The sequence below is a fragment of the Lysinibacillus sp. UGB7 genome (assembly GCF_049058285.1).
Classification (GTDB): domain Bacteria; phylum Bacillota; class Bacilli; order Bacillales_A; family Planococcaceae; genus Lysinibacillus; species Lysinibacillus sphaericus_B.
The window spans coordinates 57672-173014 of the sequence record NZ_JBMGUV010000007.1 but is presented as its reverse complement, the minus strand read 5'-3'; the positions used below and the strand labels follow the sequence as shown (position 1 = coordinate 173014).

The 115343-nt window shown below is 36.9% G+C and carries 108 protein-coding genes, 1 pseudogene and 1 other annotated feature (2 of these 110 cut by a window edge); of the genes and pseudogenes, 29 read left to right on the top strand and 80 right to left on the bottom strand.

Annotation, left to right across the window (positions count from 1 at the left end; all coding sequences use genetic code 11):
• Nucleotides 1-726, bottom strand: partial view of an MFS transporter gene (locus ACOMCU_RS08930; RefSeq protein WP_421049974.1) — the 5' portion only. 570 nt of this gene lie to the left of the window's left edge; only the first 726 of its 1296 coding nucleotides appear in the window; its start codon is at nucleotides 724-726; its stop codon lies beyond the left edge, outside the window.
• Nucleotides 727-936: 210 nt separating this feature from the next.
• Here ACOMCU_RS08930 and ACOMCU_RS08925 point away from each other — a divergent pair, with 210 nt between their 5' ends.
• Complete coding sequence (locus tag ACOMCU_RS08925) at nucleotides 937-2184, top strand: helix-turn-helix domain-containing protein (protein WP_421049973.1); 1248 nt, start codon at nucleotides 937-939, stop codon at nucleotides 2182-2184.
• Nucleotides 2185-2266: 82 nt separating this feature from the next.
• On the opposite strand, the gene ACOMCU_RS08920 is transcribed toward ACOMCU_RS08925, so the two are convergent.
• Entirely contained in the window at nucleotides 2267-4168 is a 1902-nt protein-coding gene (locus ACOMCU_RS08920) for an endonuclease MutS2 (RefSeq protein WP_421049972.1), read from the bottom strand.
• Between the two features lie 572 nt (nucleotides 4169-4740).
• Between ACOMCU_RS08920 and ACOMCU_RS08915 the strand changes: the two genes are divergently transcribed.
• From ACOMCU_RS08915 to tyrS, 3 genes are all read left to right on the top strand, one after another.
• Nucleotides 4741-5118: a hypothetical protein gene (locus ACOMCU_RS08915; RefSeq protein WP_155242404.1), complete on the top strand. Its 378-nt coding sequence runs from the start codon at nucleotides 4741-4743 to the stop codon at nucleotides 5116-5118.
• 218 nt (nucleotides 5119-5336) lie between these two features.
• Nucleotides 5337-5471: a hypothetical protein gene (locus ACOMCU_RS08910; protein WP_421049971.1), complete on the top strand. Its 135-nt coding sequence runs from the start codon at nucleotides 5337-5339 to the stop codon at nucleotides 5469-5471.
• A 234-nt stretch (nucleotides 5472-5705) separates the two neighbouring features.
• Nucleotides 5706-5947: a binding site (T-box leader), on the top strand.
• Nucleotides 5948-6022: 75 nt separating this feature from the next.
• The gene (gene tyrS / locus ACOMCU_RS08905) at nucleotides 6023-7237 is read left to right on the top strand and encodes a tyrosine--tRNA ligase (RefSeq protein WP_010859146.1); all 1215 of its coding nucleotides are present in this window, start codon (nucleotides 6023-6025) and stop codon (nucleotides 7235-7237) included.
• Nucleotides 7238-7485: 248 nt separating this feature from the next.
• On the opposite strand, the gene ACOMCU_RS08900 is transcribed toward tyrS, so the two are convergent.
• The 20 genes from ACOMCU_RS08900 to ACOMCU_RS08805 all read right to left on the bottom strand — a co-directional run bounded on the left by ACOMCU_RS08900 (nucleotide 7486) and on the right by ACOMCU_RS08805 (nucleotide 28242).
• Nucleotides 7486-11898: a hypothetical protein gene (locus tag ACOMCU_RS08900; protein ID WP_421049970.1), complete on the bottom strand. Its 4413-nt coding sequence runs from the start codon at nucleotides 11896-11898 to the stop codon at nucleotides 7486-7488.
• Nucleotides 11898-12626, bottom strand: coding sequence for a DUF6063 family protein (locus ACOMCU_RS08895; RefSeq protein ID WP_219364457.1), 729 nt, complete (start codon nucleotides 12624-12626; stop codon nucleotides 11898-11900). Before ACOMCU_RS08895 ends, ACOMCU_RS08900 begins: the two co-directional genes overlap by 1 nt.
• A gap of 1 nt (nucleotide 12627) precedes the next feature.
• Nucleotides 12628-14124 carry a replicative DNA helicase gene (locus ACOMCU_RS08890; protein WP_421049969.1) on the bottom strand — a complete coding sequence of 499 codons (1497 nt, stop codon included), beginning with the start codon at nucleotides 14122-14124 and terminating at the stop codon, nucleotides 12628-12630.
• Nucleotides 14097-15131, bottom strand: coding sequence for a Wadjet anti-phage system protein JetD domain-containing protein (locus ACOMCU_RS08885; protein WP_421049968.1), 1035 nt, complete (start codon nucleotides 15129-15131; stop codon nucleotides 14097-14099). The genes ACOMCU_RS08890 and ACOMCU_RS08885 overlap by 28 nt, the downstream gene beginning before the upstream one ends.
• A 185-nt stretch (nucleotides 15132-15316) precedes the next feature.
• On the bottom strand, nucleotides 15317-16222 hold the full coding sequence (gene rarD / locus ACOMCU_RS08880) for an EamA family transporter RarD (protein ID WP_421049967.1): 906 nt from the start codon (nucleotides 16220-16222) through the stop codon (nucleotides 15317-15319).
• Between the two features lie 32 nt (nucleotides 16223-16254).
• Nucleotides 16255-16377 (bottom strand): hypothetical protein, encoded by a 123-nt coding sequence (locus ACOMCU_RS08875; RefSeq protein ID WP_421049966.1) that lies wholly within the window; start codon nucleotides 16375-16377, stop codon nucleotides 16255-16257.
• A 258-nt stretch (nucleotides 16378-16635) separates the two neighbouring features.
• Nucleotides 16636-17172, bottom strand: coding sequence for a hypothetical protein (locus ACOMCU_RS08870; protein ID WP_036130104.1), 537 nt, complete (start codon nucleotides 17170-17172; stop codon nucleotides 16636-16638).
• A 170-nt stretch (nucleotides 17173-17342) separates the two neighbouring features.
• The gene (locus ACOMCU_RS08865) at nucleotides 17343-18524 is read right to left on the bottom strand and encodes a toxic anion resistance protein (protein WP_219364462.1); all 1182 of its coding nucleotides are present in this window, start codon (nucleotides 18522-18524) and stop codon (nucleotides 17343-17345) included.
• A 62-nt stretch (nucleotides 18525-18586) separates the two neighbouring features.
• Nucleotides 18587-18847: a hypothetical protein gene (locus ACOMCU_RS08860; RefSeq protein WP_010859142.1), complete on the bottom strand. Its 261-nt coding sequence runs from the start codon at nucleotides 18845-18847 to the stop codon at nucleotides 18587-18589.
• Between the two features lie 157 nt (nucleotides 18848-19004).
• Entirely contained in the window at nucleotides 19005-20249 is a 1245-nt protein-coding gene (locus ACOMCU_RS08855) for an ABC transporter permease (RefSeq protein ID WP_080647652.1), read from the bottom strand.
• Nucleotides 20233-21138 (bottom strand): ABC transporter ATP-binding protein, encoded by a 906-nt coding sequence (locus ACOMCU_RS08850; protein ID WP_010859140.1) that lies wholly within the window; start codon nucleotides 21136-21138, stop codon nucleotides 20233-20235. The genes ACOMCU_RS08855 and ACOMCU_RS08850 overlap by 17 nt, the downstream gene beginning before the upstream one ends.
• 12 nt (nucleotides 21139-21150) lie before the next feature.
• Complete coding sequence (locus tag ACOMCU_RS08845) at nucleotides 21151-21681, bottom strand: DUF2812 domain-containing protein (protein WP_010859139.1); 531 nt, start codon at nucleotides 21679-21681, stop codon at nucleotides 21151-21153.
• A 12-nt stretch (nucleotides 21682-21693) separates the two neighbouring features.
• A complete protein-coding gene (locus ACOMCU_RS08840; RefSeq protein WP_010859138.1) occupies nucleotides 21694-22224 on the bottom strand; it encodes a DUF2812 domain-containing protein in 531 nt (176 codons plus the stop codon).
• A 14-nt stretch (nucleotides 22225-22238) separates the two neighbouring features.
• Nucleotides 22239-22775: a DUF2812 domain-containing protein gene (locus ACOMCU_RS08835; protein WP_010859137.1), complete on the bottom strand. Its 537-nt coding sequence runs from the start codon at nucleotides 22773-22775 to the stop codon at nucleotides 22239-22241.
• A 1-nt stretch (nucleotide 22776) separates the two neighbouring features.
• On the bottom strand, nucleotides 22777-23091 hold the full coding sequence (locus tag ACOMCU_RS08830) for a PadR family transcriptional regulator (protein WP_010859136.1): 315 nt from the start codon (nucleotides 23089-23091) through the stop codon (nucleotides 22777-22779).
• 792 nt (nucleotides 23092-23883) lie between these two features.
• Nucleotides 23884-25278 (bottom strand): dihydrolipoyl dehydrogenase, encoded by a 1395-nt coding sequence (gene lpdA / locus ACOMCU_RS08825; RefSeq protein WP_421049965.1) that lies wholly within the window; start codon nucleotides 25276-25278, stop codon nucleotides 23884-23886.
• A complete protein-coding gene (locus tag ACOMCU_RS08820; protein WP_421049964.1) occupies nucleotides 25265-26137 on the bottom strand; it encodes an alpha/beta hydrolase in 873 nt (290 codons plus the stop codon). The genes lpdA and ACOMCU_RS08820 overlap by 14 nt, the downstream gene beginning before the upstream one ends.
• 54 nt (nucleotides 26138-26191) lie before the next feature.
• Nucleotides 26192-26794, bottom strand: a complete 603-nt coding sequence (locus ACOMCU_RS08815; protein ID WP_010859133.1) for a TetR/AcrR family transcriptional regulator — start codon at nucleotides 26792-26794, stop codon at nucleotides 26192-26194.
• Nucleotides 26795-27080: 286 nt separating this feature from the next.
• Complete coding sequence (locus tag ACOMCU_RS08810) at nucleotides 27081-27584, bottom strand: DUF4275 family protein (RefSeq protein WP_421049963.1); 504 nt, start codon at nucleotides 27582-27584, stop codon at nucleotides 27081-27083.
• Between the two features lie 91 nt (nucleotides 27585-27675).
• The gene (locus ACOMCU_RS08805) at nucleotides 27676-28242 is read right to left on the bottom strand and encodes a TetR/AcrR family transcriptional regulator (protein WP_421049962.1); all 567 of its coding nucleotides are present in this window, start codon (nucleotides 28240-28242) and stop codon (nucleotides 27676-27678) included.
• 193 nt (nucleotides 28243-28435) lie between these two features.
• Here ACOMCU_RS08805 and ACOMCU_RS08800 point away from each other — a divergent pair, with 193 nt between their 5' ends.
• Nucleotides 28436-29194 carry an SDR family oxidoreductase gene (locus tag ACOMCU_RS08800; protein WP_421049961.1) on the top strand — a complete coding sequence of 253 codons (759 nt, stop codon included), beginning with the start codon at nucleotides 28436-28438 and terminating at the stop codon, nucleotides 29192-29194.
• Nucleotides 29195-29302: 108 nt separating this feature from the next.
• Here the strand turns inward: ACOMCU_RS08800 and brnQ are convergent, their stop codons facing one another.
• Both brnQ and ACOMCU_RS08790 read right to left on the bottom strand, forming a co-directional pair.
• On the bottom strand, nucleotides 29303-30655 hold the full coding sequence (gene brnQ / locus ACOMCU_RS08795) for a branched-chain amino acid transport system II carrier protein (protein WP_421049960.1): 1353 nt from the start codon (nucleotides 30653-30655) through the stop codon (nucleotides 29303-29305).
• A gap of 416 nt (nucleotides 30656-31071) precedes the next feature.
• Nucleotides 31072-31824, bottom strand: coding sequence for an alpha/beta hydrolase (locus ACOMCU_RS08790; protein WP_010859127.1), 753 nt, complete (start codon nucleotides 31822-31824; stop codon nucleotides 31072-31074).
• Nucleotides 31825-32126: 302 nt separating this feature from the next.
• On the opposite strand from ACOMCU_RS08790, the gene ACOMCU_RS08785 reads away from it, so the two are divergent.
• Nucleotides 32127-33053: a LysR family transcriptional regulator gene (locus ACOMCU_RS08785; RefSeq protein WP_421049959.1), complete on the top strand. Its 927-nt coding sequence runs from the start codon at nucleotides 32127-32129 to the stop codon at nucleotides 33051-33053.
• 117 nt (nucleotides 33054-33170) lie between these two features.
• Here ACOMCU_RS08785 and ACOMCU_RS08780 read toward each other — a convergent pair whose 3' ends face one another.
• The gene (locus ACOMCU_RS08780) at nucleotides 33171-33968 is read right to left on the bottom strand and encodes a DUF3658 domain-containing protein (RefSeq protein WP_421049958.1); all 798 of its coding nucleotides are present in this window, start codon (nucleotides 33966-33968) and stop codon (nucleotides 33171-33173) included.
• 15 nt (nucleotides 33969-33983) lie between these two features.
• Complete coding sequence (locus ACOMCU_RS08775; RefSeq protein ID WP_010859124.1) at nucleotides 33984-34607, bottom strand: LysE family translocator; 624 nt, start codon at nucleotides 34605-34607, stop codon at nucleotides 33984-33986.
• A 345-nt stretch (nucleotides 34608-34952) separates the two neighbouring features.
• Between ACOMCU_RS08775 and ACOMCU_RS08770 the strand changes: the two genes are divergently transcribed.
• The 5 genes from ACOMCU_RS08770 to ACOMCU_RS08750 all read left to right on the top strand — a co-directional run bounded on the left by ACOMCU_RS08770 (nucleotide 34953) and on the right by ACOMCU_RS08750 (nucleotide 40538).
• Nucleotides 34953-35336, top strand: a complete 384-nt coding sequence (locus ACOMCU_RS08770; RefSeq protein WP_010859123.1) for a hypothetical protein — start codon at nucleotides 34953-34955, stop codon at nucleotides 35334-35336.
• A 366-nt stretch (nucleotides 35337-35702) separates the two neighbouring features.
• On the top strand, nucleotides 35703-36797 hold the full coding sequence (proB, locus tag ACOMCU_RS08765; protein ID WP_010859122.1) for a glutamate 5-kinase: 1095 nt from the start codon (nucleotides 35703-35705) through the stop codon (nucleotides 36795-36797).
• Between the two features lie 12 nt (nucleotides 36798-36809).
• A complete protein-coding gene (locus ACOMCU_RS08760) occupies nucleotides 36810-38060 on the top strand; it encodes a glutamate-5-semialdehyde dehydrogenase (RefSeq protein ID WP_421049957.1) in 1251 nt (416 codons plus the stop codon).
• Nucleotides 38061-38685: 625 nt separating this feature from the next.
• Nucleotides 38686-39564, top strand: a complete 879-nt coding sequence (locus tag ACOMCU_RS08755) for a DMT family transporter (protein WP_010859120.1) — start codon at nucleotides 38686-38688, stop codon at nucleotides 39562-39564.
• Nucleotides 39565-39575: 11 nt separating this feature from the next.
• Nucleotides 39576-40538: a carbohydrate kinase family protein gene (locus ACOMCU_RS08750; protein WP_421049956.1), complete on the top strand. Its 963-nt coding sequence runs from the start codon at nucleotides 39576-39578 to the stop codon at nucleotides 40536-40538.
• Nucleotides 40539-40615: 77 nt separating this feature from the next.
• Here the strand turns inward: ACOMCU_RS08750 and ACOMCU_RS08745 are convergent, their stop codons facing one another.
• Nucleotides 40616-40921 carry a Dabb family protein gene (locus tag ACOMCU_RS08745; protein WP_010859118.1) on the bottom strand — a complete coding sequence of 102 codons (306 nt, stop codon included), beginning with the start codon at nucleotides 40919-40921 and terminating at the stop codon, nucleotides 40616-40618.
• Nucleotides 40922-41107: 186 nt separating this feature from the next.
• Here ACOMCU_RS08745 and ACOMCU_RS08740 point away from each other — a divergent pair, with 186 nt between their 5' ends.
• Nucleotides 41108-41497 (top strand): RDD family protein, encoded by a 390-nt coding sequence (locus tag ACOMCU_RS08740; RefSeq protein ID WP_421049955.1) that lies wholly within the window; start codon nucleotides 41108-41110, stop codon nucleotides 41495-41497.
• Between the two features lie 63 nt (nucleotides 41498-41560).
• Here the strand turns inward: ACOMCU_RS08740 and ACOMCU_RS08735 are convergent, their stop codons facing one another.
• Nucleotides 41561-41845 (bottom strand): hypothetical protein, encoded by a 285-nt coding sequence (locus ACOMCU_RS08735; protein ID WP_421049954.1) that lies wholly within the window; start codon nucleotides 41843-41845, stop codon nucleotides 41561-41563.
• A gap of 344 nt (nucleotides 41846-42189) precedes the next feature.
• Here ACOMCU_RS08735 and ACOMCU_RS08730 point away from each other — a divergent pair, with 344 nt between their 5' ends.
• Both ACOMCU_RS08730 and ACOMCU_RS08725 read left to right on the top strand, forming a co-directional pair.
• Nucleotides 42190-42687 carry a sigma-70 family RNA polymerase sigma factor gene (locus ACOMCU_RS08730; RefSeq protein ID WP_010859115.1) on the top strand — a complete coding sequence of 166 codons (498 nt, stop codon included), beginning with the start codon at nucleotides 42190-42192 and terminating at the stop codon, nucleotides 42685-42687.
• Nucleotides 42680-44011, top strand: a complete 1332-nt coding sequence (locus ACOMCU_RS08725) for a hypothetical protein (RefSeq protein WP_421049953.1) — start codon at nucleotides 42680-42682, stop codon at nucleotides 44009-44011. The genes ACOMCU_RS08730 and ACOMCU_RS08725 overlap by 8 nt, the downstream gene beginning before the upstream one ends.
• A 58-nt stretch (nucleotides 44012-44069) precedes the next feature.
• On the opposite strand, the gene ACOMCU_RS08720 is transcribed toward ACOMCU_RS08725, so the two are convergent.
• The 4 genes from ACOMCU_RS08720 to ACOMCU_RS08705 form a co-directional block, all read right to left on the bottom strand.
• Nucleotides 44070-44372: a hypothetical protein gene (locus ACOMCU_RS08720; RefSeq protein WP_421049952.1), complete on the bottom strand. Its 303-nt coding sequence runs from the start codon at nucleotides 44370-44372 to the stop codon at nucleotides 44070-44072.
• Between the two features lie 209 nt (nucleotides 44373-44581).
• A complete protein-coding gene (locus tag ACOMCU_RS08715) occupies nucleotides 44582-45136 on the bottom strand; it encodes a YczE/YyaS/YitT family protein (protein ID WP_421049990.1) in 555 nt (184 codons plus the stop codon).
• 79 nt (nucleotides 45137-45215) lie between these two features.
• On the bottom strand, nucleotides 45216-45656 hold the full coding sequence (locus ACOMCU_RS08710) for a GNAT family N-acetyltransferase (RefSeq protein ID WP_010859111.1): 441 nt from the start codon (nucleotides 45654-45656) through the stop codon (nucleotides 45216-45218).
• Between the two features lie 36 nt (nucleotides 45657-45692).
• On the bottom strand, nucleotides 45693-45956 hold the full coding sequence (locus tag ACOMCU_RS08705; protein ID WP_421049951.1) for a hypothetical protein: 264 nt from the start codon (nucleotides 45954-45956) through the stop codon (nucleotides 45693-45695).
• Between the two features lie 159 nt (nucleotides 45957-46115).
• On the opposite strand from ACOMCU_RS08705, the gene ACOMCU_RS08700 reads away from it, so the two are divergent.
• On the top strand, nucleotides 46116-46568 hold the full coding sequence (locus ACOMCU_RS08700) for a MarR family winged helix-turn-helix transcriptional regulator (protein ID WP_010859109.1): 453 nt from the start codon (nucleotides 46116-46118) through the stop codon (nucleotides 46566-46568).
• 45 nt (nucleotides 46569-46613) lie between these two features.
• On the opposite strand, the gene ACOMCU_RS08695 is transcribed toward ACOMCU_RS08700, so the two are convergent.
• Nucleotides 46614-47972, bottom strand: coding sequence for an aspartate aminotransferase family protein (locus ACOMCU_RS08695; protein ID WP_421049950.1), 1359 nt, complete (start codon nucleotides 47970-47972; stop codon nucleotides 46614-46616).
• Between the two features lie 152 nt (nucleotides 47973-48124).
• Here ACOMCU_RS08695 and ACOMCU_RS08690 point away from each other — a divergent pair, with 152 nt between their 5' ends.
• Entirely contained in the window at nucleotides 48125-49762 is a 1638-nt protein-coding gene (locus ACOMCU_RS08690; protein ID WP_010859107.1) for a PucR family transcriptional regulator, read from the top strand.
• Here ACOMCU_RS08690 and ACOMCU_RS08685 read toward each other — a convergent pair.
• From ACOMCU_RS08685 to ACOMCU_RS08630, 12 genes are all read right to left on the bottom strand, one after another.
• Entirely contained in the window at nucleotides 49751-50578 is an 828-nt protein-coding gene (locus ACOMCU_RS08685; RefSeq protein ID WP_421049949.1) for an ABC transporter permease, read from the bottom strand. The two genes, ACOMCU_RS08690 and ACOMCU_RS08685, sit on opposite strands and share 12 nt — an antisense overlap.
• Before the next feature lie 12 nt (nucleotides 50579-50590).
• Nucleotides 50591-51532, bottom strand: coding sequence for an ABC transporter permease (locus tag ACOMCU_RS08680; protein WP_421049948.1), 942 nt, complete (start codon nucleotides 51530-51532; stop codon nucleotides 50591-50593).
• A 16-nt stretch (nucleotides 51533-51548) separates the two neighbouring features.
• Nucleotides 51549-53102 carry an ABC transporter substrate-binding protein gene (locus tag ACOMCU_RS08675; protein WP_421049947.1) on the bottom strand — a complete coding sequence of 518 codons (1554 nt, stop codon included), beginning with the start codon at nucleotides 53100-53102 and terminating at the stop codon, nucleotides 51549-51551.
• Nucleotides 53103-53122: 20 nt separating this feature from the next.
• Nucleotides 53123-54088: a P1 family peptidase gene (locus ACOMCU_RS08670; protein ID WP_010859103.1), complete on the bottom strand. Its 966-nt coding sequence runs from the start codon at nucleotides 54086-54088 to the stop codon at nucleotides 53123-53125.
• 99 nt (nucleotides 54089-54187) lie between these two features.
• Complete coding sequence (locus tag ACOMCU_RS08665) at nucleotides 54188-55165, bottom strand: ABC transporter ATP-binding protein (protein WP_421049946.1); 978 nt, start codon at nucleotides 55163-55165, stop codon at nucleotides 54188-54190.
• Nucleotides 55140-56168: an ABC transporter ATP-binding protein gene (locus ACOMCU_RS08660; protein ID WP_421049945.1), complete on the bottom strand. Its 1029-nt coding sequence runs from the start codon at nucleotides 56166-56168 to the stop codon at nucleotides 55140-55142. The genes ACOMCU_RS08665 and ACOMCU_RS08660 overlap by 26 nt, the downstream gene beginning before the upstream one ends.
• A gap of 15 nt (nucleotides 56169-56183) precedes the next feature.
• Complete coding sequence (locus ACOMCU_RS08655) at nucleotides 56184-57638, bottom strand: aldehyde dehydrogenase family protein (protein WP_421049944.1); 1455 nt, start codon at nucleotides 57636-57638, stop codon at nucleotides 56184-56186.
• A 10-nt stretch (nucleotides 57639-57648) separates the two neighbouring features.
• Nucleotides 57649-58395, bottom strand: coding sequence for an SDR family NAD(P)-dependent oxidoreductase (locus ACOMCU_RS08650; RefSeq protein ID WP_010859099.1), 747 nt, complete (start codon nucleotides 58393-58395; stop codon nucleotides 57649-57651).
• Between the two features lies 1 nt (nucleotide 58396).
• Entirely contained in the window at nucleotides 58397-59491 is a 1095-nt protein-coding gene (locus tag ACOMCU_RS08645; protein WP_421049943.1) for a tartrate dehydrogenase, read from the bottom strand.
• A complete protein-coding gene (locus ACOMCU_RS08640; RefSeq protein WP_421049942.1) occupies nucleotides 59488-60717 on the bottom strand; it encodes a M20 family metallopeptidase in 1230 nt (409 codons plus the stop codon). The genes ACOMCU_RS08645 and ACOMCU_RS08640 overlap by 4 nt, the downstream gene beginning before the upstream one ends.
• Before the next feature lie 376 nt (nucleotides 60718-61093).
• Complete coding sequence (locus ACOMCU_RS08635; protein WP_010859096.1) at nucleotides 61094-62218, bottom strand: conserved virulence factor C family protein; 1125 nt, start codon at nucleotides 62216-62218, stop codon at nucleotides 61094-61096.
• Between the two features lie 12 nt (nucleotides 62219-62230).
• The gene (locus ACOMCU_RS08630; RefSeq protein WP_421049941.1) at nucleotides 62231-64117 is read right to left on the bottom strand and encodes an ABC-F family ATP-binding cassette domain-containing protein; all 1887 of its coding nucleotides are present in this window, start codon (nucleotides 64115-64117) and stop codon (nucleotides 62231-62233) included.
• Between the two features lie 319 nt (nucleotides 64118-64436).
• On the opposite strand from ACOMCU_RS08630, the pseudogene ACOMCU_RS08625 reads away from it, so the two are divergent.
• Nucleotides 64437-64739 (top strand): annotated as a pseudogene (locus ACOMCU_RS08625) (transposase); the annotation flags it as partial.
• A 171-nt stretch (nucleotides 64740-64910) separates the two neighbouring features.
• Here ACOMCU_RS08625 and ACOMCU_RS08620 read toward each other — a convergent pair.
• From ACOMCU_RS08620 to ACOMCU_RS08600, 5 genes are all read right to left on the bottom strand, one after another.
• The gene (locus ACOMCU_RS08620) at nucleotides 64911-65771 is read right to left on the bottom strand and encodes an SH3 domain-containing protein (protein ID WP_010859093.1); all 861 of its coding nucleotides are present in this window, start codon (nucleotides 65769-65771) and stop codon (nucleotides 64911-64913) included.
• Nucleotides 65772-65799: 28 nt separating this feature from the next.
• On the bottom strand, nucleotides 65800-66138 hold the full coding sequence (locus tag ACOMCU_RS08615) for an excalibur calcium-binding domain-containing protein (protein WP_421049989.1): 339 nt from the start codon (nucleotides 66136-66138) through the stop codon (nucleotides 65800-65802).
• Nucleotides 66139-66452: 314 nt separating this feature from the next.
• Entirely contained in the window at nucleotides 66453-66578 is a 126-nt protein-coding gene (locus tag ACOMCU_RS08610) for a hypothetical protein (RefSeq protein ID WP_268890999.1), read from the bottom strand.
• Between the two features lie 507 nt (nucleotides 66579-67085).
• On the bottom strand, nucleotides 67086-67208 hold the full coding sequence (locus tag ACOMCU_RS08605; RefSeq protein WP_421049940.1) for a hypothetical protein: 123 nt from the start codon (nucleotides 67206-67208) through the stop codon (nucleotides 67086-67088).
• A gap of 406 nt (nucleotides 67209-67614) precedes the next feature.
• Complete coding sequence (locus ACOMCU_RS08600; protein ID WP_036131331.1) at nucleotides 67615-68376, bottom strand: DUF817 domain-containing protein; 762 nt, start codon at nucleotides 68374-68376, stop codon at nucleotides 67615-67617.
• 573 nt (nucleotides 68377-68949) lie between these two features.
• On the opposite strand from ACOMCU_RS08600, the gene ACOMCU_RS08595 reads away from it, so the two are divergent.
• Nucleotides 68950-69393, top strand: coding sequence for a hypothetical protein (locus ACOMCU_RS08595; RefSeq protein ID WP_010859089.1), 444 nt, complete (start codon nucleotides 68950-68952; stop codon nucleotides 69391-69393).
• A 222-nt stretch (nucleotides 69394-69615) separates the two neighbouring features.
• Here ACOMCU_RS08595 and ACOMCU_RS08590 read toward each other — a convergent pair whose 3' ends face one another.
• A complete protein-coding gene (locus ACOMCU_RS08590) occupies nucleotides 69616-70230 on the bottom strand; it encodes an HD domain-containing protein (RefSeq protein ID WP_036131328.1) in 615 nt (204 codons plus the stop codon).
• A gap of 369 nt (nucleotides 70231-70599) precedes the next feature.
• Here ACOMCU_RS08590 and ACOMCU_RS08585 point away from each other — a divergent pair, with 369 nt between their 5' ends.
• Entirely contained in the window at nucleotides 70600-71463 is an 864-nt protein-coding gene (locus ACOMCU_RS08585; RefSeq protein WP_421049939.1) for a YwqG family protein, read from the top strand.
• Nucleotides 71464-71739: 276 nt separating this feature from the next.
• On the opposite strand, the gene ACOMCU_RS08580 is transcribed toward ACOMCU_RS08585, so the two are convergent.
• The 15 genes from ACOMCU_RS08580 to ACOMCU_RS08510 all read right to left on the bottom strand — a co-directional run bounded on the left by ACOMCU_RS08580 (nucleotide 71740) and on the right by ACOMCU_RS08510 (nucleotide 91342).
• Nucleotides 71740-72693 carry a methyl-accepting chemotaxis protein gene (locus tag ACOMCU_RS08580; protein ID WP_036130088.1) on the bottom strand — a complete coding sequence of 318 codons (954 nt, stop codon included), beginning with the start codon at nucleotides 72691-72693 and terminating at the stop codon, nucleotides 71740-71742.
• A gap of 214 nt (nucleotides 72694-72907) precedes the next feature.
• On the bottom strand, nucleotides 72908-73333 hold the full coding sequence (locus tag ACOMCU_RS08575) for a DUF6678 family protein (protein ID WP_421049938.1): 426 nt from the start codon (nucleotides 73331-73333) through the stop codon (nucleotides 72908-72910).
• Nucleotides 73334-73348: 15 nt separating this feature from the next.
• Nucleotides 73349-78172 carry a DUF5724 domain-containing protein gene (locus ACOMCU_RS08570; protein ID WP_421049937.1) on the bottom strand — a complete coding sequence of 1608 codons (4824 nt, stop codon included), beginning with the start codon at nucleotides 78170-78172 and terminating at the stop codon, nucleotides 73349-73351.
• 8 nt (nucleotides 78173-78180) lie between these two features.
• Nucleotides 78181-78579: a hypothetical protein gene (locus tag ACOMCU_RS08565; protein WP_421049936.1), complete on the bottom strand. Its 399-nt coding sequence runs from the start codon at nucleotides 78577-78579 to the stop codon at nucleotides 78181-78183.
• 147 nt (nucleotides 78580-78726) lie between these two features.
• Complete coding sequence (locus ACOMCU_RS08560) at nucleotides 78727-79101, bottom strand: hypothetical protein (protein ID WP_010859082.1); 375 nt, start codon at nucleotides 79099-79101, stop codon at nucleotides 78727-78729.
• Between the two features lie 215 nt (nucleotides 79102-79316).
• Nucleotides 79317-79760 carry a carboxymuconolactone decarboxylase family protein gene (locus ACOMCU_RS08555; protein WP_010859081.1) on the bottom strand — a complete coding sequence of 148 codons (444 nt, stop codon included), beginning with the start codon at nucleotides 79758-79760 and terminating at the stop codon, nucleotides 79317-79319.
• A gap of 344 nt (nucleotides 79761-80104) precedes the next feature.
• Nucleotides 80105-80653 carry a hypothetical protein gene (locus ACOMCU_RS08550; RefSeq protein WP_421049935.1) on the bottom strand — a complete coding sequence of 183 codons (549 nt, stop codon included), beginning with the start codon at nucleotides 80651-80653 and terminating at the stop codon, nucleotides 80105-80107.
• A gap of 401 nt (nucleotides 80654-81054) precedes the next feature.
• Nucleotides 81055-81432 (bottom strand): peptidylprolyl isomerase, encoded by a 378-nt coding sequence (locus tag ACOMCU_RS08545; RefSeq protein WP_421049934.1) that lies wholly within the window; start codon nucleotides 81430-81432, stop codon nucleotides 81055-81057.
• A 687-nt stretch (nucleotides 81433-82119) separates the two neighbouring features.
• Nucleotides 82120-84039, bottom strand: coding sequence for an N-acetylmuramoyl-L-alanine amidase (locus ACOMCU_RS08540; protein WP_421049933.1), 1920 nt, complete (start codon nucleotides 84037-84039; stop codon nucleotides 82120-82122).
• Nucleotides 84040-84562: 523 nt separating this feature from the next.
• Nucleotides 84563-85273 (bottom strand): YrpD family protein, encoded by a 711-nt coding sequence (locus tag ACOMCU_RS08535; protein ID WP_010859078.1) that lies wholly within the window; start codon nucleotides 85271-85273, stop codon nucleotides 84563-84565.
• 139 nt (nucleotides 85274-85412) lie between these two features.
• Complete coding sequence (locus tag ACOMCU_RS08530) at nucleotides 85413-85631, bottom strand: hypothetical protein (RefSeq protein ID WP_421049932.1); 219 nt, start codon at nucleotides 85629-85631, stop codon at nucleotides 85413-85415.
• Nucleotides 85632-86096: 465 nt separating this feature from the next.
• Nucleotides 86097-87209 (bottom strand): response regulator, encoded by a 1113-nt coding sequence (locus ACOMCU_RS08525; protein WP_421049931.1) that lies wholly within the window; start codon nucleotides 87207-87209, stop codon nucleotides 86097-86099.
• Complete coding sequence (locus ACOMCU_RS08520) at nucleotides 87209-90265, bottom strand: ATP-binding protein (RefSeq protein ID WP_421049930.1); 3057 nt, start codon at nucleotides 90263-90265, stop codon at nucleotides 87209-87211. Before ACOMCU_RS08520 ends, ACOMCU_RS08525 begins: the two co-directional genes overlap by 1 nt.
• A 271-nt stretch (nucleotides 90266-90536) precedes the next feature.
• The gene (locus tag ACOMCU_RS08515; RefSeq protein ID WP_421049929.1) at nucleotides 90537-91166 is read right to left on the bottom strand and encodes an S-layer homology domain-containing protein; all 630 of its coding nucleotides are present in this window, start codon (nucleotides 91164-91166) and stop codon (nucleotides 90537-90539) included.
• Between the two features lie 8 nt (nucleotides 91167-91174).
• On the bottom strand, nucleotides 91175-91342 hold the full coding sequence (locus ACOMCU_RS08510) for a hypothetical protein (protein WP_421049928.1): 168 nt from the start codon (nucleotides 91340-91342) through the stop codon (nucleotides 91175-91177).
• 70 nt (nucleotides 91343-91412) lie between these two features.
• Here ACOMCU_RS08510 and ACOMCU_RS08505 point away from each other — a divergent pair, with 70 nt between their 5' ends.
• A complete protein-coding gene (locus tag ACOMCU_RS08505) occupies nucleotides 91413-92060 on the top strand; it encodes a site-specific integrase (RefSeq protein ID WP_421049927.1) in 648 nt (215 codons plus the stop codon).
• 242 nt (nucleotides 92061-92302) lie between these two features.
• Here ACOMCU_RS08505 and ACOMCU_RS08500 read toward each other — a convergent pair whose 3' ends face one another.
• The 6 genes from ACOMCU_RS08500 to ACOMCU_RS08475 all read right to left on the bottom strand — a co-directional run bounded on the left by ACOMCU_RS08500 (nucleotide 92303) and on the right by ACOMCU_RS08475 (nucleotide 99953).
• Complete coding sequence (locus ACOMCU_RS08500; RefSeq protein ID WP_421049926.1) at nucleotides 92303-93298, bottom strand: DNA-processing protein DprA; 996 nt, start codon at nucleotides 93296-93298, stop codon at nucleotides 92303-92305.
• A gap of 11 nt (nucleotides 93299-93309) precedes the next feature.
• Nucleotides 93310-95031, bottom strand: a complete 1722-nt coding sequence (locus ACOMCU_RS08495; protein ID WP_421049925.1) for an HAD hydrolase-like protein — start codon at nucleotides 95029-95031, stop codon at nucleotides 93310-93312.
• A gap of 641 nt (nucleotides 95032-95672) precedes the next feature.
• On the bottom strand, nucleotides 95673-97460 hold the full coding sequence (locus tag ACOMCU_RS08490; protein WP_421049924.1) for a hypothetical protein: 1788 nt from the start codon (nucleotides 97458-97460) through the stop codon (nucleotides 95673-95675).
• Complete coding sequence (locus ACOMCU_RS08485) at nucleotides 97453-97887, bottom strand: hypothetical protein (protein ID WP_421049923.1); 435 nt, start codon at nucleotides 97885-97887, stop codon at nucleotides 97453-97455. Before ACOMCU_RS08485 ends, ACOMCU_RS08490 begins: the two co-directional genes overlap by 8 nt.
• Entirely contained in the window at nucleotides 97887-99041 is a 1155-nt protein-coding gene (locus tag ACOMCU_RS08480; RefSeq protein WP_421049922.1) for a hypothetical protein, read from the bottom strand. The genes ACOMCU_RS08485 and ACOMCU_RS08480 overlap by 1 nt, the downstream gene beginning before the upstream one ends.
• 597 nt (nucleotides 99042-99638) lie before the next feature.
• Nucleotides 99639-99953, bottom strand: coding sequence for a hypothetical protein (locus ACOMCU_RS08475; RefSeq protein WP_421049921.1), 315 nt, complete (start codon nucleotides 99951-99953; stop codon nucleotides 99639-99641).
• Nucleotides 99954-100107: 154 nt separating this feature from the next.
• Here ACOMCU_RS08475 and ACOMCU_RS08470 point away from each other — a divergent pair, with 154 nt between their 5' ends.
• Nucleotides 100108-100452, top strand: a complete 345-nt coding sequence (locus tag ACOMCU_RS08470) for a helix-turn-helix domain-containing protein (RefSeq protein WP_202342686.1) — start codon at nucleotides 100108-100110, stop codon at nucleotides 100450-100452.
• A gap of 469 nt (nucleotides 100453-100921) precedes the next feature.
• Here the strand turns inward: ACOMCU_RS08470 and ACOMCU_RS08465 are convergent, their stop codons facing one another.
• From ACOMCU_RS08465 to ACOMCU_RS08450, 4 genes are all read right to left on the bottom strand, one after another.
• Nucleotides 100922-102001 (bottom strand): hypothetical protein, encoded by a 1080-nt coding sequence (locus ACOMCU_RS08465; protein WP_421049920.1) that lies wholly within the window; start codon nucleotides 101999-102001, stop codon nucleotides 100922-100924.
• Nucleotides 101998-103554 carry a hypothetical protein gene (locus ACOMCU_RS08460; RefSeq protein ID WP_421049919.1) on the bottom strand — a complete coding sequence of 519 codons (1557 nt, stop codon included), beginning with the start codon at nucleotides 103552-103554 and terminating at the stop codon, nucleotides 101998-102000. Before ACOMCU_RS08460 ends, ACOMCU_RS08465 begins: the two co-directional genes overlap by 4 nt.
• An 836-nt stretch (nucleotides 103555-104390) precedes the next feature.
• Entirely contained in the window at nucleotides 104391-104609 is a 219-nt protein-coding gene (locus tag ACOMCU_RS08455; protein ID WP_421049918.1) for a hypothetical protein, read from the bottom strand.
• 92 nt (nucleotides 104610-104701) lie between these two features.
• Nucleotides 104702-104878, bottom strand: a complete 177-nt coding sequence (locus ACOMCU_RS08450) for a hypothetical protein (protein ID WP_202342683.1) — start codon at nucleotides 104876-104878, stop codon at nucleotides 104702-104704.
• A 305-nt stretch (nucleotides 104879-105183) separates the two neighbouring features.
• Here ACOMCU_RS08450 and ACOMCU_RS08445 point away from each other — a divergent pair, with 305 nt between their 5' ends.
• Entirely contained in the window at nucleotides 105184-105438 is a 255-nt protein-coding gene (locus ACOMCU_RS08445; protein ID WP_421049917.1) for a helix-turn-helix domain-containing protein, read from the top strand.
• A gap of 97 nt (nucleotides 105439-105535) precedes the next feature.
• Nucleotides 105536-106708, top strand: a complete 1173-nt coding sequence (locus tag ACOMCU_RS08440; protein ID WP_421049916.1) for a tyrosine-type recombinase/integrase — start codon at nucleotides 105536-105538, stop codon at nucleotides 106706-106708.
• Between the two features lie 408 nt (nucleotides 106709-107116).
• Here ACOMCU_RS08440 and ACOMCU_RS08435 read toward each other — a convergent pair whose 3' ends face one another.
• The 3 genes from ACOMCU_RS08435 to ACOMCU_RS08425 all read right to left on the bottom strand — a co-directional run bounded on the left by ACOMCU_RS08435 (nucleotide 107117) and on the right by ACOMCU_RS08425 (nucleotide 111111).
• Nucleotides 107117-107944: a hypothetical protein gene (locus ACOMCU_RS08435; protein WP_421049915.1), complete on the bottom strand. Its 828-nt coding sequence runs from the start codon at nucleotides 107942-107944 to the stop codon at nucleotides 107117-107119.
• Between the two features lie 171 nt (nucleotides 107945-108115).
• Nucleotides 108116-110314, bottom strand: a complete 2199-nt coding sequence (locus ACOMCU_RS08430; RefSeq protein WP_421049914.1) for a restriction endonuclease — start codon at nucleotides 110312-110314, stop codon at nucleotides 108116-108118.
• A gap of 29 nt (nucleotides 110315-110343) precedes the next feature.
• Nucleotides 110344-111111 (bottom strand): HNH endonuclease, encoded by a 768-nt coding sequence (locus ACOMCU_RS08425; protein WP_421049913.1) that lies wholly within the window; start codon nucleotides 111109-111111, stop codon nucleotides 110344-110346.
• 443 nt (nucleotides 111112-111554) lie between these two features.
• Here ACOMCU_RS08425 and ACOMCU_RS08420 point away from each other — a divergent pair, with 443 nt between their 5' ends.
• The 6 genes from ACOMCU_RS08420 to ACOMCU_RS08395 all read left to right on the top strand — a co-directional run bounded on the left by ACOMCU_RS08420 (nucleotide 111555) and on the right by ACOMCU_RS08395 (nucleotide 114912).
• Complete coding sequence (locus ACOMCU_RS08420; RefSeq protein WP_421049912.1) at nucleotides 111555-111722, top strand: helix-turn-helix domain-containing protein; 168 nt, start codon at nucleotides 111555-111557, stop codon at nucleotides 111720-111722.
• Complete coding sequence (locus ACOMCU_RS08415; protein WP_421049911.1) at nucleotides 111719-111970, top strand: hypothetical protein; 252 nt, start codon at nucleotides 111719-111721, stop codon at nucleotides 111968-111970. Before ACOMCU_RS08420 ends, ACOMCU_RS08415 begins: the two co-directional genes overlap by 4 nt.
• Nucleotides 111970-112191, top strand: a complete 222-nt coding sequence (locus ACOMCU_RS08410) for a hypothetical protein (protein WP_421049910.1) — start codon at nucleotides 111970-111972, stop codon at nucleotides 112189-112191. The genes ACOMCU_RS08415 and ACOMCU_RS08410 overlap by 1 nt, the downstream gene beginning before the upstream one ends.
• Nucleotides 112192-112320: 129 nt before the next feature.
• Nucleotides 112321-112515 (top strand): hypothetical protein, encoded by a 195-nt coding sequence (locus ACOMCU_RS08405; protein ID WP_421049909.1) that lies wholly within the window; start codon nucleotides 112321-112323, stop codon nucleotides 112513-112515.
• On the top strand, nucleotides 112494-113867 hold the full coding sequence (locus ACOMCU_RS08400; RefSeq protein ID WP_421049988.1) for a TOTE conflict system archaeo-eukaryotic primase domain-containing protein: 1374 nt from the start codon (nucleotides 112494-112496) through the stop codon (nucleotides 113865-113867). The genes ACOMCU_RS08405 and ACOMCU_RS08400 overlap by 22 nt, the downstream gene beginning before the upstream one ends.
• A 226-nt stretch (nucleotides 113868-114093) precedes the next feature.
• Nucleotides 114094-114912, top strand: coding sequence for a hypothetical protein (locus ACOMCU_RS08395; RefSeq protein ID WP_421049908.1), 819 nt, complete (start codon nucleotides 114094-114096; stop codon nucleotides 114910-114912).
• 171 nt (nucleotides 114913-115083) lie between these two features.
• Here the strand turns inward: ACOMCU_RS08395 and ACOMCU_RS08390 are convergent, their stop codons facing one another.
• Nucleotides 115084-115343: the 3' portion of a tyrosine-type recombinase/integrase gene (locus tag ACOMCU_RS08390; RefSeq protein WP_421049907.1), read on the bottom strand. It continues 715 nt past the right edge of the window; only the last 260 of its 975 coding nucleotides appear in the window; the start codon falls outside the window, past its right edge; the stop codon is at nucleotides 115084-115086.

Genomic DNA, 115343 nt, shown 5'->3' with positions numbered 1-115343 from the left:
GATGGCAGAGAAAAATAAGTTAATCCATAATGACAGCCACATCACTACTTTAATGACTTTATGTTGTTTGATATAGCGAAAGCCACTAGCTAGACCTGCCCACATTTTTTCTTTCTCTGCATTCTCCCCTCTTGTACTATATAAATTGAAATTCATCGTTGCCTCTAAACAAAAGGCAATCACATAGGCTCCTATATGCACCATTAAAAATACTTCCATCGAGAAAAAGCCGTACATCATCCCACCGATAACCGGTCCACCAATAGCCGCTACTGACATCGACATTTGGTTGAATGACATCGCACGTTGTAAACGCTCAGGATTCACAAGTGTAGCGATTGCTGAACTAAACGTTACACCCGAAAATGCTGAACACAACGTATAGAAAACGGTCGTCACATAAATCGCATTGACCGACATGCCAACTGTCTCCGTATATAGTAGTAAACCAGCCATGGTCAAAACTGTTCCCGCCTGTGCCAATAAAATGGTACGTTTCTTTGAGAAATTGTCGGCCACATAGCCTGCAAGTGGTGCAACGAGTGCCCGCGGTAATATAGAACAAATCATATTCGTCGCAAAGCTCATTGCAGAACCTGTCATTGCTAAAATATACAAACTAATACCAAATGACAGTACATGAGACCCTAACATCGCAATCATTTTACTGGCGGTAAAAGTCCATAAATGATAGGTCGCCTTTTTATATTTTTCCGCCTCGTTCATCCAGAAAACCCCTCCAACTGTTTAATTAATTTTAAATGTTTAATTTAATTAAACAAAATATACCATAGCACTTCCTTTTCATGCAATAAAAAGTTTAATATAATTAAACAAAAAGGCATTCAACTCAAAAGTACTGTCAGTCTTATAGTATGAATGCCTAGACATGGTTAAGATTAAAGATTATTGTTAATCGAGAAAGGAAGCGAGGCAGTGGACTCTTTAGGCACACGTATTCGAAAATTACGGAAAGAACGAAAATTAACATTAGAGGCACTTGCTGCTGATCGGCTAACTAAGGGCATGCTAAGCCAAATTGAAAATGATAAGGCTAAGCCATCCATGGAAAGCTTGAATTATATAGCGGAACGACTTGGCGTAAAAGCAAGTGAACTACTCGAACAAATAACGCCCGCTACAATCCGCCACCTTTTAGAACAAGTGGAAATCTTATTTGCTGAGGTAAAGCGCGGAGATGCGGACAACCATCAGCAAATCGTCGATATGATTGAACCTTACGCGGAGAATTTGTCTCTTAGCTATGAGGCTGGACGTTTGCTGTATATTTACGCAGACGCGCAGTATGAAGCAGGTCTATCAACATGGGCGTCACCGTTGCAACAAGCACGACAAATATTTAAAGAAATCAATTTACTGAGTCATTGGTTTAAAACATATATGTTACAGCTAGCCATTTTATCGGAAAATCGTCAATATGATGCGGCATACGCCTGTATTTTACAGGTGAAAGAGGAAATATCTCGAGAAAATTATCAGTTAGATTCACGTGAAATGGGGAAATTGGCTTATTATATTAGCATTCTTCAATTGGCCGTTGGGGAGCATGAAGCAGGGAAACAACTGATTAACGAAACCATTACCAATGCCCACCAAAACCAACTGTACTATCACATTGATGATATGTATCGTATCGCTGCTTATTGTGCCATGATTGATGGGGATTTCATGCAGGCAGAGCATATGATGATGAAGCTTGAGCAGTATCGTGTTTTTGTTGAACAGGTGGACGTGGATGCCTTTATCTTCGTATTAAGAGCACATTATTATAACAGTTATACAGGCAATTATCAGCAGGCATTACTAGAAATAGAACGCTTTAAAGCACTCACGCATGGAGATATAAAAAAATTGGATGAAAACTTTTATTATGCCGAAAAAGGAAAATCCTACTATTTACTTGGCCAGTATTTGGAGGCAAAAGAAGCATTTAAACACTATAAAGAAATCCCTATGTACGTCTCACATCCCTATGATTTGTTGAGTATGAATGAATGCTTCTCCTATAAAGCCCTTAACTACGCTCAGCTTGGCGAACTCACTACTGCTTATGAAATCGCCAAAAAAGCCTATATGGATTCCAAGGATTTAGTCGACCTTCCCTATAAAGACATGATTGAGAAAACATATTTGACGATTAAAGCACAGATTGATTCGGTTTAGTAATATGATAAAGGGATTGCACTTCTACGTATCGAAGTGCAATCCCTTTTAAATTTATAACAGATGATTCCGGTTGTTTAACTCAACCTCTATCTTTTCTCATTTCTTTTTGAATTTTGCGCAGCGCTTTTTTCGAACCACGCTCTATATCATGCTGTAACTTTCGGTCTTTATAATCCACAAATAGTGTATCTAAATCATAGCCTTCTGGGTATAATTCTTTCGCCGGAACCTCTAAGGCCAGTCGCTTCATATTGACTTCCATGAAATTCCCGTGATAGAACACGACAATATTATAGGTATTGTCCATTTCTTTATAGACAATGCCAAAGTCATCATGCTCTAATAATTTCACGCGGTCCCCTTTTTCAAATGCATAGTTCTCGTGTTTTTGCTCTTTAACAATCTTCGGCTTTCTTATTTTATCCTCATGCACTCGTTGTAAATGATAATCTTTATTTTCCATATATTCTTTTGCTCTTTGTAACACTGTTTCCCGAACATTCATTTTTCTCGAAATCCATAGGGCATTACTGTCGCCGGATGTACCGATCATCAATTTATACATAGGTTCTAACGTTTCACTATTAAAACGCATCGCGGCATTCATAAAATCATGATGCATTTCTGAAAAACGTTTAATTTCGCCATAGTGCGTAGTTGCCACTGTTATACAGCCCATATGATAAAATTCCTCTAAAATGGCAATCGCTAGTGCCGCTCCTTCATTCGGTTCCGTACCACTTCCGATTTCATCAAACAATAAAAGTGTATTATTATTGGATGCACGCATAATTTCTGAAAGATTTTTCATATGCGATGAAAATGTGCTAAGGGCATTTTCGATGCTTTGATTGTCGCCAATGTCTACAAAGATATGTTCGAACACTGCCAGTTCTGTACCTTTATCTGCCTTAATATGAAAACCAGACATGGCCGCCAAGGTTAATAAGCCAATTGTTTTCAGAACTACTGTTTTTCCGCCGGCATTCGGACCTGTAATAATCAAACTGCGATAATCTTTACCTATGTCAAAATTTAGTGGCACAGCCTCTCCTATTAACAGTGGATGTGTACAATTTACTAATTTTATATAGCCATGGTCATTTAATGTTGGTTCTACTCCGCCAATATGTTTGCTAAATTTTGCTTTGGCAAACACCATATCGTATTGGCTAATTAGCTCCATGTTGATGTTGATGCCATGGATGTGCTCCAGCAACAATCCCGATAATGTAGCTAATATTTGATATTCTTCCATCGCTTCTTCTGCTTTTAGAACGGCAAGTTCTCCATTTAATTTTGCCACTGTAGTAGGCTCTATAAAGACGGTCGAACCTTTAGAAGAAATTTCAATAACCGTGCCTGGCACTTGATTTTTAAAGGATGCTTTAATAGGAATGGTATAACGATCGTCTTTTTTACTAATAAAGAATTCCTGAATGTACATTTTATTTGCACTATTGTTTAAAAATTTTGTTAAACGTTCTTTAATTTTTTCTTCCGTTGTTTCAATACTGCTACGAATACGTTTTAAGTCTCTGCTTGCTGCTGAATCCACTCGATTGGCCTTAATGGAAAAATTAATTTCTTCTTCCACACTTTTAAACTCGGACATCGAAACTGCGTAAGAAGCTAATACTGGTGCAAAAAATTCTTTATCGAACATAAATTTTTTAATTTTCCTGCATCCTCTTAAAAAGTCCGATACGCTAATGAGGTCACTTGGGTCTAGAATGATGCCTTTATCAAGATTTTTAAGGGTATTGTCAATATTGGATACTCCTAAAAATGGGATATGTCCCTCTGCATCTAAGATTGCACGTGCCTCTGTTGTTTCGTGTAATCGGTTGTGAACGATTTTCAAATTCGAGCTGGGTGTCAACTTATCCAGTAATTGTTTCCCTAATCCACTGACACAATAAGATTTTACTAATTGTTTTAACTCGTTATATTGTAACTTCTCAAAAGTTGTATGATTCATGTTCATTTCTCCTCACTATGATTTTTCCCATGTCATAATGAAGATACCTACCCATTAGATGGCAATGATTTTGCAACTATAAAATTGGGTCATTTTCTTTTACTCCATTTAAAAATAAACACAAAAAAGCCGTGGGGATACCACAGCTTCTTTTTACATTTACAAGGCATACGCAAATAGAATCAAGCTAACATCCATTGTAGCTAATTCAACATTACACGCTTTATAAAGTATAGTAGGTATCTTCATAGGTTTCGAAATAAATCCATGACAAAATTAGGAGTGGTTTAAACCATAATCCCCTGTCGCCATCAATTTACTTCATTAAATTTTTCCTATTTAGAAACTACCGCACTCACAAAAAGCACCTCGCATTAATTTATAGTTCGTTTCATTATCATCTAATTGATTGCCATCATCATACTATATGCGAAATGAAAAGTAAAGTTGCTCATTTATGCCCCCCAAAATGCTCGAGCTAAATTCTCAAGACTTTTACTGACGCTTCATGCATAACATGTATTTAGAAATAAGAAAGGATGATGCATATCCGAAAAAAAGGAACCTTTTTTGTGGCAACTGTCATATTCATATGTGGATCTTTCTTAATTCTTGATAATTTTTTCAACGCATCAGATGATACCGATCGTGTTAATTTTGCGAATCACCAAAAATTATTGGAAGAAGTTGCCTACATTGATGCACAAATCACTAAAACGGATCTTTCCAACAAAATTGTTAGTCGGCTAAACGTGCATGGCTATACTCTTGCTGGAGGCGTTGGATACACCATTTACCCTGATAAACAAGTAATCGCACTGCTAATGTACGATGTCGATTCAATGAATACAGAAAGAAAAATTGAAATTCAAAATATCGTGACCATTGTGGCAGAAGAAAACGGTTTTCATTCATTTGCCATCGAAATAAAAAATGCCTCTAAAAAATAAATGACCCTGCCACTAAACCTACTAGACCGAGATAAAACATTATGCTTAATGCGTCAAGTGGTTCAACAAACACAAAAACTACAATGAACAACTTTTTCTTTTCCACTTTTTGTTAAGTATATTCCGCTACAGGTGGACGCTTTCTTCGGGGCACCGATTCGCTTCGGGGCAACAAGTGTTTTTATGTGCGAAAGCGAAGCGTCAGCAACAAATGTTTTATGGGCGAAAGCGAAGCTCCAGCAACAATTGTTTTATGTGCGAAAGCGAAGCGTCAGCAACAGGATGTTGGTCACGAAGGCGTTGTCACAGGACGTGACGCTTTTAGCCTTTGTTCCCATAAATGCTCAGTCTAAGGTCTCGCTTGCTTTTCCCGCTTTGAATTGCCGCCTTATGCTCCTACCAAAAATGTTCGTGTTTCTTTATAGAAAAACTATTTAGCGCTCTAAATTCTAAAAATTCATCTTCATCTCAGCGAATGCATTAAATAATGAATACTCAAAATTGGTTGACAATTTAAGAAGTTAGGTTATAATAATGTACTAAATCTGCATAACGAAGATTTGTTTCATACATTTCGGAGTATAAGAGTAAAAGCGTTGAAGAGAACGAGTAGCTTTAATGGAACTTACAGAAAGTAGCCGGTTGTTGAGAGGCGCAAGGAAAGTTATTGTGAATACATCTTGGAGCTGCGTACCGAACTTATAGTAGGCTACGACGGAGTTGCATCCGTAATCAATGCATGGGTATCGCATATAGCCGTACTTATTGAGGAGAGTTATGTGAATAGCTCTCAAATAAAGGTGGTAACACGTTCACACACGTCCTTTAGGTTTATTCCTAAAGGGCGTTTTTTGTTTTTCTCTTATAGCATCTGCAAGATTAACATTTGAAGGAGTTGTTATACATGTTGGTAACACCACAAGAGCAATTAGCAATCATTAAAAAAGGGACAGACACCATTGTGCATGAAGAAGAATTACTGGCAAAATTAACGCGTTCATTCGAGAAGAAAGAGCCGTTGACAATTAAATTAGGGCTTGATCCATCAGCACCGGATATTCATTTAGGTCATGCCGTTGTTTTACGCAAAATTAAGCAAATGCAAGATTTAGGGCATCAGGTAGTCATTTTGATTGGGGACTTTACTGGTCGCATTGGTGACCCCACTGGTAAATCAAAAAGTCGTGTGGCTCTAAGTGATGAAGTGGTTAAGGAAAATGCCAATACTTATTGCGAGCAAATCTTTAAAGTATTAGATAAGGATAAAACAACTGTCCGTTTTAATAGTGAATGGCTGTCAAAATTAACGTTTGAAGAAGTCATTCAATTAGCTGCAACGACTTCGGTAGCGCGAATATTAGAACGAGATGATTTTCAAAAACGTTACAAAAATCAAGTGCCTATTGGGGTTCACGAATTTTTCTACCCTTTAATGCAAGCGTATGATTCAGTAGAAATTTCTGCAGACATTGAGTTAGGCGGCACAGACCAAACCTTTAATATTTTAATGGGTCGAACACTACAAAAGCATTTAGGATTAGAAAAACAAATTGCGATTTTCATGCCTCTGCTAGAAGGTTTAGATGGGGTTGAAAAAATGAGTAAAAGTCTAGGGAATTATATCGGTGTCAATGAGGCACCAGAAACAATGTTTAAAAAAGTGATGGAAGTACCAGATCATTTAATCATTAAATATTTTGAATTGGCCACAGATGAGCATCCTAATTTAATCAATATGATTCAGGAACGTTTAGAAAATGGCGAAAATCCCCGTGATGTGAAATTAGAATTAGCAGAAATCATTACTGCGTTATATCATGGTAAAAACGCCATGAAGGAAGCCAAAATGTATTTTGAAACAGCCTTTCAAAAACGGAAAATTCCAGAAAATATCCCTAGCCTTTTAATCGAAATCGGACAAGAGAAAATTGCGGACATCCTCCCTGAGCTTATTAACATGAATTTTATTCAAAGTAAAAGCGAATTTGTAAGGTTAATCCAACAAAACGGCGTATCATTAAATGGAGAAAAGCTCCTACCTGATGATCTAGATTATATCTTAATGAATAATGACGTGTTACAAATTGGCAAGAAACGATTTATAAAGTTTATTAAATGATTAGCGATTTGAATATTATTCTATCCGAAATAAACATTTTTTTCGTGAAATTCCCCACTTAATAACTATAAATGCCATCTATTTTTTCAAAATAGATGGCATACTTTGAATTAAAAGAAGTAACGAAGCACACTTTTCCTCACTTGAACAGCTGGCTCTTGAACGTGATGATTACGTACATTAATTCAAATAAATTACTAATTCTTTAATGTATTTTGCTACAATACTTTTTTATCGAAAGTTCCCTATTATTCAAACAACGTCATTTGCTCTTTTTCGCCTAGGCGGTCGAGAGCTAGTGGTTCATGGTCTTGGAAGTAAGCATGGTGTAGCCATTTTTCTTTTGTCATGATATTTTTGTTTGAATCTTTGGATGCGCGTAGTCGGCAGCTATAAATGATGGGGAAATAGTCTTGTAGAAATTTCCCTTCTGCGTGAGCAGTTAGTGCAATCATTTGGAAACCTAGTTGTTCGGCTACGAAAAAGACTGGGTTGAGTACATGGTCACTCGATGCCTTTCCAAATGGGTTGTCTAAAATAACAGTGCGGTAACGTTTCATTTTTGTTTGGGCATGATGCCTTTTCTCAGAAACATATTTTAAAATACCAAGAAATAGCGTCATATTTTTGCTCCATTTTTCTCCTCCAGACCAAATATTACTTTGCTCCCAAGAATAAGAACGTGTAGAGACATTACCATCATTCGTTACTTTACGACAGCTAACCTTCATTACTTCATTGTTCATAACAATTTGTAGTAGCTGTTTTGACTGTAGCCAGGTTTCGATTTCTTTTCGTACCTTCCCACTGTCTTCCATTCCTTGATCGTTAAGAAAACGGTCAGACTCTAATTGCGATAAAATCCATTCGATATGATCACGAATACGATTTTTCCCTTCATCTTCTTGCCAATCAGGAATAATAAAGTTGAAAATTTGTTTCCATGTGTCTCCTACTTTTACCTTTGTTGTATTTGGAATATGACGTAATTCTTCTACAACTGTTTGTAAGTGATTGTGAATTTGATTGATAAATGCTTGCATTTCAGCATCTTTTTGGCGTATGTGTTCGTTCGCATAATGTGTTGCTCTTTCAACACTTATCATCATATTGTTGCGAAACGCAATGATATCTTCATAGCTTTGTTTATATTCGATCCCATTTAGTGCCATATTGCGCATTTTGACGTCCGTGATTACGGTATGACAAAATGCTCGAAATGCACGCTTCGCATGTTCTACTTGTTTCGCTTCAGAAGCTAAATCCTGCTGTTTTTGTTTTAATAGCTCTGTTATTTTCTGAACAAAAGCTTTTCGATTATAAGTAAATTCTGTAATCACATCTTCAGTAAATGTAACACCAACAATATCTGGGGCTGTAAAATGATGACTTTCCTCAAATTTCTCAAGCTCTCGCTCTGCAAATTCTATGTCTTTTAATTGTTGTTCGACCTTCAAATGTGTTTGTTCTAAATAATCATTCTGCTTTGCAAGACGCGTTTGTTCTGCTTGTAGGCTGGCTTGTATGTCGAAAATATTCTCGCTGAATTGTATTCTTCCCTGTTGAAATATTTCCTGAAGATGTTCAAGCATTTGATCTACTTTACCACTTTGAATATCATGTTCTGATTGTTTCTCTGTTCGTTCTTTGCCTTTAACAAGCATTTCGTTTTCTAATTGTGGTAATTTTTCAAGGAGTGTATTTATGTGCTGCAAGCCTCCAACAGGATAATGCAGGTCATCTAATAGATTTCTATGCTCCAGTCGTAAGTCATTTATTTGTTGTTCTGTCAATTGCAACACATTTAAAGCTGCTTCATGTCTTGCTACTAACGCTCCACGAGTTGTAGTGATTTTCCTAATTTTAAATTCCAAGTCTTTAATGGTAGTTAAAATTATGGTTCTGCTTTGTCCTGAGTAAATCGGTTCCAAATGCTTCACAGACTTATATTCATGATTTTCTTCCATATTTCGCAAATTGAATTTTATTTCATTTTTCCGCTCATAACATTCTTGAATTTCATCATTTAAACGCTCTAATTGATGGGCGATTTGTGCTACTTTTTGGTCAAGCTCTTTATTTATAAGATCATACTGCCGCTCTTTTTGGATTAAAGCGATTAGCTCCTTTTCATATTGTAAATAGTCAGAGGCTTTTTCAACTTTATTTTCTAATCCGTTTTTTTCTTCTTTATACCGCTTTACATTTGCCGCTATTGTTTCGAGTTCTTTTTTACATTCACGACTATAGGCATCTTCTCTTTTCAGATTTAAAAGTACCGTTTCTTCCTCATGCTGCAACCTGTTTTCTTCACCTTTTAACTCTTCATAAACATCATGCGGAAATTCCAGTAAATAGTGCTGTAATTTATTTAATGCTTGCTCTTTGAACGATAATAGTTCCTCGGTTTCTTTACGTGAATGTGTAATATTATGCGCTTTTTCGCCTATTTGCTTCTTCCATTGCACAAAATTCGTCTGGTTGACATTTTCATGCCAATGTTGTGGTGAAATCCATGCTTCTTTTCCTGATTCCGTTTCAATATTCGAAGCCTCTTCAATCGTTAAGATAGCAATTGGAAAAGCAAGGCGGTCTGAAACTTGTTGAACTTTTTGAATCAGCTTTTCTTTTGAATTAGAAGTTGTAATAATTGACAGCGGCCATAATAAATATTGTTGTTTTACAATACGAGCATCTTCGTCCATTTGTTGTAAAAATTCAACACCCGTCGTAACATAGTCAAACTGATTTCTCCATAGTTTAAGCTGCTCAGCAAAAAACGAATCTGCAAAAAAGCTTTCTTGATTTTCATAATCGTCGACAAAACGATAGGCAAGTCTTTCACGATATAACCAATCTTCCCGCAATCTATTGGTTTGACTGATATCTTCTTTTAACCTAGCCTCCACTGTTTCTTGCTGTAAATAGATGGATTCAATATTAACCCATTGTGGACGCACTGCTTTCAGATTTTCAATAAGTTGTTGATGAGCTTTTTGTAACTGCTCTTGCTTTGCACGATTCGTCGTTTTCAAAGTAATGATTTTATTGCGTTCTTCATTGTAAAATTCTTTTTTCTCTTCTGATTCACTTAATTGATTGTTCAACTGTTTTATCAGCTGCTCTAGCCTAATAATTTCCTCATCTAAGAATTGAATACGGTCGTTCCAGTCAGGTAATAAATCCACAACCCTTTCTTGTTCTGGATTTGCAAGTAGTTGTTGTGTTAATTTTTCTAAATGTTTTTTAATTCCTTCTCCTTGCCCTTTTAACTTTGCTTGTTGCTTTTCATTTTCTTGCTTGTTGACAACCTGTTCTTCATATTGCTTCGTATTTTTCTCAAGTTGCTCCATTAAAGGGTTTGTTTCATATACAATTCGTTGCATCTCTTTTGATATCTGCTCCATTTCTTCACGATAAGAACCTAAGAGCATACGTTTTGTTTCATTAAGTTGTTCTTCAAAATCGATTATTTCTTCCGATTGTTCAAACTGTCGCAATTCGTTTTCTAAATATTGAAGCTTTTCTTTATTGTTTTTTAGCGTTGCTTTTAGTTCTGCCAGCTTTAAAGAATAGTAATATGTTTTCTTTTTCTCATATTTTTCTTGTAATTCCTCATGCTCTAATACGATTTGCTGGAACGCTTGCTCTTTTTCTTGAAGCAATTGTTCTTCTAGCAAAATTTTATAGGAGGCTTGCTTACGTTCATATTGTTGTTGGTCCAAGTCCCATTGAAGCTTATGCTTTTTCACTATATCCTGTTCTTTTAACGTTGCGCTTTTTTGATAGTTAATAATATTCCATGTTCCTTTTGCCTGCTCTTTCACATGAATATATTCAATTTGTCTACTATGCAACTTTTCAAAAATTTGAACATACTGCTCTAGTTCCTGTTGAATTTGTTTATTTTCTTCGATACTTTCCTTCAACCTTTTATACGAATGAAAGCTTTCTCTTTGTTTTTCAAATAAGTCGGCAAAACTATTTTTATTATGTCCTGCGATTGAGTCTTCTACAGTAGGGATTAAAAGTCGATCAAACAGCTGGCTTGTGCTTTTACATTCATCAAAAAATGCTTCGACGCCACCTTCTGTACTATTAATCTTCACAATACTTTCCCATTCGCTTTCAATAATTTGATATTGCTCTTCTATATACGCCTGATATTCCTTTTTCGTTTGAAAGGTTTGAGCTCGAACAGACTTTTCTCGCATAGCACTGTAATAATCTAACATTTCACCACGGTCAGCAGGTCTTTTCTTCCCATTTGTAGTACGTACGAAAGGAATATTGTCAATAGAATGATCGTCTTTTCCTTCGTACTCATATACGTAACGTAAAGAATCAAAACTATTTTTTGTTAAGAATAACGATACACAAGTCGTCATATACCTTCGTGGCTGCTCGTTAAGTATCCATTCAATGGCAATATGTGCTGGGGCGTTTTCTAGTTGTAACGTGTCTTTAATCTTCCGTTGAGCTAAAGGTGTATGAGGTAGTATTGCTTGCAAAACAGTTTGGATGAAAACGGTCTTTCCTCCACCATTCTCAAGTAATATAGCTCCATTATGTCCATCAAACAAAAATGTCTCATTGTTATAACGTTTTTGTCCTTCTTCAAATACAATATTTGTTAACCTTATTTTACTTATTGCTGGCATTATTGCTCAGTCCCTTCGAAATCGTAGATAAACTCAAGGATTCCTTTGTTATATTCAACCTCCATAAAAAAGCGTTGAATAATCATCTTGGATTTTTCAGTTAATGTTATTTCTTCGTTCCCTATATCTTTAATAAGATCTTCGTCTACAAGAAATCGTCTAACCGTATCAATAAAACTAAGGCGACTAATCGTGTTGCCACTTTGTTTTTTCGCTGTCTCCTTAATGTCGTCCATGTTCTCCCACTTTTCAATGATCAAGCGCCAATTATATGAAAATTCTTTTTCTGATTTCTTAAGCTCTTCTTCATCATGACTTTGAAGATGAAGTATTCGTTCATTGATAAACTGAGCCCACTCATCTATTCTGATAAAATCTCTCGTTGGTTCATTACTTTGATATGTATCATAAAAATTTCCGAATAACACAATGGTTGCAAAATATAATAGATAAATGTCGCCATTTGTCGCACCACTTTTTAAGTAATGACGTTTTAACCACTCATTACTAATATGAAAAGGGGAAAGTTTTGTTTGAGGTACTAAAAACAGCTGCTCACTCGTTCGGATAATGACACAATCTACTTCTTGACTAAAGCGATCAAGCAATCCCCGTATTTCGTCATCTGCTTTATACAGTTGTACAGCATCAGCATTTAAAACACCTTGGCGAGCTAATGACGTATACAACTGAAATGCTTTCATCACTTTTTCTTCTTGGTAGAACATATTAAACCTCCTCTAATGCGACTTGCATTTCTTGTATAGAATATCTTGGACAGTATTGCAAAATTTCTTCCTCTTCAACAATGGTCAACTTTCGATTCCCCAATACTTTAAGTACTTCTCCTAAAAGGACTGCACTTTCTTCTCCAACCTCTCTGTTTGTAACAGGTGATTGTTGATGCAGCAATAGAAAGAAATCGTAAAAATATCGTTGTTCTAATAATTGTTCATTTTCTTGTTCTATTACATAGTTCGCAAAACGACTTAATTTTTCAGCTTGTCCTTGCTCATAAGCTTCAAGTAACTTTTCCATTAATTCTTTATAACGAGAGGACAACCATTTTCTATATACTTGTTCATTTTCACTTTTTTCGATTTCTTCAAAGCTAGCTAGCTCTTTTTCCTCTCGCTCTTCAGTAATATTTTGTTCAGTGAAAACAGTGAGTGGTGACCATGACAAATTCTCTTCAATTTTTAAGAAAGGATGTAAAACACCTTTCATCACATCGACATTTAAAGGAGATGAAATAATTGTAGAGACAATGTCTTGATCAAAATTAAACGACTGCATTCCTGTATAATATAAAGACTCCTGTGCAATAACAAGTGTCGTATTTTGTAACTCAGCAGTCTTTTGTAGCAGTTTTGAGTGCTCGCTATGTACAGTTTCTAATTCTCTTATTATCCTTAAAACCTTATCGTAAGTTTTTTTCTCTTTCAGATGGATATCCTTTGAGAAAAGTCGTTCTCGCGTCTCTTTGACAAATGTGCGTAATTCTTTAAATTCCTCGTCTTCTCGTGCAAAGCGCTCGTAAATATCGTTAAGTAATTGTTTATATCGTTCAAACGTTTCTTCTGATACAATACTTCTTTGAATCTCATGTTTTAGCCGATCCATTCTTTCTTCTAAAGTTTCAACGTCAATACGCATTTCGTTTATTTGTCGTAACGCACCCTGAAATTCACCTTTGTCTATTTGTTTACGTAACAAAAGTTGATTAATAGATAATTGAAACTCACTGTAAAACTCTTTTGTTGCAAATAATAGCTCCAGCCCGTCTTCATCGAGTGTATAAAATTGTGTATTTGTTTTCACATCAAAATCATTTGCTCTTAAAATAGAATACTCAATTGCCTCATCTTTATTTGTTTCCCAATTAAAAAATAAATAACTACGCTTTTTACCAGTTGTCGGTCGAAAAGTTTGAACAATTAAACGAGCGATCCTTTCATAATCACTTTCTTCTAAAACATAGTGTTGCTCTGTCATTATTCTTAAAAAAGTCGCCAAGTGCTTAACATCCGTTCTGTATTGACGAATTAGTTTTTTTTCGAAAAAAAACAACAGTGCTAATAATCCTAACCCCTTCATATCAATAGAAGTTCCAATGTCGTCTTGCCTTTGCTTACGGTCTAATTCTAATAAAGGTTCAAATAAAGCAAGTCTTCTCATTCTTTCTCTGTATCCACTTGTTATTTCTTTGAAATCAAAGTTATCCAATCGAATTCCCTCCATTTACGTTGAAGCTCTCGCGTCTTCAAAACCTCTTGTGGATAGTATTGTCCGTTTTCAAACATTTTGCGAATTTGAAATTGCTCTTCTTGAGAAAACATAGACAAAAAGCAATCAATAGCATCTTTATTTTCTCTTTGATAGTCCTTACCACTAGCTGAAGTCTTCTGCAAACATGCTCTATAAAATGGAATAGCTAAGTATACTTTTCTCCACTTATTCAAAGAGTACCATATAGCAATACCAGCTCTATCAATATCACCAAAATAAAAAAAATGATGACTAGCTTGTACTGGGTATTGAGAGGAAAACTGCTCTATGCTGCTTGTAATTTTATTACCACAACCGTATATTAAAGTAGAAAATTCACTATGTTGTAAACTTGGTAACAATCCTTGATAAGTGGTTTTATTTTCTACGATTAAATGGAGCTGCTGTGCTGTCATTAATTTATTCGGATTTACAGCAAACATCAAAGGGTCTGATACCGGTGTAATTTTCATAACAACCCACAATTGAGTACGTTCTAAAAGCTCTTTGCCACCCTTTTCAACAATCCACTTTTCATCACCGACTAATTCAAAGCTTCTCTCAGGAGCTGGAACCTGTTCATCTGGCAGTTGATTGATCTTTAAAAATTGATCAATTTTTAATATATACGGAAGATCGTTTTCCCAAACAGCTGGATCCAAACGATAATATCGATCGAGATAAATTTGTGAATGTAACTGCAAGCGGTAACGTTGCAATTCAAGATGATACTCTGCGTTAAGTAAACTTTTATCAATTCTATATTGATAGGCAAGCGATGGAACTCTTCCTGTACGCCCTTTTGTCTTCACCATATTAAGTACCTGTTCGCCTTCTAGCCGCAAGACGATTTGAGTTAATTCCTCATAAGATTGAATTTCGTTATTAAATATTTTTTCTAACTCGCTCAACGAAATCGTTTTCTTTTTCCAAACCGCTAGTTGCTTTCTTATAGTTTTAATCATTCATCATGCTCCCCATTTTACACTTTACCTTTATACTAACTTATTACTATTATAATTTATCTTTTTAAAAATTGGGGTGAGATCCATCTCAAATGAGTGAATAACGTAATCTATTCTTATCAGCTCGTTGGCGGACATGCCTTGCATGGAAAAAGGACCTGTAGAAAATTTCTACAGGTCCTTTTTTACGCAGATTTATGATGGGCTCTTCGCGTTTCAATAATTTTTGAGCCTGAGAATAATAATAACGCTATCCAAATAATACTAAACGCCATTAATTCCACTTGGCTAAATGGCTCCTTATAAAGAACAACGCCTAAAATTAAGACGATTGTTGGTGCAACATATTGAATAAAGCCCAATAAGTAGAGCGGGATATTTTGTGCACCTTTCGCAAATAAAATTAACGGTACTGCTGTGACAATGCCACTTACAATCATGAGGACATCTGTTTGTACATCAACGTGTAAGAAAGAAGCTTGACTCGTTGTAAAAAGATAGATGTAATACCCTAGTGCAAAAGGCAAGATAAACAATGTTTCAATTGCAAGCCCACGTGTTGCATCAATGGTAATTTTCTTTTTCAGCACGCCATAAATGGCAAAGGATAATGCAATAAGTAACGCTACCCATGGAATAGAGCCGTAGTTTAACGTCAGAATAATGACAGCGATAAAGGCAATACCCGTGGCAACCCACTGCGCACGGCTAAGTGTCTCTTTAAAGAAAACTACGCCAAAAATAACGGACAACAGTGGATTTATATAGTAGCCGAGGCTTGTTTCAATTAAATGTTCATGCGTTACGGCCCAAATATATAAATACCAATTCATTGAGATTACAAAAGAAGCCCCTGCTAGCAGCCAAAAAAGCTTCTGATGCGTCCATAAGTATTTTAAATCTGCTAGTAGTTCCTTACGCATACCGATGAGTAGCACTGCGATCACCGTAAAAACAAAGGACCAAATAACACGCCCCAATAAAATTTCCATACTTGGTACATGCTCAAGCATTTTCCAATAAAGTGGGAAGGCGCCCCAAATGACATAGGCAAAAAACGCCGCCAAAATCCCTTTTTTCTCGTTCGACATTGTCTATAATTCTCCTACTCTAGTTGAATAAATCATTTACGACGGCGCGTAAATGTCAGTAAACATAACTTTGTACAGTAGGCAATAAAACGACCACTGGCAAGATTGACTTTCGCTGAATACAGCCAAACTTCAATCAGTAAGGTTTTCTGCAACCTCCTCTGATGGCTAGTTGAATCAATCAAGCTTTACGGTCCGTTCATGCTGAATAAAGTTAAAGAATAGACTCATTATAGGACTTTGTTTGAAAACTGTAAATGCACATTTTCACTATAAGCGAATTGGTTATCTCTAAAATAGTAAAAACAGACCACAAACTATAAAAATCAATGGTGAATCACAAAATATTATCAATATAACTAGAAATGTGTAATACATTAATGGCTTCATATTTCCAGTTTTATCACTTGGAGCTAGTCTCCGTTTTCACTTTCAATCTCAGAAATGTATTTTCGTACCATACTGTAGCTAATATCTGGATTGATTTGACGTTTGATGCGAATATGAATTTCTTTTATCCCCACACCCTGCTCACGTAAATCCCGAATCATCGATTTTAGTGGGCCCGAAAGTGTTTCTCTCGACAAAGCAGTATATTTACTCAACTCAATGAGGAGTTCCGTATTTTGACTACGTAGCTCTTTGTATTCTTCAACGATACAATTATATTCTGTTAGCTTTTTTTGCAATACTGCATTTTGCTTTGCAATCTTTTGAATCTCTTCTATCAGCTGTGCATTTTGTTTTTTTAAAGTTCTCCGATCCAGCTCCAAAATTGTATGCTTTTCATGTGATTCTACATGCATATTATTGAATAATTGTTCGATATGCACTAATTCTTTGTAGCGATTTTGTGATAACAGCAACAAGGGTTCTGAAGTTTGGACGGCAAGCGTGCCATCCTGCAATGTTTCACAAGACAATGCAAAAGGGTCTATTTTATTCATCATTTATTCACTCCATTACTCAATAGTCCATGTAATGGTATTGCTTTGTTTAACATCTTTCCGCTTCCTTCTTCTTTGATAATCATTCTCATTTATATAATCATAATGAGTAAACCGCATTTTGTCAAAATAAAAAAACTCCTTGCATTGAGATTATGCAAGAAGCTTCCTTGTTACATTTTTTTCAGTTTTTCATATTCAAGCTGTAATCGTTCAATACGCTTACGGCCTTCCTCACGGTTTTTCGTTGTTTCTGCTTGAATTTGCTTCGTTTCCTGAATACCTGCCATAATCGTTTGCCATGTTGTTTCAATCGTTTCGATTTTGATGCTCGGACTACCTGCAGCACGTGCGATATTGACACTGTTTTTACTAATATTCTCAGCATTTCGTACTAGCATTTCATTCGTACGACGATCAAGTTCAGTCATTGAATCTGAAATGAGTTTTTGACGCTTTAATGTTACTGCGTGAATGAGACCTTGTTTAAAAATTGGAATTGTTGTTACAAATGCAGAGTTGATTTTACCGATTAAATGATTATTGCCCTGCTGCATTAAACGAATTTGTGGAGCTGATTGGAATGATACTTGCTGCGCCATTTCTAAATCATAGCGGCGTTGCTCAAGCAAGTCTACCGCACGTTGCATCGTTTCATATTCCATTGCTGCTAATTGGTCACCTGTTTGCGCTTTTTGCTCTAGCATCGGTAGTGTTGAACGCACCTCTTCTGCCTTCACTTCAATGGCCGCTACAAATTTACTCAATGTTTGGAAGTAGTTTAAGTTTTGGTCATATAATGTTTCAAGGTCTACGGTATTGCGTTTCATCTCGACCTCGTATTTTTGAATTTCGCGGTAAATTACGTCAATTTCCTTGTTCATGCTGTCATATTTAGAGAGAATACGTTCTAATTGTTCCTTACCTTTATTGAACAGCTTTGTCAGGAAGCCACCCTTTTTTTCGTCTGTAAAGTCTTGTGGATCAAATTTATCCATAATTTTATTTAAATTGTTTAGCAATACACTCGATTCCTCAAGTTTACTTGCTTTCATCGTTGCTAACATTTTATCTGAAAATGTAGAAATACCCGTAGCTGTTTCTTTTCCTAGTTCCAACATAGCTATTTGGTCTTTCACATCAATTTTCTGTGCTAGTGCGTGCACCTCTGGATCTTTTTTCAACGCAAGCTGATTTTGCGCAATTTGTGATAGCTCTTGTTCTGAAACAAACGTCGGTGCTTGTGCTGGCGTTTGTGTTGGTGCAGCCTGCAATAATGGATTCGGCTGTAATAATGGGTTCTCTGTAGCAAATGGATCTTTAGATTTTAACAAATCGTTGTTGAATTCAGACATAAGTAATACCCCCTGCGATTAATCTCTACTTTTAATACGAATAAAAGATGAAAAAGTTTCATTTATTCAAGCCTTACAAAATATGAGTCCTTTACTGAATAGGGATTATCAAGACACTTCAATTGAAAGCTGTCATGATTATCGTTTTCTACATCGACAAAAAGCTGTAGTTGTTCACGTTTTGTCAAAATTTCTGCTAATTCTTTACTCATGGGTAATTGTTGTGCAAGCTTCAAAAAGAACTGTTCTTTCTCTACTTGTGTTGCTGAACGTTTAGTTTGCGGCTGTTTGAGTAAAGTTTCAACTTCCTCTCTTGAGAACATCTGATCATCCCCTTTTCATAAATTATAGCTTGTTTGAAATTGAAATACGACTGAATTGTCGAAATACCTGCCATTTCTTCGACTCCTCGTGCGTTTGGTACGAATTGTCTAGTTATTACAGCAAAGAGCAGCCACATAAAGTAGCTGCTCTTTCACATCATGTTGTCACTTTTAACACTGTTTTAATTTTTTGGATAACGCCACCTGTGCTATATGTCAGCACACTGCGTTTGTAGAACGATAAGCTAAATAAGTATGCCACAATAATCGTTGCTACGAGTATACCCAGGGATAATAGTGGTTGCATGACACCAATATCAGTCGCCCCAATACGCATCGGCATGACCATACCAGACGTAAATGGAATATAAGAGAAGACTTTTATAACAATTGTATCTGGATTACCAATTCCTGATAACATTACATAGAAGCCAATTAACGTAATCATCATTGCAGGCATGAGCACTTGCCCTGCTTCTTCTACCTTGGAAACTAAAGAACCGAATAATGCGCCCACAATTAAATAGAGAATAATCGTTAATAATAGGAACAAGATTGCATATAACACATAGCTTATCGATAATTCCTTGACAATGCTTGCCGCCATATCCCAAATGACGCCATCCTTGACGAACTTCGCGTAGATGAGGAAAACACCCGCAATAATTGCCATTTGCGTGAATGCAAGTAGCAGTACACCAGCAATTTTCGCTTTAAAATGGGTTGCAGGTTTCACGCTTACTAATAGCATTTCCATTGCACGTGAGCCCTTTTCAGAAGCAATTTCAGTTGTAATCATCGATAAGAATGTGGAAATAAAGAAGTAAATTAATATACCAACTGCATAGGATACCCACAGTCCTGATTGCTTTTCTTCCTCACTTTTGCCACCTGATGTTTCTTCATTTAAATTTTTATTCGTAATAATCGTGTTTGCCGCCATAATTTGCGCTGCCTGCTCTGGAGATAGCGATAATTGCTGTACGGCATAATGCTGACCTGCATATTGTAATAAAGAAGAAATCGTTGATTGATCGTTTAATTTTAACGGCGTAAAGGTTGAAATTTCAGCATGTAATTGTCCATCTTTATCGCTTACTTCAACAATCGCGTCAATTTCCTCGTCCTTTACCTTCTGCTGTAATACGGTTAAATTCGTTTCATTCTGAATAAACTCCATCTCACCATTTGAAACAAAAATGTCACTTAAATCTGCAGAAGTATCATTGATAATGGCAATTTGCTGCGCCTCATCATTTCCTGTAAAGAGCTCTTTAATATCTGACCAAAAAATGGCCACTGACATACCAACAACGTATAATAGCGTCATCAAAATAAACGACTTCGATTTCAATTTTGTCATATATAATTGTTTCATCAATAAATTAAACTTCGACAACACTACCACCTACCTTATCCTTAAAGATTTCATCTAATGTTAAATAATCTAAACTGAATTTTTCGATATACTTACCGTTTGATAATTGCTCGAAAATGCGCTGAGCAAAATGCTCATCCTCCAGTGTTAACACCGTTTGTTCTTTTTCCACACGTACGTCTTTGACACCTTCTAGTGCCAGCAACTGTGTAGTAGACCAATCTGTACGCACCGCCAGCTTTGTTTTACCATACTGTTTCTTTAAATCTAATAAACTACCTGTAAATAATGACACGCCTCGTTTTAATAGACAAAGATGATCACATAGCTCCTCAACATTATCCATTTGATGACTGGAGAATAAAATTGTCGTCCCTTGCTCCTTTAGTAGTAAAATCGCGTCCTTCAGCAAGTCCTTATTGACAGGATCAAGACCACTAAATGGTTCATCCAAAATTAAAAACTGTGGCTTATGGATAAAACTTGCAATCAGTTGTACTTTTTGTTGATTCCCTTTGGACAGCGTCTCCGCTTTATCTTTGCGTTTTTCTTCCAGCTCAAATCGACTAATCCAAAAGTCGATATCCTTTTTCAGCTCTGCCTTTTTCATTCCACGAAGTTCACCGAAAAAGTATAATTGATCCTCAACCTTCATCGTTGGGAAAATCCCACGTTCCTCCGGTAAATAACCCAGTACATCACGATTGATGCTATTAACAGGTTGACCATTCCAAGTAATCGTGCCAGATGTTGTTTCCTGCAAATCTAGTATCATACGAAATGTCGTCGTTTTGCCCGCACCATTTTGTCCAATCAGTCCGAAAATTTCTCCTTTTTCAATGGTGAAATTCAAATCATCGACTGCTGTAAAATCCTTATACTTCTTCGTGACATGTTGTAATTGCAATGTCATATTATTTCCTCCCTACCCTTCGAATATATGTAATGTTTGAGCCAATCGTTTTTTTCGTTTGACAATTTTCAAAATGGGTATCCACAATAATATTGAGGCTACAATATTGAAAAATCCAAGACTCATATTTAAGAAACTTTGTGATGATCCTGTCAGTCCAAGAGCAATATTAAAGATGCCCACTAAAATATTTAACAGTGCTAATGGAATAAAAAAATTGTTCATCGACTTTAAAGAATTCATTTTAGAAGGGGCATCTGTAAATAATTCAAATGGACCATCTGAGGTTTTTTTTCGATAATAGGCCCAGCCTGCAAATTTTGTGACACATTCAATATTCAATGTCTCTAAAAAATCAAAGTAGTCCTGCTTTCTCCCATGCACCCATTCATTGCGGTAAATGTATTGACCCGGCTCCCCTTGTTCAAATACAAAATAGCCCAAGAATGTTTTCTGTAGATGCCAGCCCTGCGCGGCCATATCATTGACCCACGCTTCTTCTTTTTCGTAATCCACAAAAAAGCGGTACTTTCTCTTTTTCATATAATCCCTCTCTTAATCTTCAAAAATATGAGCATGCATTTGCAGTTTCTTTTTTCGCTTATTATTTCTATGAATTCCTATATAAAGCAAAGCCAGCATCAACATATTTAATGAGCTCGCCCACAGGACTTCTTGATGTACTTCATGACGAAGAAGTGGTAACACAATATTGATCAGCAAGACGAGTACATTCACCAGAGCAGCAAACATAAACAGTGTATTTAGACGTGACAGATCTTTGATTTTATCTAATTTCCCGGAAAATATTTCAAATGGTCCATCCTCACGTCTTTTCCGAAAGTACGCCCATACGCCAAATGAATGCACACATTCTACACCCATCGTCTTGAGAAACTCATAATAATCTTTCTTCCTTTTTATCACCATTTCATTGCGATAAATGTATTCACTTGGATTGCCTTTTTCGAATAAATAGACAAAGGGCCAAAATTTCTTTAAATGCCAACCCGTTTCTGCCATGGTATTGACCCATTTTTCCTCATGTTCATGATCGATATAAAAGCGAAATTTTATCAGTTTCACAAAAATCACCTCAATTAGTCTGAATACACATCAAGATCCTTTTTCAATTGTTTACGTAATTGAACCAGCCTTAATAAAGGAATGATCAGTAATAGGACGATTAGGAAATTCCCTATGTTAATTGTTAGTCCCGCCCAATTCGTAGCCTGCTGTGAAAAGTCGCCAGTCAGCCCTGTTAGGCCGATTACAAAATTAAGCAGCAATAGCGATAATAACAATGTTACTTTCTTGGACAGGTTACTGATTTTGGTTTTTTTGTCCGTATAAAGTTCAAATGGTCCTTCACTTGCAGATTTTCTAAAAAATACGATATTGCCAGAGCGATGGACAAGCTCTATCCCTGAGGCTTGCAAAAATTCTAGGTAATCATCCTCGTATGGTGCTCCAAGCCTATCTAATTCATCATGGCGGAAAATATAGCTGCCTGGCTCACCACGCTCAAATGTAAAACGAGTCCATGTAAATTTTTGCAAATGCCAGCCTTGAGTAGCCATTTCATTGATCCATTTCTCTATGTCATATGGATTAAAGACCCAGCGATATTTATGCATATTACCCATCACCTTTCGTTATACGGATACCATTGTCAAAAAGTTCCCTTAATCTCAAAATTTCGTATTCTACAACCTTTTTTCCACTTGCAGTTATGATGTATTCCTTTTTACGTCCATCACCGTCCAACGCCTCAATCCACCCTCGTTCCAGCAAAGTTTTAATGGCACCATATATCGTGCCAGCCCCGAGCTGTACTCGGCCTTTACTCATCTCCTCAACCAGTTGCATAATGCCATAGCCGTGTCTTGCCTCAAATAATGCCAATAAAATATAATAAACGCCCTCTGTTAACGGCGGATGTTGTTGTGACATAATACCCCCCCTCTATATCGCCCAACAATATATCGACTGACGATATAATCAAACTATATCAGCAGCCGATATAGTTGTCAACGGCAAATCAAATTTCACTGCATGTGGCAGCCTCCGCTTTGCGGTATTGTGCTCTCCATTGTACCGTTCACGATTTCTATTTAATGGTACGTGCACTTTATGGTACCTTTTCTACAAGGATACGGCAGCAGACCCGGGGGTGTTAACACTGATTTGAGCGGCACTACAGCGATGCTTATGCTTACCTGAGCGGTGGGGCACGCTACCCGAGCGGTGGGGCACGCTACCCGAGCGGTACTACACTCTACCTGAGCGATGGGGCACGCTACCCGAGCGGTACTACACTCTACCTGAGCGATGGGACACGCTACCCGAGCGGTCCGACTCGCTACCCGAGCGGTACTACACTCTACCTGAGCGATGGGGCACTCTACCCGAGCGGTCCGACTCGCTACCTGAGCGGTACTACATTCTACCCGAGCGGTGGGGCACGCTACCCGAGCGGTCCTACACTCTACCTGAGCGATGGGGCACGCTACCCGAGCGGTACTACACTCTACCCGAGCGGTCCGACTCGCTACCCGAGCTGATAGGCACCTTACCTGAGCAATGCGGTAAAAAAAACCACCCATCACGAACTGCACCCCAATTGTTAGACATTAACTAACAATTGGAGACAGTTCATCATCCCTGAGTGGTCTTTTTATGATTTATGTTGACTAATTTTCTACTTGCCCTTTAGTAATCAATTCGGTATTCGAAGTATATCCATTACGCTTTCACAACATGAATAGGCCTCCCCATCATTACCTCAGCAGCTTCCATTGTCATCTCACCTAAAGTTGGGTGAGCATGGATGGTTAATGCTACATCTTCGACAGTCATACCGGCTTCAATCGCAAGACCCATTTCAGCAATCATATCTGATGCACCAGCGCCTACGATTTGAGCACCGATTAATACGCCATCTTTTCTACGTGCAACAAGTTTCACAAAGCCTTCCGATTGGTTTAGTGCCAGTGCACGGCCATTTGCTGTGAACGGGAATTTCGCTACTGTCACCTCGATACCGGCTGATTTTGTTTGTTCTTCATTGTAACCAACAGTTGCAAGTTCTGGATCTGTGAAGCATACAGCAGGGATTGCTAAGTAATCTACGATTGTTTTTTCACCAGCGATTGCTGCTGCAGCTACTTTACCTTCATAAGAAGCTTTATGTGCAAGCTGTGGACCAGCTACGATATCACCAATTGCATATATGTTTGGGACTGAAGTACGGCATTGTTTGTCAACTTTTAGTAAACCTCGTTCTGCGAATTCGATACCTACTGCTTCGAGACCCATTGCATCTGTATTTGGACGACGACCTACAGTTACTAATACATAGTTAGCTTCAACTGTTTTTTCGTCTCCGCCTACCTCGTACGTCACAACTACGCTGGTTTCATTTTCTTCTACACCTTTAGCGGATGCGTCTACAACCACTTCTACGCCTTTTTTCTGTAAGCTTTTTTTCACAACTTGTGTCATTTGCTTTTCAAAACCAGCTAAGATGTCTTTGCCGCCTTCAATGATTGTTACTTGCGAACCTAAGCTAGCGTAAGCAGACCCTAACTCTGTACCGATGTAACCACCACCAATGACCACTAATTTTTCCGGTACTTCAGGTAAAGAAAGGGCTCCAGTTGAGTTGATGACACGTTCAGTGAATTTGAATGTTGGAATTTCAACCGGCCGAGAACCTGTTGCAAGGATTGCATTTTTGAATGTGTACGTTTGTGCGTTGTCACCATCGATTACACGTACAGTGTTTGCATCTACGAAGTATGCTTCACCTTTCACGATGTCGATTTTGTTGCCTTTTAATAGACCTTCAACACCGCCTACTAATTTTGAAACTACGCCTTTTTTGAATTCTTGCACTTTTGTCCAGTCAAGCTTTACTGCTTGTGCAACAACACCCATATCATCTGAATGCTTTGCTTGCTCAAAACGATGTCCTATTGAAATCAGCACTTTTGAGGGGATACAACCGACATTTGAGCAGACTCCACCTAAATACTCTCTCTCTACAATCGTTACGTTTTTCCCCATTTGACTAGCGCGAATAGCCGCTACATATCCTCCTGGACCTGCACCAATCACCAGCGTATCAATATATCTCATCTACTATTTCCCCCTTATTACTTGCGATAAAATGAAAAACATTATCCCAAAAAAATTTATCTTTTACACAATTATGGTGACCTTTTGTGACAACTTTAATGACGTGTTTAAAGTTGCTATCATTTATTAGGATCTCCACATTTGAAATCGGCACTTTTTTATCCTGAATAGAGTGGATGGCAAGAGCTGGAGACTGTTGGTTTTTCACTATTTTTTCTAGGCACCATTCTTTTCTGGCTTTTATAAAAACACCTCCACGCAATAAAAACCAACTGATAAATAGCCAGCCAAAAGGAATATACGGTATTGTTACTTTTGTCATAGATTGGCTAATACTTTTTAATGATGTAGGCATAGAATCGGTAATAAGTGCTTGTAGCCTCACATCTGTAGAATTCACAATACTTGCAGCGATTCCACCCATTGAATGCCCTAAAACATAGATTGCCTTACTATGAATATCTGGACTCTCCGCCACATAATCAATCGTTGATGTAATACTTAGGACAAACGATTCGATACTCGCTTGTTTTTGTCGCGACTCACTTTGCCCATGTCCAAGGACATCTATAATTACCACGTCATAACCGTTAGCTAATAGCGGATCGACATATCGTAACATGTCTGATTTATTAGAGCCCCAGCCATGTACCAGTAGAAAGCAACCTCTTGCCTGCTCACTTTTTATAAGCCATCCTCGAATTGTCCCAGTACTCAGCTCAATTTCAATGTTTTCATAAGCGGAATTTGGGTATTTTTTATCCGCTTTCATTTTCGGTGTAAAAATATGAAGAATGATATAGTTTCTCACAAATAAAATAATGACTATAAAAGCAACGAATAATAAGTATGTCATCATAACCCCCTCTAAAAGATACCAAATAGTCTCTTTTTGACGATAAAAAAGACGGCTTTACTGCCGCTCATTAGCAATTATTGAAATATATTGCCTCAAATTATTGATGATGATCTTCGTCAATTGCCCATCTTTTTTTAATCGATCTAATACGAGTCCACCTTCAAGTGTTGACACAATATATAGCGCAGTGTCGTATGGCTGTATGGACTGCTTCAGCTCCTGCTGCCTAATTCCATCCTCAATAATTTTCATTATCCATTTTATCATCATATCGATTGCTTCGTTAATCGATGGCAGTAATGCACTCCCTTCTAAATCGTCCATTTCTATGGCTGCATTAAAAATTGGACATCCACCTACGATCGGTTTTCCTTCACTTAATTGTAAAAAGGCCTCCACAAATGCGATTAATTTGTCCGTTGCATTATCGTGTTGTGACACACTCGCCATTAAATGACTTTGCATTATTTCGGTAGAAAAATGAAAAGACTCGACCATCAGCTGCTCTTTATCCTTAAAGTGTCGATATATCCCTCCCTTTTGAATATTCGTTTCCTGAATGATGTCACTCATTGTTGTTGTCATATAACCTTTTTTGTTAAAAATCATAGCAGATTTCCGAATAATATTACGCCTCGTTATTTCACCTTTTTTCATGTAAACCTCCAAAAAGATACCTTTTAGTCTCTTTTAATATAAAGGAAATCCGCTGCAACTTCAAGTACTATTTATCAGAAATTACATGCATCCACTTTCCTGAGCGGTTCGGCAATACTGTAATGGCTTTTTCCGTCAGTTCAGTAGTTCTATCCGCCACTTTAGCCTTTCTATCCGTCACTTTTCTAGTTCCATCCGTCAATTCAGCCTTTCTATCCGTCAGTCCCGTGTCAGCGCAATAAAAAAAGCCATCCATTTACTTTAATGGACAGCTAGTGACGAGCTATTATGCATTTATGTTGTAAAAATAAGGCCCACATTGCTCCTCATGCGTATGTACATATGTCCAAGTATAATCTCGGTCAAAAATATAAATGTCTTGCTGTGTATCGAAATCAGCCGCAACGACATCTTGCGCAGCACTCAATTTAAGGACATGAGATGAAAATTGATACATTACAAATAATTCATCCTTCGGCACATCATCAAAAGCTTTACGTGCCTCGTCTCCATTTAGGCAATGTTGTTTTTCATAGCTAAAAATATGCCACTTAAACTGCTCGTAAAAAATACTATGCTTTGTTTCCTCACTAATATTTTTGGCGAACACGCTGTCCCATGCCTTATAGATCGATTGAGGTTCTTCGCATTGTGAAATTATTACACCTTTATCTGTGAAGCTTTTGCGAAACAAATAATCTTCTTCAATTGTTTGTAATAAGTAATGGATTTTCTCCAGTTCTTCTTCGGGTAAGCTATCTAAAATGTGGTTAATTATTTCTCGTACCATTGTCTACCTCCTTATTAAATATACTAAATTATACAAAAACCAGCGTTTGAAAACAAAATAATGACCTGAATCGGTACTATGCCGCGAGACGTCATTGAATCATATTGAAATTTAAAATGGCCACTAGCTGCTCATTTAAAGTGCTAACGCTTTCCGCAAAATCATGGCGGTACCACTCAAGTATCATGCCGATAATGGCATTTGCTTGATAAGCACTATAAAAATCTATAGAAATTTCCGGGTTTTTACTTTGAGCTAAATCTCTTTTTAACAAAGTTTGGATTTCATCAAATAACATGTAATAGTAAGTGAGTGGCACATTTTTTGAAAAAACAATGCGATAAAACATCTTAAATCGCTCGATATGATGGAAAATCCGCACAGTAGTTGGATCGAGTTCGTTTTTATTAAAAGCTGTGACAGCACGGTAAGGCTCCTCATAGGAATTATTTAGATCCGCCATTATTTCCTGAAAGTATTCTTCAAATAGTTTTTCTTTTTGATCATAATGTAAGTAAAATGTACCTCGATTGACCTGTGCCTCACGACAAATTTCTGCAATCGAAATGTTTTCTAAAGGTTTTTCACCTAACAATGTGAGCAATGCGTTATGAAGCGCTTGCTTCGTTTTGACGACGCGTAAATCGTTAACGTTCAAATTTTTTCATCCCCTATTAAACAGATTTTTCAAATGTGGTGATTACTGAACAGTTCTCAGATTTCTGCATATTGAAATCACTTACAACTCTATTATATGATTTTAATGAACACATGTTCAATACACGATCTAATCGTTCGTGTATATCTTGATATTCGGTAGTTAATTTGAAAATAACAGGAGGTCTTTAACTATGAGATTAGAAGGTAAAGTAGCAATCGTAACAGGTGCAGCTTCAGGTATGGGAAAAGCAATCGCAGAAGGTTATGCAAAAGAAGGCGCAAAAGTCGTTGTGTCAGACTTGAATTTGGACGGTGCTCAGGTAGTTGTTGATGGTATTCATGCAGCTGGCGGCACAGCTATTGCTATCCAAACTAACGTTGCTTCAACAGAAGACCTACAACGCTTATTTGATGAAACAAAAATTACTTATGGTCAATTAGATATTTTAGTAAATAATGCCGGCATTATGGATGGGATGGAGCCTGTAGGTGAAATTTCTGATGAGCGTTGGGACAAAGTGTTTGCGGTAAACACAACAGCGGTTATGCGTTCCATGCGTTTAGCAACAGATATTTTCCTAGCACAAGGTCATGGTGTCTTTGTCAATAACATTTCAGCTGGCGGACTTTATGGTGCGCGTGCAGGAGCCGCCTACACAGCTTCCAAACATGCCGTTGTAGGTCTAACAAAAAACACAGCCTTTATGTATGCAGATAAAAACATTCGTTGTAATGGCATCGCACCAGGGGCAGTTATCACAAACATCGCAACAACGATGACAAATATTAGTGAAGTCGGTGCGGCTCGCCAATCGCTTGGGTTAGGCATCAATCCACGTGCTGGACAGCCAGAAGAGATTGCACAGCTTGCTATTTTCTTAGGTTCAGATGAAGCGAGCTTTGTGAACGGACAAGTGATTGCTGTTGATGGTGGTTGGACTGCTTACTAGTTAATAAAAATGCACGCACTCGGATCAGCCTAGTGCGTGCATTTTTTCATACTTAAGGATTAATCGTCAAAAGTTATCGATAAAACGAACTAACAAAATACTACAACCTTAAGATTGAGGTATTAACTTGTTTTTTGTAGGCAATACAGCACCGATTAGGGCACCGATTAGCGCCGGTAAAATCCATCCTAAACCAATATCATAAAATGGTAAAAAATCAGTGTACAACTGTGCTACAGCCTCAAATAAACCAAATTTCGCTGCAGGAACGCTATCCACTAATGCTCTGTAGCCATCAATTACACTAATGAAAATGGTAAAGAACATGGCCGTTGCATAAACCGACTGCTTATTTTTGAATAACGAACCGCTTAATGCAAGTAAGATTAGAACGATTGCAAGCGGATATAAGAACATTAGTACTGGAATGGCAAATTTAATAATATTCGTTAAACCAAAGTTCGCGATTGTAAATGACACGAGGCATAAAATGAAGACAAACCATTTGTAGCTGACTTTCGGAAATACCTCATGGAAAAACTCGCTACAAGAAGTGATGAGTCCAATACTGGTTTTTAAACACGCAAGAACGATAATAATTGCTAATAATATCGCGCCGAATGAACCGAAATAATGTTTAGCAACCGCTGCAAATATTAAACCTCCATTATCAAACGTGCCGATTGCTGCAATACTCGATGCACCCATGTACGTAATTAACCCATAAATGAGCATCATTAATGACATCGCAAAAATGCCGGATTTCCAAGTTGCCTTGGCAATTTCTTTGGGCTCTGTAATGCCTGAGCTTTTAATGGCATTGATCACGACAATCCCAAAAGCCAAAGACGCCAGCGCATCCATCGTGTTATAGCCCTCTTTAAAGCCAGTCATAAATGCAGAGTCGATATACTCACCCATTGGCTGTTTGAAATGACCCATTGGAGAAAGAATACTTGTAATGATTAACATAAATAAGAAGATCAAAAACGCGGGCGTTAAATACTTTCCGATGTAATCCATAATTTTCGCAGGGTTTAATGAGAAATAGTAGACAATTGCAAAAAACACAAAGCTAAATAACCCAAGAAAGAGCAATGTATGATCTGGTTGTATAAATGGTTCAAAGCCTACAACAAATGGTACTGTTGCTGTACGTGGAATGGCAAAAAACGGACCAATTGTTAAATATAGCGCCAGTGAAAAAATGACGCCAAATAACGGATGGATACGACTCGCTAAATCACGTAGGCCGTTACTACCCGATAAACCGATCGCTAAAATACCTAAAAACGGTAAACCGATAGCTGTTACTAGAAAGCCTATTAGCGCAAACCAAAAGTTTGTCCCCGCTAATTGCCCAAGTTGGATTGGAAAAATGAGATTCCCCGCTCCGAAAAACAGCCCAAATAGCATAGTGCCGATGACTGCATAAGTAGAAAAAGGTATTTTATTTTGCATAACTGTGCTCCCTTAGATGTGTTGACTATAGCAAATGATTAGTTTAGAACGATTCTTCACTACAATTCCACAATGGTATCAGGCATTTATTATAAAAACAATAGTTTTTTCTTAGATTATTGCTAATTGTTCAAATATGAACGTGTAAACGAATCAATTAGTAAAATATCGGAAAAATCAGGCAAAATAATGCAGTGATTGCCTTGTTGTAAGCAATTGTACAAGATACACCTGCAACCATCTTATGGCTCCTGATTATGCTATATATTTCCATTAACACCAAAAATAGAATAACAAAATAATATATCGATAAAATAAAAGCGGTTACAAAAATGGTTTTCATGTCTTCTCTAAGAACCATTACAAACAAAAAAGATGGATTATGAAATCTTTCATAATCCATCTACTGATTTATTTTAGTTTGCGACAGACCACTCGATATGATCTAAGAAGTTGTATACGTCTTCATATACTTTGTCACGTTCTTTATCTAATGTAATGATATGGCCTGAATTTTCATACCAAATGATTTCTTTATCATCTGTTTCAACTGTGTTCAGAATGAATGGCGCGCTTTCTTGATATAGTTCGTCATCCAATGAACCTTGTAATACTAATGTTGGTGCTTTAATAGTTTGTAATTCTTCGCGAGTTTCAGTTGTTAAACGTGTTACACCATCTAATGAATCTTTTGGCGTAATACGTAGTTCATGTAATTCTGAAATGATTTGATCTTTTGATTTGTTTTCAAAATGTTTATATAAACGAGCGTAATGGTATAAACGTGTAAATAAGCCTTTTGAGTTATCGCGCGTAATTGGTGCACACATAGCAACACATGCTTTTACTGGAAACTTCTCTGCTACCTTTAACGAGAATACGCCACCAAGTGAAATCCCTACAACTGCAATTTCTTCATAACCATTATTTTTTAAGAAGTTGTAGCCTTCCACAACATCGTTCCACCAGTCTTCTGGTTTTGTTTCAAGTAGCGCTTCAGGTTCTACCCCGTGCCCACTATAAATTGGTGCATGAACGGTATAACCACGTTTGGATAAAAATTCTCCTAGCTTTTTCACATCTTTTGTGCTACCAGTGAATCCATGCAGTAATAGTACGGCTTTTTTGCCCCCCTCAATAGTTAGAGGTTCTGGCTTCGATAACTTCATTTTATAATATCCCCTTCACGGAAATTTGTATTTGTGTAATTTCTGTGTCTATCTTAACACCCTTTATTCATAATGTACAATTTATAGTTTTTATCGTTTCAATGTGTTTCATGCATGAATGATGTGAGGTTGAATCCTTGTAAAACAACCACTTGCACCTGTTTAAAAAGTGATCAAATTTATTTAATGGAAATTTACTTGGTAACACCTTCTAATTTTTTTTGACGTTACCTATACTTCCTAATCTTTTACCGTTATAATGCAGTTAACTCACAGTAATACTATAGATGGAGGTGAAAAAAATGGAGTGGCAACAATTAGAATATTTTGCAACAGTAGCAAAATTGGAGCATATGACACGAGCTGCCGATGTATTAGCCATTTCTCAGCCTGCGCTAAGTCGTTCCATCTCTAAGCTCGAGGAAGAATTAGGCGTCCCCTTATTTGACCGGCAAGGACGTTCCATCATGCTAAATCGCTATGGTGAATTATTCTTGTATCGTGTTCAACGCATGCGTAAGGAATATGAAAAGGCCGTATTGGAATTACAGGAGCTCAATAATCCTGAACTCGGGGATGTGTCGCTCGGCTTTTTACATACACTCGGAACAAGTATCGTACCTGATTTGATCCGTGCTTTTCGCCAAAAGCATCCACATATACGCTTTCACTTTACGCAAAACTATTCACACTCGCAGTTAAAGCAATTACTGACAGGCGAGTTAGACCTGTGCTTACTTGCAGCGATTGACACCGAACCGCCAGTTTGCTGGAAGGAGCTGTGGCGTGATGAGCTGTATATAATGGTGCCCATTGACCATCACCTTGCCAATCGTAAAAGCATTAAAATGAAGGAACTTGAGCATGAAACATTTGTACTCTTAAAAAAGGGCTATGCACTGCGCCGTACCGCTGATCGATTATTAAATGCGGCCGGCATCAAACCAAAAATTACTTATGAAGGCGATGAAGTATCTACCGTAGCTGGTTTTGTAGGCGCTGGTCTTGGTGTTTCATTGTTGCCTGATGATGAAGACTTAAATCCGAACAAAGTTGTAAAAATTCATGTTGAAGATATGGTGTGTGAACGGATCATTGGGATGGCTTGGATTGACAATCGTTATATCTCCCCTTCTGCCCGACAATTCCAGCAATTTGTATTCGATTTTTATGACAAAGATGCATCCGCGTCTGTTCGCACAAAACAAGCGCCGAATGATTCGAAGTGACAGTAAACGTTCCGCTACTTTGTCCTAAGCGAACGAAGCAATTTTGAGGTGCGGCGTGAAATCTTAGATAATGCAAAAAAAGCGGTAAGATGCTCAATAGCACCTTACCGCTTTTTATTATTTCCCTATGTATTTAATTTGGTAGGAATACATATCTGTCGAGTCACCGTCAATTGCAAAAAGTCCTTGTTTGGCCAGTTTAAAAATTCGGTTTTCTATAAACGCATCACTAATATAATCATTTATTTCACCTAAGGTTTCGTTAATGATAGGCATTGCGGAAAGCCATTCTTCTCCTTGATTAGCACGAATATCTTTTGCAGCTTTTATTATGATAGAATCATATGCATCTTCTGCTACATGGACAATGCCATTTTCCCAAGTTCGCAATGTACTTGGATTGTGCTTGAGCTCATGCCATTCTTTTGCAAGTCGCTGACACGCTTCAACGGAAAAACGTTTGGCATCTGGGCGGAGTTTCATTAACCAATGTGAAGGGAGCTGTCCTGTGTCACGTATCGACCTGTTCGGCTGTATTCGCGTTAAACCTTCTGTTACGTCCACCCCATAAACCATACTGCATTTATTGACAAATTCACTCATCACATAGCGAAGACCGATTTCTTCATGGGCGTTTTGACTATACCAAATCCATACATCCACATCACAAGGCAGACCCGCAATTTTTTTTGCCCACGCTTTTTGTATGTCATCATACAATTCACGTTCTTCTTCATCTTTTAAAATAAAGCTTGCTAACCATTTTTGGCGCTCTTCTATTGTCGTTAATGGTCCAATCGAGAAAATTTCATTGACACAAATCACCGACTCATCTCGTTGTAAATGATTTTGACGGATTGCATGTTTAATTGAACCTTGTGTAGATAAGCTAAAGGTAATATGTAAGATTGCCATGAAAATTTCCTCCTTTTATTGTTTGCTCAGTGCAATTTGTATCCCGATAAAGGTGAATAGTACACCTTGTACAACGTTCAAACGTTTTGCAATGGCTGGTTTACCGATAATGATTTTTCGTACTTTTCCTGCAAAAATACTAAATAACGAAAATAATAAAAACGCTTGTACTAAAAATACAATACCCAAAATAAGCATTTGTAAAGCCACATGACCTTGCGTTGGATTTACAAACTGGGGCAATAGTGCTAAAAAAAATAAAGATACTTTAGGGTTTAAAATATTCATCAAAATCCCTTTTCTATATAATGTCACATAGGCTTGGGCATTTTGTTGCTCTAGAGTAAACGGGTCACCCTTCGCACGGAATGACTGCCACGCTAAATACAATAAATACGCTGCACCTGCAAATTTTACGATAGAAAAAATCACCGTCGATTGATAAATAATGGCCGAAATACCGAGAACTGCCGCGCTAATGTGAACAAGTAAACCTGTACATAAGCCCAGAGAAGTCGCAAATCCTGCTTTTTTATCTTGTGCAATACTTTGCGCAAGGACAAATAAATTATCTGGTCCAGGCATTAAAGTTAGGATGATTGCCGCTCCTAAAAATGCAAATAACGTTGAAAACTCCAAAATTTCCCCTTCTCTCCATTTCTTTTAGAAAGAACCATTATTAGAATGGTTTAATTCTCATTATACTACATGAACTTGTCACCTTAAGAGGTAAGTTTATGACTTTATCCAGAATTTTTCGCCCTATTTAGCAGTTTTATTGTGTATCATAGCGCACCGTCGACAGCGGCGTTCTTGTTCAGTGAGATTGTAGTACTGATCATACGACACCTTGACATGAGATTATTAGCTTCACACAGTCCATTATGCTCGTTTGCGCAATACTTTTCTCGTTCAATCCATTATAATAGATACTAATGATATATATATTTATTTCCATTGTATTTTAGAAAGAGGTGATCGACAGTGGCAGTGAGTGATATTGTGATAGAATTTGAAAACGAGCATGGTGACGTTTGTTATAAAATGAGGACGCATGATATCGACGTTCAGGCCATTCAAAATTCTGGATTAGCGCCTGTTATGTCTTATTGGATGGGCGATAAAGAAATTACCGAGGACATTCGAAAATTGCGTTTTAGCCCAAGACCCCCATCTACCTATATCCAGGATTACGACGACTTTCAATCCATGTTATATGCAAAAGAACAACGTGCAATCAACCAATTATACGAAAAACTAAGCATTAAGCCAAAAAATATGACGACGGGCAAGCAAATTCTTTGGAGCTTCTTTGTGATGATGTTGGCAATGCTTCCCTTGATCATCGCAATTTGGTGGTATAAATAGTCTCAAACTTCCTTGTTTTTTCGCAACTTTCTATTAACTTCTCTTTTCAACTTGACAGACACCCAGAAGTAGTGCATTCTTTATTCAATTACTATAAAAAAGCGTGCGAAGACTAGTAACTAGACACTGCTTGGCAAGAGAACGATGTCCATTGGCTGCAAGACATTGTACAAGAAAGACTAAAGAACCTCCTTCGTAAAACGTCCTAGCCAAACTAGGCGCAGTCTCAAGCGTTATGAGAAAAGTGGAATGTCTATGGGCATTCAATGTAGGTGGTACCACGGAAAGCAAACCTTTTCGTCCTAATTTCTAGGACGGAAGGGTTTTTTTATGTTATTCAGTAAATGGCGAACGGGAGGAATTGAGATGGAAAGAAAGAGAATCGTCGTAAAAATTGGCAGTAGCTCCTTAACTAATGCAAAAGGCGAAATTGATAAGGTGCGCTTAATGGATCATGTCCAAGCAATTGCCGAGTTAAAAAAATGCGGTCATGAAGTATTGCTTGTGTCATCTGGTGCAGTGGCGGCGGGCTTTAAACAGCTTGGCTACCCCTCTCGTCCTGTAACGGTAAAGGGCAAACAGGCTGCTGCCGCTGTAGGCCAAAGCCTTCTTATTCAAACCTATCATGCTTTATTTAGCATTTATGATATCGTACCTGCTCAAATTTTATTGACACGTACTGATTTTTCCAAAAAGGAACGCTATAAAAATGCCTATGCAACTTTTGAGGAACTATTAGAGCGCTCCATACTCCCTATCATTAATGAAAATGATACGGTGTCTGTTAGTGAATTAACGTTCGGTGATAATGATATGCTCTCCGCTTTAGTTAGTGGACTTGTCCATGCAGACCAACTCATAATCTTGACTGATATTAATGGTTTATATAATGCCAATCCAAATAAAAACCCACATGCCAAGCGCATTGATCGTTTGACAGAGGTGACAGATGAAATGCTTGGTTTTGCAGACGGTGCGGGTTCTAAAGTCGGTACTGGTGGCATGGAATCTAAATTATTGGCCGCTCGAGCTGCCTTAAATGCAGGCGTCAAGGTGTTTATAGGTACGGGTCATGGTGCCAGTAAACTTGTCGATATCGTGGATGGCCGTGGAGATGGTACGTATGTGGAGCATGAGGCACTTGCTGTCTTAACGAATAATAAACAGTGGATTGCACTTACGGAAGTTTCTGGTAAAATTTTTATAGATAGCGGTGCCGAACAAGCACTGTTAGCTAACGGCAAAAGCTTGTTACCGGCAGGTGTATTTCGTGTCGAAGGTGATTTCGAACATGGAGACGTAGTTGAAGTGTACAGTGAGAATGGCTTACTTGGACGTGGCGAGGTATTGTATTCATCCCTTGAGCTAGCACATGCCATGGGAAAACGTACGGATGAGTTAACGAAATACCCAATCGAAGTGATTCACCGAGATAAATGGCTCAAAATACAAAGCAATTAGGGAGGAATTTTGATGACAAGTGAAGTACAACAAAAAGGAAAGCTGGCCAAAGCTGCGAGCTATATTTTAAATATTAAAACAACGAGTGAAAAAAATGAGGCGCTGACAAAAATTGCTGAGCAATTGGTGCTTGACCAGGATGTTTTAATCGCTGAAAATGCAAAGGACTTAGCCATTGGCAAAGAAAAAGGAATGCCCGTTTCTACACTAGACCGCATTATGCTGAACAAAGAACGTATCGAAGCGATGGCAAGTGCCATTGATTTATTGGTAAAATTAGATGATCCAGTTGGTAAACTTCTTGAGCGTATTAACAAAGAGAATGGTCTTGTGATTGAAAAACGCATGGTGCCACTTGGTGTAATCGGGATGATTTATGAGGCACGTCCAAATGTAACCATCGATGCTGCAACATTATCACTGAAAACTGGTAATGCAGTTATTTTACGTGGTAGCTCTTCTGCTAAATTTTCGAATGTGGCACTTGTCGCAAGTATTCACCGCGCCCTTGAAAAAACGTCCATACCAGTCGATGCAGTGCAATTAATCGAGGATACGAATCGTGAAACCGTCAAGGAATTGTTCCATTTAAAACAATACTTAGATGTGCTAATCCCTCGTGGCGGAAAGGCACTTATTGATTTAGTCGTAAATGAGGCCACTGTACCGGTACTCGAAACAGGCGCTGGCAATTGCCATATTTATGTGGATCACACTGCCGATTACATAAAAACAGAAAGAATTTGTATCAATGCGAAAACACAACGCCCTTCTGTTTGCAATGCCGCTGAAAGTTTACTGATTCATCCCGATTGGTTTAGTGAGCACGGTGCACAGTTACTAAATGCCATTCATCATGCAGGGGTAACGATTATTGGCGATGAAACCGTTTGTGGAGCCGTTGATTTCGCGCAGCCAGCGACAGAAGAAGATTATGCAACTGAATATTTGGATTTAAAAATAAGCGTTAAAGTCGTTGAAAACGTTTATGAGGCGATCGAGCATATAAATCAATACGGAACGAATCACTCTGAAGCCATCGTAACGGAAGATCCATTAGTAGCTGATACATTTTTACATAGTGTGGACGCGGCAGCTGTGTATCATAATGCCTCTACCCGCTTCACAGACGGCTTTGAATTCGGCTACGGGGCTGAAATCGGCATCAGTACACAAAAATTACACGCCCGTGGACCAATGGGGTTACCTGCATTAACCTCTACAAAATATTTCGTTCATGGCGACGGACAAATTAGAGAATAATAGAGAGAACCCTATTTTATGTGAAGCCGGCAGATGGCATACGCTGTCGGCTTTCTTTCTTTCTTTCTTTCTTTCTTTCTTTCTTTAGTCGGAGGCACTTGTGTGTAGATAACGCAGTTCACTTCGAGCGTTGAGTGACTTTACCTGAGCTGTTGCGCGGCATACCCGAGCGATAAACGACTCTACCTGAGCGGTAAGTGGCTTTACCTGAGCTGTTGCGCGGTATACCCGAGCGATAAACGACTCTACCTGAGCGGTAAGTGGCTTTACCTGAGCTGTTGCGCGGTATTCCCGAGCGATAAACGACTCTACCTGAGCGATAAGTGGCTTTACCTGAGCTGTTGCCGCGGTATACCCGAGCGATAAACGACTCTACCCGAGCGGTAAGTGGCTTTACCTGAGCTGTTGCGCGGTATACCCGAGCGATAAACGACTCTACCTGAGCGGTAAGTGGCTTTACCTAAGCTGTTGCGCGGTATACCCGAGCGATAAACGACTCTACCTGAGCGATAACACGGCATACCCGAGCGCCTTACCCGAATAATCATTTGCCCAAGTCAAATGTATGGTACACATGTAAAATCAATAGTAAGAATTATTACTTTTTTTAGAAAGAAGGTTGAATATGAACGTTTCTGCAATCATCAAACTGACCGTATCTATGGCGATTTTTGGCTCCATTGGTTTTTTCACTATACATACGGGGGTTCCTGCACTGGAACTTGTCTTTATCCGCTGTATTTGCGCTACCCTCTTTATTGGAGGGTTGTGGCTCGCAACCGGTGGCCATAAAACAGAGAAATGGGAGAAAAAAGAGGTATTGCGCACGCTTATATGTGGTGTCTTTATCGTCTTAAACTGGGTATTTTTATTTAAGGCATTTGAAGAGATGTCCATTTCTATTGCCATTTCTATCTATAATATAGCGCCGATTTTTGTGTTAATTTTCGGGGCATTGTTTTTAAAAGAAAAGATGACTGTACGGGCACTTCTCGCAACGTTAACATGTTTTATCGGCAGTATTTTCATTATTGGCTTGAATAATTTTATATCGCTGTCTGAGTTTATGCAGTCCGGTTTTGTTTGGGCGTTACTGTCTGCGTTGTTTTATGCGTTTACCATGCTCACAAGCAGAACAATTAAAAATCTCAGCTCTTATGCATTGACATATATACAAACGACTGTTGGTATTGTTATTCTGCTGCCATTTGTGGATTTTACATTATTTGAAAGTTTAACAACAACGAACTGGCTTTATATATTAGGCACTGGCTTTATTCATACAGGTTTTGTCTATTATTTATTTTTTGATAGTATTCGTAGTCTATCGACGATTTTGGTTTCGGTATTAGTATTTGTAGATCCTGTTGTCGCTATTTTACTAGATATGCTATTCCTTGATTTCATGCCGAGCCTGCTACAAACGGTTGGCATTTTGCTAGTTTTTGGTGGTATTATTTACACTGTTTATATACCAAAGCCTAGAGTTACTAGTCGTGAGTGAGGAGGTTTTCCATGAGTAAGCTTTATACCATTGGTGAGTTATTAATCGATTTTACACCCACTGGGCAAAGTGGGTTGCTTGCGTCAGTCGAACATTTTACTAAACATGCAGGTGGCGCCCCAGCGAATGTTGCAGCTGTTTGTGCAAAGTTTGGACAACAGGCTGCCCTGCTCTCTCAAGTAGGACAGGATGCATTTGGCGACTTTTTAATCGAAACCTTGAAACAAGCAGGTGTGGAGACAACGTATATTACGCAAACGACTGAAGGTGACACAAGTCTTGCCTTTGTTTCTTTGACAGACGATGGGGAACGTGACTTTTTATTTTATCGCCGAAACGCAGCAGATTTGCTGTATCGCCAAGAGCAATTGCCTACTAATTTGCTGAGCGCGCTCGATATTCTTCATTTTTGCTCGGTCAATTTAGTGGAAAGTCCGATGAAGCAAACACATGTAGCATTGATTGAGCAAGCACATCTGACAGGTTGTCTCGTGTCTTTTGATGCAAACATACGCCTTCCTCTTTGGCACGATGCAGGAGCCTGTCGGAAAACGATCGGTGCGTTTTTACCGAAGGCCCATATCGTTAAACTCTCTGACGAAGAGCTATTGTTCTTAACACATCTAGAAGATGAACAGCAAGCGGTACTTGGATTATTTCAAGGAAAGGTACAAGTCATTCTCGTTACGCATGGTGCAGACGGCGCTACCCTTTATACGAAACAGCAACATATCAAGGTACCGGCTGAATATGTGCAAGCCATTGATACAACTGGTGCGGGGGATGCCTTTATTGGCGCAGTTTTAACAATCTTGCTGGAGAATAACATTACAGTAGCGACGCTTGGAGCCTTTTGTGAGCAATTCGCCTCCCCTCTTGTCACATTCGCCAATCGCTATGCTGGAACATCAACAAAAAAACAGGGTGCCATCGCGTCCTATCCTACAAAACAGGAACTGCCATTCACTTTTTAAATAAATGCAAAACTCCATTTTGACTGTTCAAAATGGAGTTACGTTTTCAAAGAAAATATGTATTTTCAGGCATGTAGTTACTCATCTACCTCGAAGTCAATACAAACTCTGTCTTTCACGACCGAACCTACAAATTGACTTACGCGAACATGTTCAGGATGGACTTGGTATTGTTGCAAGTGATCTTCACTTTCGAATAGGCTATTTAAAATGATTTCTCGATTACTCGTTGATAATGGATTTATAATGACATTTAAAGAGATAATGCCATCAATCATTTGGGGCAGGCTCTCCAATTCATTTTTCACCTTTTGCGCATTTATCACCTTCTCTTCATGATTAAAATCATCCTTATGATTCCACATGACAATATGTCTTATCATTTACATCATCCTCCCTAACGAATTGTTTTAATATTCCGTACTTTATATTAAAGTACCATAGCAACTATCATCACTCAACTACTTATTTTGTGCTATCATAGATTTTTCAGTTTTGCCGATATGTTGGAACTTCTTGCATTGTTATCCGTATTACTATAGACACATGAAATATGAGGAGGAATTGATGTGAAGTCGATTACAAAAAAACGGACGAAGGCATTTTTGATAGATATGGCCATTTCTACCGCGGTGACAGCTGGTGTTGAATATTTCCTGCGAAAAAAGGTGAAAAATGAAGCGGTTCATGCCTTGGTTACACCAACAGTAGTGATGTGGGCTCTTGAATATGTACAACTGCGCCAAAATGGACAGACAATTGGTTACAAGAAGATGGGACTAGCCCTTGAACATGAAGACGGTTCACAACCAACGTCCAATCAAATTCTTAAGCGCATGGCTTACCGAGATACAGTCAGTACTTTCGATTATTTGAAAAATCCTAAAGCATTTGAAAAACAACAAGGAGAAATCCTTCCACACGATCGTTTTTCTGAAACTATCGTAAAAGAATTATAAAATCCAAGGGTGTTGTCTTTTTAAGGCAGCCTCCTTTCCTAAAAATACAATGTTTGAATGCAGCTATACCAGATGTAATAGTTTTCCGAACAATAAAATGAAAGTTAGAAAAATTGATAATGCTAAAGTAATAATTACCGTCGTTATACTCCGTAACATCCCTTTCCAATCCCTAACACCTGAAAAACCAATTAAACCAAAGAACAATGTTCCTACAGTTATACATAAAACAATAGATTGCCATCGAAAAATAACATACAATAGCAGACAAATTATGGACGAGACAAATGACCATCTATTAATTTGGGTACATCTTCTGTCTTTTAGCACCTCTTGCTGATTATTCACTACATCCCCCTCCTCCAAGCCAGGTCCCCTCTATATACACCAACATTAATCACATTAAATAATCCTTATTTTACAATAAATCACTCTAATATTTAACTAATTTTGGTCTTTGCAATAAATAATCTTCTACAATTGGTACACTCTTCTATACAAATAGTAGCGTTATTTGCGCCGCGCATTGTTGATTGTGCATAAAATATAGCGGTCACGCTGCACAAAGGCAAGGCGGTTTAGCCTGAGTCGTCGCGCTCTAACAGTTAGTAAATGCTAATTTTTTATTTTTTGAACAATATTTGTAATTTTTTACGTCTAAATTATTAAAAGACCAGTAAGGTGATGATACTATGGAACAGCTTGTAGAGGAATATGGAGAATACCTATTCCATCTCAGCTATTTATATGTGAAGGACAAGCAACTAGCAGAGGAAATTACACAGGATGTGTTTTTTACGTATGCTACAAAGAAGGACACGTTTCGTGGTGAGGCCGCACTGAAAACATTTTTAACGAGAATATTAATTAATCGATGCCATGATGAATTACGGAAAATGAAGCGAAAAAATGTCCTGCAATTTTTAACACCGTTTTGGACAAACGAAAAATCTGCAGAGCAAGAAGTAATGAAGCAACAACAATTTCAAACATTAAAGCATGAAGTAATGAGGCTACCAATCCACTACCGAGAAGTCATTATATTGTTTTATTATGAGGACTTTGAAGCATGGGAAATTGCCGATTTGCTAGGTATTTCTCAAAATACAGTGCGCACACGATTACGTAGAGGAAAGGACTTACTAAAATCAAAATTATCAACACAGGCGGAGGTATTTATCCATGAATAATTTTAAAGAGCAACTAAAACAGGAGCTTCGTACTGACGCACCCTTTACTGTGGACATGAAGCAACGCATTGTCATAAATAAACAATCAAAAACAGCACCTGGGAAAAAATTTAATTGGCAAGTATCCGTTATTTCACTGGCCTTTGTGCTAATTTTAGGTTTCGTCGTAATGTTGCAAGTTACGCCAAACGGAGCGACGGCGTCAAAAACAGTGGAAATCTTGCCCACAGACCAGCCGAATGGAGTGACAGCGTCAAAAACGGTGGAAACCTTGCCCACAGACCAGCCGAACGGAGTAACAGCGTCAAAAACGGTGGAAACTTTGCCCACAGACCAGCCGAACGGAGTAACAGCGTCAAAAACGGTGGAAACTTTGCCCACAGACCACAATGAGCTTTTTGATTTACTACAACAAAATGAAACGGTGCTACCCATTATCGAGCCAAATGGGCAATTAGTTATCCAACCTACTATCGGATATTTAATGGGAAAGCAATTTGGATTGAGCAGTATTCCAATGGTGATTGAACCCGATACAGAAATAAAAATAGGAGATTATATTGCCTACTATCATAAGAAAGATATTATTGTTGCTCCTGTATTCGGAGTTGCGGGAGATAAAATACAAACATCACATGGACAAGTGACGTTAAATGGTAACTTTCTAGCTCTGCCAGGCGCAGTGGCTCCCATCGTATTCGAGGATGCCGAACAAGAGAACATTTTTAAGTTTTATTTTAGGGACCTGGCAAATTACCATAAAACAAAAATGAGATATATTGATGTAGACCTTGACCCATTACACGAAGATGAGTATGCCGTTTATAAGAATGAGGTCGGTCAGACAGTATCGGTCATTAATGATGCCCAGATTGCTGGGAAAGTCATAGGACTGAAAAATCTTGAGCCAACCTTTACGTTAACAACTGATGAACAATCACTTTATGATGCTTTTAAAGAAAATTATGATTTGTCTGTACTTAAAGGGACTAAACCGTTAACCATTGCAAAAATGTATGTGCTAGCAGAATCTGAAGGAGATTACGAAACAAAATTTGCGTTCAAACCCACGAATGAACGACCTACGCAATCGGAAATAGTAAAGTATATACAGGACAAACAAAAAATCAGGGGCTATTATTCTACAAAGAAAATTCAAAGGCTAGTAAGTGCATACAACTATAACGGTATTGAGGGTGCTCAATTTGAACAAAGTAGTGAAATCGAAGGAACTATTAAATTTACCCCAACGTACGGGGATGTTTGGATGTTAATAAGAATGATCAAAAATGATCAAGGCATTTGGCAACCTACAACTAAATGACGTTAATAAAGAGTATTAGGGAGCTGTCTTTTTAGGACAGCTCCTATTTCATGAAGAATCAAGGCGTTTTGGAAATAGATTGGCTTATGTCTTCTGCTATAATAGCTGTTTCCCATGGGTGCCAATAATATGTAGTTCCGTCAAATTGCACGCCGTATTGATAAGCAATCCGTTCACCTGTATATAAAACAACCTCATAATTGATAGGATCACCATTTGTTGTATTTGAATGAAATGAAAGGTTCTCTTCACTTGTATTTAAGTGTTCCAGGAAATTGTCTATGTCCTGCTTCTCTTGTATTTCAGCTAGCTGTTTTGGCCCATCTTGTGTATAGGCTAAATAAATTTCAATTTTCTGCACTTCATCCAAAGAGCGGGGTCTAGCCTCTGTTCGCGGGTATTTCTTCTGCTTTCGCGGGTATTCCCTCTGCTTCCACGGGTATCCAGATTCAGTTCGCGGATTTCAGCTCCTTCCGCGGGTATTTCTCAAACTATAGATATTATATTGAAGCGTCATTAGATAAAAACAGTCTGTGAATTTTTCACAGACTGCTTGTTGGATGTGTATTATTAAGAATGACGATAATGTGTTTGCTGCGCATTTACTAGCATATTCTCGATTAGCGGCATAAAGTAATTTAGGATGGGACCGCCTAAAAAGACGGTTAGCACAGTCCCGACACCTATCGGACCGCCAAAAACAAAGGCTAACGCTAAGAATAGGATATAGATAAGTGTTTTGGAAAACATGATACTTTTACCCGTTAGGTCACGAATAACCAGCATTGAAAAGTCGATTGGGTTGGGTGCGAATTTGGCTTGCAAATAGATGGCCGACCCCAGTCCGATAATGACTAATCCAATTGCCTGACACATTACTTTGCTCACGAAATGAGTCGGATGTAGAACATCACCAAGCAAAAATAGCCAAGTATCAATACATACGCCTGTCACGAAAGCGGTTAATAACCCTAAAAATTCTGGTCGTTTACGCCCAAGTAAAGCATTACAAAAAATGATGATAAATGACGTAATGATCTCCCAGCTACCTACTGTTAAGCCAATATTTTTCGCCAAGCCGACTAATAAAGCATCAAACGGCGATGTACCCAGATTGGACTGCATCGTGAAACATACACCGAGCGTTAAAATGCCTATGCCACTCACATACAGCGTATACTTCCATTTTCTTGACAATTGAATCCTATGCCTCGCTAAATTGCTTTTTCATTAAAATGTGTGGAATGCCTCCATCCATAAATTCCTCACCTGAACGCTTATAGCCAAATTTTTCATAAAAGCCCTCTGCATATACTTGGGCATTTAGTTTCGATTTTGTTAAGCCTTTTGCCAGGGTCATATCCTCTAATTTTTGAACGATGACCTTACCCAGCCCGTATTTGCGGAATGCTTGCAAAATACAGATGCGTTCAAGCTTGCCGTAGCCGTCTACAACCCGCAAACGTCCTGTGCCAACTGGCTGGCCATCGATGTATACAAGAATATGTTTACAGGCAGCATCGAGTGTGTCAAATTCATCATATTCTTCGGGCTCTGGAACTTGTTGTTCTTCTATAAATACTTTTCTACGAATGGCAAATGCCGTTTGTAAATCCACCTCTGTAGTAATTACTTTTGCATTCATTTATATTCCTCCTAGCTTTCTTGCTAAATATAACCCTTAAATTTTGTCAATTCGTCTGTAAAACTTTTGCGTGGATAAAGAATTGATTACTTCGTCGATAGAATCAGCTATTTCGTGGATAGAACTGGTCACTTCGCCGATAAACCTTGCAATATCGCCGATAGAACCCGTCACTTCGCTGATAAACCTTGCAATATCGCCGATAGAACCCGCCACTTCGCTGATAAACCTTGCAATATCGTCGATAAAACTCGGAATTTCGTCGATAAATTCAATTAATTCGTCGATAAAAATCAGCACTTCTTTGATAGCGCCTCCCACTGCACTGATAGAATCGGCTACTTCGCTGATAGAGTGCCCACCCTTTTGATAGTCAGTGAAATTTTTCTTGATCGATGATACTATATAGTATAGAACGTTTTTTGTTGCAAATACAACAAAAATTTCAGGAGGATAATGATGAAGGAGATTTTACGGGATATTGGAGCGATTGCGCGGGCACTTGATTCCATAAGTAATATTGAGTTTAAAGAACTAGATTTAACAAAAGGACAGTATTTATATGTCATTCGCATTTGTGAAAACCCTGGCATCATTCAAGAAAAGGTCGCAGAACTTTTAAAAGTGGATCGTACCACCGCTTCTCGAGCTATTCAAAAGCTTGTCACTAAGGGTTTTGTTGAGAAGCGCTTTGATGCACATAATAAGAAAAACAAGCATCTCTTTCCGACTGCGAAAAGCTTATCGTTATATCCATTTTTAAAACGTGAGGGCGATTATTCGAATGCACGGGCATTGGATGGTTTTTCGGATGAGGAAATCGACTGCATTCATCATTTATTAGGACGCGTCCGCCAAAACATTGAAGTCGATTGGGACTATGTAAAAAAAGGGCATAAACGATACTATTAACAAGGCGACTCCTTGTGTAGATAAACACTGGGAATCGCCTTTTACTTATGCATTTGCGGCAAATACTTTTTTCAGTACTGCGCTAATGAATTCTAAATCCTCATCCGTACAGCACAGTGGTGGGCTTAATGTCAGTATATTGTTGAAGCCCTCTACCGTATCCCCATTTTTGCCAATAACCAGTCCGTTAGCTTTACAATCTGCGATAATTTTTGCTAGCCGTTCAGGTTTTGCTGGCTCTAGGGTTAGCTTATCTTCTACGAGCTCAATACCCACAAGGAATCCTAAGCCACGAATATCCCCTACAAACGGCAGCTCCAATAAGTCTTGCAAGTCATGTAAAAGTTGTTCGCCTAAATCCTTTGAACGCTGTACTAGCTTTTCTTCTTCTAGAATTTTAATATTTTCGAGGGCGACAGCACAGGCTGCCGGGTTCCCACCGAATGTATTGACATGTCGGAAATGACTATAGCCATCCGTATCCTTAAATTTTTCATAAATATCTTTTCGTACAGCGGTAATAGATAATGGTAAATAGGCACTTGTTAACCCTTTGGCCATCGTGATGATATCTGGTTTAATAGCAAAATGCTGATGTCCAAACAGCCGACCTGTTCGACCAAAACCGCAGATTATCTCATCAATAATCAGAAGCACACCATACTTCTGACAAATCCGTTCTACTTCCTTGACATAGGAAGGATGTGGAATCAGTACGCCACCACCTGTAATAATCGGCTCCATAATAACAGCCGCAATCGTTTCTTTTTGCTCCCAAATAATTTTTTCTTCGATTTCTCGTGCACGTTCTAGATTATAGAGCTCAATCGATTGCCCCTTAGGTCGTCGATAATTATCTGGAGGTGCCACATGCAAAAAGCCTGGCGCTAATGGTTCATATTTGTACTTTCGCAGTGCCTGCCCTGTCGCCGCTAATGCCCCAAGGGAGCTCCCATGATACGCACGATAGCGTGAGATAATTTTAAAGCGCGCCCCTTCACCATTTTGATTGTGGTATTGACGTGCCATTTTGAAAGCAACCTCATTTGCATCAGAACCACTATTGGAGTAAAAAATCATATAGTCATCTTCTAACAATTGATTCATTTTTTCCGCTAGCGCGATGGCAGGTTGATGGCTTTGTGTCATCGGTACATAGCACAATTTTTTCATTTGCTCATACGCTACTTGTGCTAGTCGCTCTCGCCCGTAGCCGACATTGACAGCCCATAACCCCGACATGCCATCTAAAAAACGATTGCCCGCACTATCCGTTATCCATGCACCTTCACCGTGTTCTACTATCATTGGTGGGGCTTTTTCGTTATACATCGAGATATGATGCCAAACGTTTTCACGGTCTTTTTGCTGTAATGTATTGGTCAAATTGTCGTTGCGCTCCATATATAAAACCTCCGTTCGTTATAAACATTGTCTAGCCATTTCCCCTTTAACATGCCTTGACCTATGATGATAGTTTTTATGCATTGAAATTTTCTGATTTTTCTCACATAATAAAGTATTATTGTCTATATTTGAAGGGCAGGTGCTTATTTATGACGAAATATCCTTTACTCGTGCAAGATGTATTAAAGCGAAAGCATTTTGAAGCAGCCAAGCTCATCGCGGGCCACCAAGGCGTAAATCGCCAAGTACTATGGACACATATTTTAGAAATTAAAGATTTTGATACGTTAATAAATGGTGGTGAGCTGATTTTAACGACTGGTGTCGGTTTACAATTAGAACGCGAAACACAAGTCGCCTATTTACAAAACTTGATTCGCAATGAGGCAGCCGCCCTTTGTATTGAAATTGGTGACTATTTTGACCATGTGCCCGAGGAGCTTGTTGCCTTGGCAGATGAACATCATTTTCCTATCATTATTTTTGACAAGATTGTCCGCTTTATTGATATTACGCAAGATTTACATACGTACATCATTAATCAACATCAACAAGCGTTAACACAGCTGGATACCATATCAAAAACGTTTATGGAGTTGTCGTTAATGCCCAATGGTATTTTAAAAATTTTACAGGTGCTCCATCAAGATACCGATGCCCATTTTTTATTTGTCTCGGAAGATACGAAAAGCTTTTATTATCCAGTGGAGGCAAAGAAACATTTACGCTTCATTGAAGAACATTGCCAGCAGCAGGATGTCCAGGAGCCGCTCCATTTCCTAACGATTCAAAGTGACCATTTCGTCATGATTCCTGTCAATGGACTTGGACAAGTTTGGGGTTATTTATGCATGCATACAAAGCAACCAAAGCCAAGTAATTATACGCTGTTAAACCTTGAACGTGCGACGATGTCCATTGCGCATATTTTAATGCGCAATCGCATGCTCCAGGAACGTCAACAAAGTCGAGAAGATGAATTTATCTTAGCCCTCATTCAAGGTCAACCTGTTGATATTCAGCATTATCAAAGCTATCTACCGATTGAAAGTCGCAACTTATTTCATCGTGTAGTCGTGCTAAATATTCATTATCAAGCCCACTTCGTTTCAGAGGAGAACTGGCAAGAAGTTCAGTTACATAATGCCATGTATGTTCGTTCCATTTTAAAAAAGCTAGGTTTTTTCCCGACCGTTTCTGTACGTCAGCACGAAATAATCATCCTTGCGTTTTTCATTGCGGCTGACGATGTCAAGGAAAATCAGGAAAGCTTTAATCAAGCGATGCAACAAATTGTTTCTCGAAAAGCACCACAGCCCTTCAATCAACTAGCCATCACTTTCGGTATTAGCCATGTCTATCAGACGATTGAATCTGTACCGCAAGGCTATAAGGAAGCAAAGTCTGTCATTCAAATGCAACATAATCAGCTTACTTCCTCTATTTACTTTAAGGATTTAGGCGTGTATCGACTATTATTACAGCAAGATAACGCTACCCTATTACAATATGTGAAAGATTATTTACAGGAAATACTGCTGATCGATCAAAAAAATGGTCATGACCTTTATCAAACGCTTGGTGTCTATTTAGCCTGTAATGGGGCTAAAAATGATACCGCGGAACAATTATTTATCGTGCGCCAAACCTTATATAAACGTATTGAGCGGCTCGAAAGTATTTTAGGCGCTGACTTTTTACAAGCTCCGTATCGGCTCAATTTAGAAATGGCCATGAAGGCGTACGAATTATTAAATAAAACAGCGCCCGATTTCCTACGATTTTGAACGAGGGTCCATATAATCGCGTAAGGCATTACTTAACATATACAACCCTAGTACTAATATAGTGATAGCTCCCCCTGGCGCAAAAGTGTACCACGGTGCTTTCACTAAATACGCTTGCGAATCCTTTAGCATACGTCCCCAGCTTGGGTTTGGTGGTTGGACGCCAAGCCCTAAATAACTAAGGGCCGCCTCAGCTAGCATCGCCGTCGCAAAAGTTACAGTAGCCGCTACAATAATTTGTGAGGAGATATTCGGTAAAATATGGCGGAACATAATGTTATACGGCTTCACGCCAATCAATTTTGCGGCTAGCACATATTCTGCATCGCGATGCTGGACAAAGCCACTACGCGAAATTCTGGCAATGGACGGTATCGCAATAATCCCTAGCGCAATGGCTGTGTTGACGATACCTGGACCAAAAATCGCCACAAGCATGAGTGCTAAAATAATGCCCGGGAAAGCCATTAACGCATCCATGAGACGCATAAAAATCTCATCAATCCAGCCCCCTACATAACCTGCTATGCTACCAATTAAAATGCCAAATGTCGTACCAATTAGCACCGTTAGTATCCCCACCGCAAATGCTGTTTGCGTACCTTGCATAATGCGACTAAAAATATCACGGCCAAATTCGTCTGTACCAAAAAAATACGTACTACTTGGACCACGCAATTTATCAGGGATATTCATCGAATTCACATCATGTGGCGTATAAAAGAAACTGACAAGCATCACCAAGAAGAATCCGACGATAACAAGTAGACCAATGATTATGTTAATATTTTTCGTGTATCTCTGACTATTTTTCATCGTATCCACCTCTCATCGCAATCGAATTCTTGGATCTAATACGGAATATAAAATATCAACAATAAAATTAATAACGACTACGGCAACTGTAATATACATTACAATTCCCTGTACTAATGGGAAGTCACGGTTACTGATGGCTGTGATCAGCAGCTGACCAATGCCTGGCAATGAAAATACTTGTTCTACGATGATTGTCCCAGCAACAACCTCTGCCATAATCAGTCCAAATACCGTCAAAATCGGAATCATGGAATTTTTCAAGACGTGCTTATACATCACATTGCGCTCTGACATCCCCTTACTCCGTATCGTACGCACATAATCGAGCTGTATTTGCTCTAAAATCGCTGTTCGTACGTAGCGGAAATTGACTGCAATCTGTGGAATGGCTATCGTTAACGCCGGTAGAATGAGCGTACTTAGCGCACCAGATACACTTTGTGACCATGGAATATAGCCACTAATTTTGAAAAAGCTAAATTGCATCCCCACATATAAAATGAGCATCATCCCTAGCCAAAAAGAAGGTACGGCCATGCCAATTTGCGTCACAGTCGATAACGACACATCACTTAACTTATTTTGTCTGCGTGCCGCAAACAGTCCTAACGGCAGCGACACGGTTAATACAATAATGAGGGTGAGACCCGCTAGCGACATCGTTACAGGAAGTCTATCAAACAATAAATCTTTTACAGGCATCGAGAAACGAATTGAATTACCTAATTCCCCTGTCAATAATCCCTTCATCCAATCACCATATTGTTCATAAAGAGGGCGGTCCAAGCCAAGTTCAGACCGCAAATTTTCAATTTGTGTGGGATCCGCTTCTGTCCCTAACATCGTTCGAACGGGATCACCAGGTAAAATTTGAAAAACACCAAAAGTAATCATCGACACTAGAAGGATGGTTGTTATTAACAGGATGAATCGACGTATTATATACATCATTTGCGCTCATCCCTTTCTAGTTAGAGAACTTGACCTCAGACATATCATGGAACCAGAATGGATAACTCTTCAAACCAGTTACTTGCTTATCTGAGCCCCAAACGATTTGATAATCCGCGATATAAACTGCCGCTGCTTGCTCAGCTAAGATTTCTTGTGCACGTTGGTAGTAGGCAATCTGTTTCGCCTGATCTGTTTCTTTCAGGACATCTGTCATAATTTGGTCATACTCATCATTTCTAAACAGGAAGAAGTTTTCGCCGTCATTCGTTGAAATATAATCATTTAAAATTTCATAGGCTGACGCACGACCCGTTAAATCTATCGTCGTCATTTGATAATCGCGGCCAAAGTACACTCGATCAAGCCAAATACCCCACTCCACGACCTCAATTTCCACATCTACACCTATTTCCTTTAAATTAGCCACAACGATTTGCGCTATATTTGAATACATATCATTGTGCGACGAAACGGTAATTTTTGTTTTGAAGCCGTCAGGATAGCCAGCCTCTGCTAGTAAAGCTTTTGCTTTTTCCACGTCCTGTGCATACATTTTTTCTAAGCCCGTTTTTTGGAAGTCACCCATCGCTGGACTCATATTTGAGCCAAGCGGTACTGCGTAACCTGCAAACACGGAGTCAATAATATCTGATTTGCTAATAGCATAGTTCATGGCTTGACGTACTTTGACATTATCAAATGGTGCTTTTGTTTCATTAAATGTCACGATTAACGATGAGTTATTATTTTGATGTGATAAAGTATGGCTACCCTCCACTTCACCTACTCGTTGCCAAGGTACACTTGTTAAGTCAACTTCGTTGGCCATGAGGCTCATGATTGCTGCTTGATCGTCTGATTGGAAAGCAAACGTTACTTTATCTAAATAAGGTAGGCCTTCTTTCCAGTAGTTTTCATTTTTTGTTAACTCCAAATTGGTTCCTGGAGAATATTTCACGTACGCGAATGGCCCTGTGCCGAATGGGTTTTCATTATGTTTACCATCATTGCTTTTCGGAACAATTGCCGATTGTCGTGCTGTTAATGAATATAAGAAGTTTGAATTCGGTTCTTTTAATGTGATGACAAAAGTGCTAGCATCTGGTGCTTCAGTAGACGCAACATTATCGAAGTTATTCGACATTTTCTCGCCACCATTCTTGCCCATTAAACGATCAAATGAGTATTGAATATCTTCCACCGTAACATCCTCACCATTGTGGAATTTCACACCTGGACGGATTTTAAATGTATAGGTTAATCCATCCTCGGAAATTTCATAGCTTTCCGCTAGGCCTTCCTTTAACGAACCATCCGTTTCTGGCGCCATGAGCCCTTCAAAAATATTGAGAATCATTTGGTAAGAAATTGATGCTGTCGCTTTATGTGGATCTAAAAAGTCGGGGTCATCATTTACACGTACCACGATGGCTTGCGGTACATCTGCCAGCGATCCATCTGTAGTACCTTGGCTTGCGTCCTTCCCCTCATCACTCGAACAGGCAGTCATGATTAGACCTACAATTACTGTCAACATTAGGAACATCCAATTCTTTGTCTGCTTCATCCCTTTTCTCCCCCTTTGCCTTATGTGCTTTGTATACTTACATAGCTTTCAACATCCCCCAATTTATCAGCGGCTTTGACCCCAACCACAATAGCCTCTTCCATGACCTGTGTCGCTAAGTGCCCAATGTAGTCAACCGGATACGTTTTGTCGCCTGTGCCTAGCACGAAAATCGTATCGCCATCCAGCATTGTGTGAACAGGGTAAATCGTCCGTGCCAGTGCATTTTGTGTGAGCTGTGCTATTTTTTTGGCTTGCGCTTTTGTTAATTTTGCGTTCACGGCAATGACGCCAATCGTCGTATTCATTCCAGCTAATGCTTGTGATTGGGCATGCTGTTCTAAATAAGCGCAACTATCAATCCATTGTGCTGTTTCAGCATTACGTGCTCCGACAAGGATTTCTCTTGTATTCGGATCCTTAACGTCCCCGACCGCATTAACAGCTACTATTGCGCCAACAACAAGACCATCTTGTCCAGTCGTAGAAGTACTGCCTAACCCACCTTTCATGCAAAATTGTGGGCCTGCGAGTTTGCCAACCGTTGCACCATAGCCTGCTCCTGTATTGCCGTTCGCAAAAGCACCAACGACCGCATTTTTTGCCGCCTCATAGCCCATTTGCGCTGTTGGTCTTGTATGTGAATCACCTATAAATAAATCGAACAGCACTGCACTTGGTACAATCGGAATTTTCACGATACCCGCGTCAACGCCAACCCCTTGCTCTTCCAAATAGTGCATAACCCCTGTTGCTGCATCTAAGCCAAATGCACTGCCACCCGATAAGCAAATACCGTGTACAAGCTCGATTTCATTTATCGGGTCGAGCGCATCTGTTTCACGTGTGCCCGGTGCAGAGCCTCGTACATCGACCCCACATACTGCACCATTTTCCACAAGGATGGCAGTGCAACCTGTGATGCCTTCCCTATTTTCTGCATGTCCTACTTTCACACCAGGCACATCGGTAATATTGCCAAACATCGTCAACACCTCGTTTTTTATCAATTTATGCCACGACTTCTTCCATCTCATCATCGATAGCAATGAGTGCTTTCCTCTAATTAATATTGAAAATTCAGTTTATTTATCATATAAAAAGCAAGCTACTCGTTGCTGCTCATTTATGTCTTGCAGTGTGGGGCGCTTCTGCTGACATTTTTCCATCACAAATGGACACCGCGTATGGAAGACACAACCAACAGGTGGATTCATGGGACTCGGTAGCTCGCCCTGCAATGGAATGACCTGTTTCGGCTCATCAAAATCCACAACAGGAATCGCAGATAATAATGCCTGCGTATACGGATGGAGTGGCTGCGCGTATAACTCCTTTTTCGTGCCAATTTCCACCACTCGCCCTAAGTACAAGACTGCTACACGATCACTAATGTGCTTGACGACACTTAAATCATGTGAAATAAATAAATACGTCAAATGGAATTCATCTTGCAAGTCCATCATCAAGTTCAAGACCTGTGATTGCACGGATACATCGAGTGCTGATACGGGCTCGTCCGCAATGATAAATTCTGGATTAATGGCCAGTGCACGCGCAATACCGATACGTTGCCGTTGTCCACCTGAGAATTCATGTGGAAATTTTTGCATCGCATCTTCTGGTAAACCAACCTTTTGTAAAAGCTCCTTGACTCGTTCTTTCCGTTGCTCTTTTGTGAACGACAATTGTAATGCCATCGGTTCTTCAATAATGGTGCCAATACGCATGCGAGGATTTAGGGAGGCAAATGGGTCCTGAAAAATCATTTGCATTTGATTGCGATATTTTTGCAATTTACGTCCCTTCAAATGCTGAATTGGTTGCCCTTTATACAAAATTTCGCCCGCTGTCGGTTCAACAAGTTGCAAAATCGTGCGCCCAAACGTCGATTTGCCCGACCCTGATTCCCCTACAATACCAAGGGTCTCCCCACGAAAGATTTCAATAGAAATATCGTCAACAGCTTTAACGACTTTTTTCTCTTCCTTCATCGACTTTCGTTTCACAGGAAAGTAAGCTTTTAAATGATTGATTTCAAGTAAGACTTCTTTCTCCGTCATGCGCAAGCTCCCCTTTCTCTGTGAATAAATGACAGCGTACTTTATGCTCATCTTGGATATAAGAAACTTCTGGCTGCATATGCTGGCATTTCGCCATCATAAACGGACAACGTGGTGCAAAGCGACAGCCATCTGGCAGTGCATAAGCTGGTGGCACAGTGCCTGGAATAGAAGGTAATCTTTTTGCATCTGTCTCAAGACTTGGCATCGTTTTTAATAAGGCACTTGTATAAGGATGCTTCGGATTTAGAAATAACTCTCGTACCGGTGCCTCTTCAACGATTTGCCCTGCATACATCACCATGACCCGATCGGCTGTTTCTGCCACAACACTCATATCATGTGTGATAAACAGAATAGCGGAATGATGCTCTTTCTTCATTTTCATCATGAGCTTTAGAATTTGTGCTTGCACCGTTACATCCAATGCCGTTGTCGGCTCATCGGCAATTAGTAACTGAGGGTTATTGGACATCGCCATCGCAATCATGACACGTTGCCGCATGCCTCCTGATAGCTGATGGGGATATTCAGCAATAATTTTTTCTGCGTTGGCAATGCCCACTTCTTGTAGGAGCTTTAGCGATTGCTCCCATGCTTCTTTTTTGGACACCTTTTGATGCCGACGAATGGCTTCAATTATCTGATTGCCAATCGTAAAAACAGGATCCAACGATGTCATCGGCTCTTGGAAAATCATAGTAATTTCATTACCTCTTATATGACTCATCTCTTTACTTTTATAATCTAATAGATTTTTGCCATTCAGTTTAATAGTGCCTGCTGTGATTTCTCCAGGAGGTATCGGAAGCAAGCGCATAATCGACAAGGATGTAATGCTTTTTCCACTGCCAGATTCACCTACAAGTGCCACGGTTTCACCTTTGCGAATAGAAAAACTAACATCATCGACTACTTTTGCCTGTTTGCCATTTTTTAAGTGAAATTGTATTTTTAAATGCTTCACTTCTAACAGCACTTGCTGCTCTTGTACTCGTTCCACACGCTTCCCTCCTTGTCACATCCGATTGGGTGGTGCATAGCGTATCGCAATATTTTTCATTTGCGTGTAATTTCTCAATGCAACAAAGCCCTTTTCACGACCTATGCCGCTCTTCTTATAGCCTCCAAATGGCATTTGAATGCCGCCGGCTGCCCCATAATTATTGACAAACACTTGTCCAGCCTTGACACGACTTGCCACATAATGTGCCGTATCTAAATCCTTTGACCACACACCTGCCACTAATCCATAATCGGTACTGTTTGCTATAGCAATCGCTTCTTCAACCGTTGTAAAAGACAAAACGGTTAATACCGGCCCAAAAATTTCCTCCTGGGCAAGCGCATGGTTCGCATCTACACCATCCACAATCGTGGGCTCTATATAATAGCCGTTTTCATAGCCCGCAATCGTCAATGTTTCGCCACCTGTGATAACATAGCCATCGTCCTTCGCCTGTTGTAATAGGGCTGAAATCTTCGTATATTGGCGCTCATTTAATAGTGGACCCATATCGACATCCGCTTCACCCGGACCGACCGTTAATGCTTGGAATCTCTCGACTAACTGAGCGATAAACGGCTCTTTTGCACGCTCTTCAATGAGTAAGCGCGCGCCCGCTGAGCAAGTTTGCCCTGCATTTTGAACAATGGATCGGAGTACCCCCTCCACTGCCTGTTCCATCGATGCATCTGCAAAGACAATGTTCGGTGATTTCCCGCCCAGCTCTAATGTCACAGGGACAATATTTTCGGCCGCTGCTTTCATCACAGCAATGCCGGTAAATACCGAGCCTGTAAAGGTAATATGATTAATATCAGGATGAGATGTTAAATATGGGCCGACATCACGCCCTAATCCCGTAATATGTTGGAAAATGCCTTTTGGCAATTTATCGGCAAACCATTCGGTCATGGCATGTGTCGTCAAAGGCGTATCTTCCGCACTCTTGACAATCACCGCATTGCCCGTGGCAATAGCCGCTGCCACACTTCTCGCTGTAATTTGAATCGGGTAGTTCCACGGCACGATATGTACAGTAATCCCTACCGGCTCTAACACGACCGCATTTAAAAGTCCATCCTCAATCGGAATCGTATCACCCATAACCTTGTCCGCAGCGCCGCCGTAAAACTCAAAATAACGAGCAGCCGCTTCAATATCTGCACGTGCCTGTGTCAATGGTTTCCCCACATCACGGCACTCTAGCAAGCTCCATTCCTCTGCATGCAGGCGAATATAGCGCGCGCACTCTACGAGCAGTTGACCACGCTCAAACGCCCTCACCTGACGCCATTCTTCACTTTCAAACGCCAGACGTGCAGCTCTGACGGCCTCATCTACCTGTGCTTCACTGGCATTAATGATTTGCGCGAGGTCTTCACCAGTAGACGGATTCGTCACACGTAGTAAGTCTTCACCGTCTGCGTGTACCCACTCACCATTGATCAACATTGGAATTTTTTGCATCTTATCCCTCCTATAAGCCTCGGCCACCGTCAACATGTAAAGTCGTCCCTGTCACCATGCTCGCTGCATCTGATAATAAGTAACTAACTGCTCCTGCAATATCACTTGGATCAATTAAGCGTCCAAGAGGTACCGATTGCACAAAGACATCGTGCTTCGTTTGTTCCACATCTGCGCCATGTGCTGTAAATTGCGATAGCATCTGTGTATCGGCTGGCCCTGGATGAATCGTATTGACACGAATTTGATGGGCGGCAAGCTCAATGGCCATCCCTCTTGTAAAGCTTTCCGCCGCTCCTTTCGAAGCAATATATGCCTGCAAACCTGGACGAGGACGCACCGCAGAAATCGACGCAATCGTTACAATCGAGCCCTTTTTTCTCTTCTTCATATATGGCACAATCGCTTTCGTTGTAATAAATAAACTTTTGACATTCACGTCCATCAAACGATTCCATTCAGCCATTGAAACTTGCTCAATCGGTGTCGCCGCCTGTGCAATGCCCAGTGCATTGACGAGTCCATCAATACGTCCGTAGGTGTCATACACTTCCTTAAAGACTGCCTGAATGCGCTCCTCCTGTAATACATTTACTTCGTATGTTTGCAAATTTTCATGCGCGATCTCAGCAAGTGAGGCCACCGATAAATCTAGCCCCACGACCATATTGCCCTGTGCGAGCTGGTGTTGCAGGATAGCTTTCCCCATGCCTCCCCCAGCACCTGTCACAATCACAACTAGTTGCGCTACTGCCATACTACACACCCCCTATTGCTAGTTTCATTTTGGCAATTTCCTGACAAATCGCATCACCCATTTGAACGGTTGACGCCTGTCCGCCAATATCCGCTGTTTTGACAATGCCTTCTCTTAATACCGTTTCAATAGCAGTTACAATAAGCACCTCTGCGTCCGATCTTCCAATATAGCCGAGCAATAAAGCAAGAGACCAAATTTGCGCGATTGGATTGGCAATCCCTTTTCCGGCAATATCCGGTGCTGAGCCATGCACAGGCTCAAACATAGATGGGAACTCTTTTTTGGGATTCAAGTTTGCGGATGGTGACAGCCCCAGTCCACCGACTATTGCAGACCCTAAATCTGATAAAATATCGCCAAATAGATTCGACGCAACGACCACCTGAAAATCCTGTGGTCGCTCCACGAAATAAGCCACCAAAGCATCAATATAAATAGATTCCAACGTTAACGCTGATGAGGTTTGTGCAAGGATGTTTTTCGTATGCTCATCCCAAAACTTCATCGTATGGATAATAGCATTTGATTTTGTGGCACTCGTAATTTTCGACTTGCCATATTTATAAGCATAATCGCAGGCTGCTTGTACAATTTTTTCAATGCCTATGCGAGTCATAATCGTATTTTGAATCGTCATTTCTTGTGGTTGATTATGATAAATACGACCACCACTATTGGAATACTCGCCTTCCGCATTTTCTCGGAAAATAACAAAATCTATATCCTTACCGTTTGCAAGCGGTGAAGCAATACCCGGTAACGACTTAATCGGCCGGAAATTAACGTATTGTTGAAATTGTTTGCGAATCGGCATGATTAATTCCCATACCGTGACATCATCAGGTACACGCGCATCACCAATGGCACCGAACAATATTGCATCAAATCCCCTTAATGTGTCGAGGGCATCTTGTGGCATCATACAACCATGCTGCAGGTAATAATCCGAGCTCCATGGGAAAATAGTTGTTTCTATTTGTAATGATGAATCTCGCTCTTGGAGTTGGCTAAGAACTTTCAATGCTTCTTCCATTACTTCTTTGCCAATGCCATCACCTGGAATAACCGCGATTTTTATTGTATTGACCATCATGCATCACCTGCTAAAAATGTTAATGCCGCTAAACGATAAATCGCCGTTGTTTCAGCCAATTCTTCAATATCGACATACTCATCAATTTGATGTGGGATTTCACGATCACCAGCCCCAATTGTCACGATTGGTACACCATGCACATGGAGGAATGTACCATCCGTTGCCCCTGGGACACCGTTATAAATCGGCTCCTTTTCTGTCACTTGTGCCACTGCCTCGTAAATGGCCTGAACAACAGGCTCTTCTTTCGCCGTTGCGGTCGCTGGACGATTATCTAGCACTGTAAGCTCCGCCTTAAAATCAGCATCATCTGCTTGCAAACGTTTGATAATAGCCTCAATTTTCCCTAGTAGCTCATCATGATCCTGTGCCGGCACGGTCCGAATATCCAGCGTTGTCATACAGTGATCTGGAATGACATTAATTTGCGCATCTCCTTTCACAGGTGCTCGCAAAATTGTCGGCGTAACGGACGGCCAGTTTAACATCGGATCACGCCCTAGACGTGCCTGCTCTTCTTTTTCTAATTTTTCAAGCTCAACAATAAAGCGTGCCATTCGCCAGTTAGGATTTATACCACTCCAAGAAATGGCTCCATGCGCCATTTTGCCGAAAATATCTACCTTTAACCGAATGGCTCCCCGTTGTGCGATACAGACATTGTTTTCTTGCGGCTCACAAATAATAGCTCCGTCTACCCCATCAGCCCAGCCGTTTTTTATAAAGTGTTTAATGCCGAGCATTAACCCTTCTTCATCACACGGTATACACAAAACAATCTTGCCTGTAAATTCCTCCTGATCCAGTAACAACGACTGACAAGCTGTAATCATACATGCAAGATTTCCTTTTGTATCATTCGTACCACGCCCATACATGCGGCCATCGATAATCTCCGCACCGAATGGATCATATGTCCACGCCTCACGATTTCCTTCTGTTACAACATCTGTATGTCCTTCAAATAACAAGGTCTTACCTGGTTTACCCGAATCGATAATACCAATCACATTCGGTCTTCCTGGTACAACTTCCTCCACATAGGTTTCAATGCCGATATCTCGTAAATACTGTGCTACAGTATTGGCTACTTCTTCCTCATTGCCATTTGGATTATTTTCACGAAATACACTGTCAATTCTTACGAGTTTCTGTGTTAAAGCAATGACCGTTTCACGATCACGCACATAGGATTCTGTTGTCTTTAAGCTTGTTACTGTCATTCATAGGCCCCCCTTATTTAAAAGAATATTCAGAATTTATTTTATTTTAACATGGTATATAGACCAATATATTAGACATTATGTTAATAAATCATAGAATCATATTAACTTTTTGTTTAACTGAAAATTGCTACTTTACGACGAAATATTCTACAAAACAATATATTTTACTTTAGAAAGAACTTTTTATAACGCCGGATTTTTTTAAAATCCTTAGGAACCTGAGCAATGATGCTCCTGACTCGAGCAGTTGTTATGACCACCCGAGCGTTGCTGCCCCTGACCTGAGCGGATTGCACTGCCTACCCGAGTGACTATTTTTGCCCAATAAAAAAACCAGCGACTCATGATTAGAGTGCTGATTTTTCCTTAAATATTATTGTTGACGAGATTGCGTCATTTGCTTCCATACAGAGCCTTTTGCTTCCTCACCCTGTTCTATACGAGCAATCGCCATCTTCACTTGGAGTTTTACTTCAAACTCTTTATCATCTTGCGCTGCTTTTAATGCTTGTAGCGATTTCTCTGTGCCCACTTCATATAAATACATAGCCGCGCGCCAACGAACGAGCTTATTTTTGTCCAGTAATGCTTGTTGCATCGCCTCTTCAAACTCGACTAAACCTAGGTCACTCATGCAATCTCCAGCAGTACGGCGCACCGCGGCACTTTTATCCTGCAAAGCTTTTTCCAAATACGGTACAACCGCAACATCTTCAAGCATGCCTAGGTAAACCGTTGCCAGGCGACGAATGGACATTTGTTCGTCTTGCAAGGCTAAATCTAATAATGGTAAATCGTCTAGTTCTGGATCAGCCATTTGGTCGAGTAATTGGAAACGTTTTTCCCATTCTGGTTGTTGAAACTGCTCCACAGAAATTTTTAACTTAGCAGGTTTTTGGTTAACTTTCTCTGCATCATTAATCGTTGCCACAATGTCAGCTAAACGTTCCGCTGAATAGGTCACATCGATTTCTTGCTTCACCGCTTCGGCAATTTCCTCAAGCTCCCCATAACGCACGCCATAGTCAATCCACTTACGCTGGAAAATGTAGTTTTCATCCACATCGGTTTCAATAATTTTATTGAAGGTTTCTACAAAGCGTTCCCCACTACTCACACGGTGTTCACGCTGATTATCAAAGACCTTTACTTGCAGTGGTACTTGTTTGTAAAACTGGACATGGACATACACCTCACCATAAAATTCATTGGCCACCTGTATGTCATTAGATTCTTGTACATCTTCACCTAACACTTGACGAATACTCGATAAAATACCTTCCCATGCGTACTTCGCATTGCGCTCGACCGCAAAGAAATCAGCTACATGATAAACGCCTTTAACGCCTTCAATAGCTAAAATAGCCGCTGCCTCGCCAGTGGCTTGGTCTTTATTGTCCTTTGTAAAGTTAAAGCTTTTACCAAACGGTAACTCTGTATCCACGATAATCTTCATAGAGTTAGGACTTGGTGTCGGTTCAATTGTCATAATCTTCATGTACTACACTCCTTATCCGTTTACGATTTCATCTAAGTACGACCATCTTTCAATCAGATGCTCATAGTGTGCATTTAGTTCTTCTAGTTTAGTCGTTAAGTTCTGTAGTTTCGTAAAATCAGCACCAGCGTTTGCGATGCCTTCCTCCGCTTCCATTATTGCTGTCTCTGTCTTTTCAATATCAACTGCAATGGTTTCCCATTCTTTTTGCTCTTTAAATGATAATTTTTTCTTCTCTGACTTCAGCTTTTCGGCTTTCGGTTTCTCGATTTTAGGAGCATCCACTTTGACAGTGGCTTGCTGCTCACGCTTCTGTAAGTATTCACTATAAATATCGAGTGACTCTTCTACATGACCCTGGCCATCTAAAATCCATAATTTCTTAGCAATCCGATCGAGGAAGAAGCGATCATGGGAAATGGTGATAACAACACCAGGGAAATGCTCAATGAAATCCTCTAAAACCCCTAGTGTTTCAATATCTAAATCATTTGTAGGCTCATCCAGTAATAACACATTTGGTTGTTCCATTAATAACTTTAATAGATGCAGACGTTTACGTTCCCCACCAGATAGCTTCCCGATTGGTGTGCCATGCGCATGCAGTGGGAATAAGAACCGCTCAAGCATTTGGGCAGCCGAATAGCGTACACCCTCTGCATCTGTTATATCATTTGAAGCTTCACGAATATATTCAATCATGCGCTCGTTTTCATTCATTTTCGGTAAAGTTTGCTTGAAATGCGCCAGTTTCACTGTTGAGCCGACATGAATCTCTCCGGCATCTGGTGTAGTCTCACCCGCCAGCATATTGAGCAATGTTGATTTACCAACACCGTTTGCCCCAATGATACCGATACGATCGCCCTGCTGCAGTAAAAAAGCAAAGTTTTCTAGAATCTTTTGTGAGCCAAACGCTTTCGAAATGTTTTCGGCCTCTAATACTTTTCTGCCAAGACGAGTTGTAGCTAGACCCAATTCAAGGGAAACATCATCCGTCTTACGCTCTAAGTTATCCTCTAACTGCTCGAATCGTTGAATACGCGCCTTTTGCTTTGTTGAACGCGCCTTAGCCCCGCGACGAATCCATTTCAATTCCGAGCGGTAGCGGTTGCGGTCCTTTTGTGCGGAAGCCGCAGCCATTTCTTCACGAATGGCACGAGCCTCTAAAAAGTCTCCGTAATTCCCCGTATGACGATACAAGGTTTGATCTGCTATCTCATAAATATGTGTCGACAATTCATCTAAGAAATAACGATCATGGGTAATGAAAATGACAGCACCCTTTAAACGTAACACCATTTCCTGTAACCATTCAGTAGACTGTACATCTAAATGGTTGGTCGGCTCATCCAGTAAATAAAGATCGGCCGGTTCAATTAATACCTTCGCTAACGCGACACGCTTTTGTTGACCACCTGATAGCGTTAATACTTCCTTATCAAACATTTCAATGCCAAGCTTTGTTAACGCCGTTTTGGCAAGCGCATTGACATCCCACGCCTGCTCCTCATCCATCCGATGTTGTAAGCTAAACAAAGTTTTTTGCAAACTTTCAGATGTTGGATTTAATGCCAGTGCCGCAACGGTCTCCTCATATTCACGGTTGAGCTTTAAAATAGGTGAATCACCTGAAAACACTGCCTGTAGTACAGTTTCCCCGCTATTAAAAGTCGGCTCCTGCGGTAAACAGGCTACGCGGTATTTATTGGGGCGATCAATATCCATGGCATCCGCTTCGATTTGACCAGCTAAAATAGAAAGCAAGGTCGATTTACCCGTACCGTTGATGCCAATTAAACCTGCACGCTCTCCTTCATAAAGGGTAAACTCAATATTTTGAAAGAGCGTTTTATCGCCCACCGTTTTCGTTAAATTTTGTACGATTAAATGACTCATTACGTTTTTCCATCTCTTTCGTTTTAGGTGTTGTAAGTGTCCACACTACTTTTACATGTAAACATCTCTATCTATACTTTTATTGATATCCTTGTTTATCATAACATCAAACAAAAGGTAAACAAAGGACAACAAACTTTTCCTCATGTGTAAAGTAGATGTATCTTATAAACCCGTTGCTTTCCGCTGTGGCGGACGCTTTTCTCTGGCATGGCTTCAGTCTCCTCGTCGCTACGCTCCTGAGAGGCCTTTTGCTCATGCTATTCTTCGCAGAAGTCGCCGCCTGCGCTCCAATCAACTAGTGAATCCTATTCAAATGACAGCGATAGAAGGTAAAAGACAGAATAAATCCAATCCACTTCCATGCGCAAGTTGTCCGTTATTGGCTCCATGTACGACGAGTAAGGACCATCGGAAAATCATTGAACGTCATATTCAGGCGCATCATAAGGAAGAAGCCAATCATTTACGACATCAAAGTGACATGAAACGAATCTATGCACGTTGAAAAGAAACGATTGAACGTGTATTTGCAGATGCGAAAGAAAAGCATGATATACGTTGGACAACATTACGAGGGATACAAAAATTGTTCATGCAAGCGATGGGCAAAGTCCAATAATGTCAGGAAATAGTTGCCCGTAGTGTACTACTGTCGTTAATAGGGGCTTCCTTACTTGGTACTACTATTTCTGATAAAATGTCGAAAGGTATTCGGAATGTTCACATTCCGAATACCTTTTGTTCGTCAATCTGGAGTTACCCTATTCACGGGTAGCTTTTCCATAGATTTTTATCTTTCGCAAGCCCATCCATCACCATCTCGGTCATGTTTTTTAGCATAAGCTGGGTGAGAAGAATCTACTCCGTTTGGATAATCCTTACGAAGTTCTGTACAATTTTTATATGTTGACTTACTTCCATTTGAAGTATTAGTGTTTGATGAGTTACTTGGTTTACTACTTGTTGTCGCATTCGGATTTTTTGAACTTAAATTAGAATCTACGACATAGCCCTCAGAAGAAGAAGTTGTAACGTATGACCACCCAGCGATCGTAGAGTGAACTGATACTTCTTCGTTTTTATCAAGTTCTCCTACATTAACTCCAGAAGGACTTGCAATATTTCTCACAACAAGGTTACTCGATACAACGTATTTAGTTGTTGGTTTCGTATTACTCATAAAGTTAGTAGCTGCATACCCAATTACATTTCCATACTGTACCAATGACAAGCCATCTCTAACTGATCCAAAATCTTTTATGACCATCTTATGTTGCAATGTTGCAACCGTCTTTCCTTTTAATGAAGGCGTTTCTTTTACAACTAAACCACTTTTAGAGCTAGCTATTTTAATAGTATATTGAGCATCTTCAAGTGCAGAACCACTAATATAACCATCTATGATTTTATCGTCGCTAGTTAGATATGTTATACGAGAAAATGAAACGTTATGATTCTCGCTAATTAAAGTAACAAAAGTGCCTTTCTCTACAGTACCCAGCACTTTGGAATTAGAATCTGGTTTTTCATATACCTTAGTTGAAGAATTAATAATTTTTACTTCTTTAAAAGTATTTGCGTCAGCTACATCAAATTTGAATGTAAATGCTAACAATAATGTCATGAATAGTACTAGTGTTTTAATTTTCATGTGTAAGTCTCCCTTAACTTTTTATTGTTTATTTTTCCCAAGCCCCTCCATCTCCATCACGCTCCATTTTCTTGTCGTAAGCTGGATGTGATGAATCAACACCGTTAGGATAAACTTTATTTAATTCTGTACAATTTTTAAAATATTCTTTCATAGGTGTAGGTACAGGTTCTGGCTGAGGTTCTGATGTATTAGTTTCTTTAAATGGTTCACAAGCCCATCCGTCGTTATCATCATCATGATTTGAATCATACGCAGTATGTCCAACTCTAACTCCATCAGGATATACTTTTCTTAACACAGTGCAATTTTTATAGGACTCTTTAACTGGTTCCGATACTGGTGGAACTTTTACAGGTGCATTTATTGAATAAGTGCTTCCATTTGTAGTTACAACGATTGTCCCATCCTGTGCTGTTGAATAAATTACTGCCTACCGCTTTCATGTTAGCTATGACCTCATCATATGGGTGCACATAGCTATTCCCTTTTCCATAACTTAAAATAGTAACTTCTGGCTTTACAGCTTTTAAAAAATAAGTTGAAGACTAGCGTTTAAACCATGATTTCCTGCATTTAAAATTTGAACATTTAATGTGTCGTACTCACTAACAAGCAGATGTTCAATCTCAGTACTAGCTTCAGCCATTAATAGAAACTCAACATCTTTGTATCCCGCATTTAAGACAATAGATGCATCATTTGTATCTGAAGCATTAGCATCCACATAAGGTTATTACTTGCTGGAACATCACTAAATTTTGTAGCACGCTGCGTACCATTTAATCCAACGGCTTTAGCCACCATTACGGTAACCTCTTCACGAGTGACAATATCTGATACTCCATATTTACTACTTTCGTTGATTACATTCTTGCTCAATAAATATGTAAAGTCATAGTAGTTTGAATGTGTTGATGGCACATCACTAAATATTTGTGCGGCCTCAGTTTTAACTGGTAAAGCCAAAGCAAGTCAAGATTGACCGTACTTTTTTCATAATTTTTCCTCCTTCAAAATTATTATACATAAATTGTTGAAAATTGGTATAATTTCATTATATTAGAATCCGTTTATACGAGCTTGTGTGCTAAGCCTTAGTTTATTTTCTTTAAGATGGTAGTATTCTAAGATAGAGAAAGGTCGATACTTTTTCAATGAGGGCTGCTAAACGAATAAAGGAAAAAAAGGGGCTGTCCCAAAAGTAAAAACAACATGCTTAGAGGTATCCAATTATGCTATTTTTTGATGCAAAGGTAAAAACCCGCGTAGACTCCTGCGGGAAAGCAAGAGCCTGAGACCCAGCAGGGAGCATTAAGTGGAGCAAAGACTAAAGTCGTCACGTCCTGTGACAACGCCTTCGTGACCAACATCCTGTTGCTGACGCTTCGCTTTCGCACATAAAACATTTGATGCTGACGCTTCGCTTTCGCACATAAAACATTTGTTGCTGACGCTTCGCTTCGCACATAAAACATTTGTAGCCCTGATGCGGCTCATACCTTGCCCGCGGAAAGCGAAGCGGATTTTTATCATATAAAAGAAAGTGTCATACTTTATTCACTTCAAATAATAACCTTTCCCCCGTCTGTCCATGTGCATTCTGCCTTTTAGTTTGAACATGTTCAGCCATTTCAGTCTGCGCCTTTTTATTTGTTTCTTTGTTTGACGTTTATTCATACTATATCCTTCCTTTATGTTTCACTTCAATGAGCATCTTGTTTGTCATGTAGATGCCCGTTTCTTTCATCTAATCCTTCGCTCAAAATGCAAAAAGCATAAAATTGATAGCCATAGTAATGTCATAATAGATGTAGAAGCAACAGTATCTCTAAAACATACCTTACGTGTTGCGATATAATTTTTTGAGTTGTGCAACAATCATGATGCTTATGACTACAAGCAAAAACCAAGAACTGATTTTACTAAAATGTACAAGATTCCAAGAAACAGCTTGATTTGGATACTGCCATGCGCCAAAGAATGTCGCAATATTTTCGGCAATCCATATAAAAAAGCCAATCAAGAAAAAAGAGAAAATAATTGGCATCTTATATGTCGTTTTTCGCACTGTAAATTTCACATAAGTGCGAGCAAATACAATGAAAAGTAAGGTAGTTAACACCCAGCGAAAGTCATAAATAAAATGATGTGTAAAAAAATTCCCATAAATCATCACCCCTAGTGGAATGGTCCAATAATTTCTCGGCCAACAATACATCTGTAAATTAAATCTACGCCACGCTTGACAAATATAACTAGCAACACTTGCATACATAAAACCACTATATAATGGCACGCCAAAAACTTTTGTCATTGCTTCTTCTGGATATGCCCATGAATTAAAATTAACTTTATATATTTCTAACACTAGTCCAATCATATGAAATAATAATATAACCTTCATCTCATCTTTTGTTTCAAATTTGAATGTATACATTAAAAATTGAGCGATCAGACAAATAATTAGAATAAAGTCGTAACGTGATAACCCAGGTATATAAATAGACTTTGATAGCGCCAGTGTTATAAAAATGACCACAGGAAAAATACAAGATAATGATTGGTGGTAGGCAAAATAAAATAAATCTTTCATTATTTTCATATCTGCATGCTTAGTTTTGTACCTCGACAAACCCCTTCTTAGTTTTGTAACCATGTAAACTTCCTCCGAAATGACAATGTGTCTACTAAAAATCGTATAATACTTCACGTTTATGGCTTAATACGCGCTTGAAGAAAATTGGTATCTGCGAATGAGGGGGTCACCCCAGGACAGTTACTCCTCCCTCGCGCACGATTTTTATAATACAGATAATAACTACAAAAATAATTTTAGTCAATATTTTTTTATCGTAAAACAATAAAAAAGCATTGTTTTAAATAAATTACCTATTACTTTTTCACACAAATAAGCCAGGAACTCATTATACATATGAGTCCTGGTCATTTGATGTTTAAATAGCAAAGTAATGCTTTCATCTGAGTTTTTAAAGCTTGGTTTGCCTAGACTGAGGCAGTCAACTAAACAGTTTCATTTTCAAATTATCGATGACTTGATTATCACGTTGTTATCTTTCCCATTAAATATAACCTCACGTTCCTTGTTAATTATCTTCATTGACATAGTGGAACTTAGATTGTAATATAAGCAAAATTATTAGAAGATGGTGAAATAATGCAATATGATGATTTAATGCAATGGGAAGGGTATTTTTTTTTACATAAAATATTTGAGCCGCATACAAATTCACTTAGAGTTCAACTAAAAAGAGCTAAAATAAGTGCTCACAGTACAGATGTAATAATAGGTGACAATATTTTAGATCACTGTCAACCGATTGAAATTGACGAGAGTTTACCAATTATTCAAATAGATTTTGATTCTTATGTATCTTACTCAGTATTTGATGAATCATTTTATGGTACCGAGGACAATTTTAAGGGTAATGCTATTCGAATCTATGAGAAGTCTAGGTATTTAAATTTTGTGATGCAACAAACAATCGCAAATGTAATATATCCAGATAAAGAATTTATCCATTATGGCGTATCATGTCTAGATCATATAATTGAAATAGTGTCTTATGATGTGCCAATTGTTTCACAAGTGGCTAATTAAAACGAAATTGGTAGAGCAAGACGGCAATTTAGCTATCTTGGTAATTGTCAATGTATGTACTTTGGGGTCTCTGGCAGTGGATTAGAAACCAATGAGCACAAAAAGCAGAGAGGTAGTCTTCAAAAGACCACCTCTCTGCTTTCATGTGTAATTGTTACTGCGATGAGGATGTAGTGAGATCTACCCCCTACTACTCACAGTAACTTTTAAAGCGTGTAATTTTTATTTACCGATTTCATTTTGTAATTGCTGTAAAAAGCTTTCCATGAATTGATGGCGTTCTTTAGCCATTTGCTTGCCTTTGTCCGTTGTCATTAAATCCTTCAACGATAAAAGCTTCTCGTAAAAATGTGTCACAGACGATGTATTTTTACTACGGTACTCCTGCTCTGTCATAGCTGTACGGGCTTCCTCTGCCTCATCGTACAGCTTACGCCCTTTCGCGCCACCATAGGCAAATGTGCGGGCAATCCCTACTGCACCAATGGCATCTAGTCGATCCGCATCACGCACAATTTTCGCTTCAATCGAAGTGGCTTCTAGCTCATTGCCACCATTAAACGATACTTGTGCGATGCAATCACGAATATGTTGCTTTTTTTCCTCGCTCATTGGCAGTTCGCTAATGAATTTCTCTTCCTGTTCTTTACTATCGGTATACTTTTTATCGCTAACATCATGCAAAAGCACCGCAATTTTTACAACCTCTTCGTCTGCTTCAGGCTCTGTATGTAAAATCGCTAACGCATTGTGATAAACACGTTCAATATGTTGGAAGTCGTGACTCGCATCAAACTGCTCATAAATGCCACGAACCTTTTCCTTTAAATCATTCATCTTGTTCACTCAGTCCTTTCTCTTTGCAAATCCCACATGCATCTAAACGCGCTTTTTTTCATTGATTTGATCTAATACTATGCTTCCTCCTTCCAATTTTTTATCTTACTTATTTATATTTTATTATACCGATTGATTATAGAAATTACACGCTAACTATTTACATGAATTAGTGGTGCCCCTTACTTTAGGTCATGACAAAAGCTTAATCTGTGACTTCCTAGAAACCTGAGTTATGATTCGATGTTTATGAGCGAGAGCTGACGTAAGCATTGATTCAACAATATTTTCACAATTCAAAATACAAATTTTACAAAAGAAGAACATATTTGCTATATTAACATTAGACAAAAATGAGGGGGAATACACATGGAAAAGCTACGTGCTGCATTGCATGCTTTTGAGCTTAGAGAAGTAGCAGAGCAAATTTTGCAGTTCGCAAAAAAGTCAATTCGTGCTACGACAACACCAACAGCAGATGACGCCATTCAAATCGGACAATCTAAAATTGGCGGTACGCCCGATGTACCGACAGATTTTGTATGGCCATATACAAATAATGACCAACCATTATACTTTCTATGTCAGCTCAATTTAACGGAAGTACAGCCATATGATTCAGACAATTTATTACCAGATGAGGGGCTGTTATCCTTTTTCTATGATGCTGCTAGACAACCCTGGGGCTATGATCCAAATGATGGCGATGGCTTTCACGTTTTCCATTTCACACAAGCACCTGACCATTTACATCGAATGCAACAACCCGCAGCATTAGATGAACATATTGGTAGCGCGGCGTTACACTTTAGAAATGAATGGACACTACCCTCATGGGAGTCTCCCTATGCTGAAAATTTAGAAGACATTTTAACAGAGCAACAACAGGATACCTACAATGACTTTTTATATGAGTGGGGCGATGAAGAGACAACGGAACAAACGACACATCGCATAGATGGTCATCCTGATATGATTCAAGGAGATATGTATTTACAATGCCAGCTTGTCACAAATGGTTTATATTGCGGGGATGCAACAGCCTACAATCACCCATTACGCAAGGAGCTTGAACCACACGCAAAGGATTGGCATCTCCTATTACAGCTTGACTCGGAAGATGACCTCGGCTGTATGTGGGGCGATAGCGGTAAACTATACTTCTGGATTCGCAAGGAAGACTGCAAAAATAAAAAATTCGATAAAGCATGGACTGTTTTGCAGTGCTATTGACTATTTGTATGTGATGATTTCAGTGCTATATGAAGTACTGTACCACTATCAACAGCTCGCATTGTCCACCCCTCCCGATGATATTGGTACCTACCAAGTAACACGAAATAAATACGGTAAATCTATCACTGCAATTAAATACAAGTGAAAAATGGACTAGCCCCAGGCACGAGCTTGGGCTAGTTTTATTTTTTAAAAATTATCGCTCTATATTAAAAGCCTCTTATTACTATTATTAGATATATTAACGAGAGGCTTTTAAGGATGCTAAATTTGTCATTTGTTAAATGGATACTGTTTAACTTTATCTACGGCTTCTAGTAATTTAATTGTGACAATATCAGACTCTTCTATATGACTTGTTAAAACTGCATTGGTATCATCAAAAAGAGCTGTCGTTATTGTGAATTTTTCAATAACATCTTTAGTAGATGCTTTTTGTTCATTAATATTCAAAAGAAGACGATTCACTTCTTGCTGAACATTTTCGTTTGATATTAATAACTGTGCAATTTTTTCACTGGCACTATTCCCAACAATGATTCCGTCATGAATTAGCTTTTGATTCACTTGAATATTTTCATACACTTTATGAATTTGTTCTTGTGTTTGTGAAGTTAGACGTGAGATATGTTTTGTACTTAATTTTGTACTTTCTGCAAGTTTTCTTACTTCATTTGCAACTACCGCAAAGCCTTTTCCGTGTTCTCCAGCTCTTGCAGCTTCTATAGATGCATTAAGGGCGAGTAAATTAGTCTGATTTGATATATCATCAATCACTTTTACAATGGATTCAATTTGTTGGGACCCTTCATTTAAGGCATGCATATTTTGTGAAGTTTCGTTCGATTGCTCTCCTAAATCATTAATAATATGTTGGAGTTTATAAACAGCTTTTTGATTATCAACAATCGATTTTTCGATTTGATCCATACCGCCGATTAATTCATTTCCATCTTTTAAAACATTTTCAGAAATTTCGTTGGAAGCAATCGTACTTTTTTCAACGTGATTAAATTCTTCTAAAATTTGCTTGACCATTTTACCCAGAATACTATGTTGATTATTAACTTTGTCATGTTGCTCGACAGTTGCGATAAGTTCAACATGTAAATTATTTAAAAAAATTTGGAAAGCATGATCTTTTTCATCAAGGGATCGGTTTAATTCATCAATTTTCTGTTTAAAAAGCTCGATATCATCTTTTTTAGCATTAAATATATCCAACATTACATAGCACCTCAAATATAGTTTAAATTAGTATTTTATATAAACCTTTTATTTTATCAGAAAATAGGGGTATTGCATACATTTAGTAAATTTTGTACGCTAAACAAATTTTGACATAAAAAAACTGCACCTTTGAATCCGACTTTTTTGGTTGACTTCTTCCTATAAAACGATTGTTAGTTGATACATCTATTTGACAGTCAAATGTGAAATGCTATTCGTCATTTAAAAATCCTTCTGAAGTCGTTACATATCCAAAAACAATATAATCTTCATTTTCCTTTTGGAACGGAATATTTGAATTTTTTAACAACTCCCCTAGCGCAAAATGACAGTCGATTTTTTGATCAGGAAGTAATTGACCTTGCTTTTTATAATAATACGGTCGAATTTTTAACCACTCGATATTTGAAGTACAATACGATTCAGTCTCTAAATGCTGCCAATCGCCATGATATGTTATATGTTCATAAAACTGTGGCGGAAAGGGTTCCGGTTCCGTTAAAAGCTTCATCTGGAACGCAGGTGGAAAAGCCAACGAAGCGATTCCCTCCGTCAATCTACCCCATTTTGTTTGATTCATAAGAGAAATTAACTGACGTTCATTCATAATATTCAACATTAATTTTTCGATTTTCACCTCAAGCGCTTCAAGTCAAACAATATACTGCCTGATTTGTGGATCCGTAATATTTTCGTCATCTGCAAATAATAATACTTTCGAACTGATTTCCGCTGTTTTTGGGTCTTCATCAACAAACGGTAAGAATACTCGACCTCGATGCTGTGATGGCACCGCGAGCACTGGAATCATCGTGCCTCCCAGTTGATGCACGTTACCACTACCAAGATGAATACTATATTGTCCGAGCTTACCATCTACTAATATATGCGGAGCCTTGACACGCACATTTTTCAAGCCAAATAATAATGCGAGTTCCTGGATAATGACTGCGCGCATTTCCACTGTAGAATGGGAAGCCTCTGGATCCACTTCTCCAGCATGAGCAACACTCACAACTAAATCTAAGTCGCGCATTACCTCACTAAAGTGTACAGTTGGCACATCGGCAAGTTTAAGCTGCTTACTTGTCAGTCTTCCAACAAAAGTTACCTCTTGTAGTGTCGGGGCTTCTACTTCCGCAGCGGTAAAATAATCATAAACAAAGTCAATAACCGTCATTAAATTATAGCGGTATGATATTTTACGAATTGGCTCATAATAGCCGACCTTCCAATCACGTGATTTCAACAGTGCAATCGCTTTATTTGGTTGAATTTGATAGCCTTCAAAGCGATTTGTCCATAGTTGTTCCTTCTCATCATTTGTCACCACATAAAATTCGCGGAACACTTGCTTAAATGGCTGTTGCCACTGTTTTTCAAACACAAAGTGCTGCCAGTTACGCCAATTTTTCTGCTCGTAAAAATGTGCAGGATGTGCAATTTGAAGCTCACCAGACACGTGCACTACTTCACTATGTAGCGTTTTAAACTGACTGTCCTCTATATAGTAGAATGCATCATCTTTACACCAAATAAGTTTCGTTAAGAGCTGCGCAAGATTTTCATTGTTCATTAAGCTATATAAAATGTCGCTACTAAAGCTTGTTTCCTCGCACATCGCACGCTCAAGCTGGATTTTTGCACGCTGATATTGCTCAACGATTTCTTTTTTAACCGCCTGCATGTCAAGCACTGTCTCATCTTTTGATAACTTTTTTGGTACAGATTTCAGCTTTTTTCCTGCCTTTGTAATCGCTAAATCGACCTTGCCTGGACGAGTCGCCACAAGCTGGAACGTCACATCCTCCACCTCAAGTGGCTCAAAATAGTGCTTCAGCTCCTCATAGCGCTCATTTTCCATTTGCCAAATAAACTGCGTCGTATTACCGCCCGCCACTTGTTCGGCCAAATTGCGAATTGCCATTTCCACTGCCTGCGCCTCACTTGCGCGACGTTGCGCACCAAACTGCTTTGATTCCTTTAAAAACTGTTGGAAAAATATATAACGTGTCTTCGCCTCATCCATCGTAATCGGCAGCAAGCTATACGACCGTAGCTTTTCCTGATTGCGCTTTGCGACAATTTCCTCTTTTAACGTCGCCGCATCTAGCTGCCCAAGACTAGCCTTTGCATACAGTTGTGCTCTTCTGTGATTTGCGCCAGATGTACTATATTTCGCCGCATCATAGACCATGTCAAATTGGCTTGGATTCATTGCATGATGTGCACGGATAAACCAGCTGCGATCAAACGCACCCTTTTCAAAGTCCTGAATTGGGATGGCGCTGTATTCAGTAATTTTTGCCTTTTCATAATCATTCGTGCCCTCAGTCGTATGCGCGATAAAATACCATACCACCTCCTCAAGCCCTTCCCAGCCAATATATTCGCTAATAAGCGGAATAAGCCTAGTATTATAGAGCATCGCCTCAATCAGTCGTTTGTCTGAAATGCCCACAGCCCGCAGCCTTTCAAACATCTCCTCATTCGACTCATTTTCATCCAGCACAACCTTTTGTAGGAGCACCGACAAGCTTTCCTTTCGTGTATGCACTGTATAGATCCACTGGCGACTCAACTTTTCAGTGCCGAGTGCTTGTAATATGCGAATGAAATACGAAACCCCTTTCACCTCGTGAAGGTCTTTCACAAAAGGTGTCACCGCTGTCTCCATATCCCCACGCTGAAGCTCCTGCTCAACAATAAACATCACCACTTCGTCGATTATTGCCACAAGCTCTTCGTAACGGCTAAAACGTTGTAAAACTTCTAAATCACCTTTTCGCTTTTGCAATAAATACGCAAAATGCTCCGAAGAAATGAAACGTCGTACATGATTGTCAGTAAATATCCGTGCCTCAAATGCCACACCTAATCCAACTAATGATAGATTCTCTAGCATATCTATACTTTCACCGGTAAACAACGACATCGTATAGAGTAGCTGCACGACTTGCTTTGGTGTGCGTGCATATAAACCCATTTCAGAGTGTGCTGCACTAAATAAATAAATGTCACTCGCACGGTACTCTTTATCTGTATATGCCAGCATGCCTCCTTCATCATTATCCACTGTTGCATGAAAATGCATGAGCATACTACTACAAAACTGCACATAATCTAGTGGTTCTTTCAGCGATTTAAAATGATTTGTGATTTTTTGCTGGTGCAGCTCCTCACCAGAAGCAACTGTATATTGCATAATTGTATGCACTTGATTCCTGTACAACTCGTCTTCAAACTGTGCAAGTACCTGCACTTTTACGTCGCCAAGGAATTGTTTTAAAAATGCTTTCCCCTTTTCCGTCAATGCATGCATAAAATTCAAGTTTGAAATTTTTTGCGTATATAAATAAGCACAAATGTCCGTCGCCGTTAGCTCACTCTGAACGAGCCAATCCGACCAAACTTCCGCAAGTGGTAAATGGTCAATCGAGCCAATTATTTTCTTTTTCTCACCATCAGCTGTCAAATAATCGCCAACGAGTGTTTCATATAGTTCACCGCTATAGTTTTCTACCTTATAGGCGTAGTCCGCGTGCTTTTCAACTAGCTTCGCTAATGGTGAAAGTTTCTGCTTCAGCTTTATAAAATCGTAATGTAGTAAGTCTTTAAACGTAAAAGATATCGTTTTATCAGGCTTTACTACATAGTTCACAGGCTCAAAAGGTTGCGTTAAGAAAGTTTCTTCCTGCTTTCTTAGCTGCGCAAGTAAGTTTTTCTCCTTATCAGTAGATTGGGCGATTTTATCTGACCAATCTACTATTGTTAAGCTTTCTCGCACCTCAATTAATAGCTCTAACGCGCCTAAACGTACAATCTCTTTTTTATTTGTCAGTAGCTCCTCCGCTAATTGTTCCACCTCTTCAATTGGCTGAATGCTCAGTAGCTTAAGTATCGACTGACGCATTTCTCCAGACTTTAATGTTAAAAGCTGTGGCACAGCAGCTTTAAAGGCAACGAGCGGATATTTTTTCTCCGTCATCGTCTCGATTGCATCACGTCGAATGCCGACACTACGATCCTTCAACGCTGGCATCAGCAGGTCATAACGCTCAAGCAATCGCGGCACATAATAATAAAAATATTCCCTCGCATCAACAGCCAACTTTGGTATCTCTTCCGCTATTTCTTCAAGCTCCATGTCCCGTTTTAACATGCTTAACAGCAACACACGTAGCTCGAAAAAACCTTTTTTATCAAACGCAAAATTTAAAAATGTAAACGGCGAACCGTCTATTGTATGTGTCTCCCCCTTTATTTGCGTTGAAAACTGTTCAAGCTTTGCTAACCAAGCGTCCGCATGCGCAAGGAACCATGGATGCTCCGCAAAATACTGCGCAATATTTCCCTTTAGATTTTTTTCACGGTGATAATAATAACGACTAGGAATCGAATCCGTCACAAGCCTATAGCCGTAAATAAACGTATTTAAATTGTCCGATTGAAGAAGGTAGGGGAAAATACGCTCACCGACACGTTCCATTTCCATATTGCGCAGTGCATAAAGCACTGTTTGCTGAATATAATCAGCCTTTTGCATCAGCTCGTCTGTACGCAATAAAAACATGGCCACATCCCGGCATGACATAACCCAAATACCAATAAATACATCCAGATTGCTGCTACTTGCAAGCAGTTGTTCGACATACGCTTCATCTTGCAGCCCCTTTACCCCTGTCTCAATTGCATACCGCAAGTGCTTTTGATCCTTTGCCTCATAGCCAAGTCCAAACCACACATCCACAGCACGTACAATAGAAGAAAATCTTGTTAAATCATTAGCTAGCAATAGCTGCATAAAATACATCTGTGCCTCGATAGTCCCCTCATCCATCGTCTCAGCAATCACTTGACGAGCTCCCTCTTGATTTTTAGCTGCTAGTAGCACATCACCTAAGAGCTGATGCATGTCCTCGTGATCTGACATAACAATGCCTTGAGCTAAATACTTCGAGTACATTGGATGCGCACCATTTTTCCATAAAATATCACGAATTATTTGCTCCAGCTTTTCATCACGCTCATTTAACAATAGTGCAACAAAATATGGAAAAAGCTCAACAGAAACAAGCGCTTCATCATCCTTCGTGACATAGTAACTGTCAAAATGCATATAACTCGTTTTTCCGCCATGCTCAAACGCCTCAAAAAACTGAATAGGCATCGTTTGTAAAAGCGCCATAATGAGCGAAGTGATACGGTAGCTATGTAACTTAAAAGAATTCGGCGCACGGTACGAACGACGATAATACGATTTGCTATACGGCAACTTCGGTACTATTTGTAAAAATTTCAAGAATAGCTCGTAACGGTCTCTTGACAAAAGATTTTGCAATAAAGAATCTAGCTCGCTACCCGAGAAATCTTCAAACGTCCGAATTGGCAACTTCTCCAGTGTTTCTTTAATGTCATGAAATCTGTAATCATCCGTGTTTTTTAACTGCTTTTCTAATAGTGTTATTGTTTCCATAAGCTCACCTATCTTCCCGTCAAAAATGATAATTTAATGAATGTCCACTGCGGATCGTCTGACACAATTGGCGCGTCAAGCGACTCATACACATGCTCGTTTTGTACTACCTTAAATAAACTGTCTTCAAAGGCAAGTTCCATCGTTTCAATGCTTTTTTGTACATCCACTTTACTACGTTCAGTTATGGTCGAAAACTTTACAGCACCCATGTCTTGTAAATGTTGCTCGTGCTGTTCCGTTAAAAACTCTAGCAGCGTTTCGCCCTCGTTATAGCGTGCCACCTCTAGTGCCACAAGCATATGTAGTAAATCGCGTAACGTTTTTGGATGCTGTGGCAACTCATACGCCACCCCTTTTATCCTTCGTTCTCTTCCAAGTGATTTCTTTTGTATAATAATTTCCATTTATGTCACCTCTAACTTTCCATTAAATTATTTACTTCCCTTTCTATACTCAAATTTAAAGCTTTATTGAAGGTTTTTATATGAAAGAATTTAGTGTCAATTGACAAGTGTTCATGCAGTAGTTGGCCTACTAGTCTTTCATATATTTTAGCCATCCACCTCTACAGAAAAAAAGCTTTCCATTACACCCACAAATTCAATATCAATTAAATGATCCTCATCAAGCTCATGCTGCGTGTAGGTAAAGCGTCCACCCATCTCATCCACCTTTAAAATAGGTAAATGTAGCTTCTTCATGACATCCTCGATTGTTGCCTCTGGATAAACATATTCAAATGTCTCTGATTCAATACAAAACCTAGCCAGCTCTTCTAATCTAGCGGTGTATTGATTTCTGACATTCTCAGCAAATCGCATACTTTTATCGTTCATTAAATGCGCAGGTATATTGACTTTCATACCATCAAGAGTCGCTTCATAACTCTTATACTTGTCCGAAAACTCATAATACCAGTGCTCCATTGTTATCCCCCTATAAATTTATTGGCTGAAAAAAGAGCCTATGCTTTTGCATAGACTATTATCGGCGCTTCGCAATGTATTGTTTCACTACATGCCAGCCCTGCTCCTCTGTATCTTCTCGAAAAGTGAGTTTTGTCGATTGCTCCAATTGCTATAAGTGTTCTTTGACTTCTTGAATCATTTGCTTTCGTCTTTCACCTATCTATACCCTGTTATTATTTTTCAGTTGCTGTATTCCCCATTGCAATAGAAATTCTATTCCAACTGTTGATTTGATTGATGATTAGAACAAGATCAACATACTGTTTCTCGTCATAGAATTCACGTACTCGCTTATAGAGGTCATCTGGCACTCTTTTCGTAGGAATGAAAGTTATATGCTCAGCTAGTTCTAGAGCAACTTTCTCTTCAAGTGTATAAAAAGTACATTCATGCCAAGCATTTAAACAATAAATACGCTGTTCAGTTTCACCCATCTTACGAGCATCGGATGTGTGCATGTCTATGCAGAACGCACACCCATTCATTTGAGATACTCTAATTTTAATAAGTTCCCTCGTTGCTCGATTAATCGTTGATTTCTTCGTGTATTTTTCCATATCCATCATTATTTTCATACCGTCAGGCGCAATATCGTAGTAGGCAACTCTTTGACTCATAAGGCAAGACTCCTTTTGTTTTTAAGATAAGACAATTATAACCATATAAGAACGTTTGTGCTAGTTTTTAGCTGTATAACTTTTGAATTAAATGGAATCAAAGAAAGGAAATGTACAGGATTGATGGATAAATGAAATGCGACACGTAATGTGATGTCTAAGAAAAAGAGGCTCATACCTTGCTTCATTCCAATCAATGAAAAAACATCATCATTATTGTGCACCAATAACATTTCCGGGATTAGGGTCATTATGTATGAACGTGTGTGATCTTTCATCGTTCGATACACTTCAATGTCATTAGCTATGAACTGCCATGCGCTGCCGCGGCGGTCGACCTGCAATCAGGGCGCAAAGACATCCGGATTATCGTCTCGCCATACGCCTATGCAGCCAATTAAACAGGCCGTGTAGCTTCTCATCACGCGATCAACCTCACTGTCCGCATATTCAATTGCGATATTTATGCCCGGCTTGCGCCATGCCAAAATTCGACCGGAAAATCCAGGCCACCAACATTCTTCATACAGTTCAGGTTGACCATATGCCTTTATCGACTCATCTGGTGTTGAGCTCATCGTGATTCCGTTGGGAAGCTTTCCAGGAAACGGAGCTTTAATTCTGTCATCCGAACCGGGCGCAAGAAAATGTATAGCCCCAATGATCCATCCATCTTGATTTGTATATTTGCGCCCAGTCAAATCATTTATTTTTGGTGCGCGATAAATATCGATGCGTATCGATGTTTTCACAGACCAGATAATATCGTCGTTGAAATAGCTGTTCGGTGGTGGCATGCGCTTGACACCGAATGATTGCAGCAAAGCTTGAACATTCCTCTGATTATACGGATGACCAAGCATGTCAATGAGCCGTTCAGATGGTTCTTTCATGTGTATATCCATTCCTTTCGCTTCGCTTAAAGGACACAATGTGTTGAAATCAGTGTATCCTTAAGTGAACTTTTTTCTGATCATAATCATCCCCCGTCTCGATGTGCAGGGGCAAAACCGTTGACTCTGAGTAATCCTTACATTCTACATTACTTCCAATTTTTCCTTCCTCCGCTATGCCGCTCCCAATCTACTTTCCATTCCTAATTTCAATTAATGTCAGCTTCTCGTTCTAATATTCAGTACCAGTACCCTTGGTCACACGGGCAATCTAATCGTAGCTACAAAGACATTTATAAAACTACAGGAGCTTTCTATGAGCATAAAAAAGAACTTGTGTGGAATTTTTACACAAGCCTTAAGGTTATTGTTTCAATTGTAGAAAAGAGGCTAATTACTCCTCATATACCTGTTACACTATCAATAACTGTAGATTTACCATTAATGCGAATATCAATCGTATCAAGGTTAGGGTCTAACGTTAATTTATAGACATGCTGTTTTACTGCATTATCTTGTTGATTGGTAACATCTAACTTTATTATTAATGTGTCACCTTGCGTTTCAAGGTCTGTTGTAACTATTCCTTTTGACTGAAAAACGATATAAGAAATATCCTCACCTTCATTGATTATTTGAAGTGTATTGTTGTCATCAATTACCCCTCGTACTTTATTCGGAACAATCTCAATTTCACTAATACTTAATGCTGATGAATTACATGCTGTTAAAAAAATACTGACAAAAACACTAAAAGTGATTTCTTCAATCCATTTCACTCCTTAACTGTCTTTCTTAATTAACTGGATATCCATTCTATGCGATTAAAGCATAGCGGAGTTTGTGTACAGATAAATGGTAAATGTATAACAAGTAGAATTTGACCATTACAAAACATGAGTAACCCCCTCATAGAAATGTTTAATGCACTTGTGTGGGTTGATAGGAGGTGAATCGTGTCCTTGAAGTTGGTGCTACAATATTTTAAGCTAATTTGTTTACAGTAAGTCCATAGCAAACTCTTTGGAATTATCCTTCTCGCAATCGAGTAGTGTTAAAAGTGAACACAAACGAATTCAAGATTGGAACAACGTACTATTTTTGATTCACCTTTCTCATTTAAAAGGAACAGAGATGTGTTGCAAGTGCCATCTTCCCGAAATTAGGAAAGACTTGAGTAGACTCTGGAAAGTAACAATCAAGCCAACGAATGTTTTGATTTTTGATGCTAGCCGAATCCTCCGTCCATTTTTAAACGAAGAGTTGAACCAATCAGAAGCTCAGCTTCATGTCTTTCAGTATACGTAAATAACCAAAATGTCCGTCCTTTAATAAGTACGCGAAAACTAATGTAAAATATAACGGGATTTAATCTAATTGAGTATAGAAAAACCCCGAATAGGTTCACTTTTTTTAAAGTATCCACTATGCGGGGAGTTCAATTGACACCAATGTAGTTCTTTTTATTATTGTTTCTCGTAATATTGCAAAATCCCTTTATAGATGGATTCAGCAAATTGCTCAACATATTGATCATCTGTCATTTTAGCACGGTCTTCACTATTTGTTAGGAAGCCTAGCTCAACTAAGATGGCTGGAATATTCGTATTAGCGCTCACAATGTGTTTTTCTTCTTTGACCTTACGATTTTTCATATTTAAGTTATTTACTATTTGATTGTTTACAAATGTCGCAAGATCAATGTCTTCTTCATACATATCACCTGGTGTTTTAGCGTAATATGTTTCGGTACCTTGTGCAGCAGTATTCGCTGCTGAGTTAACATGGATACTTACGAAGATTTCACCGTAATTAGCATGTGAAAAGTCAACACGATCTTGTGGTGTAGGAAATGTATCCCCTGTACGAGGCATCAATACCTTTGCACCTGCAGCCTCCAATTTATCCTTAACAAGAGTACCAACCTTTAATGTAATGTTTTTTTCGGAAAAAGATTCGAAAGACGTTCCTGGATCCTTGCCACCATGACCTGGATCAATAATAATAATTCGATCTTTTAACGGATTACCACTTTGATTTAATAGCTTTAAGTAAGACTTATGCACGTAGCCCGTTTGATCTTCAAAAGTAACTTGTGCCCAGTAATCATAAATACTGTTCACTTGAACATATTCACCCTTACTAAGCTTACCTAAAACCATAGACGTAGAGTTAGCCTCTTTACGGATATTTAAATTGTCAACTGTCACTCGACCAAGTAAGTCACCTGTAACTGGTGGCGTGATTGGATCTGGAGTTGGCTTTAGGTCTGGAACTGGGATAGCAGGCTGTTCTACTGTAACATCCTCTGTACTATTCGCTACGATATAGCCTGGTACATCGTCCACTTCTGTTAAATAGTAGCCATTAACCGTCTTATAAACTGGTAATTTCACTTTACTATTCACAGTCGAAATAATCTTTGAAGATGAGCTTGCTTTAACGTAAACATTAATAGATTGAGCTGTTATTACTTGCTTTTGAACATTCCCTAAAGTATTACCATCTGCATCTAAAAACTGAGCATACGTTTTATAAATATAAGTATAGGCATCTTTTGACGAAACTTTTAACCAGTCTCCTTCGGCTGCATAGACTGATAGTTTATCACCTTTATTCACTGTACCCACAACGTTAGCTTTAGATGAAGAATCTTTAGTATTACGAATATTTAATCCGTCAGTCGTTACTTGAACTGTCCCAATAATCTGTGATGCATCAGGTACATCCACATCTTTTACTGGTAACTCTAAACGATACTTTTCACTTTTTGCACGCGCTACGAATAACGCAAACTGTGCACGTGTCACTTGGCCATTTGGATTATAATTTTGACCGCTTCCCTTTGTAATACCGTTGTAGTAAATCGTTTTTACATATTGAATGTAAGGATGTGTCATATCTACATCAACAAAAGGTGAATCTACTTTTTCATATTCACTGGAATCAAGCTTAAATGCTTTTGTTAATACAAAACTCATTTCATCACGAGTTAAAGGCATATTTGGCAAGAATTTATCCTTAGTATTTGTCGCAAAGAAACCAAGCTGTTTGGCACTTTCTACATAGCCTGAAAGCTCAGTACCGACTGTTACATCTGAAAAGCTTGATTTTTTGACAACTAGTGGCTTGTTCCCTGAAGCAACAACAACCATCTTGGCAACTTGCCCACGCGTTACGTTATTATTAGGCTTGTAATATATTTTCCCTTTTTCTGTATATCCTTTAATAACACCTAAATTAACTAAATAATTGATTTGTTCATAAGCTTCATGGTTTGAAGAAATATCTTCAAAACCACCACTTGCACTTGCATTATGTATGGAAAATATAGAAGCTGATATGAATAAGATGCATAACATAAGACTGATTTTCTTGAGGTACAATGCCCTATTTCCTCCCTTCCTATTCTTGTGTCTATTATAGCAAAATTTTACACATGAAACTACCATAAGAATGTAATCATTTCCTTTTCTAGTTAAAATCAAGTGATACTTCCAATATAAACCTCAAACTTTTTAATAACTTTCTTACGTAACTAACCTACCGTTAGTTGACTAGTAACAATCTTTTAGAAAATCACCCCCCAAAAAAAGTTGTGCGCAAATTCCGAACACCAGAAAGCACTTATCAGAATAGAGGTTTTGGGGGTACGCACTTTCAAAGCAAAAAACAACGACCAACTAACGAAATTTAATTCGTTCATTGATCGTTTTGTTCCAACACGTTTAAGCAATGATAAATTGTTCCGGTTCCAACTTTGTAAGTCTTTCGATTGTCAGCGATTGAAACGCCTTCTTGATAGTCTTTAATGATAGCGTTGCGTCCAAATTGGAAGTTCTAACAATGTCAACCTACCCTACGTGTGATGTGGAATACCAATTTCATTAGCATAATTTTCTATTTAAATTAATTTAAATTTATGTTTACAGTTTCTGTACTTTGGTTTACATATTGAACTGATACATAAGGTGCTTGATAGCTAGTGAAAGCATTCGTATGTTCTCCAGACCAAACTGCATTTGAAGTAGAACTTGTCCCTATTGTAGCGTCTGACCAATACACATTTTTCAGATAAGACTTAGAAGCAAAATTATCGCCACCAACTTGTGCAATTGACGTTACACGTTTTAAGGAATTGCCTGTTCCACTTTTTTTCCATCCATTAGCAGTAGCATTTACCACGACTGTACGCTTGACCCCATCTGTAGCAATCCCACTTACACTAAGCTCCACAGTATTATCAGAGGTTACATAAAACTTCATAAAGACAGTTTGTGCACTTTTAAAACGAGTTGTTGACGTACCACTTGAAGGACGAGTACCATTCACAGAAATAAAAGGTGCCCAATTATCTAGTGTTGGACTATGTTGTAATCCCGCATCTACTTCTACCGAACCACTATGTCCACCTAAATAAATATAACCTGTATCCGTTGAATTACCATAACTTACGTCATTCCCACCAGGTATGTAAACATTTGTAGACATCCACGAATAACCTGAATTTGATAATACCTTTCTGTATGGTCCCGTACCCGTTGATGCAGCATCAGCTTGCGTTGGGATTAATAACACCAGTAAAGAAAAGATAGATAACATACTAATTAATTTTTTCAATATACTACCCCCTAAATTTTATTTCACCTTACATTTTATACCAAAATAACATATTTGTAAATATTTAATATAAATGTAATATTGTACTAGTTCAAAAACTTATACAAACTATGAAGGGGCTATTCACTGAAGAGGGGTTTCAGGTTTTCTCTCCCTGTCCCATTGAATATACATGCATTTTCTGATTGTTTACTTCTACCATTTCCCCGTAAGGCGAGATAGCTTCAAGCTCATTTGAAAAGAATATTTTGTTGATTGCAAACCCTATTACATTTAGACAAACAATTATTCCTAAGATCCATGCAAAAACATACATTATCTTTTTACCTCTTTTCTTTTTAATTTTAATTTTACTCAATATGATTACTCCTTTTCTGTGGGGGAAGAAGCTATTGAATTATGTATCTTTGTTTCTTTTGGTATATTAATTATTGTTTTCTTCTGTCTCAACATCATGAATATAATTTCCTAATTGTAAGACAAGAATAGGCGCAACCGCTCCCCATGGGATTCCATTTAACAGTTCATTCATTTTTCTCCCCCAAATTGTTTATTTACCCTTAATACGATTACGTTCGTCTAATCGTTCACTCACGAAAAAATAAATAAAAAAAAATCTCAGGAATTTGAACCTGAGACCTTTCTTTTAAATATTTTTCTTGCAAAAATAAGATAGATAATTAGATAAGTTGGAAATTGAATAAGGCCTAAAATGCCCCATAGCCAAGCATTGTATCCCCTCTTCCGTGCATCCCAAAACATCCATGAGCTCTGACAAAACAGAATGAGCATTGAGGATGAAAGCAATGATTAGCGTAACTTTCTATACGCGTATCATGTATTCTGCATAAATACTCTTGATATTATCTGGCACTGGCACGCCTAACTCTTCCTGTAACTTTTGCTGGATCATATCAAAACATTGTGTACAATCTTGTTTTTTATTTTTCTCGATTAAAAATTGCAAGAGCAAAAACATGTATTGCTCATTAAATTCATCGAGCTCTAGCATTTTTTGTAGGCAATTTAGTTTTAGTAATGGATTAATTTCATTCGTATGGGCGATATACATTTCTAATAAATGTAATACGCTTTGTTTTAAGCGAAGTTGTATTTGAATCGCCCAATGATATTCTTCCTCCGCTAAAAAATCATCTTCATAGCAATTTAATAATTGTTGCATTGCTTGTTCATCATAATGCTCTCTTTCTAACAACTGTACTAGTTCCTCATAATCACTATCAATTTCGATATTTAATTGATAGTGATTATTTACTAATAGAATCGGATTTTCACTACCATTTTGCTTCAAAATTTTGCGTAATTGATAGATGGATGTATGTAAATTAGCCCCAGCTTTCTCTAGCTCTGCTTCTGGCCATAATTCTTCCATAATTACAGTATTTAATAGCGGCTTATTCCGATTAAACCATAAATATAAAAACAATTCCTTTACTTTTCTTGTACGCCATTTCACAATTTGCTGTTGGACATCTAATAGACGAAAGCTACCAAAAGTATGTGCGTACATATGTAATTCTTTTTTTTTAGATTGCATTTCTTGCCGTAGACTAAATACTTGCTGTGCTTTTGTCACTGCCTTCAATAAACGGTTTTCTCGAACTGGCTTTAATAAATAATCTGTTGCTTCTATGTCAAAAGCATCTACAGCAAACTTCGCATGGGCTGTCACAAAAATAATTTGCATACTTGGATATTTAACTAGTAACTTTTTGGCAACTTGCAACCCATGAACGTCAATCATCTCCATATCTAAAAAAACGACATCTACTCGTTCTTTTTCAAAAAGAGCAAATGCATCCCTTACATTTGTATACGTACCTTTAATGCAAAACGTAAATTGTGTAAGCTTTTCTAGCATAATTCTTAACACATCAATTGCCATTTTTTCATCATCAATTATGACTATATTCACTATGCATCACCTTCTGGTAATAGAATAATAACAGTAGTTCCTTTACCTTCTTCACTATATATACGCAAACTGGCATTTCTAATAAGCTTAAATTTTTTCAACGGATTCGTAAATCCAATACGTGAGTTTTCTTCATTTACTAATCGTTGCAACTTTTCTTCTGAGATACCGACCCCATTATCATAAATTTTAATACGTATTAATTGACCTTCTCGTTGCACACTCACCTCAATAGTACCACCTTCTTTTTTCTTCGAAATCCCGTGAAAAACTGCATTTTCAACTATAGGCTGAATTGATAATGCTGGAATCAAAGATTGAATGGACTCATCAATATCATATGCAACTGTAAGACGATCACCAAAGCGCATTTTTTCAATATAGAGATATGCTTTTACAAGGTCTATTTCATCTTCTATAGAAACCATGCTGTTACGATAATGGACATTCAGCTTGGCACGGAAATAGGTTGCTAAACTGTATAACGCCTCTCGTGTATTTTCTATATCTGTATAGCTTAAGCCGATAATAGTATTAAGTGTATTGTAGACAAAATGAGGAGTTACTTGCGCATATAAATAATTCATTTCATCCTCAATCGCATCAATGGAAGATTGTCGAACTGCTAGTAATGATTGAATACGCACTAGTAATTCATCCATCGCAATCGGTTTTGGCAGATAATCATTTGCCCCAACTTGTAAAGATAACACTAAATCTGAATGCTGCATAATTGCTGTTAAAACAATAATCGGTAATTCCAACATATCGTATTGTTTTCGTACTTGTTTGCATAATTCATAGCCTGACATACCATTCATCATTAAGTCGACTAACATGCAATCTACTTTATGTTTCTTTATATAACCCATCGCATCAAACCCATTATCTACCCCAATAACGGTATAGCCTTTTTGAATTAATGCGTCCACTAGTACTTTTATATTCACATGATCATCATCAACAACGAGTATGGTTTTGTCATTACCTTTATGCAATAATGGTAACTCTAGCTGTAGTATAGTATTTTCTGCTCGATTGCCCATCTGTTGTTGTGTTTCAATATCTAGTTTTTCGAGTGTGGCAAGTGGCACCGTAAAAGTAAAAATTGTTCCAACACCTAATGTACTTGTTACATGAATTTCCCCATTTAACTGTTCTACTATATTTTTTGAGATACTTAATCCTAACCCAAGTCCCCCACTATTTTTACCTTTCTTTACTTGATAAAAGGAATTAAAAATTCGATCTAAGTCTTGTGATGGTATACCAATTCCAGTATCGCTTACTTGTATTTCCATATAATCATTACGTACACTAGCTAAGACTGTAATTTGTCCATGTTTTGTATGTTGCAGAGCATTATAGAGTAAATTATAAAGCACTTGTTTCAATCGTAATTCATCTGTATACATATGGGGTAAATTAGAATCTACTACACTCATTAATCTTATGGATGTATCACTCGACATTAAACTACGAATTTCCTCAATTACTTCATTAATTACGCTTATCGGAACAACACGAGGGATAACACGAACTTCTCCGGTCATATGATTCGAAGAAATCAATAAATCCTCTACTAAATAACCTAAACGTTGTGCGACATTATGTATTAAAATGACATTTTCTTGTTGCCCACGCTTTAACGGTCCTTGTACACCTTCCATTAACGATTTGGATATATTTAAAATACCATTTAAAGGCGTACGTAATTCATGAGACGTTTTCAATAAAAACTCATCCTTCATTTGATTATGCATCAATAGCTCTTCCGATAACGCTTGAACTTTCTTAAAAGATGTATTTGCTCGGAAACTAAGCAGAGATGCAAAACTATATAGTGTAAAAATAAACAATAATTGTTCACTATAAACCATAGGTATATCAAAAATGTAATACATTACTATTAAAAAAGTATAACAAGTAAGAGACACTAAAAGAATTAGAATATAACGTGAACCTTCTACACCTTTCATAAGCACACGTAATAGCACAAACACATTATAAAGCCCAACAGGAATAAAAATTACTGCAAAGATTATTTGTGAAAGAACTAGATTTTCTATTGGTATAATCATACTATTTTTTGTAATCGGGTTGTAAATCCCATAGATAAAAAAAAGGAAACCTAACAAAATACTAATAATATAAATTGCTTTTTTCCTCATAAACTCCGGATACAAATAATAGAGAAAAAATGCTAAACAAGCATCGACAAGTGGTAATATCCCTAATTGCAAACGCAATTGTTCATTTATATTTAAATAAGGAAAAATAAGTAAAAATATTTTTTCATTAGTAAACGACATGTACAGTCCGAATAATATAGTGAATAACCCCAAAAACAATTCTTCTTTCCGTTTCCGATTTTGACTATACGATATAATATAAATCGCACCGAATACAATATAACCAATACATACAAACGATTCTGCTAAAATTTTCATGCTAAAATCTCTTTGAATAGCTTCCTTTGTTCCAAACTCAATAGGAAAAGTAATACCAGCTTTTGGATAATTATAATTTCCGACATGAATTACAATATCAAGCATTTGATTCTCACTTTTTGCAAACACCGTATGTTTATCATCATTTTCGAACTTAAAGTCCTTTAAGGTTTCACTCGGATTCCCCATACTACCTACAACTTCTCCATTTATGAAAACACGGTTAGATTGGCGAATTGAACGAATGTATAATCCATATTCCCCTTCAATTGGTACATTTATCTTAACATGATATGTTCCTACAGTAAGTCCTTCCTCATTTGGTTCTACAAAACTATTCCAGGTAGACGGCACCTCAATTGGTATTTTCTTTCCCTCATACGCATCAAATGAATCGCTTGACGATATTAAGATATTTGGATAGAACGACCATTCTCCATCTAATTTTAAAATAGTATTTTCTTGTAGTTCTTTTTCTTCAATCGTAACTATCCCATTCTGCGCAATCCGCTGACTACTACTAACAAAATAATCTCCGTTGCCAACAAAAAATACGATAATAAATAGCATGATAATGGTCACAGTAATGCTAATATTTTTTTTCACTATCACGCCTCCCCTACTTGAACACAATTATGTATAACATCAAACTATCAGTTTGTTAGAATTAAATCCATTATGCAATATGACTTTCACCTGTATTTCTAATATCGGTCCCCTTACGCATCCTATCATAGGTCTGTTAAACAAATTCTGAACAAACCATATTGTAAATGCATCGACTAGTATGGATTACTATCACTGATTTTAAGTTATTATTATCACTTTACTCTTTTTAAATATGCAAGGCTAAGGAAATCCGTAGCCTGCTTGTTGTTTATTCAGATAACTGCTCTGCACTATCTTCATTTATATAATACGAATGATTTTTCGCTGCTTCTTCAATCTCTTTAAATGCCCAGTGCGTTGCTTTCACATCTGGGAAGCTTGGCGTTGTAACACCGTTTAATGGACCACGTTCGAACATACGGTTCATCATAACAACTGCTTGTGCACGTGTTAAATGTTGGTCTGGCGCGAAACTTCCGTCTTCGCGGCCATTAATGATGCCTGCGTTGCGGTTTGCCTCGATGATCCATTGTGCCCAGTGTCCATCTATATCATTAAATGTAATGTCTACATTTTCTTGAATGTCCAGCTGTTTAAAGTTCGCTGCGACTGTTGCCATTTGTGCACGAGTGATGTTTTCACTTGCACGGAAATTGCCATTTGCATCCCCGTTCATAATGCCTGCTTCTTTCACAAATGCGATAGCTCCTGCTGCATGGTTACCGCTTGGAATATCTTTAAACGGTGAGTAGTCCACTGATTGGTCATCTGTGTAACCTAAGATACGAGCGATCATTGTCGCCACTTGTGCGCGTGTTACATTTTTCTCTGGACCAAATGTGCCATCCGCAAAGCCTTTAATGTATGCATCATGTTCTTCTAATTCTTGCTCGTTCACTTTAATAATTATGAATGTACTGAATTATCTACTGTGAAGCGTAGACCTAATTCTTCCTTCTCCATTGTGACAACCTCTGGGATGACAACCTTTTTCTCGCCATCTGAATGTTCAATGAACACTGCTAGACGCTCTAAAAATACTTTGCGCTCAGCTGGGTCAGTTGGGATTGTCACACCTCTTAATGGTAGTGTTATAACGATTGGATTTACGCATGTAGAAACAAAAACAAAATCTAAATACTCAATGGATGGGGATGAAAAAACTGAAAACTATTACATTCGGGAAGAATTGCTCAATTTTTTATCTCAATGTGAAAAATCAGTACCTTATAAAGCCTATGCATTATTACGATTACTAGCATTTACAGGTATGCGAAAAAGTGAAGTATTGGCACTAACTTGGCAAGACTTAAATTTAGTAGAAAATGAACTCACAATAAATAAGGCTATTGGTCGAGGAAAGCATTCTAAACTATATTTAAAACCAACAAAAACGGGACTTCCACGTATAATTAAACTTGATGACGAGACTATTGATGTTTTATCAGAGTGGAGAAAAAGACAGACATTAGAGTATTTCAAGCTAGGCATCAATACAATGAATCCTAAGCAATTAATATTCAGTAACTCAAAAAATGAATTTATTCAACTAGGACAAGTTCAAAAATGGATGTATAGTGTTCAAGATAAACATTCTTTAAAGAGAGTTACTCCACATGGATTACGTCATACACATTGTTCACTGTTATTTGAAGCTGGAGCAACAATAAAAGAAGTACAAGACCGTTTAGGGCATACTGATGTAAAAACAACAATGGATATTTACACTCACGTTACGAAAAAAGCAAAAGAAGGTGCTATCCAAAAATTCGTTACCTACCTTGAAAGCTGAAATTTTTTTGACTATATTCAAATGACAATTAATGAAATTCATTGACATAAAAAAAGCGCCAAACCCTTGATATATCAAGGAATTTGACACTTTTTGAAACTATATTGTTTCAAATGTATGGAGACGGCGGGAGTCGAACCAACCGTCTCGAACTATTGATATATCAATAGTTGCGGGGGCAATTGATTTTTTTGACTACGTTTTTGACTACGTTTTAATGCAATACAGTTCAAAGCTATTTATTAAATTTCCCAAAATGATGGTTGTACTATCATTTTACGGTCATTACTTTGAATATACTTTTGCTTCTTTATTACTTCATTCTTTTTTACGAGTTCATGTTTAATTAACTGCATTTTTAAATCGACTTTTTCATAAATGCTAGGATCTGTCAATTCTATACAGCCTTCTTTAATCAAATTTAAATTCCCCTGTACAGCATTTTCTTCTAATTCTATATCTAATATTGTTGGTGTGAAAATTAATCTTTCCTGCTCTTTTGCAAATCTAATAGTATGCTGTGTTCCACTTTTAATAGGGGTTTGAACAGGACATATGCCTAAAGACAATCCACTTTGTATTCTATCCCTCTGAACGAAGCTTCCTCTTGTATTTGGCTTACCTATAGGCGTTTCTGATATTAACAGTCCTTCTTTTTCTAAAATTTCATTTGCTAGGCTTTTATTTTTTGCAGGATAAATTTTTGTTAAATCACCAGCCATTACAGCAATAGTTCTTCCTTTTTCTTTTCTTAAAGCCCCTTCATGCCCTGCGGTATCAATTCCTAATGCTAAGCCACTTACAATTACATATCCCATATCTACAAACCTAGAGGCTATTTTCTTTGCAGACTTTAAACCTATGTCAGTCGGTTCTCTAGTACCTACAATTGCTACCATATCCATATTTTTCAACAATTCAATATTCCCCTTAGCATACAATACAACAGGTGGATCTTTAATGAACCTTAATGAAATCGGATAATATGGGCTTTCATATGAAATAACTTTGATCCCATTAAAATCGTGGATTTTTAAAAGACGATTGGCTTCGTTTATACCCGCTTCAATTAAATCGTCGTCTAAAAATTTTTTAAAAGAAGATTCAACTCTCTCCATAAAACCAATATCATCTAACAAATAAAAGTCAAAATAAGGGTATTTATTGTAAAAATCCCTCATTGTTACACTTCCAACACCTTTTATACAACTAAAAGCTAGCCAAAAAGATGGTTTCAATTGAATCTCCCCTAACCAATTAACCTATACTCTAATATACTATTTAATAACTGTGTTATTTGTTCTAACGAAGCATTATCACCTATCTCATAACAATATATACCTGCTCTATTACTACTGATAGTATCTACTTCCTCATTTCCTATCGATATTAAATATCTTGAATCAATTTCCATCTTTTTCATACATGAAATGTAAGGATCTTGATGTGGTTTTGTTCTATATGTTGAATATCTTGAAATTAATATATCATACTCATAACCATAAGCATCTAAAACTGGCTTAGCATATTCTTCTCTAGATCTAGTAACAACACCAATCTTAAAACCACTACGTTTTAGTTCATTGACCAAATCGACTTCTACTAGTGGCGTTGAATTTTCTAATACAATTTCAGTTGTTAATCCTCTGTGATTTTTTCTATAAAATTCCAAATCCGTTGTTTCTATTAATGTGTTATCTAAATCAAATATAATCCCTTGTATCTCATCTTCTTCACAGTTTAATATATACGGTGGTTCATTGTTAAATTCAAACCTATTTTGATTATTATAATATTCTACTATCTCATCATGATCTTTTGTTCCTCTTAATTGTTCTCTTGCCCAAAAGGCACTTTTAGTAGTTTTATTTATCTTCAATTTATATTCGTTACCATTATCATCAAATTTACCATCAAGCCATTTAAAATCTGATTTTGGCAAATATTGTGTATGCGCTAATGGTATCACAGTTACTTTATCTGCACCATTACGCTCTAATACTCTTACACACTCACTTACTGTTGAGCCACTTGTGAAAATATCATCAATTAAGAGTACATGTCCTTGTATATTTTCTGTACACTCAAATACCCCTTCCACACATTGGTATTTTTCATAACCCCCTCTACTATATTTAGGACTTTCATAAGGCCTAACAGTATTCAATAGTTGGAAATTCAAAGGTGCTGTTCCATCATAAAATTGTTCAAAACCATAGAATCGATGTTGTTGATTTGGTCTCGGTGGGACAGCAGTAATATATGTTATATCTTGTGACTCATCGATAAAATGTTTAATTATAATGTTCAAATACTCAAATATTACATGTCTGGATGCTAAGATTCTATCTCCTCGTACTATACTTTTGAAATCTAGTATTGTACGACTTAAAGGATGAATGTAATGTCGACCATCTTGAACTTTAAAATATCTCCCTAAAAATACTGTATCATATTCTACTTGTGCATATTCATTATACAGAGGCAGTTTATAATAAGTTGCCCCTCCAATAGATTCTTCACCAATATGCTCCATATAATATAAATTACTGTTTAAATTCTCTATATCATTAGCAAACTGATCAATTGACCAAATTGCATCTGGCATATAATTATTGTTTAATATTAATTGATCCTCATCTCTTTCAGCTATAAAAAGAACAGATACATTAATATCTATCCAACTTTTTATCTTATCCTTATTGTTAGTAATAACTATAGTGTCCGCTTCATGTAGTTTAAGATTTATGAAAATATTTTCCACATTAATCTCAATTTCTGAACTAATTTCTTGAATTACTCTATTCCCTTCAATTAAACTTATTGAATTTGTAGAAATAAGTATAGTGTCATTCAATGACACCATTTTATTAAAACCAATTATGAAATTAGGATTAGAAAAAAAATCTGGGGTTCCTGTGAAATCAGCAATAACAGTTATATCACTTACATCTCTAGTACACATATACATCGTTATTTCTCCTTTCAAAATAAGGGAATATACTCCTATACATATTTTACTAAAGTTTCATATTATATTTTTTTTATGTTTTTGCTAGTATTAGAAGTAATATATAGTAATTTAGCATTTATTTGTCATACTCTAACAAATTATGTTACTACTTATGTAAGTAAATGCACCTTATAGACCTACAAAAGATTTAATCTAAAAAACACTCAACATCCAAATGACATTACGTGTTAATCTATTTTATTTACTCTTCTGGCGTTCATTATTTAAACGACGTTACAACCAAAACAGCTTGTGTATAGTAATGAAATTATTTAATATTTATAACCTACAAAGACCCATAAATGGATTTTTGCACGTTCAAAACAAATATTGAGCTATGTACAATTACACACGACGAGAGTCGAACCAACCGTCTCAAAGTACTGATATATCAATAGCTGCGGTGGCAATTGAATTATTTGACTACGTATACTAAACAAAAATAAAAAAGAGCAAGGTTAATTAAACCTTACTCCCCACAAATAGAATATTTGGATTAGGGCATTACCCACGCCTTCCTACGGAAAATTATAATTAAATTATCAAGAAGCGTTCGAGTCAAATGTATTTAATTCAAACGCCTCTCATATATAGTTTATTTAATTATTCCCCTTTAAATCATCTTCATTAAAAAAAGGATTAAACCCTGTTTTATTTGACTGAATTAAATTCTCATGAGTATTTGGATTCAAAGCTAAATCTTTATAGTCTTCATCATCAAATAAAAACATTTGTACTTTTTTTACAGAAACATTTTTATAGAACTCATTTAAGATTAAACCAATGGCCTTTCTATTTGTAGAATCAAATGGTTTAGAAATATGATCTATAACTAAAATAGGCACTAGCGGATATTTTTCTTCGGATATAAGCATTTTTAAAAATCCTAAATAACCGCAAAGTTGTATGAGAGTATGTCTAGCCATACTACCAACATAATAATTCTCTAACTTTTTCCCTTTATTATCTTCATCTTTATTTTTTTCTATCTTTTCATCTTTATTAAATATTTTCGGTTGTAATATATTACCTTTTTTATAGTAATCAATCCTGAATCCAGCGAACTCATTATCACTTTTAACTAAATCTGAGACCTCAAATGCAGATTTATATAAATCCGATATTGATGTAGATAGATCTTTTATTTTCACGCTATCATCATTATTTTGTAATTCTTTAATAGAGTTTTTTATCTCTTTAATTTGTTTCTTTAACGATTCAAGCTCATCAATGCTATATGTAATATCATCATTTAAATACTCCTCAATAATTGCTATAGCCTTAGACTTCTCTGTAAGATCAAAAGTCGATAACTTAGCCTCATTTAAAGTAATTTCATTCTTTATCTCGTCTCTTTGCTTTTTTAACTCTTTTATAGTATTGCTTGTCACTACATAGTTATTAAAAGAAATCCTTTTATCTAAATCATTCAATATTTTTAATATAGGTTGCACTAAATAATCGTAATCTACTTTTTCTGAAACCAAGTGAGATAAATTTTCTACAAGTTTTTTCTTATTTATATTTTCAAATTCAAACTTTCTATTATCCTCTGTTATCTTTTCATATACCTTAACTTGTTCATTAAGATTATTAAATATTGACTCTAATTCAGATATGGTTTTAGACTTTTTATAGTTCTTTTTAGTATCCTCTAACCTCTTTACTTTCATCAATTCTACAAGTATATTTTCTTTATTCTTTCCATTATAAATAAGATTAATATTTAACTTTTTCAAGTTAATATTAATACTATTCCTGATAAACTCAAACTTGTTAATTTTGCTTTCCATTAGCTTTACTTTTTCTTCTAAATCTTTTAATTGCTTTTTCAATTCAAGTATTCTCTTTAAATTTTTATTAAAAATGTAATTTAATATTATAGGTAATTTAATAGAATACTTAATATCAGAGCTCTTAGAAAAAAAGTCATTCAAGTTCCCTTGACTTTTTTCACTTAAAAAATTAAATAAAGTAAACGTTCTATAAGTAAAATTTTCTCCAGCAAATTGTCTGATATCATTTAATTCAGAAAAGTTAATTGCAAAAACCGAATTTAATTTAGATCTGTATTCCGCTAAACCAATAGGTTTCCCCCAATCTTCCTCTTGGTACCTAAAATAATTTACTTCTTGATATAAAGTTCTTTTAATTTCATACTTTATGTTATTATATTCAAATTCTATAGCAGCACTTTTTAAATTTTCTTTATATAGCGCCTTATTATCAATTCTACTAGAATCACCTAACATATAATCAATAAAGTTATAAAACTCAGTTTTACCAGAGCTATTTTTCCCCTTAAAATAATTAATTCCATAATCAAACTGATATTTATACTCTTGATTATCATTACTTAACATAGTTAGTTTACTTATTTTAAACACTACTAACTACCTCCTTTAAAAACTGCTCATCAGAGTATAAAGAACTTTCTCTTATAGCTAAATCAATAAAATTTTCACTGTCTAATAAGGAAATTTCAATATTTTTATTATAAAAAAGTTCCTGACCAATAATCTCTATTCGATGATTTTTTACTAATAGGTCAATTGCTGCAATAATATATTTAAGATCATTACAAAAATCATCAAAAACACCATTCAAAAGTGATAAACATTTTAAAACAATTTCTTTCTTATTTGATAAGTTATATATGTTTGTTTTGAAAAACTTATTTTTTTTAGTTATGAAGGAAAATACTGCGATTTTAATTATACTTAAATTTTTATGTTTTTTTAAAATATCTACCACAATTTCACAGTAATTACTTAACAAGATTACTTCCATTTCATAATATGTATTTTTCGTCACTATTCATCCTCCCATGAAATTTTTTTTAATTCTTCTATATCTTCCTTAGTTAAATATATACATGACCCAAATTTAGTATGATCGTTTAATGAATAAGAATTCGACATAGCTTTTGTTTTATTTAATCGTTTAAGAGGCGTATCAATATCATCTTGTAACTCTTCTTTTACACAACAAAAATTTTCATAACTTATACTTTCAATATTTTCTACTTTATTCAATTTACTATCCAATAAATATCTATCACGAATATCTTCGTAATATTGTTGATAGATTAAATGTTCCTCAATCCGTCTATCCGTTAAATTACATTTTTTTAACTGCACATATTCTCTTGATGAAATAATTTCAGATTCATTTAGATCTATTCTTCTATATTTCTTAAATGTACTAAAGTCTGGCTCGTATCGCTTATCACTAATATCTTGTGTAATACTTTCAATTTTTTTCGTCATATCTGTATGTAAACAAATAAATGGTTGTCCTTTATCAATACACAGTAGAATATCTCCCATAATTTCTTTAATTAAGGCTTTAATTCTCAAGATATAAATAATTTCACTAACAGCACCTTTATTAAAATGTATAGAAAAACTAGAAAATATTTTCTCATCGATATTTTTTTCAGATATAAATTCAAATTTATTTATAATTTCTTCATAATCACACTTAAATTGTTCAAAATTATCAATATACAATTGTTTAACCCTACTAACAAGAGCATTAGATTTTTTGTCAGATTTTATAATTTCTTCAAATAATGGTTTTGCTGTTTCATTAAAAATGTCATCCTTGTTTCCATAAGATTCTTCTGTATATAAAATATACTTACTAATATTTTTATTTTCATGTTGTAAAAGTAACCAATTATAAATTAATTTTTTTTTAGTCGCATTAGTAATTGTTGTTCTTTTGACCTGAATTGCATAAATATCTTGAGAATCACTGTATACACTATTTATATGTATAGTTTCATCTTTTAATTTTTCTTCAGCATTATTACTCAAAACTACGTCATCTAAAGTTTCAAATTCAATTTGTCCTTCTTCTTTCATCAAAGACATATAATAAATAAATACTCGCATTTGATAAGCAAACCCACTCAAACTCCTGATTCCACTATCATCATTTTCAGACATTAAATTTTGAACCAAATTTATTCCTCCTTTCTAAGTTTTCAAAAATAGTTCAAATAATAATTTACTTTCAATTTATCTGCCCATTACTTACACCAATTATAGGAAATATAAAAATAATCGTTATAGAAGTTTACAAGTTAATCCTTCTACATTTAAAGCACTAATACTTCTTTAAATTATAATCTATGAGATCAATATATCTTGCTTCACAACTTCCACACCCATATTTTTTTCTTTAACTCATTAAATTCAACGCCATTTTCATTATTACTAGCTACAGATTTTATTCGATTCGGCTCCTCTAATAGTTCAAATAAAGTTGCTATTGAATATAGGCTAGACATAAAGGATTAGTATATATATGTAAAAGCATATATGCTCTAATCCGACTGGTTCTACTCCATAGAATCTATTCAATGAATATATATAAGCAATTTCTTCTATCATACCATATATAAACGTATAAATTACCCTCTTTAATGGGTCAAATTCCCAAAAACAACATTTCTATTTCACTAATTCTTCTTGCAGTATATCGCTTTAATCATTTTCAACAACATTAAAAAGCACAGACTCTAAGGACTGTGCTTACCAAACATTATAAAAACGGAATTAACGATACTTTTGTTTAATTAGTTCTATTTCATTTAAGTGCTTTTGATATAAACCATTATAAATAACATCCCCACATTCTTTTGAACAGAAGCGGTATAAATCCGGTACAGGTTGCTGTGAAAACGATATTGTAAAACCCCAGTATTCATGATGAGTCTTACTAGATACCTTTTCATCACAATTGCTACACTTAAAGCCCCACCCTCGCTTCAAATCTTTTCTAAATTCTTTACATTTATAACTTTGTTGTAAATTTTCTAGCGTTTGTTCATGTTCCCATATTGTCCAAGCATCAAATTGTTCGTGATCCATTATTCTATCACTCCTCAAATATTTTTCTGGCTGTACTTATACTAACTCCACTCAAAAACAATATCAATAGTATATTTTATTTCAACAAAAAATTATATCTATAGTATATGGTTATTGAATCATTTCTCGTCAATCCTAATGATGAGGTGATTACATGACGGATTTAACAAAAGTGGTTGGGGAGAGAATCCGCTTCTTACGTAAAGAACGTGGACTAAGCCAAGAAGAACTAGCATATCGTGCTTCCTTGCATAACACATATATTGGACAACTTGAACGTGGAGAAAAGAACGCTACAATTGAGAGCGTTGCAAAAGTATGTACTGCGTTAGAAATTACATTAGAAGAGCTATTTGATGATAAAGAAGAAACCCATCCAAAAATGCTTAGCTTTGAGTTAGAGAAAATTGTACATCTGTTAGAAAGTCGTTCTAAGAAAGATCAAAAAGCTGTTTTAATGTTTATTGAGTCTTTAATCGCTTGGAAAGATAATGAGTAACTGTTGCGTAATAACTTTATGAGAGCAATTTATTGCGTATTGGTGCATCTACAACTTTTGAAAACGCACCACACCTCTGCATTTTTTGCTATCTAGAGAAAAACACTAAGTCAATAAAATACATTTCTATTGGATCTGACGTATAAGTTACTTAAGTTATCGTAGATTTCTACGGTAAATATAGTAGATTTATACGAACTTACCGTAGATTTCTATTGGATTTCTACGGTAATAAAAATGTAATAGAACTACAATTACTACTTATTATCCTGAAGTATGTACAGTAATAGAATCTTTGTGTACAGCTATTCATATTACATATATCTATATATTGTAGTTATTGTAGTTGGTACTATAAACACCCTGATACGAATGTAATTTCAGCTCTTATTTTTTGTGTAGTAATAACGAAGAAGCTGTAGCCACATCTATTGTGAACTACAGCCTTTTCTATTCTAATTATGTGTTTCTAGAAATGTAAACGTACTTCCCAAACCTCCTTCTGAATATCTAATTCTTCCTCTAGTCTTTGTGTATCAATAACATAGCTTCGAGTGGATTTCCCTCCCACAGTTCTTGGAGACGATGTATGCAATACAAAGCCTGATTGTGAGCAATTTTCTTTTAATAAATTTTCAATTTGCTTATCAGAAAAACGCTCATCCACATAATCATGTTCCTTCATGAACTTTCTTACTGCCGGGAGCCACATTTCTCTAGCAATAGTTAGCTTGTTTTGCGTAGCATTATATTCATAATGCGTTCCTTTCTTAAATTCGTTATAATTGCTTTGTACAATCGCTGCTGTATGCTTGAATAAATTTTGTAAGGCATTATGAACCTTATTACCGCTAAAATGCTTCACTTGTTCTTCTATCACACCATATAGATCGATAGTACAATCAATTTGTAATTCATTAGCTAATTCATTAAACAAATGCACTCCAACTAATACCATAGCTAGATTCGCTAACGGACGTTCATGTAAATCATATTTACTATCAAGCATTTCTTTATAATGCTCATATAACGTACCTAGTATAATATCTTCACGTTCAATCTTATTTAGTAACCACTGTACATAACCAAGCATAAAGCCAGACAATTTCAAAGAGTTAAGCTTTTTATATGCCATTTTATAGCTTTCATTTTTCCTTAATGTATTTGGTGTAAGTTGAGCAATAATTAATCGTTCTAACATATTAGACTCTTCAAAGCTCGTTTCCCCCAACCATACGATTGGTGCCGAAGTGCCATATTTAATTGTACCTTGAGAATTCTTCCCTCGACTATCTAGTGTACCTTTATATGCATTTAACCCTAAATTCTTCAAACCTTTCCAGTTCGAGGCCGACATATTATATGGTCTAAATTCATCTAAGTAAAGAGGAATCCCATTTAACAAGTCCACCTCCCTTGTAACTGAGAAGATTGGGCGGGTACAAGAACGAACTTCTGGATTACCAAATAATTTACCAAATAACTGCGCTGTACTCGTTTTACCTGCACTTTGTGTACCCCATACCATTAATTGCGGAAAAGCATTCACCGTATATTTACGTAATAAAGCAGATACAGGTGTGATAAAGTGCCATCCAATGATATGATTGTATTAATAACCGCTTCTTCATTAACTTGTACTAGTAACGGTAATACTTCTTTAGCAAGCTCCTTCCAATCGTCAAACGAAAGCATATCCATTGATAAATCAAAATCCATCTCACCATCCATAATTTTTGGCATATAAATATACTTACTATTTTCAATAATCCCATTACTATCAATAACTTGATTTGGTGTAATAAATAGATTCTTATAGATACCAATTTTACTTACTGCATATCTGTCTACAATTTCTTTGGTCATAAATAACTCTTTTAAATACTGTAAATGCTTGTCTCCACCGAGCCAGCTAGTTTTAGTGCTGTTGATTTCCTCAATAAAGCTTTTCTTACTAATAAACGCTCTAGCTGTTAATATAGTATTCTTTAATGTTTCGCCATTACTTAAAGCTATATGGCCTTTCAAATACTCATCTTTATTTGCATGTACTCTTTCCACTGGTACAAAAATGAAGTTGGATAATCGGCTTTGCTTTTCATAGTAACAATTTTCATGTTCGTAGATTGAACATTCGTTTGAATCAACGCTATCCAGTAACTTCTCTACGTCCTCATTGTCCTGTCCATCTTTTAAAGCTTTCGTTGCATTTTTAATAACCCCTTCAATGTACTTTAATTGAGCAGCTTTAGGACGGTCACTAATTTTCTCACCAATTTCCCATTCTTCGTTTATCAAAACAAATGCAATTTCTTCATGTGTATGATTTGCTTTTAAAAGCTCAATTACCACACGAAAGATTTTCTTCGAACGATTCTCATCATGTTGTGGGCCGTCTACTATTAAACTTTTTAGCTTAAATGAGACCTTCAAATCATCAATTCCAATAGGTGTAACTTCATTGATTTCAATCGTTTCTACTGACTTATCCACTGATTGAATTTTTACATCATCTAAATATGTAAAACTGTCTAAACTATAAGTAGCACCAGTAAATTCCACTAATGAGCAAAGCTTAACGTCCATTAAGTTTTTCACATTCATACTATTTGGCACTCGTAACAAACGTGCTAAATCTGCTGTATTATCTGCTTTAGCAAATGTATGCAGCTTTAAACTAAGCTCTTTAATGAACTTGAAGGCATTATCATCTACTACTTCAAATGGTTCATTAAATTTAAAATATGCATGGATACCATTTCCACTGGAAACCTTAGCAGTAGGCGGTGTAGGTAGTGAATCTACTATTTGCATCGCCTCTTCATATGTTGCGTGCTTTGGATCGATATCTAACCATAAGCCTGGTACATGTAAAACGTCAGCTTCTTTACCAGATTTCGTTTTACGTGTTGTTACACCGAAATAAACGTGGAACTTCTCTTCTTTGCCTTTTACAATTAAGCCTTCAAGTAACTTTTCATTTATATCTTCTACACCAATAAAACGTTGCTCTACATCTTCCCCTCTAATTAATCGAAACTCGACATACCCTTCTGATTGACTAAACCAATCTTTTAGTAAGTTTTTTTGTTTAATGTCCATAATGTTAATTCTCCTTATAAAAGTTTTTATAGGGTTATTCACCCTTATTTGCCATATACGCAGGGCGTTTAGCAAAGTTAAATAGTTTTTTCAAATTCGCACCACTTTTCACGAAAATTTTCTCGTAGGTATCACATAGCTCCCGCCAAATCCCACTCTAATACTTGATTTAGTAGGCACCGGGGGGTATTTAGAAGATTCCTATTAAAACGTTACTTTTTATTCGTTCAGTGATTGAATTTGATTTGACAAGCTATAACAATTCGTTTCCATTGAAAGGTTACGCTCATTTAGTCGATAATACTTTTCTAGTTGTAAACTTCCTTGCTGCTTCACCTCCGTTAATGACTTATACGAGGACTATTTAGCAGAGTTAAATTATTTTTAAAAGTTTTTATCAAACATAATTTAGATGAAGATTACAGTGTATTTGAATGATACTTTCTAGTTGTAAATTTTCATGCTGCTTCATCTCCTTCATTTCCTTATACGCAAGCTAAATTACATAGTTAATTCGTTTTGTATATTCACTATATAAAGTCGTTATATCGCTCACATATGACTTATACGAGAACCATTTAGCAAAGTTAAATTACTTATAGAATTACTAACTAATAAAACTGTCTAAACCGCCCACATAAACTTATACGAGGACTGTTTAGCAGAGTTAAATCATTTTTTAAAGTTTTTTCAATTCATCTATTTCAGCACAAAACTAAAAGCAGTTACTAAAACATACAAATGTTCTAGTAACTGCTTTTAGCTGTTGTCATTTTATAATGGCGTGCATATGTATTATCATTTTGAGTGCTTTTTGATTTAAAGTGGGGGTAATATCATTCCCAATTAGTGCAGCAATTAGGACATAGATAATCAGTTACGATGTCACGACTATCTGTTTCCATCCAATCTTCACATTTACCACAGTAAACTTCCTTCACTATGTATGTTTCTAATCTTGATAGTTCAATCACCTTTGCTGTTTTCTCAGGCGTTTCATTCTTCACGAGATACTCACGTTCATAAGTATTACGGACTTCACCATGCATAGCCATTATAACCCCTCCTCCTATTGAGTGCTTTTTGATTTAAGTGGCGTGTTAATATCATTCCCAATTTGTACAACAAGTAGGGCAGAATATATCAGTTATAAAATATCGGCTATCTGTTTCTTGCCATTCTTCACATTTAGCGCAGTAAACTTTTTTACAACATAGTTTTCTATTCTTGAAAACTCGATAACTTTTGCTGATTTGTCGTAATCTGAATTCATTACGATACATTCACGTACTGTTTCATTTTGTACTTCACCGTGAGTATGCAAATTAAAAACCTCCTAGATAGTAAATACTGTCTTTATATCTTTCATCGAAAATACTCTTTTATATAGGTTGAAATACACGAGCACTTCTTGTCTAATTTCAAGTGTGTGTCGTTTAAATAATTTTAACATATTCTATCCTCTATTTTTAAAAGCTTACTTAGTTAAAAGTAAAAAAAAGGGATATTCTTATAGACTATGATTTAAAAACAAGCATCAAATTGTAATTAACAATGCCCTTTTCGCCTCGTATAAATCCATAACAGCAATTAAATTGCGGGGATTAAATGAAAGAGGAGCATGTAAAAATGAATGTAAATTTAACAACTAGTGATATTGAAGAAATAGTTATAAATGCCGTACAAAAGGCATTACAAGCTGCACATCATAAATTTGTTGATAGTGGGTGGCTGTCGTTAAAAGAAGGAGCAAAATACGCTGGTGTATCGTATAACACACTTATGAAATACCGCACGCTCGGTTTACAAGTATGTGAAATTGATGGTGTAAAGCGTATATCACGTAAGGAGATTGACCGCTTCTTTCAAGAACATAGCTTTTAATTAATATTGGGATTTATCAAGTGATTCGTTATAATAATCATGAGGTAAATCCTCTTTTTAATCATTTGCCCCCGCAACTGATTCAGGAGGAAATACTATGACGAAAAAGAAAGTATCACCAATCAAAAGCTATAAGCTGAAAAACAAGGAAACACGATATGAGTTCCCAGCCTATTTAGGGATTGATCCATTAACCTGTAAACAGAAGCGCACAATGAAACGTGGCTTTAAAACACGTAAAGAAGCTGAATTAGCACTAGCACGTTTAAAGCTTGATGTAGCAAATGGTACGTACAAAAAAGAGCGTGCTGAAACATATCAAGAGGTTTACGACTTATGGGTTGTTCAGTATGAAAATACGGTTGAGGAAAGTACATTCGTAAAAACGACTGGAATTTTTAAAAATCATATTTTGCCTGAAATGGGGAAATACAAAATTGAAAAGCTCACGGTGGACATATGTCAAAAGCATATCAATGAGTGGGCGGGAAAATTGAAGAAGTTCCGTATAGTCAAATCATACGCCTCTAAAGTATTAGATTTTGCTATGAAGCGTGGATTTATTCAAACTAACCCTTTTGCACTTGTAGAAATGCCTACTAATCTAACCAAGAAAGCTAGCGTTACCAATGATGATGAAGATGAAAACTTCTATACACGTGAACAGCTTATTCAATTCCTTACATGCTTAGAGCAAGAGAGTAACTACAAAGCATTTGCCCTATTCCGTTTACTAGCGTTTAGCGGTATGCGTAAAGGTGAAGCATTGGCACTGACATGGAGTGACTTAATCTTCACAACAAACGAGCTACGAATTAATAAGGCCCTTTCAAGAGGAAAAGATAATCAGCTATATGTAAAGTCTACAAAAACAGGTGTTGCTCGTACTATTAAAATGGACGATAAAACAATGGCAATATTAAAAGAGTGGAAGAAAAAGCAGAAGCAGGATTATTTAATACTAGGCTTCAATACAATGCAACCTAAGCAGCTTGTGTTTAGTAATGAACAAAATGAATATTTACAGCCAACGAAAACTCGTAAATGGATATTACATGTACAGAAGAAATATAACCTCGGTACAATTACAACACACGGTTTACGTCATACTCATTGCTCATTGTTATTTGAAGCGGGTGCTAGCATAAAAGAAGTACAAGATCGCTTAGGGCATAGTGACGTTCAAACGACACTGAACATCTATGCACACGTTACGAAGAAAGCGAAAGAAGAAGCTATACAGAAGTTCGCCAGTTACATTGAAATCTAGTTGAGCGACTACGCTTTGACTACGTTTTTGACTACGTTCGTTTGATACTCAATGAAACTATATGACATAGACAAAATAAAAAACCCTTGATATACAAGGGTTTTGACGTTCATTGAAACTCAATGAAATCGTATTATGGAGACGGCGGGAGTCGAACCCGCGTCCAGAAGCTCCAATACGCCGGCTTCTACGCGTGTAGTCTACCTATTTGCAATTCGCGAGTCCTTATGCCGACACTTAGAACCACAAGGTATTACAAACTTTAAAGCCGCGCTTATTTCAACTATTTTATCCACTAGGGAGTATTACATATTTACGAACTTGGTTCAAAGACCTTATTTATGAACATATTATATAAACTATCAAGATAAAAATCTAGTAATAAATTAGATATAATTATGAAAAGAACTATTTAAATTTTTTATTTAAATATTTTATATATGCCATTAATCTTTCAACATAGTATATAGCCTCATCAAAACCCAATTCCGAAATATCTTCATTATTTCCGTGCCTTACATCTAAATATTCTTGATGGATATGCTTCCAAATTTTAAGTCCATCTGTCACTATCATTTTATCAAAATTATTATTTTCGATAAATTTTTTACTCGACTTATTAAAATCTGATTCCCCAGTTATAGATTTCACATAACCTTCAGTAGCAGAAATACAATCTCTAAGTATATTTTTTATTGATTTTTCACTACTTCTAGTGTTTAGTGTCATCTTTATTTCTTCCAAATTTGCTACAGTATCTTTATACTTATTTGGAATTACTTTGAGTACTTCTTCAATTTTTTCTACTGACTGTTCCACACCTTCACGCATATTCCAGTAATAACCATAAACATCCGATTCTACTACATACCCTAAATTCACCGTTTCTAGAAAGTCGTTTAATTCAGCTATACTGCTAATTTCTTGAGTAATGATTTCTAGACCCTCAATAACATTATGAAAGCCCCTATTATTTAATTTTTTAAAACAATTCACTATTTCGTCTTCCAAATATGGAAGTGGGATTGATTCCACAGGATGTTCTTTAGCTAGACCAGCAATTTTATGCTGCAAATATAGTGCCGTTGAAACTATTTCGTCTTCTTCACATTTCATTAACTCCCCATGAATGAAGCCTTTTAATTCTTTAAAAAAGTCTCTAGACAATTCGTTCATCAGGTAATAATCATGTGTATATGTTTTATAATTTTCATGTTGCTCTAAAAAGTTATTCATTTTTACACCGCTTCCCTAAATTTGTTATTCTGTATTTATATCTAGAGGCGCACTGTTAGAAGAAAATAAAAATTTATTCACTTCAAAAACCTCCTTATAATGACAAAATGCAAGTCAGTTTATTTATCTATGCGTTCAGGATATTGGCAAATATTAACTCAATTTTATTAACTACTTATCAAGCAAACTTTCGAACAAATCATCTACATAATCATCTCTATCGCTTGAACCACCTCTAGATTCTATATAGTCTTCATAATCGTATTCAGGTTCCCCCTGAGATGCTTGTAAAATTTCATAATATACTTCGTTGATTTCTTCCATTTGCTCAACTATGCTTACATCAAATATTCCACCTAGTTCTTCTACTATTCCAACTACTTCCTCAAAATCATAATCATCAGCTAAATTCTCAGTAATATCATTAACTAAATCTTTCAAAACTTTTTGCTTATCAATTTGATTAAAAATTTCTTTTAATTCACCTTGATAAAAATCATACAGTTTAATAAGATTTAATACATCATAATAATTTTCTGTATTATCAATTAAGAGTGTGAGTGTTCCCTTAATATCTAACTCTAAAGCAAGGATATCTTTATACTTGATTAATAGGTCAACAAACTCTTCTGAATAATCAACAGAATAATTATCATAAGCTTTTATTAGTAATTCTTTAGCTTCCCCCACTCTAAAATCTACAAATTTATCCAATTTACTAATAGCTTGAATTTTTTCATACACATTTTTACAATCTTCATATTCATCAAACCTGTTAATTATTATATCTATAAATTCTTTTTGTAAATTTACAGGAATTAGAAACTTCCCTTGAACATTTGAAAATGAAAACACTTCAAACATAGGATGAAAATATTTTGTAGATTCCCATAATGTTCTGACATTTAAATTGTCCTTATGGTATTGAATTAAAAAATCAGCAATTGATGGATTTAAAAACCAAATTACTTCTCCTAAGTTTGGATGTTTAGATATTTTAACAAAAGATTTTTCCAACTCTTTTATCCCTCGTTTAAAGGCTACACTTTCAAATGGTCGTCCTAGATATAGATTTAAAGCATTAAAATTGTTCTCCAATTTAGTTAAAGGTACTTCTTTATCCCCCATAATCATTAACAACTTTAAAATCCATCTAGAATAATCATTAATTTGATTTTCAAATATATGTCCCCATGTATAATAAGGGTAATCCATTTCTTTAATAAAAAGTTTAGGATATTCTTCAACAAGCATATCATTATAATCTAACTCATTAGTCATTCTGCTAATTAAACGAGGTGTATAATTAGGATGTACTATTATCTTTTTATACGCTCTTTTTTCCACTAAAATTCGAACAAATTCTTCTGGTAAGTTTGAGAAGAATAAATGGTTATAAAGAATTTTTGCTTTAACATTCTTCGTATAATTTTCTACATTTAATATAAATTTATTAATATCTATTTTCTTATCATCAAGTATTTCATAATAAATCCGTGCTTGGTTTAATATATATTCCCTCGTAGTCATAATAAAAATTTTATCATCAGATTTCATAATTTTAGTTATAAAATTAATAATTCTTTTATCTTCATTCTTTGATAATCTGTCGTTTAAGAAATTTCTCCCTAAAAAATCATCATAGTAAAATACTTGTTTCAATTCAGGATTATATAATCGCTCACCTTCATTAATATCATCTGATATCTCAATAAACTCATATTCCTGCGCAGAATAATTCAGATATATCATATCTGCAAGTGTTGTTTTACCAACACCAGGTCCACCTGATAATACAATCACTTTATTCTTTTCTAAATGTTTTAATGCTATATCAATACTTTCATTGGGAGCATATAAGCTGACTTTCTCTTTTATTTGTTCCTCAGTGAATTTTGAACGATTAAAGACATCACTATGTAAAATAGTATTCAACACATTTGTACTGACTAACCATAATTTATAATGTTTCCGTTCAATACTTGGGTGATTTTTTAAAATTGTTTGCAGCTCATCTTTTCCATATATGTCTCCTGTACTTTTTATAAACCCTTCAAACAAGTCCTTTATAAAACCTTTTTCACTTGGATTTAGTGAAACTGATGTCATTAATATATATCTTGCGGGATTTAATTTTTTTACTTTCTCTACTTCAGTTTTTAGTGTATTTTTCAAACTACTAAAATCCTTATACCTTTTGCATTGAACAATTAAAGTATCATCTTCTGATGGAGCATGTCTTAAATCAATTCCTCCATCTTTCCCAGCCTTAAAGTTTTCTAATTTAATACCTAATTCAACTTCTAATACATCCTTACAGAATAGTTCAAATTCATCTGGTGAAAGTACTAAAAAATCGTATTCGCTCATATATCGTTCAACATCCTTAGATTTTAGTTTTACTTATTAAATTTATATACTTCTTCTAATTCTGCTATATTAAAGGTTTTTTCATTTATTTTTCTATGTAACATAGCATGACAATTTGGACATACAGGAACTAAATCCTTCTTATAATCTACCTTGTAAGAACCGTCAATTTCATTTAACGGCACAATATGATGTACATGAATAAACCCTTTTCCAACTTCTCCGTAAACTTCTTCAAAGTTCATATCACAGACGGCACAATTCAAACCATGCTCTTCAATACATTTTTGTCTCGCTATAGAGCTACGTTCATATTTATTAACCGTGATTGTACGTCTATGTCCTTCTTCTAAAGTTTCACTAACCTCTTCTGGAAAGACACCTTCTGAGTAGTAGTCATTGAAATTACTCTCTAAATACACTTCGAGTTGTTCCTTTACTTTCATTGGACCTTGTGGAGCAGCTTTTAAACCATTCTCTTTTAATTCGTAAAGTGAAAGATTCTCACTATCTACACGTTCAACTAATCTCAATCGAGCATATTTTCCAGATAATGAGCTTTCATATTCTTCTATGTCATACCAAAACTTTTTATCATCTGTTATCTCATCAGATGACATATCAACCTTTTCAACAATTGTTTTGAACATAACCTTCATATATGGCTTAGTAGCATATATAAAGACGGTATCTCCTACTTCATAATTTGCTTTTTGACGCCAATCTATATATCCAAGTTCATCAAAAGCTCCTACATGGTTGTATATTTTACCGTTTGCAGATATTAACCACTTCAAAAAACAGCACCACCCATTTTCGTACAATTATACCATTTTATAATTTGATAGGAAGGAACTATATGTCACAAATATTAAAATATGAGCCACTTTTAACTTATCAGAAGCTACTACCTAGCTTAATTTATGGAACAGACAGGGAATGAATGGTACTCATATGCTCTCGCTACCTTTTATAGAGGGTACCCCGTGACGAACAAACGGTCAAAGCACTTTTAAGACAAGGTAACCTTCGTAATACGCGCATGAAGTTTTCGCAAATATTTCAAGATACCTCCACTAAAACCAGCTTTGTAGATAGGTTCGTCATGCCCACAGGTCTAATAGTAAAATCCTTTACTATAACAGTTCAATAAATACACTAATAACCTCTACCACACTATGTTAATTCATTACATTAATGTTCTTATAATAACTGTAGATAGAACAGGAGGCGTTACATAATGGAGAAGCTATTGACCGTTAAAGAAGTTAGTGAGCTATTCGGAGTTACAGAAACAACCGTGAGACGTTGGGTAATGGAGAAAACAATCCCAAGCTATTTAATCGGAGGAGCAAGGCGATTCAATCGAGGAGAATTACTAGAACACATTAAAGGAGCGAGAAAATGATGGGTATGAGTTTTACAGTGGAATCTGTAAGCAGGGTTTTGAACAAGCTGAACATAGGAGTCTCTACGCATTCAGTAAAACGATTATTAGACAATGGAAAATTAAAACGAGTACAAAGACCTCATTATTGCCAAAACACTACGTACAACTATTTAGTGGATGTAGTGAGCTTAGAGGCTTATCTCGTTAACGAGGTAGGGTTAGACGCTAATGAAGTAGCAATTGCTATTTATGGAGGAATTAAATAATGGTTACAGTAGAGAACGCAATTAAAGTTTTAGAACATGAGGGTTATAACGGTATATCACTGTTAAAGAAAGCTATTGAAGCAGGAGTATTAAAAACAGTCATATACAACGGTGCTTTCAGCGCATATGACTACGCTACCACTAAAGACAGCTTCCACAACTATCTTTATCATCTTGGATTGAGTGAACGTCAAATAGACATCATCTTTGATAATCTCTAAAAGTTGGTTAACGTCTTAACCACTATTGTTACTATATACCTGTAAGAAGGTATTTCACATACACAGCCGCGCATCATTACTTAAAGTATAGCGCGGCTTTAATAATACAGTGTAAGGGGGAATTACATTATGAACAATGAAGAATTAGTAACTCAGTATAAGCCAAGTGATGAAATGCAAGAAATTGCAATCGCTTTAAATGACCTTTATATCATTAGAAATGATAAGTATCTTAAACAACGTCATGGTCTAACAATATGCCAAAATATTAATAAAAGGATGACAAATAAAAAACAGGCGGGATTTTTTACCCACCTCGACTAAATGATTTACTCTTACTACAACATCTCAGAGGGGAGTCATCATATGGTGTATTTTCAACATTGCAGACAAAATTCTTAGTATTTGACTTTGACTTTGAAGAAGATATTTTACATTGTAAATGGTATTATTATAAAGTTTACTATGCACTTAAAGATGCAGGAATACCTGAAGAAAATATTTATACTTTCTATTCAGGCAATAAGGGATTACACTTAACCATTTATTTCGATAATCCTATCCCCACTAAAGATGCTCTTCTTCTTTACTATACGGTATTGGAAGATGCAGACAGTCTCCATATGTGCAAAAAAATAGAGTTTAGACCTACTTCAAAACAAGGTGTGAAGCTTCCACTAGGTTTCCATACAAAAACTAGGAACAAGGTTTGTTTTTTAGAAAATTTAAACTTAAAAAACAAATTACCTGACGAAACGATTTTACAAATCAATAAGCTTTGCTCCTCTATTTTTGATTCAGTTATTAATCAAATTAAAGAGCGAATAACCTATAGTGATGTTGCAATTGAAGATGATACGAAAGATATACTAAGTAATAATCATATTTCCTCTGAAACGGCTAGCACTAATCATCTTCGAATGGACCCAGCATATTATAACGATATTTGGCAAAATGGTTTAAAGGTTGTGGGCACTCGTCATGATATGACCTTGATGTTATTACTTTACTTTAAAACTATACAGCAGATGGATAAAGATGAAGCTAAGGACGCTATATTTGAGTGGTTAGCTAGACAAGACAAAAGTAAGTATCACTCTTCCATCTTAGAAGTAAGAAAAGATACCGAGGCTTTAATTGATTATGTATATGATAATGATAAAAGACTTTACTATAGAGAAAAGTCAGTAACACTTTCAAAAGAAGAAGCTTATCACATATTAACCGCGAGACGTGTAGATAATAGTTCATTCACATTGAAGCAAAAGAAAGTGTTACTTGCTCTTTATTTACAAAGTAAGTTCTTCACTAATGAAGAAAATCGTATTTTTTATATGACCTATAAACAGATAGGAGATTCCATAGGATATAAAAATACGAAATCTCTATCTAAACTATTCTGTGATTTTGTAGAAGCTCATTACCTATTAATACATAGAAGAGATACAAAACAAGCAAACACATATCAAAAGCTTCCAAATCTTTATGAAGTACCTTCGCTTCAATTAAAAAAAGCCACCATTATGAGTAATGTTGACAGCATTACTTTTAATAGTGACTTAATGGTGTCAACTTTGACAAAATTGACACTAAATCAAATTGCAAGGTACTTTTTTGACAAGAAACAACTCGCGCTAGTTCTTCCCCGTAGACAGGTAGAACAATTATTTAAATAAGCTACTTAGGAAGTATAGTTGACAGCTATTCTTCCTTTTTTATGTTAGCACGTCATATTGTATTGAACAATTATATTAATGTACATTTTGTATGTTAATAGGTTTTATTATATTATAAATAGAACACATGAATTTAAAAAATATAAAATAAAATATTCAATTATAATTTTTATAATTATTTTACAATAATTGAAATACTTAGTTTTAATTTCGGAGGTCAATTCTAATGAAAGAAGCTTTAATCAAAGCATTTGCGTACTCTTATTTTGGCAAATTAACTAAGGTAAAATTATGTCTTAGTTGCTTAGCTATTCTTATCTTACCTATAGTATTTTTTTTATCTCCTAATCATCCAATTATAGTTTTTCCTTATTATGTTATCTTTTTAATTTTAATATTTTTTGCTTACAGAATAAAATCATCAAAAGAAAACAATTTTTTTGCATATGACATCCTATTCAATTACTTAAATCAATTTTTACATGTACTTTTACTAATTACATATGTAACATTTTGTACTTTATTTACTTTTAGAGAACATATAAACCTAAAAAATATTGAAACATCTTTAAGTACCATCTTAACTTGGATTTTAGGGAGTTCTTTCATCATATATATGTTATTACTCGGTATTTTCCTTGTATTTTTACTAAACTTATTATTTTTCATCATCTTGAAATCTATATTTCCTAATACACTTGAATCAAAAACACTTGTTGAAAAAGTAAAATTAAAAGATATTTCAAGCTTCTTAACATTAGACGAACAAATTACTTATTTAGGACTATCTATTGTACATTTGACTTTTTTCTTTACTGGAGTAGCATTTTATTCAATAGCCCTTTTACAAATCGATAATTCTATTAACGATATAAATTTTTTACAATCACTTGTTACTTGGTCTAATGATAATCAAATAATCTCACTTGGGAATTTACTAGGATTACTCTCTATTATGATTACTGTATTATCACTAAGTATTCCTTCACAAGTAAAACTAAAAACAAAAGCTATTAATTTAAAAAATTCTTCCTTACAATTATAGAATCAGCAAATAAAGAATAAACTAAGCTATATTATTTTGAGAGTACACAATCGAATTTAGCTTAGTTTTTACTTTAAACAAACTCATAATTTATCTTTTAAACCAAGTACTAAATATCCCCTAGAATATAATAACATCTATTTAGCTCGTCAAATTTCAAAATAAAAATTATTATAGAAAATCTCTTAAATTCTTTGCTACTTCCTCGACATCAAGCTCTAGGTACTGTGTTGTAACGGCTAAATCACTATGTCCTAACGCTTTACTGATTAAAGCTATACTAGCCCCCTTCTCCAGTAAACTCTTCGCGTAAGCTCGGCGAATTGCATGAGCATTTATATTTTCTAAGTCGAATCGCTTCGCATACTTGTGTAGCTGCTTTGAAATAGCACAATTAGATGACTTACTATTATTCATCGGTGAACCGTTTT

Bases quoted from the DNA above. Each gene is read 5' to 3' on its own strand.
- ACOMCU_RS08870 (WP_036130104.1), bottom strand. From the start codon at position 17,172: ATGATGAATAAAATAGACCCTTTTGCATTGTCTTGTGAAACATTGCAG.
- ACOMCU_RS08670 (WP_010859103.1), bottom strand. From the start codon at position 54,088: ATGTTTGGCAATATTACCGATGTGCCTGGTGTGAAAGTAGGACATGCA.
- ACOMCU_RS08850 (WP_010859140.1), bottom strand. From the start codon at position 21,138: ATGACATTGCAATTACAACATGTCACGAAGAAGTATAAGGATTTTACA.
- ACOMCU_RS08860 (WP_010859142.1), bottom strand. From the start codon at position 18,847: ATGTTCTCAAGAGAGGAAGTTGAAACTTTACTCAAACAGCCGCAAACT.
- ACOMCU_RS08405 (WP_421049909.1), top strand. From the start codon at position 112,321: ATGAACAATGAAGAATTAGTAACTCAGTATAAGCCAAGTGATGAAATG.
- ACOMCU_RS08645 (WP_421049943.1), bottom strand. From the start codon at position 59,491: ATGATGGTCAATACAATAAAAATCGCGGTTATTCCAGGTGATGGCATT.
- ACOMCU_RS08665 (WP_421049946.1), bottom strand. From the start codon at position 55,165: ATGACGGAGAAAGAAGTCTTACTTGAAATCAATCATTTAAAAGCTTAC.
- ACOMCU_RS08430 (WP_421049914.1), bottom strand. From the start codon at position 110,314: ATGAGCGAATACGATTTTTTAGTACTTTCACCAGATGAATTTGAACTA.
- ACOMCU_RS08685 (WP_421049949.1), bottom strand. From the start codon at position 50,578: ATGAAAAATAGTCAGAGATACACGAAAAATATTAACATAATCATTGGT.
- ACOMCU_RS08440 (WP_421049916.1), top strand. From the start codon at position 105,536: ATGACGAAAAAGAAAGTATCACCAATCAAAAGCTATAAGCTGAAAAAC.
- ACOMCU_RS08755 (WP_010859120.1), top strand. From the start codon at position 38,686: ATGAACGTTTCTGCAATCATCAAACTGACCGTATCTATGGCGATTTTT.
- ACOMCU_RS08835 (WP_010859137.1), bottom strand. From the start codon at position 22,775: ATGCATAAATATCGCTGGGTCTTTAATCCATATGACATAGAGAAATGG.
- ACOMCU_RS08920 (WP_421049972.1), bottom strand. From the start codon at position 4,168: ATGAATCATACAACTTTTGAGAAGTTACAATATAACGAGTTAAAACAA.
- ACOMCU_RS08455 (WP_421049918.1), bottom strand. From the start codon at position 104,609: ATGGCTATGCATGGTGAAGTCCGTAATACTTATGAACGTGAGTATCTC.
- ACOMCU_RS08845 (WP_010859139.1), bottom strand. From the start codon at position 21,681: ATGAAAAAGAGAAAGTACCGCTTTTTTGTGGATTACGAAAAAGAAGAA.
- ACOMCU_RS08620 (WP_010859093.1), bottom strand. From the start codon at position 65,771: ATGAAAATTAAAACACTAGTACTATTCATGACATTATTGTTAGCATTT.
- ACOMCU_RS08820 (WP_421049964.1), bottom strand. From the start codon at position 26,137: ATGATGACATACTTATTATTCGTTGCTTTTATAGTCATTATTTTATTT.
- ACOMCU_RS08410 (WP_421049910.1), top strand. From the start codon at position 111,970: ATGGTTACAGTAGAGAACGCAATTAAAGTTTTAGAACATGAGGGTTAT.
- ACOMCU_RS08560 (WP_010859082.1), bottom strand. From the start codon at position 79,101: ATGGAGCACTGGTATTATGAGTTTTCGGACAAGTATAAGAGTTATGAA.
- ACOMCU_RS08810 (WP_421049963.1), bottom strand. From the start codon at position 27,584: ATGGTACGAGAAATAATTAACCACATTTTAGATAGCTTACCCGAAGAA.
- proB (WP_010859122.1), top strand. From the start codon at position 35,703: ATGGAAAGAAAGAGAATCGTCGTAAAAATTGGCAGTAGCTCCTTAACT.
- ACOMCU_RS08460 (WP_421049919.1), bottom strand. From the start codon at position 103,554: ATGGACATTAAACAAAAAAACTTACTAAAAGATTGGTTTAGTCAATCA.
- ACOMCU_RS08650 (WP_010859099.1), bottom strand. From the start codon at position 58,395: ATGGCAGTAGCGCAACTAGTTGTGATTGTGACAGGTGCTGGGGGAGGC.
- ACOMCU_RS08865 (WP_219364462.1), bottom strand. From the start codon at position 18,524: ATGTCTGAATTCAACAACGATTTGTTAAAATCTAAAGATCCATTTGCT.
- ACOMCU_RS08550 (WP_421049935.1), bottom strand. From the start codon at position 80,653: ATGAAAGAACCATCTGAACGGCTCATTGACATGCTTGGTCATCCGTAT.
- ACOMCU_RS08595 (WP_010859089.1), top strand. From the start codon at position 68,950: ATGCAATATGATGATTTAATGCAATGGGAAGGGTATTTTTTTTTACAT.
- ACOMCU_RS08635 (WP_010859096.1), bottom strand. From the start codon at position 62,218: ATGAAGATTATGACAATTGAACCGACACCAAGTCCTAACTCTATGAAG.
- ACOMCU_RS08910 (WP_421049971.1), top strand. From the start codon at position 5,337: ATGGGCGAAAGCGAAGCTCCAGCAACAATTGTTTTATGTGCGAAAGCG.
- ACOMCU_RS08445 (WP_421049917.1), top strand. From the start codon at position 105,184: ATGAATGTAAATTTAACAACTAGTGATATTGAAGAAATAGTTATAAAT.
- ACOMCU_RS08585 (WP_421049939.1), top strand. From the start codon at position 70,600: ATGGAAAAGCTACGTGCTGCATTGCATGCTTTTGAGCTTAGAGAAGTA.
- ACOMCU_RS08655 (WP_421049944.1), bottom strand. From the start codon at position 57,638: ATGCAAAAAATTCCAATGTTGATCAATGGTGAGTGGGTACACGCAGAC.
- ACOMCU_RS08745 (WP_010859118.1), bottom strand. From the start codon at position 40,921: ATGATAAGACATATTGTCATGTGGAATCATAAGGATGATTTTAATCAT.
- ACOMCU_RS08590 (WP_036131328.1), bottom strand. From the start codon at position 70,230: ATGAATGATTTAAAGGAAAAGGTTCGTGGCATTTATGAGCAGTTTGAT.
- ACOMCU_RS08640 (WP_421049942.1), bottom strand. From the start codon at position 60,717: ATGACAGTAACAAGCTTAAAGACAACAGAATCCTATGTGCGTGATCGT.
- rarD (WP_421049967.1), bottom strand. From the start codon at position 16,222: ATGTCGAACGAGAAAAAAGGGATTTTGGCGGCGTTTTTTGCCTATGTC.
- ACOMCU_RS08495 (WP_421049925.1), bottom strand. From the start codon at position 95,031: ATGTATATGTGTACTAGAGATGTAAGTGATATAACTGTTATTGCTGAT.
- ACOMCU_RS08710 (WP_010859111.1), bottom strand. From the start codon at position 45,656: ATGAATGCAAAAGTAATTACTACAGAGGTGGATTTACAAACGGCATTT.
- ACOMCU_RS08435 (WP_421049915.1), bottom strand. From the start codon at position 107,944: ATGAATAACTTTTTAGAGCAACATGAAAATTATAAAACATATACACAT.
- ACOMCU_RS08610 (WP_268890999.1), bottom strand. From the start codon at position 66,578: ATGGTGGCTAAAGCCGTTGGATTAAATGGTACGCAGCGTGCTACAAAA.
- ACOMCU_RS08555 (WP_010859081.1), bottom strand. From the start codon at position 79,760: ATGAGTCAAAGAGTTGCCTACTACGATATTGCGCCTGACGGTATGAAA.
- ACOMCU_RS08600 (WP_036131331.1), bottom strand. From the start codon at position 68,376: ATGAAAATAATGAAAGATTTATTTTATTTTGCCTACCACCAATCATTA.
- ACOMCU_RS08605 (WP_421049940.1), bottom strand. From the start codon at position 67,208: ATGTGCGAAAGCGAAGCGTCAGCATCAAATGTTTTATGTGCGAAAGCG.
- ACOMCU_RS08715 (WP_421049990.1), bottom strand. From the start codon at position 45,136: ATGCAGTCCAATCTGGGTACATCGCCGTTTGATGCTTTATTAGTCGGC.
- ACOMCU_RS08815 (WP_010859133.1), bottom strand. From the start codon at position 26,794: ATGAAAAAAGGTGAAATAACGAGGCGTAATATTATTCGGAAATCTGCT.
- ACOMCU_RS08675 (WP_421049947.1), bottom strand. From the start codon at position 53,102: ATGAAGCAGACAAAGAATTGGATGTTCCTAATGTTGACAGTAATTGTA.
- lpdA (WP_421049965.1), bottom strand. From the start codon at position 25,278: ATGAGATATATTGATACGCTGGTGATTGGTGCAGGTCCAGGAGGATAT.
- ACOMCU_RS08885 (WP_421049968.1), bottom strand. From the start codon at position 15,131: ATGATTAAAACTATAAGAAAGCAACTAGCGGTTTGGAAAAAGAAAACG.
- ACOMCU_RS08690 (WP_010859107.1), top strand. From the start codon at position 48,125: ATGACGAAATATCCTTTACTCGTGCAAGATGTATTAAAGCGAAAGCAT.
- ACOMCU_RS08680 (WP_421049948.1), bottom strand. From the start codon at position 51,532: ATGATGTATATAATACGTCGATTCATCCTGTTAATAACAACCATCCTT.
- ACOMCU_RS08800 (WP_421049961.1), top strand. From the start codon at position 28,436: ATGAGATTAGAAGGTAAAGTAGCAATCGTAACAGGTGCAGCTTCAGGT.
- ACOMCU_RS08750 (WP_421049956.1), top strand. From the start codon at position 39,576: ATGAGTAAGCTTTATACCATTGGTGAGTTATTAATCGATTTTACACCC.
- ACOMCU_RS08725 (WP_421049953.1), top strand. From the start codon at position 42,680: ATGAATAATTTTAAAGAGCAACTAAAACAGGAGCTTCGTACTGACGCA.
- ACOMCU_RS08895 (WP_219364457.1), bottom strand. From the start codon at position 12,626: ATGTTCTACCAAGAAGAAAAAGTGATGAAAGCATTTCAGTTGTATACG.
- ACOMCU_RS08470 (WP_202342686.1), top strand. From the start codon at position 100,108: ATGACGGATTTAACAAAAGTGGTTGGGGAGAGAATCCGCTTCTTACGT.
- ACOMCU_RS08580 (WP_036130088.1), bottom strand. From the start codon at position 72,693: ATGTTGGATATATTTAATGCTAAAAAAGATGATATCGAGCTTTTTAAA.
- ACOMCU_RS08420 (WP_421049912.1), top strand. From the start codon at position 111,555: ATGGAGAAGCTATTGACCGTTAAAGAAGTTAGTGAGCTATTCGGAGTT.
- ACOMCU_RS08700 (WP_010859109.1), top strand. From the start codon at position 46,116: ATGAAGGAGATTTTACGGGATATTGGAGCGATTGCGCGGGCACTTGAT.
- ACOMCU_RS08830 (WP_010859136.1), bottom strand. From the start codon at position 23,091: ATGTCACAACAACATCCGCCGTTAACAGAGGGCGTTTATTATATTTTA.
- ACOMCU_RS08760 (WP_421049957.1), top strand. From the start codon at position 36,810: ATGACAAGTGAAGTACAACAAAAAGGAAAGCTGGCCAAAGCTGCGAGC.
- tyrS (WP_010859146.1), top strand. From the start codon at position 6,023: ATGTTGGTAACACCACAAGAGCAATTAGCAATCATTAAAAAAGGGACA.
- ACOMCU_RS08505 (WP_421049927.1), top strand. From the start codon at position 91,413: ATGGATGGGGATGAAAAAACTGAAAACTATTACATTCGGGAAGAATTG.
- ACOMCU_RS08730 (WP_010859115.1), top strand. From the start codon at position 42,190: ATGGAACAGCTTGTAGAGGAATATGGAGAATACCTATTCCATCTCAGC.
- ACOMCU_RS08395 (WP_421049908.1), top strand. From the start codon at position 114,094: ATGAAAGAAGCTTTAATCAAAGCATTTGCGTACTCTTATTTTGGCAAA.
- brnQ (WP_421049960.1), bottom strand. From the start codon at position 30,655: ATGCAAAATAAAATACCTTTTTCTACTTATGCAGTCATCGGCACTATG.
- ACOMCU_RS08900 (WP_421049970.1), bottom strand. From the start codon at position 11,898: ATGCCAGCAATAAGTAAAATAAGGTTAACAAATATTGTATTTGAAGAA.
- ACOMCU_RS08630 (WP_421049941.1), bottom strand. From the start codon at position 64,117: ATGAGTCATTTAATCGTACAAAATTTAACGAAAACGGTGGGCGATAAA.
- ACOMCU_RS08565 (WP_421049936.1), bottom strand. From the start codon at position 78,579: ATGGAAATTATTATACAAAAGAAATCACTTGGAAGAGAACGAAGGATA.
- ACOMCU_RS08790 (WP_010859127.1), bottom strand. From the start codon at position 31,824: ATGAAGTTATCGAAGCCAGAACCTCTAACTATTGAGGGGGGCAAAAAA.
- ACOMCU_RS08570 (WP_421049937.1), bottom strand. From the start codon at position 78,172: ATGGAAACAATAACACTATTAGAAAAGCAGTTAAAAAACACGGATGAT.
- ACOMCU_RS08415 (WP_421049911.1), top strand. From the start codon at position 111,719: ATGATGGGTATGAGTTTTACAGTGGAATCTGTAAGCAGGGTTTTGAAC.
- ACOMCU_RS08785 (WP_421049959.1), top strand. From the start codon at position 32,127: ATGGAGTGGCAACAATTAGAATATTTTGCAACAGTAGCAAAATTGGAG.
- ACOMCU_RS08780 (WP_421049958.1), bottom strand. From the start codon at position 33,968: ATGGCAATCTTACATATTACCTTTAGCTTATCTACACAAGGTTCAATT.
- ACOMCU_RS08695 (WP_421049950.1), bottom strand. From the start codon at position 47,972: ATGGAGCGCAACGACAATTTGACCAATACATTACAGCAAAAAGACCGT.
- ACOMCU_RS08475 (WP_421049921.1), bottom strand. From the start codon at position 99,953: ATGGATCACGAACAATTTGATGCTTGGACAATATGGGAACATGAACAA.